This window comes from Mesorhizobium sp. M7D.F.Ca.US.005.01.1.1, from assembly GCF_003952545.1.
Taxonomy (GTDB): domain Bacteria; phylum Pseudomonadota; class Alphaproteobacteria; order Rhizobiales; family Rhizobiaceae; genus Mesorhizobium; species Mesorhizobium loti.
Map to the genome: position 1 here is coordinate 6810882 of NZ_CP034453.1, position 112764 is coordinate 6923645.

114 protein-coding genes, 1 tRNA gene and 7 pseudogenes (1 of these 122 cut by a window edge) are annotated in these 112764 nt (G+C 61.1%); 52 read left to right on the forward strand and 70 right to left on the reverse strand.

Features of this window, described 5'->3' with window-relative positions; translation table 11 throughout:
- From EJ076_RS33065 to EJ076_RS33080, 4 genes are all read left to right on the forward strand, one after another.
- Positions 1–666, forward strand: partial view of a homoserine O-acetyltransferase gene (locus tag EJ076_RS33065; protein WP_126070688.1) — the 3' portion only. It extends 504 nt beyond the left edge of the window; only the last 666 of its 1170 coding nucleotides appear in the window; its start codon lies beyond the left edge, outside the window; it ends in the stop codon at positions 664–666.
- 58 nt (positions 667–724) lie between these two features.
- The gene (gene metW / locus EJ076_RS33070) at positions 725–1339 is read left to right on the forward strand and encodes a methionine biosynthesis protein MetW (protein WP_023757246.1); all 615 of its coding nucleotides are present in this window, start codon (positions 725–727) and stop codon (positions 1337–1339) included.
- Positions 1288–2118, forward strand: a complete 831-nt coding sequence (locus EJ076_RS33075) for a Stf0 family sulfotransferase (RefSeq protein ID WP_126070689.1) — start codon at positions 1288–1290, stop codon at positions 2116–2118. The genes metW and EJ076_RS33075 overlap by 52 nt, the downstream gene beginning before the upstream one ends.
- 159 nt (positions 2119–2277) lie before the next feature.
- On the forward strand, positions 2278–3270 hold the full coding sequence (locus EJ076_RS33080) for a glycosyltransferase (RefSeq protein WP_126070690.1): 993 nt from the start codon (positions 2278–2280) through the stop codon (positions 3268–3270).
- Between the two features lie 21 nt (positions 3271–3291).
- Here EJ076_RS33080 and EJ076_RS33085 read toward each other — a convergent pair whose 3' ends face one another.
- The gene (locus EJ076_RS33085) at positions 3292–3648 is read right to left on the reverse strand and encodes a DUF1330 domain-containing protein (RefSeq protein WP_126070691.1); all 357 of its coding nucleotides are present in this window, start codon (positions 3646–3648) and stop codon (positions 3292–3294) included.
- Positions 3649–4012: 364 nt separating this feature from the next.
- Between EJ076_RS33085 and EJ076_RS33090 the strand changes: the two genes are divergently transcribed.
- Positions 4013–4948, forward strand: coding sequence for a glycosyltransferase family 2 protein (locus tag EJ076_RS33090; RefSeq protein WP_126070692.1), 936 nt, complete (start codon positions 4013–4015; stop codon positions 4946–4948).
- 66 nt (positions 4949–5014) lie between these two features.
- Here the strand turns inward: EJ076_RS33090 and EJ076_RS33095 are convergent, their stop codons facing one another.
- The 3 genes from EJ076_RS33095 to EJ076_RS33105 all read right to left on the reverse strand — a co-directional run bounded on the left by EJ076_RS33095 (position 5015) and on the right by EJ076_RS33105 (position 8652).
- Positions 5015–5812: a DUF1194 domain-containing protein gene (locus EJ076_RS33095; RefSeq protein WP_126070693.1), complete on the reverse strand. Its 798-nt coding sequence runs from the start codon at positions 5810–5812 to the stop codon at positions 5015–5017.
- An 85-nt stretch (positions 5813–5897) separates the two neighbouring features.
- Positions 5898–7724 (reverse strand): ABC transporter ATP-binding protein/permease, encoded by a 1827-nt coding sequence (locus tag EJ076_RS33100; RefSeq protein WP_126070694.1) that lies wholly within the window; start codon positions 7722–7724, stop codon positions 5898–5900.
- A gap of 139 nt (positions 7725–7863) precedes the next feature.
- Positions 7864–8652 (reverse strand): methyltransferase domain-containing protein, encoded by a 789-nt coding sequence (locus tag EJ076_RS33105; RefSeq protein WP_126070695.1) that lies wholly within the window; start codon positions 8650–8652, stop codon positions 7864–7866.
- Positions 8653–8791: 139 nt separating this feature from the next.
- On the opposite strand from EJ076_RS33105, the gene gloB reads away from it, so the two are divergent.
- Together gloB and EJ076_RS33115 are read left to right on the forward strand one after the other, a co-directional pair.
- Positions 8792–9559 carry a hydroxyacylglutathione hydrolase gene (gloB, locus tag EJ076_RS33110; protein WP_126070696.1) on the forward strand — a complete coding sequence of 256 codons (768 nt, stop codon included), beginning with the start codon at positions 8792–8794 and terminating at the stop codon, positions 9557–9559.
- Positions 9560–9569: 10 nt separating this feature from the next.
- Positions 9570–9998, forward strand: coding sequence for a cupin domain-containing protein (locus tag EJ076_RS33115; RefSeq protein ID WP_126070697.1), 429 nt, complete (start codon positions 9570–9572; stop codon positions 9996–9998).
- Position 9999: 1 nt separating this feature from the next.
- Here EJ076_RS33115 and EJ076_RS33120 read toward each other — a convergent pair whose 3' ends face one another.
- Genes EJ076_RS33120 through EJ076_RS33130 form a run of 3 tightly spaced genes read right to left on the reverse strand, consistent with a single transcriptional unit; the run spans position 10000 to position 12434 of the window.
- Positions 10000–10686 (reverse strand): lysoplasmalogenase, encoded by a 687-nt coding sequence (locus tag EJ076_RS33120; protein ID WP_126070698.1) that lies wholly within the window; start codon positions 10684–10686, stop codon positions 10000–10002.
- On the reverse strand, positions 10683–11597 hold the full coding sequence (locus EJ076_RS33125; protein WP_126070699.1) for an EamA family transporter: 915 nt from the start codon (positions 11595–11597) through the stop codon (positions 10683–10685). The genes EJ076_RS33120 and EJ076_RS33125 overlap by 4 nt, the downstream gene beginning before the upstream one ends.
- A gap of 48 nt (positions 11598–11645) precedes the next feature.
- Positions 11646–12434, reverse strand: a complete 789-nt coding sequence (locus tag EJ076_RS33130) for a DUF3108 domain-containing protein (RefSeq protein WP_126070700.1) — start codon at positions 12432–12434, stop codon at positions 11646–11648.
- 258 nt (positions 12435–12692) lie between these two features.
- Between EJ076_RS33130 and rpmB the strand changes: the two genes are divergently transcribed.
- The 3 genes from rpmB (at position 12693) to EJ076_RS33145 (ending at position 14508) form a co-directional block, all read left to right on the forward strand.
- Entirely contained in the window at positions 12693–12989 is a 297-nt protein-coding gene (rpmB, locus tag EJ076_RS33135) for a 50S ribosomal protein L28 (protein ID WP_056583698.1), read from the forward strand.
- A 163-nt stretch (positions 12990–13152) separates the two neighbouring features.
- Positions 13153–13833 (forward strand): queuosine precursor transporter, encoded by a 681-nt coding sequence (locus EJ076_RS33140; RefSeq protein WP_126070701.1) that lies wholly within the window; start codon positions 13153–13155, stop codon positions 13831–13833.
- Positions 13834–13836: 3 nt separating this feature from the next.
- Positions 13837–14508 (forward strand): hypothetical protein, encoded by a 672-nt coding sequence (locus tag EJ076_RS33145; RefSeq protein ID WP_126070702.1) that lies wholly within the window; start codon positions 13837–13839, stop codon positions 14506–14508.
- A 17-nt stretch (positions 14509–14525) separates the two neighbouring features.
- Here the strand turns inward: EJ076_RS33145 and EJ076_RS33150 are convergent, their stop codons facing one another.
- From EJ076_RS33150 to EJ076_RS33165, 4 genes are all read right to left on the reverse strand, one after another.
- The gene (locus EJ076_RS33150; RefSeq protein ID WP_126070703.1) at positions 14526–15554 is read right to left on the reverse strand and encodes an esterase-like activity of phytase family protein; all 1029 of its coding nucleotides are present in this window, start codon (positions 15552–15554) and stop codon (positions 14526–14528) included.
- Positions 15551–17449, reverse strand: coding sequence for a cobaltochelatase subunit CobT (gene cobT / locus EJ076_RS33155; RefSeq protein ID WP_109671661.1), 1899 nt, complete (start codon positions 17447–17449; stop codon positions 15551–15553). The genes EJ076_RS33150 and cobT overlap by 4 nt, the downstream gene beginning before the upstream one ends.
- 11 nt (positions 17450–17460) lie before the next feature.
- Positions 17461–18447, reverse strand: coding sequence for a cobaltochelatase subunit CobS (cobS, locus tag EJ076_RS33160; RefSeq protein ID WP_109671608.1), 987 nt, complete (start codon positions 18445–18447; stop codon positions 17461–17463).
- Between the two features lie 123 nt (positions 18448–18570).
- Complete coding sequence (locus EJ076_RS33165) at positions 18571–19200, reverse strand: J domain-containing protein (RefSeq protein WP_126070704.1); 630 nt, start codon at positions 19198–19200, stop codon at positions 18571–18573.
- A 181-nt stretch (positions 19201–19381) separates the two neighbouring features.
- On the opposite strand from EJ076_RS33165, the gene EJ076_RS33170 reads away from it, so the two are divergent.
- On the forward strand, positions 19382–19684 hold the full coding sequence (locus EJ076_RS33170) for a BolA family transcriptional regulator (RefSeq protein WP_126070705.1): 303 nt from the start codon (positions 19382–19384) through the stop codon (positions 19682–19684).
- Positions 19685–19712: 28 nt separating this feature from the next.
- On the opposite strand, the gene EJ076_RS33175 is transcribed toward EJ076_RS33170, so the two are convergent.
- Together EJ076_RS33175 and EJ076_RS33180 are read right to left on the reverse strand one after the other, a co-directional pair.
- Positions 19713–21266, reverse strand: a complete 1554-nt coding sequence (locus tag EJ076_RS33175; RefSeq protein ID WP_126070706.1) for an acetolactate synthase large subunit — start codon at positions 21264–21266, stop codon at positions 19713–19715.
- Positions 21267–21384: 118 nt separating this feature from the next.
- Positions 21385–22191, reverse strand: coding sequence for an alpha/beta hydrolase (locus EJ076_RS33180; protein WP_126070707.1), 807 nt, complete (start codon positions 22189–22191; stop codon positions 21385–21387).
- A 441-nt stretch (positions 22192–22632) separates the two neighbouring features.
- Here EJ076_RS33180 and EJ076_RS33185 point away from each other — a divergent pair, with 441 nt between their 5' ends.
- Genes EJ076_RS33185 through EJ076_RS33195 form a run of 3 tightly spaced genes read left to right on the forward strand, consistent with a single transcriptional unit; the run spans position 22633 to position 27459 of the window.
- On the forward strand, positions 22633–24582 hold the full coding sequence (locus EJ076_RS33185) for a PrkA family serine protein kinase (protein ID WP_109671603.1): 1950 nt from the start codon (positions 22633–22635) through the stop codon (positions 24580–24582).
- 18 nt (positions 24583–24600) lie between these two features.
- Positions 24601–25908 (forward strand): YeaH/YhbH family protein, encoded by a 1308-nt coding sequence (locus EJ076_RS33190; RefSeq protein ID WP_109671602.1) that lies wholly within the window; start codon positions 24601–24603, stop codon positions 25906–25908.
- Positions 25909–25917: 9 nt separating this feature from the next.
- On the forward strand, positions 25918–27459 hold the full coding sequence (locus EJ076_RS33195; protein WP_109671601.1) for a SpoVR family protein: 1542 nt from the start codon (positions 25918–25920) through the stop codon (positions 27457–27459).
- A 42-nt stretch (positions 27460–27501) separates the two neighbouring features.
- On the opposite strand, the gene EJ076_RS33200 is transcribed toward EJ076_RS33195, so the two are convergent.
- Genes EJ076_RS33200 through EJ076_RS33210 form a run of 3 tightly spaced genes read right to left on the reverse strand, consistent with a single transcriptional unit; the run spans position 27502 to position 30142 of the window.
- Positions 27502–28395 carry an HlyC/CorC family transporter gene (locus tag EJ076_RS33200; RefSeq protein ID WP_126070708.1) on the reverse strand — a complete coding sequence of 298 codons (894 nt, stop codon included), beginning with the start codon at positions 28393–28395 and terminating at the stop codon, positions 27502–27504.
- Positions 28392–29534 carry a 3-dehydroquinate synthase gene (gene aroB / locus EJ076_RS33205; RefSeq protein WP_109671599.1) on the reverse strand — a complete coding sequence of 381 codons (1143 nt, stop codon included), beginning with the start codon at positions 29532–29534 and terminating at the stop codon, positions 28392–28394. Before aroB ends, EJ076_RS33200 begins: the two co-directional genes overlap by 4 nt.
- Positions 29531–30142, reverse strand: coding sequence for a shikimate kinase (locus tag EJ076_RS33210; RefSeq protein ID WP_126070709.1), 612 nt, complete (start codon positions 30140–30142; stop codon positions 29531–29533). Before EJ076_RS33210 ends, aroB begins: the two co-directional genes overlap by 4 nt.
- A 211-nt stretch (positions 30143–30353) precedes the next feature.
- On the opposite strand from EJ076_RS33210, the gene EJ076_RS33215 reads away from it, so the two are divergent.
- From EJ076_RS33215 to EJ076_RS33235, 5 genes are all read left to right on the forward strand, one after another.
- Complete coding sequence (locus tag EJ076_RS33215; protein WP_109671597.1) at positions 30354–30506, forward strand: histidine kinase; 153 nt, start codon at positions 30354–30356, stop codon at positions 30504–30506.
- Positions 30507–30523: 17 nt separating this feature from the next.
- Entirely contained in the window at positions 30524–31459 is a 936-nt protein-coding gene (locus tag EJ076_RS33220) for a site-specific tyrosine recombinase XerD (protein ID WP_126070710.1), read from the forward strand.
- A 99-nt stretch (positions 31460–31558) separates the two neighbouring features.
- Positions 31559–32509: an acetyl-CoA carboxylase carboxyltransferase subunit alpha gene (locus EJ076_RS33225; protein ID WP_109671595.1), complete on the forward strand. Its 951-nt coding sequence runs from the start codon at positions 31559–31561 to the stop codon at positions 32507–32509.
- Between the two features lie 216 nt (positions 32510–32725).
- Positions 32726–34024: a murein L,D-transpeptidase family protein gene (locus EJ076_RS33230; RefSeq protein ID WP_126070711.1), complete on the forward strand. Its 1299-nt coding sequence runs from the start codon at positions 32726–32728 to the stop codon at positions 34022–34024.
- 9 nt (positions 34025–34033) lie between these two features.
- On the forward strand, positions 34034–34270 hold the full coding sequence (locus EJ076_RS33235) for a sulfurtransferase TusA family protein (RefSeq protein ID WP_126070712.1): 237 nt from the start codon (positions 34034–34036) through the stop codon (positions 34268–34270).
- Positions 34271–34279: 9 nt separating this feature from the next.
- Here EJ076_RS33235 and EJ076_RS33240 read toward each other — a convergent pair whose 3' ends face one another.
- Positions 34280–35383 carry a GTP-binding protein gene (locus EJ076_RS33240; RefSeq protein WP_126070713.1) on the reverse strand — a complete coding sequence of 368 codons (1104 nt, stop codon included), beginning with the start codon at positions 35381–35383 and terminating at the stop codon, positions 34280–34282.
- Positions 35384–35451: 68 nt separating this feature from the next.
- Positions 35452–36615: a D-alanyl-D-alanine carboxypeptidase family protein gene (locus EJ076_RS33245; RefSeq protein WP_126070714.1), complete on the reverse strand. Its 1164-nt coding sequence runs from the start codon at positions 36613–36615 to the stop codon at positions 35452–35454.
- A gap of 216 nt (positions 36616–36831) precedes the next feature.
- Here EJ076_RS33245 and EJ076_RS33250 point away from each other — a divergent pair, with 216 nt between their 5' ends.
- The 6 genes from EJ076_RS33250 to EJ076_RS33275 all read left to right on the forward strand — a co-directional run bounded on the left by EJ076_RS33250 (position 36832) and on the right by EJ076_RS33275 (position 42372).
- The gene (locus tag EJ076_RS33250) at positions 36832–37995 is read left to right on the forward strand and encodes a M20 aminoacylase family protein (protein ID WP_109671591.1); all 1164 of its coding nucleotides are present in this window, start codon (positions 36832–36834) and stop codon (positions 37993–37995) included.
- Positions 37996–38080: 85 nt separating this feature from the next.
- Positions 38081–38157, forward strand: a tRNA-Arg gene (locus EJ076_RS33255).
- 181 nt (positions 38158–38338) lie between these two features.
- Positions 38339–38908, forward strand: a complete 570-nt coding sequence (locus EJ076_RS36180) for a hypothetical protein (protein WP_348639807.1) — start codon at positions 38339–38341, stop codon at positions 38906–38908.
- Between the two features lie 555 nt (positions 38909–39463).
- On the forward strand, positions 39464–39667 hold the full coding sequence (locus EJ076_RS33265) for a CsbD family protein (protein WP_091586081.1): 204 nt from the start codon (positions 39464–39466) through the stop codon (positions 39665–39667).
- Positions 39668–39847: 180 nt separating this feature from the next.
- A complete protein-coding gene (locus EJ076_RS33270) occupies positions 39848–41335 on the forward strand; it encodes an ATPase domain-containing protein (protein WP_126070715.1) in 1488 nt (495 codons plus the stop codon).
- Positions 41335–42372, forward strand: coding sequence for a sensor histidine kinase (locus EJ076_RS33275; protein WP_206438840.1), 1038 nt, complete (start codon positions 41335–41337; stop codon positions 42370–42372). Before EJ076_RS33270 ends, EJ076_RS33275 begins: the two co-directional genes overlap by 1 nt.
- Positions 42373–42414: 42 nt before the next feature.
- Here the strand turns inward: EJ076_RS33275 and EJ076_RS33280 are convergent, their stop codons facing one another.
- From EJ076_RS33280 to EJ076_RS33290, 3 genes are read right to left on the reverse strand one after another with little or no spacing between them, the layout of a single operon-like run.
- Positions 42415–43584, reverse strand: a complete 1170-nt coding sequence (locus tag EJ076_RS33280) for a PAS domain-containing sensor histidine kinase (protein ID WP_126071203.1) — start codon at positions 43582–43584, stop codon at positions 42415–42417.
- Complete coding sequence (locus EJ076_RS33285; protein WP_126070716.1) at positions 43550–44344, reverse strand: alpha/beta hydrolase; 795 nt, start codon at positions 44342–44344, stop codon at positions 43550–43552. Before EJ076_RS33285 ends, EJ076_RS33280 begins: the two co-directional genes overlap by 35 nt.
- Positions 44345–44404: 60 nt before the next feature.
- Positions 44405–44845 (reverse strand): VOC family protein, encoded by a 441-nt coding sequence (locus EJ076_RS33290; RefSeq protein ID WP_206438753.1) that lies wholly within the window; start codon positions 44843–44845, stop codon positions 44405–44407.
- Between the two features lie 783 nt (positions 44846–45628).
- Here EJ076_RS33290 and EJ076_RS33295 point away from each other — a divergent pair.
- Positions 45629–45871 (forward strand): hypothetical protein, encoded by a 243-nt coding sequence (locus tag EJ076_RS33295; RefSeq protein ID WP_126070717.1) that lies wholly within the window; start codon positions 45629–45631, stop codon positions 45869–45871.
- On the opposite strand, the gene EJ076_RS33300 is transcribed toward EJ076_RS33295, so the two are convergent.
- The 4 genes and pseudogenes from EJ076_RS33300 to dnaE2 all read right to left on the reverse strand — a co-directional run.
- Positions 45868–46347, reverse strand: a complete 480-nt coding sequence (locus EJ076_RS33300; protein ID WP_348639808.1) for a Crp/Fnr family transcriptional regulator — start codon at positions 46345–46347, stop codon at positions 45868–45870. The genes EJ076_RS33295 and EJ076_RS33300 overlap by 4 nt on opposite strands.
- A 356-nt stretch (positions 46348–46703) precedes the next feature.
- Positions 46704–46955 (reverse strand): hypothetical protein, encoded by a 252-nt coding sequence (locus tag EJ076_RS33305; protein WP_126070718.1) that lies wholly within the window; start codon positions 46953–46955, stop codon positions 46704–46706.
- Positions 46956–47284: 329 nt separating this feature from the next.
- Positions 47285–47767: a response regulator gene (locus EJ076_RS33315; protein ID WP_126070719.1), complete on the reverse strand. Its 483-nt coding sequence runs from the start codon at positions 47765–47767 to the stop codon at positions 47285–47287.
- A gap of 613 nt (positions 47768–48380) precedes the next feature.
- Positions 48381–48902: pseudogene (gene dnaE2 / locus EJ076_RS33320) on the reverse strand (error-prone DNA polymerase); the annotation flags it as partial.
- Between the two features lie 179 nt (positions 48903–49081).
- On the opposite strand from dnaE2, the gene EJ076_RS33325 reads away from it, so the two are divergent.
- The 3 genes from EJ076_RS33325 (at position 49082) to EJ076_RS33340 (ending at position 51322) form a co-directional block, all read left to right on the forward strand.
- The gene (locus EJ076_RS33325) at positions 49082–49591 is read left to right on the forward strand and encodes a pyridoxamine 5'-phosphate oxidase family protein (protein ID WP_126070720.1); all 510 of its coding nucleotides are present in this window, start codon (positions 49082–49084) and stop codon (positions 49589–49591) included.
- A 776-nt stretch (positions 49592–50367) separates the two neighbouring features.
- Positions 50368–50631, forward strand: a complete 264-nt coding sequence (locus tag EJ076_RS33335; protein ID WP_126070721.1) for a YMGG-like glycine zipper-containing protein — start codon at positions 50368–50370, stop codon at positions 50629–50631.
- A gap of 55 nt (positions 50632–50686) precedes the next feature.
- Entirely contained in the window at positions 50687–51322 is a 636-nt protein-coding gene (locus EJ076_RS33340; RefSeq protein ID WP_126070722.1) for an outer membrane lipoprotein carrier protein LolA, read from the forward strand.
- Positions 51323–51681: 359 nt separating this feature from the next.
- On the opposite strand, the gene EJ076_RS35510 is transcribed toward EJ076_RS33340, so the two are convergent.
- From EJ076_RS35510 to EJ076_RS33360, 4 genes are all read right to left on the reverse strand, one after another.
- Positions 51682–52137: a hypothetical protein gene (locus EJ076_RS35510; protein WP_206438754.1), complete on the reverse strand. Its 456-nt coding sequence runs from the start codon at positions 52135–52137 to the stop codon at positions 51682–51684.
- Between the two features lie 222 nt (positions 52138–52359).
- Entirely contained in the window at positions 52360–52536 is a 177-nt protein-coding gene (locus tag EJ076_RS33350) for a hypothetical protein (RefSeq protein ID WP_206438755.1), read from the reverse strand.
- Between the two features lie 214 nt (positions 52537–52750).
- Positions 52751–53044 carry a hypothetical protein gene (locus EJ076_RS33355; RefSeq protein ID WP_126070723.1) on the reverse strand — a complete coding sequence of 98 codons (294 nt, stop codon included), beginning with the start codon at positions 53042–53044 and terminating at the stop codon, positions 52751–52753.
- 36 nt (positions 53045–53080) lie between these two features.
- The gene (locus EJ076_RS33360; protein ID WP_126070724.1) at positions 53081–53284 is read right to left on the reverse strand and encodes a hypothetical protein; all 204 of its coding nucleotides are present in this window, start codon (positions 53282–53284) and stop codon (positions 53081–53083) included.
- Positions 53285–54418: 1134 nt separating this feature from the next.
- Here EJ076_RS33360 and EJ076_RS33370 point away from each other — a divergent pair.
- Positions 54419–54826: a hypothetical protein gene (locus EJ076_RS33370; RefSeq protein ID WP_126070725.1), complete on the forward strand. Its 408-nt coding sequence runs from the start codon at positions 54419–54421 to the stop codon at positions 54824–54826.
- 225 nt (positions 54827–55051) lie between these two features.
- On the opposite strand, the pseudogene EJ076_RS33375 reads toward EJ076_RS33370, so the two are convergent.
- The 12 genes and pseudogenes from EJ076_RS33375 to EJ076_RS33435 form a co-directional block, all read right to left on the reverse strand.
- A pseudogene (locus EJ076_RS33375) lies at positions 55052–55402 on the reverse strand (YciI family protein).
- A gap of 1050 nt (positions 55403–56452) precedes the next feature.
- On the reverse strand, positions 56453–57472 hold the full coding sequence (locus EJ076_RS33380; protein ID WP_126070726.1) for a YihY/virulence factor BrkB family protein: 1020 nt from the start codon (positions 57470–57472) through the stop codon (positions 56453–56455).
- A gap of 219 nt (positions 57473–57691) precedes the next feature.
- Positions 57692–58354, reverse strand: a complete 663-nt coding sequence (locus EJ076_RS33385) for a hypothetical protein (RefSeq protein ID WP_126070727.1) — start codon at positions 58352–58354, stop codon at positions 57692–57694.
- Complete coding sequence (locus EJ076_RS33390; protein WP_126070728.1) at positions 58335–58748, reverse strand: phage holin family protein; 414 nt, start codon at positions 58746–58748, stop codon at positions 58335–58337. Before EJ076_RS33390 ends, EJ076_RS33385 begins: the two co-directional genes overlap by 20 nt.
- 14 nt (positions 58749–58762) lie before the next feature.
- Complete coding sequence (locus EJ076_RS33395) at positions 58763–59281, reverse strand: hypothetical protein (RefSeq protein ID WP_126070729.1); 519 nt, start codon at positions 59279–59281, stop codon at positions 58763–58765.
- Positions 59282–59752: 471 nt separating this feature from the next.
- Complete coding sequence (locus EJ076_RS33405) at positions 59753–60022, reverse strand: hypothetical protein (RefSeq protein ID WP_126070730.1); 270 nt, start codon at positions 60020–60022, stop codon at positions 59753–59755.
- 924 nt (positions 60023–60946) lie between these two features.
- A complete protein-coding gene (locus tag EJ076_RS33410; protein WP_126070731.1) occupies positions 60947–61546 on the reverse strand; it encodes a hypothetical protein in 600 nt (199 codons plus the stop codon).
- A 547-nt stretch (positions 61547–62093) separates the two neighbouring features.
- Positions 62094–62386, reverse strand: a pseudogene (locus EJ076_RS33415) (hypothetical protein).
- A 470-nt stretch (positions 62387–62856) separates the two neighbouring features.
- Positions 62857–63333 carry a ferritin-like domain-containing protein gene (locus EJ076_RS33420; RefSeq protein ID WP_126070732.1) on the reverse strand — a complete coding sequence of 159 codons (477 nt, stop codon included), beginning with the start codon at positions 63331–63333 and terminating at the stop codon, positions 62857–62859.
- A gap of 175 nt (positions 63334–63508) precedes the next feature.
- A complete protein-coding gene (locus EJ076_RS33425; RefSeq protein ID WP_126070733.1) occupies positions 63509–64117 on the reverse strand; it encodes a BA14K family protein in 609 nt (202 codons plus the stop codon).
- Between the two features lie 199 nt (positions 64118–64316).
- Positions 64317–64568 carry a GlsB/YeaQ/YmgE family stress response membrane protein gene (locus tag EJ076_RS33430; protein WP_126070734.1) on the reverse strand — a complete coding sequence of 84 codons (252 nt, stop codon included), beginning with the start codon at positions 64566–64568 and terminating at the stop codon, positions 64317–64319.
- Positions 64569–64844: 276 nt separating this feature from the next.
- Positions 64845–65711: a PRC-barrel domain-containing protein gene (locus EJ076_RS33435; protein WP_126070735.1), complete on the reverse strand. Its 867-nt coding sequence runs from the start codon at positions 65709–65711 to the stop codon at positions 64845–64847.
- 421 nt (positions 65712–66132) lie between these two features.
- On the opposite strand from EJ076_RS33435, the pseudogene EJ076_RS35935 reads away from it, so the two are divergent.
- Positions 66133–66395: pseudogene (locus tag EJ076_RS35935) on the forward strand (YMGG-like glycine zipper-containing protein).
- On the opposite strand, the gene EJ076_RS33445 reads toward EJ076_RS35935, so the two are convergent.
- Together EJ076_RS33445 and EJ076_RS33450 are read right to left on the reverse strand one after the other, a co-directional pair.
- The gene (locus tag EJ076_RS33445; protein WP_126070736.1) at positions 66389–66703 is read right to left on the reverse strand and encodes a hypothetical protein; all 315 of its coding nucleotides are present in this window, start codon (positions 66701–66703) and stop codon (positions 66389–66391) included. The pseudogene EJ076_RS35935 and the gene EJ076_RS33445 overlap by 7 nt on opposite strands.
- A gap of 13 nt (positions 66704–66716) precedes the next feature.
- Entirely contained in the window at positions 66717–68003 is a 1287-nt protein-coding gene (locus EJ076_RS33450) for a divalent metal cation transporter (protein WP_126070737.1), read from the reverse strand.
- 59 nt (positions 68004–68062) lie between these two features.
- Here EJ076_RS33450 and EJ076_RS33455 point away from each other — a divergent pair, with 59 nt between their 5' ends.
- Together EJ076_RS33455 and EJ076_RS33460 are read left to right on the forward strand one after the other, a co-directional pair.
- A complete protein-coding gene (locus EJ076_RS33455; protein ID WP_126070738.1) occupies positions 68063–68419 on the forward strand; it encodes a hypothetical protein in 357 nt (118 codons plus the stop codon).
- Positions 68420–68833: 414 nt separating this feature from the next.
- Entirely contained in the window at positions 68834–70627 is a 1794-nt protein-coding gene (locus EJ076_RS33460; protein ID WP_126070739.1) for a PAS domain S-box protein, read from the forward strand.
- Positions 70628–70652: 25 nt separating this feature from the next.
- On the opposite strand, the gene EJ076_RS33465 is transcribed toward EJ076_RS33460, so the two are convergent.
- Positions 70653–70895: a hypothetical protein gene (locus EJ076_RS33465; protein ID WP_164548513.1), complete on the reverse strand. Its 243-nt coding sequence runs from the start codon at positions 70893–70895 to the stop codon at positions 70653–70655.
- An 823-nt stretch (positions 70896–71718) separates the two neighbouring features.
- Between EJ076_RS33465 and EJ076_RS33470 the strand changes: the two genes are divergently transcribed.
- Positions 71719–72000: a helix-turn-helix transcriptional regulator gene (locus tag EJ076_RS33470; protein WP_126070740.1), complete on the forward strand. Its 282-nt coding sequence runs from the start codon at positions 71719–71721 to the stop codon at positions 71998–72000.
- Between the two features lie 405 nt (positions 72001–72405).
- Here the strand turns inward: EJ076_RS33470 and EJ076_RS33475 are convergent, their stop codons facing one another.
- Positions 72406–72621 carry an AlpA family phage regulatory protein gene (locus EJ076_RS33475; protein WP_126070741.1) on the reverse strand — a complete coding sequence of 72 codons (216 nt, stop codon included), beginning with the start codon at positions 72619–72621 and terminating at the stop codon, positions 72406–72408.
- Between the two features lie 129 nt (positions 72622–72750).
- Entirely contained in the window at positions 72751–75798 is a 3048-nt protein-coding gene (gene traA / locus EJ076_RS33480; RefSeq protein WP_126070742.1) for a Ti-type conjugative transfer relaxase TraA, read from the reverse strand.
- Positions 75799–75970: 172 nt separating this feature from the next.
- Here traA and EJ076_RS33485 point away from each other — a divergent pair, with 172 nt between their 5' ends.
- Both EJ076_RS33485 and EJ076_RS33490 read left to right on the forward strand, forming a co-directional pair.
- Positions 75971–76297 carry a conjugal transfer protein TraD gene (locus EJ076_RS33485; RefSeq protein ID WP_126070743.1) on the forward strand — a complete coding sequence of 109 codons (327 nt, stop codon included), beginning with the start codon at positions 75971–75973 and terminating at the stop codon, positions 76295–76297.
- 1 nt (position 76298) lies between these two features.
- Positions 76299–76547 carry a conjugal transfer protein TraD gene (locus EJ076_RS33490; protein WP_126071205.1) on the forward strand — a complete coding sequence of 83 codons (249 nt, stop codon included), beginning with the start codon at positions 76299–76301 and terminating at the stop codon, positions 76545–76547.
- Positions 76548–76629: 82 nt separating this feature from the next.
- Here the strand turns inward: EJ076_RS33490 and EJ076_RS36185 are convergent.
- From EJ076_RS36185 to EJ076_RS35380, 3 genes and pseudogenes are all read right to left on the reverse strand, one after another.
- Positions 76630–76768: pseudogene (locus EJ076_RS36185) on the reverse strand (DUF932 domain-containing protein); the annotation flags it as partial.
- Between the two features lie 307 nt (positions 76769–77075).
- A pseudogene (locus EJ076_RS33500) lies at positions 77076–77389 on the reverse strand (alcohol dehydrogenase catalytic domain-containing protein); the annotation flags it as partial.
- Positions 77367–77537: a hypothetical protein gene (locus tag EJ076_RS35380; protein ID WP_164548795.1), complete on the reverse strand. Its 171-nt coding sequence runs from the start codon at positions 77535–77537 to the stop codon at positions 77367–77369. The gene EJ076_RS35380 and the pseudogene EJ076_RS33500, both read right to left, overlap by 23 nt.
- A 194-nt stretch (positions 77538–77731) precedes the next feature.
- On the opposite strand from EJ076_RS35380, the gene EJ076_RS33505 reads away from it, so the two are divergent.
- The 5 genes from EJ076_RS33505 to EJ076_RS33520 all read left to right on the forward strand — a co-directional run bounded on the left by EJ076_RS33505 (position 77732) and on the right by EJ076_RS33520 (position 80291).
- On the forward strand, positions 77732–78472 hold the full coding sequence (locus tag EJ076_RS33505) for a DUF4142 domain-containing protein (RefSeq protein WP_126071206.1): 741 nt from the start codon (positions 77732–77734) through the stop codon (positions 78470–78472).
- A gap of 21 nt (positions 78473–78493) precedes the next feature.
- A complete protein-coding gene (locus EJ076_RS33510) occupies positions 78494–79090 on the forward strand; it encodes a general stress protein (RefSeq protein ID WP_126070744.1) in 597 nt (198 codons plus the stop codon).
- A gap of 197 nt (positions 79091–79287) precedes the next feature.
- Positions 79288–79470, forward strand: a complete 183-nt coding sequence (locus EJ076_RS33515) for a hypothetical protein (RefSeq protein WP_126070745.1) — start codon at positions 79288–79290, stop codon at positions 79468–79470.
- Between the two features lie 82 nt (positions 79471–79552).
- A complete protein-coding gene (locus EJ076_RS35385) occupies positions 79553–79711 on the forward strand; it encodes a hypothetical protein (protein ID WP_164548796.1) in 159 nt (52 codons plus the stop codon).
- Between the two features lie 238 nt (positions 79712–79949).
- Entirely contained in the window at positions 79950–80291 is a 342-nt protein-coding gene (locus EJ076_RS33520) for a hypothetical protein (RefSeq protein WP_126070746.1), read from the forward strand.
- Positions 80292–80378: 87 nt separating this feature from the next.
- Here EJ076_RS33520 and EJ076_RS33525 read toward each other — a convergent pair whose 3' ends face one another.
- On the reverse strand, positions 80379–80696 hold the full coding sequence (locus EJ076_RS33525) for a hypothetical protein (RefSeq protein ID WP_245462932.1): 318 nt from the start codon (positions 80694–80696) through the stop codon (positions 80379–80381).
- A gap of 475 nt (positions 80697–81171) precedes the next feature.
- Here EJ076_RS33525 and EJ076_RS33530 point away from each other — a divergent pair, with 475 nt between their 5' ends.
- Positions 81172–81360, forward strand: a complete 189-nt coding sequence (locus tag EJ076_RS33530; protein ID WP_245462933.1) for a hypothetical protein — start codon at positions 81172–81174, stop codon at positions 81358–81360.
- 124 nt (positions 81361–81484) lie between these two features.
- Complete coding sequence (locus EJ076_RS33535) at positions 81485–82153, forward strand: methyltransferase domain-containing protein (RefSeq protein WP_126070747.1); 669 nt, start codon at positions 81485–81487, stop codon at positions 82151–82153.
- A gap of 27 nt (positions 82154–82180) precedes the next feature.
- On the opposite strand, the gene EJ076_RS33540 is transcribed toward EJ076_RS33535, so the two are convergent.
- Positions 82181–83377 carry a glycosyltransferase family 4 protein gene (locus tag EJ076_RS33540; RefSeq protein ID WP_126070748.1) on the reverse strand — a complete coding sequence of 399 codons (1197 nt, stop codon included), beginning with the start codon at positions 83375–83377 and terminating at the stop codon, positions 82181–82183.
- Positions 83377–84201, reverse strand: coding sequence for an amidohydrolase family protein (locus EJ076_RS33545; RefSeq protein WP_126070749.1), 825 nt, complete (start codon positions 84199–84201; stop codon positions 83377–83379). The genes EJ076_RS33540 and EJ076_RS33545 overlap by 1 nt, the downstream gene beginning before the upstream one ends.
- 171 nt (positions 84202–84372) lie before the next feature.
- On the opposite strand from EJ076_RS33545, the gene EJ076_RS33550 reads away from it, so the two are divergent.
- From EJ076_RS33550 to EJ076_RS33560, 3 genes are read left to right on the forward strand one after another with little or no spacing between them, the layout of a single operon-like run.
- On the forward strand, positions 84373–85539 hold the full coding sequence (locus EJ076_RS33550; protein ID WP_126070750.1) for a glycosyltransferase family 1 protein: 1167 nt from the start codon (positions 84373–84375) through the stop codon (positions 85537–85539).
- On the forward strand, positions 85532–86662 hold the full coding sequence (gene glf, locus EJ076_RS33555) for a UDP-galactopyranose mutase (protein WP_126070751.1): 1131 nt from the start codon (positions 85532–85534) through the stop codon (positions 86660–86662). The genes EJ076_RS33550 and glf overlap by 8 nt, the downstream gene beginning before the upstream one ends.
- Positions 86663–86667: 5 nt before the next feature.
- Positions 86668–88305 (forward strand): glycoside hydrolase, encoded by a 1638-nt coding sequence (locus tag EJ076_RS33560; protein WP_126070752.1) that lies wholly within the window; start codon positions 86668–86670, stop codon positions 88303–88305.
- A 91-nt stretch (positions 88306–88396) separates the two neighbouring features.
- Here EJ076_RS33560 and EJ076_RS33565 read toward each other — a convergent pair.
- From EJ076_RS33565 to EJ076_RS33585, 3 genes and pseudogenes are all read right to left on the reverse strand, one after another.
- A pseudogene (locus EJ076_RS33565) lies at positions 88397–88498 on the reverse strand (DUF892 family protein); the annotation flags it as partial.
- 761 nt (positions 88499–89259) lie between these two features.
- Complete coding sequence (locus EJ076_RS33575) at positions 89260–89538, reverse strand: hypothetical protein (RefSeq protein ID WP_126070753.1); 279 nt, start codon at positions 89536–89538, stop codon at positions 89260–89262.
- A gap of 771 nt (positions 89539–90309) precedes the next feature.
- Positions 90310–91626 (reverse strand): integrase arm-type DNA-binding domain-containing protein, encoded by a 1317-nt coding sequence (locus EJ076_RS33585; protein WP_126070755.1) that lies wholly within the window; start codon positions 91624–91626, stop codon positions 90310–90312.
- 324 nt (positions 91627–91950) lie between these two features.
- On the opposite strand from EJ076_RS33585, the gene EJ076_RS33590 reads away from it, so the two are divergent.
- Positions 91951–92511 (forward strand): cytochrome b, encoded by a 561-nt coding sequence (locus tag EJ076_RS33590; protein WP_245462934.1) that lies wholly within the window; start codon positions 91951–91953, stop codon positions 92509–92511.
- Between the two features lie 33 nt (positions 92512–92544).
- On the opposite strand, the gene EJ076_RS33595 is transcribed toward EJ076_RS33590, so the two are convergent.
- From EJ076_RS33595 to EJ076_RS33635, 9 genes are all read right to left on the reverse strand, one after another.
- Complete coding sequence (locus EJ076_RS33595; protein WP_126070756.1) at positions 92545–92979, reverse strand: YqaA family protein; 435 nt, start codon at positions 92977–92979, stop codon at positions 92545–92547.
- Positions 92980–92985: 6 nt separating this feature from the next.
- Positions 92986–94482 (reverse strand): multicopper oxidase family protein, encoded by a 1497-nt coding sequence (locus tag EJ076_RS33600; protein WP_126070757.1) that lies wholly within the window; start codon positions 94480–94482, stop codon positions 92986–92988.
- A gap of 185 nt (positions 94483–94667) precedes the next feature.
- Complete coding sequence (locus tag EJ076_RS33605) at positions 94668–95021, reverse strand: cupin domain-containing protein (protein WP_109671588.1); 354 nt, start codon at positions 95019–95021, stop codon at positions 94668–94670.
- Between the two features lie 127 nt (positions 95022–95148).
- The gene (locus EJ076_RS33610) at positions 95149–96042 is read right to left on the reverse strand and encodes a sugar phosphate isomerase/epimerase (RefSeq protein ID WP_126070758.1); all 894 of its coding nucleotides are present in this window, start codon (positions 96040–96042) and stop codon (positions 95149–95151) included.
- A 97-nt stretch (positions 96043–96139) separates the two neighbouring features.
- Positions 96140–97078, reverse strand: coding sequence for an ABC transporter substrate-binding protein (locus EJ076_RS33615; RefSeq protein WP_126070759.1), 939 nt, complete (start codon positions 97076–97078; stop codon positions 96140–96142).
- A 76-nt stretch (positions 97079–97154) separates the two neighbouring features.
- Positions 97155–98153, reverse strand: a complete 999-nt coding sequence (locus tag EJ076_RS33620) for a ribose ABC transporter permease (protein ID WP_126070760.1) — start codon at positions 98151–98153, stop codon at positions 97155–97157.
- Positions 98150–99694: a sugar ABC transporter ATP-binding protein gene (locus EJ076_RS33625; RefSeq protein WP_126070761.1), complete on the reverse strand. Its 1545-nt coding sequence runs from the start codon at positions 99692–99694 to the stop codon at positions 98150–98152. The genes EJ076_RS33620 and EJ076_RS33625 overlap by 4 nt, the downstream gene beginning before the upstream one ends.
- The gene (locus EJ076_RS33630; RefSeq protein ID WP_126070762.1) at positions 99691–101040 is read right to left on the reverse strand and encodes a carbohydrate kinase; all 1350 of its coding nucleotides are present in this window, start codon (positions 101038–101040) and stop codon (positions 99691–99693) included. Before EJ076_RS33630 ends, EJ076_RS33625 begins: the two co-directional genes overlap by 4 nt.
- A complete protein-coding gene (locus tag EJ076_RS33635; RefSeq protein ID WP_109671657.1) occupies positions 101037–101819 on the reverse strand; it encodes a DeoR/GlpR family DNA-binding transcription regulator in 783 nt (260 codons plus the stop codon). Before EJ076_RS33635 ends, EJ076_RS33630 begins: the two co-directional genes overlap by 4 nt.
- Positions 101820–102011: 192 nt before the next feature.
- Here EJ076_RS33635 and EJ076_RS33640 point away from each other — a divergent pair, with 192 nt between their 5' ends.
- Genes EJ076_RS33640 through EJ076_RS33650 form a run of 3 tightly spaced genes read left to right on the forward strand, consistent with a single transcriptional unit; the run spans position 102012 to position 105192 of the window.
- Positions 102012–103055 carry a class II aldolase/adducin family protein gene (locus EJ076_RS33640; RefSeq protein WP_126070763.1) on the forward strand — a complete coding sequence of 348 codons (1044 nt, stop codon included), beginning with the start codon at positions 102012–102014 and terminating at the stop codon, positions 103053–103055.
- 14 nt (positions 103056–103069) lie between these two features.
- Positions 103070–104344, forward strand: a complete 1275-nt coding sequence (locus EJ076_RS33645) for an FGGY-family carbohydrate kinase (protein WP_126070764.1) — start codon at positions 103070–103072, stop codon at positions 104342–104344.
- Entirely contained in the window at positions 104341–105192 is an 852-nt protein-coding gene (locus tag EJ076_RS33650) for a TIGR01459 family HAD-type hydrolase (protein WP_126070765.1), read from the forward strand. The genes EJ076_RS33645 and EJ076_RS33650 overlap by 4 nt, the downstream gene beginning before the upstream one ends.
- On the opposite strand, the gene EJ076_RS33655 is transcribed toward EJ076_RS33650, so the two are convergent.
- Positions 105179–106195: a sugar-binding transcriptional regulator gene (locus tag EJ076_RS33655; RefSeq protein WP_109671580.1), complete on the reverse strand. Its 1017-nt coding sequence runs from the start codon at positions 106193–106195 to the stop codon at positions 105179–105181. The two genes, EJ076_RS33650 and EJ076_RS33655, sit on opposite strands and share 14 nt — an antisense overlap.
- Before the next feature lie 159 nt (positions 106196–106354).
- Here EJ076_RS33655 and EJ076_RS33660 point away from each other — a divergent pair, with 159 nt between their 5' ends.
- A complete protein-coding gene (locus tag EJ076_RS33660; RefSeq protein WP_126070766.1) occupies positions 106355–107152 on the forward strand; it encodes a hypothetical protein in 798 nt (265 codons plus the stop codon).
- A 23-nt stretch (positions 107153–107175) separates the two neighbouring features.
- Here EJ076_RS33660 and ptsP read toward each other — a convergent pair whose 3' ends face one another.
- The 5 genes from ptsP to EJ076_RS33685 are packed head-to-tail and all read right to left on the reverse strand — an operon-like array spanning position 107176 to position 111906.
- Positions 107176–109161 (reverse strand): phosphoenolpyruvate--protein phosphotransferase, encoded by a 1986-nt coding sequence (ptsP, locus tag EJ076_RS33665; protein ID WP_126070767.1) that lies wholly within the window; start codon positions 109159–109161, stop codon positions 107176–107178.
- A gap of 56 nt (positions 109162–109217) precedes the next feature.
- On the reverse strand, positions 109218–109598 hold the full coding sequence (locus EJ076_RS33670) for a PTS glucitol/sorbitol transporter subunit IIA (protein ID WP_109671577.1): 381 nt from the start codon (positions 109596–109598) through the stop codon (positions 109218–109220).
- 27 nt (positions 109599–109625) lie between these two features.
- Positions 109626–110630 carry a PTS glucitol/sorbitol transporter subunit IIB gene (locus EJ076_RS33675; protein WP_126070768.1) on the reverse strand — a complete coding sequence of 335 codons (1005 nt, stop codon included), beginning with the start codon at positions 110628–110630 and terminating at the stop codon, positions 109626–109628.
- A 16-nt stretch (positions 110631–110646) separates the two neighbouring features.
- The gene (locus EJ076_RS33680; protein ID WP_013529328.1) at positions 110647–111408 is read right to left on the reverse strand and encodes a PTS glucitol/sorbitol transporter subunit IIC; all 762 of its coding nucleotides are present in this window, start codon (positions 111406–111408) and stop codon (positions 110647–110649) included.
- 60 nt (positions 111409–111468) lie between these two features.
- Positions 111469–111906 (reverse strand): transcriptional regulator GutM, encoded by a 438-nt coding sequence (locus EJ076_RS33685; protein WP_023757337.1) that lies wholly within the window; start codon positions 111904–111906, stop codon positions 111469–111471.
- A 195-nt stretch (positions 111907–112101) separates the two neighbouring features.
- On the opposite strand from EJ076_RS33685, the gene EJ076_RS33690 reads away from it, so the two are divergent.
- A complete protein-coding gene (locus tag EJ076_RS33690) occupies positions 112102–112743 on the forward strand; it encodes a hypothetical protein (protein WP_109671575.1) in 642 nt (213 codons plus the stop codon).
- Positions 112744–112764: the final 21 nt, after the last annotated feature.

Below are 112764 nucleotides of genomic sequence, written 5' to 3' on the forward strand. Positions count from 1 at the left end.
GAATGGGCGTCGAGCTATCCGGAGCGCGTCTTCTCGGCGCTGCCGATCGCCACCGGCGCGCGCCATTCCTCACAGAACATCGCCTTCCACGAGGTCGGTAGGCAAGCTGTCATGGCCGATCCGGACTGGCATGGCGGCAAATATTTCGAGCACGGCAAACGCCCGGAAAAGGGCCTGGCGGTAGCGCGCATGGCCGCCCACATCACCTATCTGTCGGAAGCCGCCCTGCACCGGAAGTTCGGCCGCAATCTGCAGGATCGCGAAGCGCTGACCTTCGGCTTCGACGCCGACTTCCAGATCGAAAGCTATCTGCGCCACCAGGGCATGACCTTCGTCGATCGCTTCGACGCCAATTCCTACCTCTACATGACGCGGTCGATGGACTATTTCGACCTCGCCGCCGATCATGGCGGTCGGTTGGCCGATGCCTTCGCCGGCACGAAAACCCGCTTCTGCCTGGTGTCCTTCACCTCGGACTGGCTGTTCCCGACCGAGGAAAGCCGCTCGATCGTGCATGCGCTCAACGCGGCCGGCGCGTCGGTATCCTTCGTCGAGATCGAAACCGACCGCGGCCACGATGCCTTCCTGCTCGACGAGCCGGAACTGTTTGCCGCCATCAACGGCTTCATCGGATCGGCGGCCCGGGCGAGAGGGCTCAGCGCATGACCCCGAAAAATTGCAGACTTTTCGGATCGGGATCATGCGCCAGGCAGGAGGCGAAGCCATGAGTGTCAACCGCGACCAGCGCGTCGACCTCGAGGTCGTCGCCAACCTCATCCCACCGCAGTCGCGCGTGCTCGACGTCGGTTCGGGCGACGGCTCGCTGCTCGAACTGCTGCAGGACACCAAACAGGTCGACGGTCGTGGACTGGAGCTGTCGCAGCGCGGCGTCAACGAATGCGTGGCGCGCGGCCTCTCGGTCATCCAGGGCGATGCCGACAAGGACCTCGAATTCTATCCCGACAAGGGCTTTGACTTCGTCGTCCTGTCGCAGACGCTGCAGGCAACCCGCAATCCGAAGCTGGTGCTCGACGAACTGCTCAGGATTGGCAACCGCGCCATCGTGTCCTTCCCCAATTTCGGCCATTGGCGGGTGCGCCTGTCGCTGTTCATCCAGGGCCGCATGCCGGTGACCAAGGACCTGCCCTATTCCTGGTACGACACGCCCAACATCCACTTCTGCACCATCCGCGATTTCGTCAATCTGTGCGACGAGCTCGGCGCGACCGTGGAGAAGGCGACGGCGCTCGACGCCAATGGCCAGAAGATCGGCCTGTCGATGCCGTGGTGGTTCTGGAATTTCTTCGGCCAGCAGGCAGTGTTCTTGCTGAAACGGTAGCTGTGTTCGCCATGCATCTCTTTCGTAGGCGCCCTTTGCCTGTTGAAGTCCCTTCCGACATCCTGGCTGGGTTAAAAGCCGGGATTCTCATCTGCACCTCACCACGCAGTGGCAGCAACCATCTCGCCGGGTTGATGGCAACCGCCGGGCTTGGCAATCCTCTGGAATGGTTCGGCGGCCGCCGTGTTCTCGAATTGCCGAACTATCCTCGCGATCCCCGTGCTCAGGTTTTGCGTGCATTAAAGGATGGGCGATCTCCCTCCGGAATTTATGCAGTCAAACTCTTTGCAAGCCAGTTTTCCCAGGTGGCCAAGACTGTGGACCTCCCAGCCAGCCTTCCAGGACTGCGCTATGTCCGCTTAACCCGCCGCGATCTCCTTGGTCAGGCAATTTCTTGGGCACGCGCTCGTCAGACCGGTCGATTTCGCTCCACTGAGGCTGCTCAGAACTCACCACGCTATGACGGCGCGGCGATCGCGGAGGCGCTTGAAAAAATCATGCTGGAAAATCTGGCCTGGGACATTTGGCTAGCAAGAAACGGATTGTCTTTCCTGTCATTGACATATGAGGAACTCTTGGCAAACCCACGGGCCAGCCTTGTAAAGGTCGCGCATCTGGTTGACGCTGAAATCACATTTGAATCTACATCAGCCCCCAATTCTGGTCTCGAGATCCAACGGGACACCGTCAATACGGAATGGAGGGAACGCTTCTTGTCGCAGTATTCCGACACCTCAAAGTTCCAGACCAGAAATCACCGCGGGTCCGGCTTTCTTTGAAATCCGAGCTGGCGCTCCGATTTGATCAAAGAGGCAACATGCAAGATTATGTGGGACAATGGAGCGTTTCACGAAAGGCTGTCGCTAGATAGGCAGAGGTTGCTTTACTTTAGGTTGCGGCGGATATAGCCACCTGGACGATGAACGGTCAGTGCAGAGATGGTTGAAGAACGCGCAAGATATTCACTCGTTGTGGAAATGGAAAACGCCAAGTCCATCGACTGGGACGAGATCGGCGTTGGACTGAAGGCCTTGGCGCGGGAAATCGTAGCTGTCACTGATCTCGGCCTGGCGCGACCGAAAGTTGTTATTTCTCATGGTGGGCATGAGTCGGATGCAGACGCGCTGCTTCATAAAATCACGGCTGAAGCACCGCAGCTGGGTCAAGTTTCCGACCTCGTCTTCACAGCGTTCCCTGGGGGCCGATACTACGACCTGAAGAACAATGGCGTACTGGCAACGGACGGAAGCATCGTCATCTTGACCGATTCCGACGTCGTGCCGGAACCAGGCTGGCTGTCAGCTTTGCTGAAGCCATTTGAAGATCCAAAAATCATTTGCGTAAACGGATACACATATCTTTCGCACGATGATTTCTTTTCAAGAACGTTTGCCCTGATCTGGTTTTTCCCGATGGCTCATGGCGATGGGCGATTTGCCTCGAAGCGGGCGATGAACGCCAACAATGTAGGGTTTCGACGCGAATGGATCGTCAGCCATCCTTTCCCGAAACACAATGGCTTCAAGGTTTCCTGCACGTTGCTGATGCGCGAACTGCTGCGCGAAGGCCACAAAATTCATAATGTCAACGCACGCGTCTACCACTACTCACCCCGGGGCTGGCGGTTCTTTTACTGGCGTGCCTTGGTTACCGGCCGCGACGCCGACCGGAAGTTCGTGGCGCTCAATTCGGCTGGCCGTACGCAACGGGTGGCCAAGTCTTTCAGCCGATGGTTCACCATGTCGTGGCGCACGACACGACGGATTGTCGGCCATGCCCGAGAGACAGGGATGCCGCCTTGGCAAATTCCATTTTCCCTGATTGTCGGTCAGGCATTTTATGCCCTGGCGTTTTGGGGCCAGTTCAGTTTCGCCGCCGGCATTGTTCGTGACGAAATCGAGATCGTGCCTGACTATGTCGGGCACAGCTAGGCGCCTTTCCCGATCCCTGAATCACGCTTCTAAGCTCAATTGGTCTGGGACCGTCGACTCTTCCAGAACATCCGTCGCCTTGTGCGGATGTTCGACGCCGTCAGCGAACACCACATCGGACACCGAATTACCCGTGCGCAGCGCCAGTATCGCCTGGTAGGCTGGCGAATTGTACCAGCCATGCACGTGCTGCCGGTCGGGAAATTCGATGATGATCAGGTGGCCCGGCCAGTCGTTCTCGATCACCTCCACATCGCCGCCATGAACCAGAAAACGGCCGCCGAAAGGTTCCAGTGTGGCATCGATCCTGTGCAGATATTCGACGATCTGCGGACCCATTGTGGCCTGGCGCATATGGGCAACGGCGTAGGCGGTCATAACTGTACTCCCTTGTTATCGAAGCCGAGTTGCCGGCCTCGCAAGGGCAATCTGACCAAACGCCGAGCGCAAAGCGATTACGTCTGAGGTAATGGAGTGTATGCTATCCTGTCGCGGCGGGTCGCTTCCATGGTGATTCGCGAGTCTGCGCGGCAGTGCTGTTGCAATTGGAACGCTAGCAACGGGAATTCGTTATCTCGCGCGGGTTGAGTGCTGGCACGGTGGGTGACACAGGAAGCTGTTTTTTGTAGCGTCGCGTCGAAGATGATGACCGGAAAGGAAAAGTCCGATCCATTCGACCGTTCTGAAAATCGAAAAGTCCTGGATAGACGCGCAGTCCTGCGCAGGAAACAGCTGACACGACATGGCCGGGATCATCGAAGACGCACCTCTCATCACGGTCATAACGCCGACCCACAATCGGCGCGAGACGGTGTTGCGCGCCGTGGAAAGCGTGCTATCCCAGGGCATGCCCAGGCTTGAGCACATTGTCGTCGACGATGGCTCGACCGATGGGACCGAGGCGGCGCTGGCGCGCATCCAGGATCCGCGGCTGATCTATGTCGGTGCCAAATGGCGAGGCGCCAACGCCGCCAGGAATGCCGGCATCGAGCGCGCGCGCGCGCCGGTGGTGACCTTCCTCGATTCGGACGACGTCTACCTGCCGCACCGACTTGAAGGGACCCTGGCCTGGTTCGATGACAATCCCGCACTTCAGGTGCTGATCAGCTCTTTTGTCTCCCTGAAGGGCAACCGTGCCACCAACTGCGTCAATCGCGATGCATTCGTGAGCCCGACCATGCTGGAACGCACGCTGGTCGCGCAGACGATCTTCATCGCCGGCTCCGCGATAACCGCCCGCCGCGAAGCCTTGCTGGGCATTGGCGGCTACGATAGCGACATCACCCGGATGCAGGATCGGGAATTGCTGCTGCGGCTTTCCCGTCGCTATGGCGCGCGTTTGTCCGAGGACATCGATTGGACGAAATACAATTCGGAAAACTCGATTTCGGGCCGCCGTGACGGTTATGTCGAAGCCTATGCGAACCTGATGGGCAAACACCCGCACATTGCCCACGCCTACCCGCACATTCCGCCCTACATGATCTCGCGGCAGATCATCGCCGATATCCTCAGAGGCCGGATACCGGAGGCATTCAAGGGCTACATGGCCAATCGCGAGTCGAAAGCGCTCGGCTACTCGCTGCCGGAGCTGATGCACGGCTATGTCCATGGTCGGCGCTGGCGCCGCGATCTCTACAATGAGTTCCGCGACAAATTTGGCGCCCGGCCGGCCTAATTGCATGTCGCCCAAAAGTGTCCAGCGGTTTTGGGACAACGACATGCACCAACAGTCCGGCAAGGCTCACCGGTCGAGTTCGGGAAAATACGGATCGGACAAGAACCGCCTGTCCCGCTCGCCTTGCAGACAATCGATCGGCGCGGCCGCGTCGACGGGGATGATCCTGTCCCGGATGCCGCTCACTTCGAGGATCAACTTGCGCCGGATGGCTGTCGAGAATTCGGCCGCCGCGTAAATCGGCAGCACGAAGGAACCGGGTCCTCCGGTCACGCATTGCGCATAATACTGGTCGAGATGGCTGAAGGTTGGCGACGGGCTGATCAGGATCGGCAGTCCGTTGATGACTATGCCTTTGGCGATTGCCGCATCACGCGTCGCGGTGACCGGCGGCCCGATATTGTTTGGACCATCACCGGAGATATCGATGACGCTGCGTTCGCCCTCGAAAGAGGTGCGATCGAAAAGCTCGGTGCCGAACGCCAATGCACCGGAAATCGATGTGCCGCGGAAGCTCCGGAACGGGCGGGCCGCGACCTTGTCGGCAAAGCTGTTGGCGCTCTCGGCGCTGTCGATGATCTGCCAGCCGATGACCGCGTCATCGCGCACCGTGCCGGCCCATTCGAAATAGGTGAGCGCGATGCGGCCCGTGGCGCCGGCGCGGACGGCCCGGATGAAATCGGGATGCCGCAGCGCCTCGACATAGCCGGCGCGCTGCAGGGCGAACTCCTTCTCGTCCATCGACAGCGAGATGTCGACCGCCAGCACCAGCTCGACGTCCACAGGCAGCGCATCCGTCGGCGAGGCGGCGGGCGCGGCCTGGGCGCAGGCAAGACAGGCAAGCAGGCGCAGAGCATCAAGCATGGCCGTCGCAGGGTTGTTTCTCCCGGAGAGCTTCCCTCGCGATCACGGCAAAATAAAGCTTTGCGCCGGCAATCCGGATATCGGCCTATGTCTTGCGGCGGGCGCCAGCTGGCGGCGGTTCGATAGCACCTGCCCTGATGCGAGCAGGTTTCAGCGCCGGCGCGCCGGAATCCTTGACGATCGTCAACGCGCGCGGAAAGAACTGATTGTTGTGCAGGCCGCGTCCGATGTTGAGGATCGCGGCGCCGGGCAAACGTTTCTCCAGCATCGACAGCACGCGCCGCAGGGAAGGCCCGTCGAACGCATCCATGGCTTCGTCGATGATCACCCATTTCGGCTGCCGCAAGGCGAGCCTGGCGAAGGCCAGCGAGCGCTGTTCGTCATCGCCCAGTTCATGGTCCCAGCGCCCGGCACGGTCGAGCGACGACGACAGCCGTTCCAGACCAACCTCGGCAAGCACCGCCGAAATGTCGGCATCGCTCGCCGGCGCCACCCCGTTCGGGTGATCGAGGACCTCGCGCAACGTACCGGCCGGGAAATACGGGACGCGCGGCACGAATATGAGGGTTTCTCCCGCCGGCAGGCCGATCCGCCCCCTTCCCCATGGCCACAGGCCGGCAATGGCGCGGAAGAACAGCGTCTTACCGGCGCCCCGGTCGCCGGTGATCATGACGCGCTCGCCGGCACGGATTTCGACATGCTGGTCGGCGAGCTTGGTGCAGCCCTCCGGCGAAGCCACTTCGAGCGTCTCGAAAGTCATGCTGCCATTGGCGTTTTCACCGAAGACGATGCGCTTTTCCGTGTCGTGCAGCACATCGGTTTCATCGAGCGCGATGCGGAAGTCGGCGACGCGCATCAGCGTGGCGCGCCAATCGGCAATGCTGCCGATGTTGTTGATGAACCAGCGCAGGGACGAGTGGACCTGGTTGAAGGCACCGACCGCCATCATCAGCCCGCCAAAGCTGATATCCCCTGCGAAATAGACCGGCGAGGCGACCAGGATGGGTGCCACGACGGTGATCCAGCCATAGGTGTCGGTCACCCAGGATAGGTTGATCTGGGCGGTGTAGATACGTCGCATGGCGCCCAGCACCGTGCCGAGGTCGAGTTCAAGCCGTCGCCTGGCGTCGGCCTCGCCATGATACAACGCAATGGCATCGACATTCTCATTGACGCGCACCATCGAGGAGCGCAGCTCGGCTTCGCGTGTATAGCGGTCGCTGTTCAGGCGGATGAGCGGGCGTCCGACCAGCCAGCTCAGCCAGGAAGCGATGCCGGCATAAAGGATGGCGGCCCAGACCATGTAGCCCGGTATGGCGAGCGACGTTCCGCCGATGTGGAACACGAAGCCCGAGGACAGCTCCCACAGCACGCCGACGAAGGACGCGAGCAGGATGCACGACTGCAGCAGGCCGACCCCGAGATCGGTCGACAGGTCGGACAGATGCGCGGCGTCCTGCTGCATGCGCTGGTCGGGATTGACGCCAATGGCGCCGGCATTGGCCAGCCGGAAGGCGCGCGCCGGCCGCATCCACTGGTCGATCAGGTCCAGCGTCAGCGCCTCGCGCAGCTTGAGTCTGATCATCTGGTTGAGCCAGGTCTGGCCGATGTTGAGCACCAGCAGCCCGCCGGCGATCATTGCAAAGACGAGAAGCTGGTGCACAAACGCCGCCATGTCGCGGCGCGCAAGCGCATCGTAGAAAGGCTGATTCCAGCGGTTGAGCAGAACCTGGCCGATCGACGTTGCGATGATGACGGCCATGATACCGACCGATGTCCAGAGCAACCACTTGCGAACCGGCGACCCCGCCAGCGCCCGCCTGATCGTCGCCACCTGATCGCTCAGGCTGCTGGTTTCGACCGCCACGGCAACCGGCTGAGCGGCGGCGGCATTGTCCGGTTGATCAGCCATGGCCGAGGTCCTTGCGTTCAGTGCTGAAACCGGTTGGAGAGACTTGAAGGCATCCGTCGTTCAAATGGGCTGCCAAATGGGCTGTCAGTCCGCTTGCGACAGATAGGCAGGGAAAAGCCACCAGGCACTCTTGCCGTGATCACGAAGCCGTCACCCGCGCAACTGATGGCTTGGTGTCCCCGGCCTCATTGCGACGGCCAAGCCGGGTGGCGCCATGCGGCGACAGCACTGGCACGAAGACACGGCGCGAGGCGCGCTGGGCGACCGGCACGCCTTGATAGAGCCGCTTCTGTGCCTCGACCACGATGACCCCGGAAAAGATCGGCCACAGTCGCCGGCCGGCGCGTTCCAGCACATTGTGGAACCGCATCATGAAACGGCGCCGCGATGGCGGAAAGAACAGCGCATCGGACCAGGCGGCGGGCGTGAAATTCGCCTCACGCAGCAATTCGGTGAGCTGGCCACGCGAGAAAGGCCGGCCATTGCCAAACGGCGTGTGCTCGAAGCGCGCCCAGACACCACGCCGGTTGGGCACGACGATGACCACCCGGCCAGCCGGCGACAGCACGCGCCAAATCTCATTCAGCGTCTCACGCGGGTTCTCGACATGTTCGAGCGAATGGACCAGCAGCATGCGGTCGATGCAAGAATCGACCAGCGGCAGCTCCTCGTCGAAGACCAGTGCCGTGGCGGTCGGCCCTGTCGCCGGCCACACCACGGCGCCTTGCGTTGCCGGCATGAAGGCGAAGACCCGCTCGGCGTCGGTGCCGAACCGCTCCAGCCAGGGCAAAGTGTAACCCAGACCAACCAGCCGCTCGTTGGGAACGGCTGCCCATATCGACGACAACGCCATGGTGATCGAACGCTCGGCGAACCGGCCGAGCGTTGTCGAATAGAAGGAGCGAAGATCGACGATGTCGGAATGCATGGCAGGGATGTAGCCGTGATATCGGCGGGTTTCAACAAAAGGCCTCGATGAGCCCGACATTCCGGGAATGACATTCAACATCCTGGGATGACATCCGCGCGCCAGCACCCTATGTCTGCGGCGACAATGGAGACATGCGATGCCGGTCGAAATCGAACAGTTCATGTGCCGCAGCGACAATTTCGGCGTGCTGGTGCATGATCCCAAAAGCGGCCAGACCGCGATCATCGACGCGCCCGAGGAGGCACCGATCCTGGCCGCGCTCAAGCGCACCGGCTGGACGCCAACGATGATCCTGACCACGCATCATCATGTCGATCACGTCGAGGCCAATCTGGCGCTGAAGGAGCGCTTCAAATTGCGCATCGTCGGCCCGGAAGCGGAGAAGGCCAAGATCCCCGGCATCGACGAACCCGTCGAAGAGGGTTCCGTCGTTCATCTCGGCGATGAGCGGATCGAGGTGATTGCCACGCCCGGCCACACCGCCGGCCATGTCTCCTACTACTTGCCGGCGTCGAGTGTGGCGTTCACCGCCGACACGCTGTTTGCGCTGGGGTGCGGGCGGCTGTTCGAATGCAAGCCGCCGGTGATGTATGATTCGCTGAAGAAGCTGGCTGCACTTCCGGCTGAAACGGTCATTTATTGCGGCCACGAATACACGCTCTCCAACGCCCGCTTCGCGCTGAGCATCGACCCGACCAATTCGGCATTGAAGGAACGCGCCGCCAGGATCGAGGCGCTGCGCACCGCCGACAAGCCGACACTGCCGACGACGATCGGCGAGGAACTGTCGACCAATCCCTTCCTGCGCTGGCACGATCCGGCGATCCGTAAGCATCTCGGGCTGGAGAAAGCCTCGGACGCCGAGGTTTTTGCCGAAATCCGCAAGCGCAAGGACAACTTCTAGAGCATCGACCATGACCAGCTCCGCCGAAATCATCGCGACGCTCGGCCTGAAGCCGCATCCGGAAGGCGGCTGGTACGCCGAGACCTTTCGCGATGGCGCGGGCGGCGCGCGCGGCCATTCGACCGCGATCTACTTCCTGCTGGAACAGCATCAGGTTTCGGCCTGGCACCGGGTCAAGGACGCCGCCGAGGTCTGGCATTTCCACGCCGGCGCCCCGCTGGCGCTGGCGATGTGGGAAGAAGGCAGCGCCGTTGTGGAGCAGGTGCTCGGCATCGATCTCGCAGCCGGCGAGCGGCCGCAAATCGTCGTGCCGGCAGGCTGGTGGCAATCGGCGCGCAGCCTGGGCGAGTGGACGCTGGTCGGCTGCACCGTCGCACCGGGCTTCGAGTTTGCCGCCTTCGAACTGGCAGCACCCGGCTGGCAGCCGAAACAACCCTAACTCAATAAGAAGCCTGATTTAGCAGGAAGCCTAGCGTGATCGCGAGTTGGGCGACGTAGTAGAGCACCCAGACCGCAAAACGCATCCAGGCACGATGCGGCGAGATGGCAGCCACCAGGAATTTCTCCGTGGCGAGCAACCCGTCCGATGCCATGAACAACAGCGCGCCACCGATAATCCAGATGCTGCCTGTCGTCAGCGCCGAAACGCCCATTGCCAGGATCGCAGCGACATAGACGGTGATCGGGATACGCAGGCCGGGACCAACGCGACGCCACAACGCCGCCAGCATGACGATCGCGAACACCGCCATGGCGAGCGCGATCGCTCCGCGCCAGGATTCGGCGCCAAGTAATCTCAACCCGCCGCCGCTGCGCAGGAACAGCGCGACATAGACGATGTGGGCGATGAGAAAACTGGCCAGCCCACCGAGAAAGGCCTTTTCGCCGTCCCGCGACAGGAAGGCGTCGCCAACGGCGCTGAGCGCAAGGGCGGCGACCAGCAGCAGCGGGCCGCCTTGCAGCGCCGCCAGCACGGCAAGCATCGCCACTGCGAGCGTCTTTGCCGCCGAGCGGGCGAGCGTTGGCGGCATGCCAAGTGTGAAGGCGTAGATGACCGCCGCCGCCAGCGAAAAGATCAGTGTCGCATTGGCGTTGGCGTCGATGCCGCCCGCAAACGGCATCGTCATGCCCGGGCTCCGCCTTCGGATGTCCCGGCTCCGCTTTCGGTCGCGACCGGCTTGCGCAGGAACAGCGACTTTGCCGCCAGCGCCGCGCCACCGGTGATGAGCACGCAGGCGGCGAGAATGCGCAGCGACGGCTCGGCGACGCCGGCCGCGATCAGCACCAGCGTCGACAACAGCGGTGCCGCGTAGCTTGCAGCACCCAGCACCTGGATGTTGCCGCGCTTGACGCCGATGTCCCAGGCGTAGAAGGCAGCACCCACCGGCATCAGGCCAAGGCCGAGCACGGCCAGCCACTGGCCGGCGCCGCCAGGCAGCACGGTTTGTTCCAGCGCCAGGTGGCAGGCGAGCGACAGCACCGCGGTTGCCGCGCAGAACCAGGTGACGATGCTGGTCGGCACCGACGGAAAGCGCCGCGACAACAGCGAATAGGACGACCACAGCACGGCGCAAACGGCGGCCATGGTATAGCCGAAGGCGTAGCGGGCGTCGAAGGCGAGGCCACCACCCTTGGTGACGATCAGCACGGTGCCGGCAAGGCCGAGCAGCGCACCGACGACATGGTTCCAGGCCAGGCGCTCGCCCGGCATCAGCGCCGAGCCGAGCACGATCAGCAGCGGCCACAGATAGGCGATCAGGCTCGCCTCCACCGCCGGCGCATTGCGCAGCGCGGTGAAGTAGAAGAAGTGGTAGCCGAACAGCCCGGCAATGCCGATCAGCCAGACCTGCGGCGGTATCTTCTGGCTCTTGTCAGGCGCCGGCATGAACAGTCGCGCGACGAGCCCGACGCCGGTGCCGATCGAGAAGGTGATTGCCGACAGCAGGAACGGCGGCACTTGGCCCGAGGCATCCGTGAGCAGCGCCAGCAGCGCCCACATGGCCACCGCCGAAAAGCCGATCAGTGTTGCGCGCCCCATTCTGTCTCCAGTGGCGCGCCCCACCCTGTCTCCAGTAGCGCGCCTGGCCTATTGTACCGCTTCGAAACGCCCGGCGCTGATGGTCAAGGTGCCGATCTGCGTGCCCACCGTGGCGTGGATCGGCGCATATACGCCGGTTTGGCCGAGCGGTGCAAATGTCACCATCACGCGGCTTTTGTTCTTCAGATAGTTGAGCGCCTTGCGACCCTTGCGATAACCCGCCACCGGCTCGAAACCCATCCGGCAGGTGATGGTGTCGCCCTTGTAGCCCGGCACCGAGATCGTGCCTTTCGAAGCGTAGGTCAGCGCCAGGTTGGCGCGCATCTCGCCGTCATAGAACTTCACCGTGCGGCCGCAGACCTGGTCGAGACTGTCGGCATGGACAACGGTGGCGGCCATCGGATCGAGCACCGATGCCAGGTCGCCGGCACTGACCGGCACCCAGCTCTTTGGATCGCGCTTGCCCGGCGCCGGGATGACCTGCGTCGAGGTGACCGTGCCATTGGCAAAACGGATGTCGACCACGGACGCCTTCTTGCCGGAGGTGTAATCGGCACGGAACGCCTGCGGCACCATCTTCTTGCCCGCAATCGTGCCTTTCGACGAGATCGTGCCACGCGTGTCGTCGAACAGCTTGGCCAGCCCTGCCGCGCTGACGCTGCCTTCGATCGCGTAGGCGCCGTTCTCATAGCGGCTGGAAAACGTTGATTTCGCGATCGAAAGACCAAGGAACGACACCGTGTACTCGCCCTTGAACGACTGCGGCGAGGCAGCAGACGCGGCGGACGGCAAGGCAATGGCAAGCATGGCGACAAGGGCATGTGACGAACGAAGCATGGCGGGATCGGGTCCTTGATTTTCGGCCGGAGGCGGGCAACTCCGGTCTGGCATGTCCCTATCAGACCGCTTATAGGATGAATTCCGGCCTTAATATGAAAATGCCGGGCGCGTCCGTGGGGAAGCCGGAGCTTGACGCCCCGGCGAAATGCAACTATGGAACGCCAACTTTTTCCATAAGGCCGCCTGACCAGAACCGCGCGCCACCCGGCGTGGGCACAAAGGTTTGGCAGACCCCGAGAACTGAAGGTTAGAACAATGTCCCGCACCTGCGAACTCACTGCCAAGGCAGTCATGTCCGGCAACAATGTGAGCCACGCCAACAACAAGACCAAGCGTCGCTTCCTGCCGAATCTCGTCAATGTGACGCTGATTTCGGAAGCGCTGAACCAGAATGTGCGCCTGCGCATCTCGGCCAACGCGCTGCGTTCGGTCGAACATCGCGGCGGCCTCGACGCCTTCCTGGCCAAGGCCGACGTCAAGGAATTGTCGCAGCGCGCGCGTCTGCTGAAGAAGCAGATTGCCAAGAAGATCGCCGAGCAGCCTGCTGCCTGACATCGTTTAAAGGCGGGGGACGACCGCCCTGGCCAACCTCTTGTTGGCCTTTGGCATCGGATCGAATCCGCAAGGTTTCGGCAACCCGATGCTCAAAATACGAAGCGAGCGTGATCCGGTTTCGGCATGACGCTCCGCTGGTTCCATTACCCAGGATAAAAAAATGACTTTCTTCTCGCGATATTTGCCATTCGTGGCCGCCATGGCGCTTGTTGTCGTGGCGTCGAACATTCTCGTGCAGTTCCCGATGCAGGGCCAGATCGGCGGCCTGTCGCTGGCCGACCTTTTGACCTGGGGCGCCTTCACCTACCCCTTCTCCTTTCTGGTCACTGACCTCGCCAACCGCCGCTACGGGCCTACTGTGGCGCGCAGGATCGTCTTTGTCGGCTTCATGACGGCGGTGGTCTGCTCGATCCTTGTCCCGCCCTTCCTGTTCCGCCACGGCCTGATCGAATTCGAGACCGCCGCCGACCGGCTGGTGCGGATCGCGGCGGCCTCCGGCGCGGCATTCCTTTCCGCGCAATTGCTCGATGTGACCGTCTTCAACCGGCTGCGCCGGCAGAGCTGGTGGCGGGCGCCGATCATCGGCACGCTGGTCGGATCGGTGTTCGACACCGCCGTGTTCTTCACCGTCGCTTTCTCGGCCGCCTTTGCCTTCGCTGGTCCGAACGACAGCTTTGCGCTCGAAACCGCACCGTTGATGGGCGTCTTCCATGTCGACGCGATGCGCTGGGTTTCGTGGGCGCTTGGTGATCTCTCGGTGAAACTGATCATCGCCGTCGTCGCACTCATCCCCTACCGGCTGCTCGCCGCCCGCTGGAGCCAGCCGGCAATTGCGGCTTAGAACATGATCCCCTGGGTCCAGCTCGATTCGGCAAGGACCCCGGATGGCGCGCAGGAACTTCGCCTCAAGCGGCGCGGGTCAGAATTCTCGATCATGCTCGGCACCAACGAGCTCATGAACAGCCGCCTCAGCGGCTCCGAGGAAGCGCTGGCAAAACTGTCATGCGGGCGGATTGCCAGTCATCGGCAGCCAAGAATCCTGATCGGTGGGCTTGGCATGGGTTTTACCTTGCGCGCCGCACTCACAGAACTGGGCAATGATGCCGGAATCGTTGTCGCCGAACTGGTGCCTGCCGTTGTCGCCTGGGCACGCGGCCCAATGGCCGAAATCTTTGGCGGCTGTCTCAACGATCCGCGCGTCACCATCCAGGAGGCCGATGTCGGCCAGCTGATACGCTCGCAGCCCGCGGCCTGGGACGCCATCCTGCTCGATGTCGACAACGGTCCCGAAGGCATCGTCCACAAATCCAACGATGCGCTTTACAGCCTGCAGGGCCTTAGCGCCGCACGCGCCGCGCTAAAGCCGGGTGGTGTGCTGGCGGTGTGGTCGCAGGGCCCCGACAGCGGCTTCTCGCGGCGGCTGAAGCAGGCAGACTTCACGGTCGAAGAGGTCAACACGCGTGCCAACGGCAAACGCGGCGCGCGCCATGTCATCTGGATAGCCACCAGGACGTAAGCCGGCAGTGGCGGGGCTCAATCCTGGTGCAGGATGAATTCCAGATAGAGGTTGCGCTGCAGGATCGAATGGTTGTCGTCGGAGATCAGCGACACCATCAGCGCGCCGTCGTCACGGGTCCAGACGTCGAGCCCTTCCATATTGTCGATCTGGTAGCCCATGTCGGCTTCCAGCAGCACAGGCCCATCGGCGACGGCGCCCTTTTCGACACTCTCGCCATAGATGCGCCGCAGCCGCATCTTGACGCCGCGGGCCATCGAGAAGCTGCGCTCCAGAAGCAGCAGGTCGCCATCCGGCAGGAAGGCGCCGTCGGTGATGTCGAAATCGCCATTGCGCTTGACGGTGAAGACGCCCTTGTGCGGCCCTTCGATGATGGCGGCGTAGATGTTGCCGGCCTTGTCGAGGCTCTTCTCGGAGACCACGACCAGCCCACCCTCGTGCTGGCCGTTGGCATTGGCGTGGGTGACGGTCTCGAAGCCGCGATTCTGGCGCAGCTCCCGGGCCGGAACCAGGAAATCAAGCTGCTTGAACGGCGCCTTCATGTCGGCCGGGTCAATCTTGAACTGGGCGACGCGGTGGTTGCGCTCGAAGCCGACGGTGGCAATCCCGTCCTTGACCGCGAGGCCTTCCGCATCGACCTCCCATTTCTTGTCGATCGGCCGGCCGGTCTCGTCGACCATCTGCTGCATGCGGAAATTCTGGATGCCGGACGGCCGCTTGTCGGCGTCGCGGACCACCGTGCCGAAGAACCAGAAGCCGGTATCGGCAACGCCGATGAAATCGCCGCCGGCTTTCAGGAAGCGGAAGGCCGACAGCGCACCGAAATCGCGAATCGGCGAAGTCATCTCCAGCCCGCCGACGAATTCGAGCGGGCCGAACTGCTTGTCGGCATGGCCAATGTGGAATTCGGTGATCGGGCGAGCCGACACCTCGGCCGGTTCGACCAAGCTTGAGCCAGCCGAACTGGCCGCCGCCGAACCCACGCCGGCAAATAGGGCGATGGCGGCGAAAAGCGTCTGCCGAAAACCGCCGCGCGAAGAGATCATCCGGCGCGCCGCATGCCGCCGCGCCGCGTATCCTTCGCGCTTTCCTCGGCAAACAGCGAAGCCAGCTGCTCGGTCATGGCGCCGGCCAGTTCCTCGGCATCGACGATGGTGACGGCACGGCGGTAATAGCGCGTGACGTCATGGCCGATGCCGATGGCCAGCAGTTCCACCGGCGAACGCGTCTCGATCAGCTCGATGACGGCGCGCAGATGGCGTTCGAGATAATTGCCCGGATTGACCGACAGCGTCGAATCGTCAACCGGCGCACCGTCCGAAATCATCATCAGGATCTTGCGCTGCTCCGGCCGGGCAATCAGACGGTTGTGCGCCCACAGCAGCGCCTCGCCGTCGATGTTTTCCTTGAGCAGGCCTTCGCGCATCATCAGGCCGAGATTGCGCCGGGCCCGCCGCCACGGATGGTCGGCCGACTTGTAGATGATGTGGCGCAAATCGTTGAGCCGGCCGGGATTCGGCGGCTTGCCGTCCTTCAGCCACTTCTCGCGCGCCTGCCCGCCCTTCCAGGCCCGCGTGGTGAAGCCGAGGATCTCGACCGAGACACCGCAGCGTTCCAGCGTGCGCGCCAAAATGTCGGCGCAGGTGGCCGCGACCGTGATCGGCCGGCCACGCATCGAGCCGGAATTGTCGAGCACCAGCGTCACCACCGTGTCGCGGAATTTGGTGTCGCGCTCCTGCTTGAACGACAGCGGCTGCATCGGATCGATGACGACGCGTACCAGCCGGGCGGGGTCGAGGTAACCCTCTTCCAGGTCGAAATCCCAGGAACGGTTCTGTTGTGCCATCAGCCGGCGCTGCAGCCGGTTGGCCAGCCGGCCGACGACGCCCGACAGATTGGCAAGCTGCTTGTCGAGGAAGGCGCGCAGCCGGTCGAGCTCTTCTTCTTCGCAAAGCTCCTCGGCCCCTACCGTCTCGTCAAAAGCCGTGGTGAAGACCTTGTAGTCGATTTCCTTCGGCAGATTCGTGAAGGGATTGTCGTTGCGGCGCGCCTCGCCGGGTGTCTCGGCATCGGCGTCGTCATCGTCGGACAGGTCGTCGGCGGTAGCGTCGGAGGCTTCTGTCTCGGCCGACTGCTCGTCATCGGCCGAAGCTTCGGCATCCTCGGACTGCGACTGTTCGGAGCCGGAATCCTCTTCGCCGCCCTCTTCGCTCTGTTCCTCGCCTTGCGGCTGGTTGTCGTCATTGTCCTCGGAGTCTTCCGTCTCCTGGTCGTCGCCGAGCTCCTCGGCCATTTCCATGGAGGCGAGCATCTCGCGCACGACGCGGGCGAAGGCCTGCTGGTCGCCGAGCTTGGCCGAAAGACCATCGAGATCGGCCTTGGCCTTTTCCTCGACCCAGGGGCGCCAGAGTTCGACCAGCCGCTCGCCGCTTTTCGGGACCGGCCGGCCAGTCAGCTTCTCGCGCACCATCAGCGCCAGCGCTTCTTCGATCGGCGCGTCGGCCTTGTCCTTGACGTCGACGAGATTGGCCTTGGCGTATTTGTCCTCCAGCATCGAGCCTATGTTGTCGGCGACGCCCTGCATGGCGCGGCTACCGATCGCCTCGACGCGGGCCTGCTCGACCGCGTCATAGATGGCGCGGGCTGCCTTGCCTTCCGGCGCCAGCTTGGTGTGGATGCGGACATCGTGGCAGGCGCGCTTCAGCGCCATGGAATCGCCGAGCCCGCGGGTGATGGCTATGTCGGTCTTCGACGCCTTCTTCGGCAATTCGGGCAAACGTGCCCGGCTGCCGGCGAGAGCCGGCCTGTCCTTGGCGAAACCGACTTCGAGTTCCTTGTCGCCGGCAATGGCGCGCATGCAGACGGTGACGGCGCGCTTGAAGCTGTCGGCTTCAGACCCCGTCTTCGACTTGTTGCGCGTGTTGTCGCCCGGACCCGCCATCGAGACTCTGCTTAGCCCAGCACCACGTTTGCCGCTGATTCCGGCAGATCCTCGCCAAAGGCGCGCTGGTAGAACTCGGCCACCACCGAGCGTTCCAGCTCGTCGCATTTGTTGAGGAAGGTCAGCCGGAACGCCATGCCGATATTGCCGAAGATCTCGGCATTCTCGGCCCAGGTGATGACGGTGCGCGGGCTCATCACGGTCGACAGATCGCCATTGATGAAGGCCGAGCGCGTCATGTCGGCGACGCGCACCATCTTGTTGACGATCTCCTTGCCCTTGGCGTCGCGATAGTGCTTGGCCTTGGCCAGTACGATGGCGACTTCATTGTCATGCGGCAGGTAATTCAGCGTGGTGACGATCGACCAGCGGTCCATCTGCGCCTGGTTGATCTGCTGCGTGCCGTGATAGAGGCCGGTGGTGTCGCCGAGACCGACCGTGTTGGCGGTCGAAAACAGCCGGAAGGCTGGATGGGGGCGGATGACCCGGCTCTGGTCGAGCAGTGTCAGCCGGCCCGACGATTCCAGCACGCGCTGGATGACGAACATCACGTCCGGGCGGCCGGCATCATACTCGTCGAAGCAGAGTGCGACATTGTGCTGGTAGGCCCAGGGCAGGATGCCGTCGCGGAATTCGGTGATCTGCAAGCCGTCCTTGACCACGATCGCGTCCTTGCCGACGAGATCGATACGGCTGACATGGCTGTCGAGGTTGACGCGCACGCAGGGCCAGTTGAGGCGGGCTGCGACCTGCTCGATATGGGTCGACTTGCCGGTGCCGTGATAGCCCGACACCATGACGCGGCGGTTGTAGGCAAAGCCCGCAAGGATCGCCATCGTCGTGTTCTTGTCGAACAGATAGTCCGGATCGATGTCGGGCACATGCTCTGATGTCACCGAATAAGCCGGCACCACCATCTTGGACTCGAAGCCGAATTTTTCCTTCACCGACACCGTTGTGTCGGGCAGGTTGGCGATGTCACGATCGACCTTGTTCATATCTCTCAACGTCTCCACGGGCGAAAAGCCTGATTTCGCCGGCAATCGAATTTGTCCGGGGGCGGTCTTAGAGCGTTTTCCAACCTTATGAAAGTTGGAAAACGACACGAACCGTATGGTCGCTCAGCACAGGCCCGCCTGTTTGAGCACGCGATAGGCCTGCAGCACATCGCGGAACCGGTCTTCCGAACCTCTGTCGCCACCATTCGCATCCGGATGGTGTAGTTTCACCAGTTCCTTATAGCGCGCCTTGATCTCCTTGCCAGTCGCCTTTGTATCAAGGCCAAGCGTTTCCAGCGCCTTGGCCTCAAGCGGCTTGGCCTTGCGCTCGCGCGCCTCGCGCGGATCCTTCGGCCCCTTGAACAGGTCGAACGGGTCTCGCATGCGGTTGTAGTAGCCGGCGCGGCCGGAACGCAGCTGCGCCATATCCGGAGACGAACGCGTCGAGGCGCCGTTGACGCCCATCTTCCAGGTCGGCCGGTGACCGGTCATCGCTTCCTTCTGGAAGCGCGCGACCTCGGTGTCCGGCACGCCGGAGAAATAGTTGAAGCCCTTGTTGTACTCGCGCACATGGTCGAAGCAGAAGCGGAAATACTCGCCCTCCTTCATGCGCCCGACCGGCGCGCGATGGGTGCCCGCTTCCTTGCAGCCGTCCCACTGGCAAATCGGCGAGTGCGACTTCAGCTCCGCGTCCTTGTCGGGACGGACGCGAATCTTCTCGAAATATTTGGGGTACGGCTTCATCTTACCCATTTATGGGGCGTTCGCAGATGCGAAACAAGAATTGACATTTTCGAGATCATCGCCCTAACCGCTGAATCGCGGCACAAAGCAGGCGAATGGCGGATTTTGTTACGCGGCAGCGGCTTTTGCAAAGACCGATTTTCGGTTTCAAGGCTGACGCGCCAGCCATATGTGGTGAAGGGAGACGGCGATGTCCATACAGACGACCATGGAAGACAAGCTCAACAAGGCATTTTCGCCGGACCGGCTGGTCATTATCAACGAAAGCCATCTCCATGCCGGCCATCACCATCACGGCTCCGACCATCACGGCGCCTATGACGGCACCGGCGAGACACATTTTCGCGTCCGCGTCGTCGCTTCCGCCTTTGCCGGCATGAGCCGCATCGACCGTCACCGCGCCGTCAACGAATTGCTTGCCGACGAATTGAAGGCCGGCGTGCACGCGCTGGCGATCGAACCGGCGGCTCCCGGCGAAAAGACCCGCTGGTAGGCCAGACCCGCCCTCACCTCCGCCGCACTCAGAGCACCGCTTCGATGAGGAACGGCCCGCGCCGCGACAGCGCACTGTCCAGCAGCGCGTCGAACCGCTCGCACGTATCGGCGCGGGCCGCCTCCACGCCCATGCCTTTGGCCAACGAGACCCAGTCCAGCGACGGATGGTCGAGGTCGAGTATGCGCCTGGCGTTCTCGCCGATCGCCTCGACACCGACATTCTTCATCTCGCCATGCAGGATCGCATAGGTTCGGTTGGAAAATACGATCGTCAGCACGTCGAGCTTTTCCCTGGCCTGGGTCCACAGCCCCTGCACCGTGTACATGCCGCTGCCATCGGCCTCGAGATTGATCACCTTGCGGTCGGGACAGGCGATTGCCGCCCCGGTCGCCATCGGAATGCCGCCGCCGATCGATCCGCCTGTGCCCATCATGTAGTCGTGCGGCGCGGCAAAGGCCGACAGTGCGAAGAAACGCCTGGCCGAAGTGATCGCTTCGTCGCAGACGATCGCATCCACGGGAAGCTTGCGCGCCACTGACAATGCGATGGCATCTTCCGTCAGTCTGCCGTTCGGCGTTGCCTCGTCGGGAAAGGCGGTCGCGAACACCTGTTGTTGCGACGGCTTTATGCCGAGTTCGTCGCGAAGCGCTTCCAGCGCCGCATGCAGATCGTCGCCATGGGCTGCCAGCGTCAGCACCTGGCAGCCCTCATGGACAAGCCGTCCCGGTTTTCCCGGATAGGCAAAGAAGGCAACCGGTTCCTTCCCGCCGACCAGGATCAGGACGTCGATATCCCTGAGCACAGCCGTCGCCGCATCGACCGGATAAGGGATGCGAGCCGGCGCCACACGCCCGCGTCCGCGCTGCATTCGCGCGATCAGAACCTCGCTGAACAGGCGGACATCGCTGTCCGTAGAGATCTGCCCGGCGATGGCGAGCGCATCGGCGCGTGCGGCCTTCCCGCGAACGATGATGCCCGCCCGACCCGGAGCGGCACGGATCGCCGCGGCGATCTTTCTTACCGCCTCCATGTCGACGGCGGGCGGCGGCGCCAGCCTCACCTTGCCAACCGAGACCGCCCCGACTTCACCCCAGGCGGCATCCGCCGGCAGGATCAGGGTCGTGACGCCGGGAGGTGCCAGCGATGCGCGCAAGGCCGCCTCGGTCGCCGGCGCGACATCGTCCGGGCCGCCGATGCGGCGCACCCAGTTCGACATCGGTCTCGCAAGGCCCTCGATATCGCTGGTGAGTGGAGCATCGAGCGGCAGATGATAAGAAGCATGATCGCCGGCAATGTTGATCATCGGGCTGAAGGCGCGCCGCGCATTGTGCATGTTGGCGAGACCATTGGCCAGGCCGGGACCGGTGTGCAGCAGCGTCGCGGCCGGCCGATCGGTCATCCGCGCATAGCCATCGGCGGCACCGGTCACCACACCCTCGAACAGGCCAAGCACGCAACGCATCTGCGGTTTGCGGTCAAGTGCTGCAACAAAATGCATTTCTGATGTGCCGGGGTTGGCGAAGCAGACCGTCACATCATTGGCCAGAAGCACGTCACACAGGACATCGGCGCCGTTCATGCAGTTCTCTCCCGATCGAAGAGAGCACTTGCACCTGTCGGCGCCCGCGCGGCAATATCCTGCCGGTGCTTTTGATCTGATCCAGTCGCGCCGCGCCGCTGCCTCGGGAGGCTCGGGATCAGCCGACCGTCGATTTGAGAAATGCCAGCGCGGCGGCGGTCAGCGCGTCGCCGTCCTCACCGAAATCACGATTGATCGACATGTGCGTATAGGCGCTGCCGTCGAACAGCGTAACCATGGTGCCGGTGGCCCGCAGACGCTCGGCAAAGGCCTTCGAGGCCTCGCCACGGCCAGACGCCCGCGAATAGGCAATCAAGGTCGGCGGATGCTTGTGGCCGCCGACATAGCTGGCCGGCGAAAGTGCTGCCCATTGCGAGGGATCGGAGAAGACCCGTGCATAGGCCCGAACCATGCCGCCATTTTTGGCAAGCGCGGCAAGATCGTAGGCCCTTGTATCGTCGAGAATGAACGCCGCGACGCCGGGCAGCCCACCGCGCATGCCGGTCAGTGCAATCAGATGGCAGCCGGCCGAATGGCCCATACCGACGATGCGGTTGGGGTCGCCGCCATGCTGGGCAATGTTGGCCCTGATATAGGCATAGGCTTTTTCGACGTCGTCCGCCTGGGTGGCGACATCGGCCTTAGGCAACATGCGGTAATCGATGGAGACGAAGCAGAAGCCGTTGGCCAGCAGGAAGGCCGGCTTGGCATCAACCTGGCTGCGTTTGCCGAACTGCCAGGTGCCGCCATGGACGAAAAAGACGACCGGCAGGCCGCTTGCTCCATCGGACGCGTAGATGTCGAGCTTGGCCGGCCCGTAGTCGAAGGTTTTTGGCGCGGATTGGCGCGGGCGCCGCGCCGCCGATGCTCCCAATGGCAGCATCGCCGCCATGGAGGCCAGAATGAGGCTTCGTCGATCGATCATCATGGTTCTCCCGACCGTGTGGGTGCCGACAGTGCCCGCAGGCGCCACGAGCGTCCCGTTAAGGTCTGGTTCGGCGATCGATCATCGATCCGACCCGCGAATGACACTCGAGCTTTTGGGGGCTCATCCGCGGCAGAGGAGGCCGGTTCAAACCGGGCTTCGTCGAACTCGCATCGGGTCGCAACTCTCGGAGCATCAGGCTGCATCAAATGCACTGTCCTTGCAGTTCAGTTCACGAAATCAATATCTACCCCTTGACGGTCTCATCTGGCCATCACCACCTAAGTATTTGGGCAAGCATTCCAGCCACATGGGTAGTGTCCCGGGTTTCAATGCCAGATGCACGCGCTCTCCTTCATGTGAAGGGAACCACAATGCTTTCCAGCAGTTGAATCTGTGATGAGCCGTCTGGCACCCAGAACGGCTCCGAGGGCCAGAATCATGCGAGAGAACCAGTCTGACGTCTTCGATCTGTTTTCGGAAATTTATACGAGCGTGGCGCAGGAGGAGATCAGCCTCCAGCAATATCTCCTTGCCTGCCGGGAAGACAAATCGATGTATGCCTCGGCGCCTGAACGGATGGTCGAGGCGATCGGCGAGCCGAACCTGGTCGACACCAGCAAGGATGAGCGGCTCGGCCGCATTTTCTCCAACCGGACCGTGAAGGTGTACCCCTCCTTTGCAGATTTCTATGGCATGGAGGACACGATCGAGCGCATCGCCGGCTATTTTCGCTATGCCTCCCAAGGGCTCGAGGAGCGCAAGCAGATCCTCTATCTCCTAGGCCCGGTCGGTGGCGGCAAATCCTCGCTTGCCGAACGGCTGAAGAAATTGATGGAGCAGCGCCCAATCTACACGCTGAAGGTCGGTAACCAGATCAGCCCGGTTTTCGAATCGCCACTTGGCCTTTTCCATCCCGATCGCATGGGCGACTTGCTGGAGGACAAATACGGCATAGCCCGACGCCGACTGAACGGGCTCATCTCGCCATGGGCGGCCAAGCGCCTCGACGAACTGGCCGGCGACATTTCCAAATTCAGCGTGGTCAAGTTGATGCCTTCGCGGCTACGCCAGATCGGCATTGCCAAGACAGAGCCTGGCGATGAGAACAATCAGGATGTCTCGGCCCTGGTTGGCAAAGTCGACATCCGGCAATTGGAAAATTTCAGCCAGTCCGATCCGGATGCTTATTCCTACAGCGGCGGACTGAACCGGACCACACAGGGCCTGCTCGAATTCGTCGAGATGTTCAAGGCGCCTATCAAGGTTCTGCATCCGTTGCTGACGGCGACCCAGGAAGGCAGCTACAACGGTACCGAGAATTTCGGCGCCTTTCCCTATCAGGGGATCATCGTGGCCCATTCCAACGAATCGGAATGGCAACAGTTCAAGAACAACAAGAACAACGAGGCCTTTCTCGACCGCATCCTCGTGGTCAAGGTGCCGTATTGCCTGCGGACCACCGAAGAAAGGCAGATTTACGAAAAGCTGCTGCGGGAGAGCGAATTGGCCGCCAGCCCCTGCGCCCCCGAGGTGCTGGATCTTCTCAGCCGGTTCACCGTCTCGACCCGCCTTGCCGAGCATGACAATTCGCCGCTCTACACCAAGATGCGCGCCTATGACGGCGAGAACCAGAAGGACGTCGACCCCAAGGCGAAGTCGGTCCAGGAATATCGCGACGCCGCCGGCGTCGCCGAAGGCATGACTGGCGTCAGCACACGCTTCGCCTTCAAGATCCTGTCGCAGACATTCAACTACGACACGAAGGAGGTGGCTGCCGATCCCGTGCATCTGATGTACATCCTGGAAGAGGCGATCAAGCGCGAGCAGTTTCCAAAGGAGATGGAAGCTGCCTATCTCGAGTTCATCAAGTCGGAATTGGCAACGCGCTATGCCGAGTTCATCGGCCACGAAATCCAGAAGGCCTATCTGGAATCGTACAGCGAGTATGGCCAGAACCTCTTTGACCGTTACATTGCCTATGCCGATGCCTGGATCGAGGATCAGGACTACAAGGATCCAGATACCGGCCAGGTGCTCAATCGCGAGGTATTGGAAAAGGAATTGTCCCAGGTTGAAAAGCCGGCCGGCATCGCCAATCCCAAGGACTTCCGCAATGAGGTTGTGAAGTTCACGCTGCGCGCTCGCGCAAGGAACGACGGCCGCAACCCGTCATGGACGAGTTATGAAAAGCTGCGCGAAGTGATCGAGAAGCGGATGTTCGGACAGGTCGAAGATCTCTTACCCGTGATCAGCTTCGGTTCCAAGCAGGACAGCGTCACGGAAAAACGCCACAATGAATTCGTGCAGCGGATGGTTGAGCGCGGCTACACCCAGCGGCAGGTGCGTCGCCTTGTGGATTGGTATATGCGAGTGAACAAGGCGGGTTGAGAGAGCCCGGATGGGTCCATGCCGATCTTCATCGACCGTCGCCTGAATCCAAAGGACAAGAGCCTCGGCAATCGCCAGCGCTTTCTCAAGCGTGCGCGCGAGGAACTGAAGCGGAGCATACGCGATCAGATCCGCACCGGCAGGATCGCCGACGTGGATGCCGAGCACGCCGTACCCATGCCTGAAACAGGCACGGCCGAGCCGAGCTTCAACAACGCCTGGAACAGCGGCAGGCGCCAGCACATCCTGCCGGGCAACAGGCATTTCTCCCCTGGAGACCTGATCCCCAAGCCCGGCGGAGGCGCGGGAGCGTCGTCCCCGGGGAACACGGCGTCTGAAGACGACTTTCGTTTCGTGCTGTCACGCGAGGAGGTGCTCGATCTTTTTTTCGAGGATCTCGAACTCCCAGATATGGTCAAGCTCAACCTCAAGGAGATCCTTGCCTACAAGCCGCGCCGGGCTGGCTTCGCCGCCACCGGTTCACCGACCAACATCAATGTTGGGCGCACGATGCGTAACAGCCATGGCCGCCGCATTGCGTTGAGGCGTCCTAAGCAGGAGGAGTTGGACGCGATCCTCCGGGAAATCGCCACGTTTGAGGAGGTGCCATCCAGTGCAGCGGCGCATCAGCGCGTTGCGGCGTTGCGCGAAGAGCTTGACCGGCTGGAGCGGCGGCGCAGGCGAATTGCCTATGTCGATCCGGTCGACATCCGGTTCAACCGCTTCGATCCCCGACCCGTGCCGAACGCCAATGCCGTCATGTTCTGTCTGATGGATGTGTCTGGCTCGATGGGCGAGCGCGAAAAGGACTTGGCCAAGCGCTTCTTCGTACTGCTGCACCTGTTCTTGAAACGGCGGTACGACCGCATCGAAATCGTCTTCATCCGCCACACGCATCTGGCCCAGGAGGTCGACGAGGAAACATTCTTCTACAACACGCAAAGCGGCGGCACTGTCGTTTCCACCGCGCTGGAGGAAATGCACCGCATTATTGACGAACGTTACCCCGTCCACGAATGGAACATCTACGCCGCCCAGGCCTCGGACGGCGACAATTTCGCCGGCGATTCCGAGCGATGCATAGCATTGCTCAACGGCAAGCTCATGCGGTTGTGCCAGTATTTTGCCTATGTCGAGATCATCGACGAGCGTGAAGCCCATATCTTCGGCGCGACTGAAAACGGGACATCGCTGTGGCGTGCCTATAGCGAAGTCGACCAGAGATGGCCGAACTTCCAGATGAGCCGCATCGCCACGCCCGCCGATATCTATCCGGTCTTCCGCCAGCTCTTCGGCAGACAGCCGGCTCCCCTTAAGAGAGCGTGAAGGTGTCCGATGGCCCGACAAGCCAGTAAATCCAGCCTGCTTTTTTCGGGGTCCGACTGGGATTTCAAGACATTGTCGCGGGCCTATGATGCGATCGAGGCAATCGCCGTCGAAGAGCTTCATCTCGATACCTATCCCGTGCAGATGGAGATCATCTCCTCCCAGCAGATGCTCGACGCCTATTCGTCGGTCGGCATGCCGCTGATGTACCGTCACTGGTCTTTCGGCAAACATTTCCTCTACCAGGACCTGCTCTATCGCAAAGGTGGGCGAGGGCTTGCCTATGAACTGGTCATCAATTCCAATCCTTGCATCGTCTATCTGATGGAGGAAAACACCATGGCCTTGCAGGCCTTGGTGACGGCCCATGCTGCGCTCGGGCACAACCATTTCTTCAAGAACAATCAGTTGTTCAAGCAGTGGACGGACGCTGGGGCGATCCTTAGCTACCTCGATTTCGCCAAGGGCTACATTGTCCGTTGCGAGGAGCGGCACGGCCTCGCCGCCGTCGAGGCTGTTCTCGATTCCGCCCACGCGCTGATGGCGCAGGGCGTGTTCCGTTATCACCGGCCGCCGAAGCTGTCGTCGGAGCGGCAGCGCGAAGGGCTTCGCGAGCGCCTCGAATACGAAGAGCAGTCCTACAATGATTTGTGGCGCACGCTGCCGCCGTCGCAGCGAAAGGCCAACGACAAGGGACAAGACCCGGAGCGGAAGAAATCGCTCAACCTGCCCGAAGAAAACCTGCTTTATTTCCTGGAAAAGAACAGCTTGGTCCTGGAGCCTTGGCAGCGTGAGATCATCAGGATCGTTCGCGTCATAGCACAATATTTTTATCCGCAACGGCAGACACAGGTGATGAACGAGGGCTGCGCAACTTTCGTCCACTATACGCTGATGAACATGCTGTTCGATCGCGGCCAGATTAGCGAAGGCGCCATGCTCGAAATCCTGCGCAATCATTCCAACGTGGTCTTCCAGCCGGCGTTCGACGATCCGCGCTTTTCCGGCATCAACCCCTACGCTCTCGGCCTCGATATGATGCAGGACATTCAGCGCATCTCGACCAAGCCGACGGCCGAGGATCGGGACTGGTTTCCCGATATCGCCGGCCACGGCAACTGGCGCGAGGTCCTACTTGGCGCCTGGGCGGATCACCGCGACGAGTCCTTTATCCGCCAGTATCTCAGTCCTGCCTTGATCCGGAAATGGCGGTTCTTTGTGGTCGGCGACGCTGCCGACCAACCGCACTGCCAAGTCGCTTCGATCCACAACGAACGCGGCTATGACGAGATACGCGCCGCGCTCGCTCACAGCTACGAGGTCGGCGCGAACCAACCGGACATCCAGGTGGTGGATGTCGATCTGCTCGGCGACCGACATTTGCGACTGCAGCACAAGGTCAACAACGGCATCCTTCTCGATGATGCCAGCCGCGACGCTACGCTTCGTCACATCCGCAGGCTTTGGGGTTATGAGGTCAGCTTGGCGGCTGTCGACGCTGAGACGGGTGTGGCGATCCACGAACGCTCGACGAGCCAGATCGCGGAATGAGGCTCCGTAGCTGCGCTGGTCCTCGCAGCTCCTCAACGCGCTTCAGGCGTCGCCGGCTGGCCTGATCCTCAGCCTGGCGATCCGGTTCTTGTCGCGTTTCATGACGATGAAGCGCTTGCCGTGGAAGGTGAAGGCCTGTTTCTCCTCGGGGATCGACTGCGTCTCGTGGATGACGAGGCCGGCAATGGTGGTTGCTTCCTCGTCCGGCAGGTTCCAGTCGAGCGCCCGGTTGAGGTCGCGGATCGGCACCGTGCCGTCGACGACGACGGAGCCGTCGGCCTCCTGCTTGACGCCTTGGATGTCGACATCGTGCTCGTCAGCGATCTCGCCGACGATCTCCTCGATAATGTCCTCTAGCGTCACCAGCCCTTCGACCTCGCCATATTCGTCGACGACGATAGCGAAATGCGCCTTGCGGCGCAGGAAGGCGTTGAGCTGTTCCTGCAAAGTCGTCGTGTCGGGCACGAACCAGGGTTTCGACGCGATCTTCATCACGTCGATCCTGGAGAAATCGTTGCCGACTTCGTTGAGCGCGCGCAGTAGGTCTTTGGCGTGCAGCACACCGACGATGTTGTCGAGTGAGCCCTTCCACAGCGGCATGCGGGTGTGCGGGCTCTGCAGGATCTCGCGCACAACCGCTTCAGGTGCATTGTCGGCATTGACCGAGCGCATGTTGGTGCGGTGGACCATGATATCGGAGACTTCGAGCTCGGCGAGATCGAACAGGCCGCCGACACGGTCGCGATCCTCGCGCACCACCTGGCCGTCGCGGCGGAAATCGTCGACCGCGCCGCGCAACTCGTCCTGGGTCGAACGCTGCGGCTCGATGCGAGACAGCTCGTAGCCGAAAGCGGCAAGCAGGCGCGTGCGCAAGGCAACGGCCAGCAGGACGAGGGCGGCGAGGACAGCGACGACGATCCAGCCGGTCTCGTTCATCTCCGATCGCTTTCCTTCGGGCCTGGGTGGTTCTCCCTGAGGAACGACAGCACTTCCGAAGCCGGCACATCCTTGGCGATGAAGGCCTGGCCGATGCCGCGCGTCAGGATGAAGGTCAGCGCGCCGCGCGAGACCTTCTTGTCCTGGGTGATGAAGGCCAGCAGCGCCTCGGCGTCGGGCAAATCACCCGGAATGTCGACTATCCGCCAAGGCAGGCCGACGGCGCGCAGATGCGCCTCGACGCGCGCGGCATCGTCGGGGCTGGCCAGGTTGAGCCGCGACGAGAACCGGTACGCCAGCGCCATGCCGATAGCGACCCCCTCGCCATGGACGAGGCGGGTTCCGTCATACTGGGTGGCGGCTTCCAGCGCGTGGCCGAACGTGTGGCCGAGATTGAGCAATGCGCGGTCGCCAGTCTCGAACTCGTCGCGCGCAACGACGTCGGCCTTGGCGCGGCAGGCTTCGGCAATCGCCTGCGCTCTCTCCGGCCCGCCGGCAAAAACCTTTGCCCAGTTCTCTTCCAGCCAGGCGAAAAACTCCGGCCGGTCGATCAACCCGTATTTGGCAAGCTCAGCGTAACCGGCACGGAATTCGCGGATCGGCAGCGTGTCGAGCACTCCGGTGTCGGCCAACACCAGTTTCGGCTGATGGAAGACGCCGACAAGGTTCTTGCCGCGCGCACTGTTGATGCCGGTCTTGCCGCCAACCGAGGAATCGACCTGCGCCAGCAGCGAGGTCGGGATCTGCACGAAATTCATGCCGCGGCGCACGATGCCGGCGGCAAAGCCGGCGAGGTCGCCGATGACGCCGCCGCCGAAGGCGATGACGATGTCGCCGCGCTCCAGCCTGGCGGCCAGCACACCGTCGACCACCTCTTCGAGATGGGCAAAGCTCTTGGTCTTCTCGCCGGGCGGCAGCGTGATGACGGCGGGTTGAATGCCGACCGTTTCGAGGCCGACTTTCAGCGCATCGAGATGCACTGCCGCGACGTTGGCGTCGGTGACGACAGCGGCGCGTGTGCCCGGCAGGCGGCGCGAAATCTCCGCACCGGCCCGCGACAGCAGGCCGGAGCCGATCAGAATGTCGTAGGTCCGATCGCCAAGGCCGACTTCGACAACAACGGGTGCATCGACGCTCACGATTCCACCTCGCCTGTCGCGGCAGTCTCATCGATGCCGAAATGCCGGCACAGCGCGTCGACCACCTCGGCGGCGATGACCTCCTTACGGTCGTCGCGGGTCGGCACGGTGACATCGGATGTCGCGTAGACTGGATAGCGCTCCCCCATCAGCCGCTCCAGCACGGCGCGCGGGTCAGCGCTTTTCAGGAGCGGCCGGTTCTGTTTCTTGGAGACGCGCTCCATCAACAGGCCGAGCTCGGCCTTCAGCCACACCGACACGCCGTGCGCTGCGATCGCCTCGCGCGTCTGCGCGTTCATGAAGGCGCCGCCGCCCGTCGACAGCACTTGTGGGCCGTTTTCCAGCACGCGCAGGATGACGCGCTGCTCCAGCGCCCTGAACTCCGTCTCGCCGTAGCGCTCGAACAACTCCGGAACGGTCATGCGCGAGACGCTTTCGATCTCCTGGTCGCTGTCGATGAAGGGCAGCGCCAGTATCGTTGCCACCTTGCGACCGATCGCCGTCTTGCCGGCGCCCATCAGCCCGACAAAGACGACGGAACGGCTGCCCAGCCGGCCAAGCAGCGCGGCGTGGGTCTCGTCTGGAGGATTTGCTGGCAGCGCGTTCATCGGATGTTTCTAGGACCCTCTTTGCCGGCGTATCGACATGAAAAGCCCGTTTGCGTCAAGCGTAGCGAGCACTTCAAGCCCGATATGGGCTGGCTGACCTCTGCATCAGAAGTTGCTAACAGGCCTCAGCTTCTTCCTTGAATTGGCCGGATTGGCGTCCCATAAGGGGACAGGGTTTGGAAACGCAGAACAAGAAGACGGGCGAAAATTGATGCCGACACTGTTTCGCTTTGTCGTTACGCTCGCGATTCTGGCTGGCATTGCCTATGGTACGATGTTCGCACTGGTGATGTTCGTCGAGCCCAAGAAGGGGGAAATGACCGTGCGCATCCCTCCGGAAAAGCTCAATCCCAAGAAAAGTTGAATGACAAGGCAAGCTGAATGAACAGCGCCGCCCGCATCGAAGCCTTCCTGGAAATGATGAGCGCCGAGCGGGGTGCGGCCGAAAACACGCTTTCCTCCTACCGCCGCGACCTCGAAGACGCCTCAAGCGAGATCGATGGCGGGCTCGCCGGCGCGGCCGCCGCCGATATCCGCGCCTATCTCGACGACATCGCCGCTCGCGGCTTTGCCGCCACATCGCAGGCGCGCAAACTGTCGGCGATCCGCCAGTTCTTCAAATTCCTCTACGCCGAGGGCCTGCGCAGCGATGACCCGACCGGCACGCTGGACAGCCCAAAAAAGGGCCGCCCGCTGCCCAAGACGATGAGCGAGGCCGATACTGGCCGGCTGATCGACCGCGCAGCGCTTGAGGCCGACGATCCCAGGCTCGGCAAAGATGCCGCGCTTGGCAACAGTGAGTGGCTTGCGGCACTGCGCCTGCATGCGCTGGTCGAGGTGCTTTACGCCACCGGCCTGCGCGTTTCCGAGCTGGTCGGCCTGCCGGTGACGGTGGCGCAGCGCGACGACCGTTTCTTCATGGTGCGCGGCAAGGGCGACAAGGAGCGCATGGTGCCGCTCTCGGCCAAGGCGCGCACGGCGATGAAGACCTGGCTTGCCGCCCGCGCCAAGGTGCCTGCCTTCGCCGACAGTCCATTCCTGTTTCCGGCCGCCTCCGACAGCGGCTATCTCTCGCGCCAGGTCTTTGCCCGTGACCTGAAAGGGCTGGCGGCAAGGGCGGGCATCGCCTCGGCGAAGATCTCGCCGCATGTGCTGCGCCACGCTTTCGCCAGCCATCTCCTGCAGAACGGCGCCGATCTCAGGGCGGTGCAGCAGTTGCTCGGTCATGCCGACATATCGACGACACAGATTTACACCCATGTGCTGGAAGAGCGACTGGTGCGGTTGGTCAACGATCATCATCCGCTTGCCGACTAGGCCTCATATCGCTATGTGAGGACGACATTCCACCGCCCGGAGCCTTGTATTCAAGGGTTCCGTCAGCCATTGCCTTCCGACGTATCGGTCCGCTCACGCATGTACAATTACCTCGATTTCGAAAAGCCGGTGCAGGACCTCGAGGGCAAGATCCTCGAGCTAAAGAAGCTTGCCGAGAACGGCGAGGCGGTCGATGTCGGCGACGAGATCAGCCGTCTCGAGAAGCGCTCCCGCGACGCGCTGCGCGACGCCTACAAGGCGCTGACGCCGTGGCAGAAGGTGCAGGTGGCGCGCCATCCCGACAGGCCGCATTGCGTCGACTACATCAAGGGCCTGTTCAATGATTTCACGCCACTGGCGGGCGACCGCAATTACGGCGAGGACCAGGCGATCGTCGGCGGCTTCGCCCGTTTTCGCGGCGAGCCTGTCGCCATCATCGGCCAGGAAAAGGGTTCCGATACGACCAGCCGGCTGAAGCACAATTTCGGCTCGGTGCGGCCGGAAGGCTACCGCAAGGCGGTGCGGCTGATGGAACTCGCCGACCGCTTCAAGATCCCGCTGCTGACGCTGGTCGACACCGCCGGCGCCTATCCTGGCGTCGGCGCCGAGGAGCGAGGCCAGGCGGAAGCCATTGCGCGCTCGACTTCGGCCTGCCTTGGCCTGAAAGTGCCGTCGATCTCGGTGGTCATCGGTGAAGGCGGCTCGGGCGGCGCCATCGCCATCGCCACCGCCAACCGCGTCTACATGCTTGAACACGCCATCTATTCGGTGATTTCGCCGGAGGGTGCCGCCTCGATCCTGTGGCGCGACACGACGCGATCGAAGGACGCGGCGACCAACATGAAGATCACCGCGCAGGATCTTCTGGAGCTGAAGATCATCGACGCCATTATTCCCGAGCCGCTCGGCGGCGCGCATCGTGGCGCCGAAACCGTGATTGCCGCGACCGGCGACCTCATCGCCAGGACGATGAAGGAGTTCGCCGGCGCCAACACCGATTTCCGCGAGCAGCGCCGTGAGAAATACCTGGCAATGGGCCGCAGCCTCTGACCGCAGGCAGCCTTGCCCGCCACAATGTGGCGGCGCGGAGCATTTTTGCCACAAAAATGCCGCTGCATTCGGCTCAATGGGATTGCCGTCAGGGGACGCGTCGACACTTGCGGTAAGGAATTTTCAAGGTTAACGGGCTTAGGGTCCGTCGATGCGCAGTGCAGTAGCCGGGGCAAAGAAACGTCCGGCGCCAGAGAAAAGACGATATCCGCAGCCATGTTTGTCAAGCTTGCCCGCACCGGAATCCTGATCGCTGCCCTCGGCGTTGCCGGGTGTAACAATTCGTCGATGAAGGATTTTGCCCCGGAGGCCAACAAGCCGCTGCCCGACAAGATCCTCGCCGACATGAGAGCCAAGGGCATGGTCCGCACCTCGTCGGTGATGGCCCGCATCTTCAAGGAAGAGGGCAAGCTCGAGATCTGGAAGGCCAAGACCAACGGCCGCTACGACATGGTGGCGAGCTACGACATCTGCAAATGGTCGGGCAAGCTCGGGCCGAAATACACCGAGGGCGACCGCCAGGCGCCGGAAGGCTTCTACACGGTGCGGCCGTCGCAGATGAATCCGCGCTCGAACTACCATCTGTCCTTCAACATCGGCTTTCCCAATGCCTATGACCGCGCCAATGGCCGCACCGGTCAGAACCTGATGGTGCACGGCGCTTGCTCGTCGTCGGGCTGCTATTCGATGACCGATGCGCAGATCGAGCAGATCTATGCCTTTGGCCGCGACGCCTTTCAGGGCGGGCAGACCGAGTTCCAGGTCGAGGCCTTTCCATTCCGCATGACCGCCGCCAACATGGCGCGCTATCGCAATGACCCGAATTACGAGTTCTGGAAGATGCTGAAGGTCGGCTACGACAATTTCGAGATCACCAAGGTGCCGCCGAAAGTCGATGTCTGCGAAAAGCGCTATGTCTTCAACCAGGTCGCCGCCGACGGTGAGACATTCAACCCGACCGGCGCCTGCCCGGCGTCGACGCAGCCTGATTCGCTGAAAAGTGCCTACAATTCCTACATGAGCACCTATGACGCGGCGTTCAACGGCGCGGTCAAGGCCAGCGTGCCCCCACCCAAGCCGACCATCGCCGGCATCAAGGAAGCCAGCATCGTCTCCGACTGGTCCAAGCGCCGGGCGCGCGGCGAGCGCGTGCCGATCGATCCGCCGTCGCTCAACAACGATGGCTCGGTGACCGAGACGGCGCGCATGGGCCGCATCGATTCGCCTGCCGGCCGCAAGATGGCCGCCCTCGACGCCGAAAAGGCCGCCAAGCAAAAGGCCGAGGAGCAGAGGCTGGCTGCCATAGAGGCGGCCAAGCAAGCCAAGGAAGCCGCCAAGGCCCAGGCTCTGGCTGAAAAGGAGGCCGCGAAGGCCGCCAAGGAAGCCCCTGTCGCCACCGCGACCATCGCGGCCCCTTCCGAAGCCGCGCCAGTGGCCGAAACGCAAGCGGCAAGTGCCGACGAGAGCAGGGTGACGAAGCTGAAGAACAAGCTGCTCGGCATGTTCGGCGGTTGATTTTCACTCGTGGCTGACCGCGCCGCTGTCTATGACCTCAAGGGACTGAACTGTCCCTTGCCCGTGCTCAAGGCCAAGAAGCGCCTGGCCGGGATGCAGCCAGGCAACCGGCTGTGGTTAGAGACCACCGACCCGCTCGCCGTCATCGATATTCCGGCCTTCTGCTCCGACAGCGGCCACCAGTTGATTGAAACGGCGGCGGTCTCGGGCGGCCACCGCTTCCTGGTCGAGCGCGGCGTGTCGTAATCGTAGAGTTCAACGTCCGGCGATTGCCAGCGGATTATTTTCCAGCGCCTCGCGATCGGGCGTGTCGATCGACGGCCGGTTGGTGAAGGCGGCAAACAGCCGGCGGATATAATCTTCCGGCATGTCGAGCGTGATCAGCACCAGCCGCGTGCCGCGCTGGCTGTCGGGCCAGGACGACAATTGCACCGGCGGATGCAGGATTTTCTGCACGCCATGGATCACCAGCGGCCGCGACGGGTCTTCCCTGAGTTCGATGACGCCCTTCATCCGCAGCAGATGCTCGCCATGTGTCGAACGCAGCAGGTCGAGGAACATCTCGATGGCCGAAAATGGCACCGGGCCGTCATGGACCAGCGAATATGAGCGGACACGCGAATCGTGGCGATGACCGTGGACATGTTCGTGATCATGGTCATGACGATGGTGGTCGTGATCGTGCTCTGCTTCCTCGCCAAGCCAGCGCCGCACATCGGCGGATTTCGTCGCCGGGTTGTAGAGGCCGCGATCAAACAATGCCGCCACGCCTGTCCCCATGTCGGCGACATCGAGCAGTTCGGCGCCCGGATTGATCTGCCGCAGGCGTGCCCCCAGCGTCTCCAGATCGCCGGGGTCGGTGACCAGATCGGCTTTGCTGAGCACGATCCGGTCGGCGACGGCGACCTGCTTGACCGCCTCGACATGGGCGTCGAGCGTGGCGTTGCCGTTGACCGCATCGACCAGCGTGATGACGCCGTCGAGCCGGAAGGCCTGGACAAGTGCGGGATGCGCCATGATCGACTGCAGCACCGGCGCCGGATCGGCCAGCCCCGTGGTTTCGACGACGACACGGGCAAGACGGGCGATGCGGCCGGTCTGCAGCCGATCGACCAGGTCGGCCAGCGTGTCGACCAGCTCGCCGCGCACCGTGCAGCACAGGCAGCCGTCGGAAAGCTGGATGATGCCGTCGGAAGACTGCTCGACCAGCAGATGGTCGATCGCCACCTCGCCGAACTCGTTGATGATCACCGCCGTGTCGGCCAGCGCCGGATCCTTGAGCAGCCGGTTGAGCAGCGTCGTCTTGCCGGCGCCGAGGAAACCGGTCAGCACCGAGACGGGGATCGGAAAGCTGCTCATCGAGCTCTATCTGTCTGTTTGAGCATGATTTTTTCCGAAAACCGGTATCCGCACTTCAGGATCATGCTCTAGTTCGCAACCTTGGCCGGCTGGTCGCCTTGCGCGGCGGAGCCGGCAATCTTCGGGCCGGTGCCTGCCGGCGCCGGTCTGTCGGGCCGCCAGCTCGGGATCGGCACGTCGGCATATTCCTGCGCACCCTGGTCGAGCATGGCCTTCGGCGCCGGACCTGTGGCGCCGCCGAGGCCGACGGCAACCAGCGTCGGCACATGGTCGAGCTTTTCCTGATAGGGCGATTTCGGCACGTCCTTGGCAACGACCGGTGGTGCCTCGGACTGCTCCTGCGGCGTCTTCTTCTTGCAGACCTCGTCATGCATGTCGTTTGGCGAGACCAGATCGCCGTAGGGCGCCAGCGTGGTGACGGTGGCCGAGCCGGCGGCAGGCGTGTCAAAACCCTGGTCGAGCAGTTTTGCGGCGGTCTCAGCGCGGGTGACCGCCGATTTCTCGCCAAGCACGACCGCGACCAGCGTGCGCCCGTTGCGGGTCGCCGAGCCGATCATGTTGAAGCCGGAGGGGCAGACAAAGCCAGTCTTCATGCCATCGGCGCCGGGATAACGGCCAATCAAGAGATTGTAGTTGGGAATCGCCTTCTTGCCGACGGCAAGGCCTTCAATCGAGAACCACGGCACATATTGCGGAAATTCGCGGCGGATCGCCATCACCAGCACGGCGAGGTCGCGCGCCGTCGTGTACTGGTCCGGCGAATAGAGCCCGTTCGGATTGACGAAATGCGTGCCATTCATGCCGAGCCGGGTCGCCTCGGCATTCATCCGCTCGGCAAAGGCTGCCTGCGAACCACCGACATTTTCGCCGACGGCCATGGCGATGTCGTTGGCCGATTTGACCAGCATCATCTTCAGCGCATTGTCGAGCCGCATCACCGAACCCGGCTTGAAACCCATCTTGCTTGGCGGCTCGGCGGCGGAGTGTTTGGTCACCTTGATCGGCGAATCAAGCTGCACCTCGCCGGCCGCAAGCGCCCGAAAGGTCACATAAGCGGTCATCAGCTTGCTCAGCGACGCCGGATACCAGCGCTTGAACGCATCCTGATGCTGCAGGATCTTGCCGCTGCTGAGGTCGAACACAACCACCGGATTCGCCAGCGCCGGCCCGGCCACGACCGACAGCGCGATTGTGCCAGCCGAGAATAGTTTGAGGAAATGCCTGTGCCGCATGATCAAATCCGAAATCGCCTCTTGCCGTAGTCGCCCCTGGCTCCGTAAGATTTCGTTACGCGATCGCCAGCATGATAGGTCCGACCCTCAAAAACCGGACCGTATTGTTGCGGTGCTATTTACTCTATGTGACGCCAACATGGCAAAGTGCCTGGCGATCACAATTGCAAGGCAGCGGACAACACCCGCCTGTCCCAACAGCGAGATGGAACCATCATGCCAATCCTGAACCGTGCCGCCGAAATGCAGGACGAAGTTGCCGGCTGGCGCCAGCATCTGCACCAGACGCCAGAACTGAACTTCGATGTCTTCAAGACCGCTGCGTTCGTTACCGAGAAGCTGAAAGCCTTCGGCTGCGACGACGTGGTCACCGGCCTCGGCAAGACCGGCGTGGTTGGCATCATCCGCGGCCGCCAGGGCGAAGGCCCGACCATCGGCCTGCGCGCCGACATGGACGCGCTGCCGCTCAACGAGATATCAGGCAAGTCCTACGCCTCGACCATCCCCGGCAAGATGCATGCCTGCGGCCATGACGGCCACACGGCGATGCTGCTTGGTGCCGCGAAATATCTCGCCGAGACACGCAACTTCACCGGCTCGGTGGCGGTGATCTTCCAGCCGGCGGAGGAAGGCGGCGGCGGCGGCAACGAGATGGTCAAGGACGGCATGATGGAGCGTTTCGACATTTCCAAAGTGTTCGGCATGCACAACATGCCGGGCCTGCCTGTCGGACAGTTCGCCATCCGCCCGGGCCCGATCATGGCGGCGACGGCCGAGTTCACCATCACCGTGCGCGGCAAGGGCGGCCATGCGGCGATGCCGCACGGCACGATCGACCCGATCGTCATCACCAGCCAGCTTGTCGGCGCCTTGCAGACGATCGCCTCGCGCAGCACCGACCCGGTCGAGGCCGTGGTGGTGTCGGTGACCAAGTTCCACGCCGGCGATGCCTACAACATCATCCCGGAAACCGCTGAAATCGCCGGCACCGTGCGCACCTTGCGCAAGGAAATCGCCAAGAGGTCGGAAGAGCGCATCCGCACCATCTGCGACGGGCTGGCGACCGCGTTCGGCGCCAAGATCGAGGTCGACTACCAGGCGAACTACCCCGTGACCTTCAACCACGCGGAAGAAACGGTTTTCGCCAGCGATGTCGCGGCCGGCGTCGCCGGCGATGCCCATGTCCACCGCGGCATCCAGCCGGTGATGGGCGGCGAGGATTTCTCCTATATGCTGGAAGCCCGCCCCGGCGCCTTCATCTTCATCGGCAATGGCGACACCGCCGGCCTCCACCATCCCGCCTACGACTTCAACGACGAGGTCATCCCGCACGGCATGAGCTACTGGGTGAAACTGGCGGAAACCGCGCTGGCGGCCTGATAGCATCAGCACAAAGGGCTGGCCGAATTGCCTTCGGCCAGCCTCTTGGCGAAACGATCCGAAGCGGCTATGTGTCGGGCCGCGTGGTCCCGTAGCTCAGTAGGATAGAGCGGCAGATTCCTAATCTGTAGGTCACAGGTTCGATTCCTGTCGGGATCACCATGCATTTCAAAGGCTTAGCGAAATGCTTCCGTACTTTTTTGCCAATTAGTACGGAAATTAGTACGGCGTTTTTGATGGTCAGTTAGCGGGGCCAGGACATCTATTTGCGTGATTTCGCGTTGCCTGCCTGCGGGAACACCCACCACCGATCCCAACTGTCGTGCATAAGTCGGATTTGGGAATGCCGCCCTCCTTCGCCGGAGAACAGGTGAACATGGTGGGCCCGGAGGGCGTATTAAAATCGTTGATTTTATTGATTTTTTCGTGGGCCAAAATCAGGAATCTTCCCGTATCGTTCTGCATGGTTCCGGTCTTCAACCTCGCGCCCAAGGCTGAAGCGCCGCTCAAAACGCGCCAAGAAGCCTGGCGCTCCCTGACAGATCGGCCCCTTGCGCGGCGACCGACAAAGATGAGCTGGGAATTGATTTCCTCTGCGTCAAGAGGGATCGCTAAGACGCTTCGCGACAGTCTTCAAATGCCTGGTGGCAAGCGCTGCATCGAATGCCCATCTGCTTCGGTGGAATTTCGAAAGGAGGAAAGGATGACCATGACACCCCAAGACGTTGTTTCGGTTCTCGGACGCGTAGACGACGTGACGATTGCGGAGATCATCGCGTCCGGTGCCTCTGTCGAGAAGTTAAGAGAGGCATGGGCCTGGGCCTTTGGTGATGAGGGCGTTGATGAGCCAGGTACGACCGCTGCCGGGAACACGAGTCGCAGCGCTAATCGACCTGATCGAGCCCAAGGATGAAGGCGACCTGGCAGATCCGGCCCAAGGGAACCCGGGCGTAGCGTGATGATGCCGCCGGCGGCTTGCCTAGCTTTCCGGTCCTTGCCCCGGTGACGCACCGCTTTGATGCTGCGGCGGTAGACTACCGCCGCAGTGATTCTAGCCCTCTGCCACCGGACCGGTGGGTCTTACCATCGACTTCACTGACTAGACGCGTCAGTCCTAGACCGTCCTTGGGCTTCCTGTTGCCGGCCGCGTCCCGGGAGAAGTCATCTGAGGGATCGGAACCGGTCTTCGTCGGATATTTCGTTGCTCCGGTTTCGCGATGGTTTTCCTTTACAAACATGTTTCATCCTCCTGTTGTTCATCGACAACCCACCCGACTTACCGAGTTCCGTTCACCTGAAACATTTCTCAGGTCCGCTCGTTGCTAGCACAGGTCTTACGAACGAAACAGCTTGCTGGCAGGACGCTTTCGACGCCCGCATTGAGGCGGGTGCAGTTAGTGAAATTCGTTGGGAACTCCGGTCGGATGACGGCGTTCTCACGCTATCTGAAACGGAGGATAGATTTGCCATGGACTGGAACCGTGTCGAAGGAAACTGGAAGCAGGTAAAGGGCAAGGTCAAGGAACAGTGGGGCAAACTCACCGATGATGATCTCGACCGCATTGCCGGCAAGCGCGATCAGCTGGAAGGGAAGATTCAGGAGCGCTACGGCATTGAGAAGGATCGCGCTCGGCGCGACATCGACGACTGGTACGGCCGGCAGGGGTGGTAGGCTTCGGATCCCATGAACTGACCTTAAAAAGGGCGCTGCGGGTACAGCGCCCTTTTTTGGCTTCTCATTTACCAGTGGCCCTTTCGTAAAGCGTCAAGGCTTGGCCGCAACCGACGGATCTGGAACCACCAAAGGCGGCTGCCGTTATCTCCTTCTCGAAATTGGCCATTGGGGAATCAAGTGGACAGAGACGATGCGTCATCGATTGCTTCTGGAGTCAGCGGTCTCGATTACATCCTTCGTGGCGGCTATGCCAAAAACCGGTCCCATCTCATCGAGGGCAAACCAGGTTCTGGGAAAACGACCCTTGGCCTCCAGTTCCTAATCGAGGGCGCCAAGAACGGCGAGACATCCCTTTACATCACTCTGTCAGAAAGCAAGCGCGAACTGCTCTCGGTTGCCGGCCGTCACGGCTGGGATCTGAAGGGCGTGCAAATTCTTGAACTTGTGCCTCCGGAGCTTAGTCTCGACCCAGCTCAGCTCCAGACATTGGTCCATTCCTCCGAACTGGAACTCGGGGAAACCGTGCAGTCTGCCCTGGCCGAGATCGGACGCATCAAACCTGATCGCGTGGTGTTCGATTCGCTCTCCGAAATCCGGCTTTTGTCGCAGGGGTCGCTGCGCTACCGGCGTCAAGTATTGGCACTGAAGAGCTTTTTCATGCTCAACAATGTGACGGTGCTTATGCTCGATGACCTGACGGCCGAGCAGGACGACCTCAATTTGCATTCGATCAGCCACGGCGTCATTCGGATGGAGCAGCTGTCGCCCATCTATGGTGGAGAGCGTCGGCGGCTGCGGGTGATCAAGATGCGCGGCGTGCAGATCCGGGGCGGCTTTCACGATTTCGTCATTCGCCCAGGCGGGGTTACCGCCTTTCCGCGGTTGGTTTCAGCCGAGCATGAGATGGCCGAGCACAGTTCCCCGGCCATAAGCAACAACCAGATCGATATTCTGCTTGGCGGCGGCTTGGAACGTGGGACCAGCACGTTGCTGATGGGGCCGTCCGGCGTTGGCAAGTCCACCATTGCTTGCACCTACTGCCATGCCGCACTCACGCGTGGCGAGCATGTACTGGTGCTATTGTTTGACGAGACGAAGCGCATTTTCCTGGCGCGCGCCGCAGGGCTCGGTATGGATCTGGAGCCCTTTGCGAGTGAGGGCATGCTGATGCTGGAGCCGGTCAATCCGGCTGAGCTTTCGCCAGGCGAATTGTCTTCTCGCATCCAAGCGGCTGTGGAAGGGTCCAACGCCCGGATCGTCGTGATCGACAGCCTTACCGGCTACCTTAATGCCATGTCGGAAGAACAGCATTTGGTGCTGCAGATGCACGAGATCCTCACCTATCTGAACCAGAAGGCTGTCGTGACCATTCTGCTTCTGGCCAATCACGGCCTGTATGGTCAAATGGCCGCGCCGGTCGATATGACCTATCTGTGTGATTCCATCATGCTGTTGCGTTTCTTCGAAAACGCCGGCCGGCTGAGACGCGCCATTTCAGTTGTCAAGAAACGCGTCGGCCCGCACGAAGGGACAATTCGCGAGTTTAAGATCGGCGCTACCGGAGTGGCGGTTGGTGAGCCATTGGAACAGTTCCGTGGCATTCTGATGGGATCTCCAGAATTTGAGGGCAAACAGGGCGATCTTCTGAGAGACAAGGCATGGTGATGTCGTCGAGCCCCGCAGTGCTCGTGCTGGCGCCACTCGGCCGCGATGCGAAGATCGCGGCCTCCATCCTGGCGACGAACCAAATTGCCTCGCATATCTGCGACAGCCTGGAGGAAACCGTGTCTCTTTTGGATGAGGCACAGTGTCTTGTCGTGGCAGAGGAAGCCCTGATCAGTTCCGATCGAACCCGGTTCGCAGCCTGGCTTGAAAACCAGCCGGCATGGTCGGATTTTCCAATTGTGCTTCTGACCATGCGGGGCGCCGAAGTTGATACGCGGCTGGCATTTCTGGACCGCTATCTGATCGTGCTTGAACGGCCATTCCTGGCCTCGAGCCTTGCCAACTCAGTGCGCTCCGCCCTGCGCGCCCGCGCCCGCCAGCGGGAGGTCCAATCCTACATCGAACAGAAGCAGGAAGTCGCCGACCGGCAGAAATTGCTCATCCGCGAGCTTCATCACCGCGTCAAAAACACCCTGGCCAACGTGCGCGCCATGATGGGCGCTACGGTCAGGTCGAGCGGCAACGTCCAAGATTTCGTGCGTGATTTTTCAGCCAGGCTCGTTTCGCTGGCCGACACCCATTCGATGCTCACCGACGATTATTGGCAGACTGCATCCCTGCATAGACTGCTAGAAAGCGAACTTGGCCACTACGAGACGCACGACAGGCCGCGTATCGTTCTGGAAGGACCGAACGTCGCGCTTGTCGCTGACATCGCAATCCCCGTTGGGATGGCGTTCCATGAATTGGCCTCTAATTCGTCGAAGTTCGGCGCGTTGTCGCGGCCTAAAGGCCGCCTGGATGTCCGCTGGTCAGTCGGAACGTCCGGCGACACGCAGGTCGTCAATCTTGCCTGGCGGGAACGGGATGGGCCCGAGGTCGAGCAACCCAAGCGTCGCGGCTTTGGCACTACACTGCTGGAAAGGGTTGTTGCCGTGCAGTGTGACGCCAAGGTCGAATTGAACTACCATCGCGACGGCTTGCAGTTCACCATGGCCCTCCCGCTGCGCAACACGCGCCTTGTGCCGACGTATTGATCGCAGCTCGAAAAGCCTGATCTTCTCGGAATAGAAGAGTTGTCAGACGTCTATCGGCATAACGAAGGTGAAGCGGGTTTCCCCTACGTCAGAGATGACGTCAATACGCCCGCCATGGGCCTTGGCGATCTCGCTGGCGATATAAAGTCCAAGGCCCAAACCTTGTTTGCTGGCTTTCCCTTCGCCCCGATAAAACGGCTGGAACAAAGTGTCCATTGCCGCAGGAGAGATGGGAGGGCCGCTGTTGGCGACACTGACCGTCAGTTGGCCAGCCCGTGTCGTTACGTCGATGCGGACAGGTTCAACCGGGTTGCCATGGATTATGGCATTGCCGAGAAGGTTGGAGAACATCTGCGCGATGCGCGCGTGGTCGACAGCGACTGGAACATCGATGTCCAGGTGCATCTCCAGCAATCGCTCCGGCACGACGGCGCGAATTTCGTCAATCGCTTGCCGAAGTGTGGGCTCAAGCGGCTTGCTGGCGTCAAGGTTGACAGCCATCCCCCCACCCAACCGGCCGCGCGCGAAATCCAGCAGGTTGTTGATCAAACCGCTCATCCGCAACGTACTGCCTTGGATGAGACGCGCCACCGTGGCGATGCGTTCGCCGGGCTGCTCCCGCAACACCAGCCTGACGCCTGCGTCGATCGCGGCCAGCGGATTGCGCAGATCGTGGCCGAGTACGGCAATGAACTGCTCGCGCAATTCTCCCTGTTCGCGCTCAGCGACCCATCTTTCAGTCAGGTCGCGATTCCTGGCGTCTGCGGCCGCTCGCGCGTCAGCCAGTTCCCTCTCATAGCGCCGACGCTCGGCCGCGGGGAATATCGTTACCCTCGTGAAAAGAAGATCGCCGTTCGGCGCTCTTCTTTCGCTGGCATTAGCTAGAACCGGCAGCTTTTCGCCGGCCGCGGTCATGACATCCAAGGCCACTTCGTTGAAAAAACCTTGCATGCGCAGAAGCGGTGCGAAATGGGTCTCGTAGAATATGCGTCCTCCGACGGTGAGAAGGTCGCGGAGCCGTCGCCCGACGAGCTGATCCTTGGAAAATCCGGTCCACCGGCAAAACGTCTGATTGACCTTGACGATCAGGCCTTCCGACGAAAGCGAAAAATATCCACACGGCGCGTTTTCGTAAAGGTCCTCGAGATCCTCTGCCGACGCATTGGGTTCGCCAGCATCAGACAAAGGAACGGATGGCCCTGACGACTTCATCTGGCGCGCTGAGGTTTGGGCAATGTCCACTTGCTATCAAATAAACGATCCGGCTGCCGGAGATGTGCTCGTGCACATACTCGCCGACCCGCTCCGAGGCAATTATGTCGTCGGCGCATTGCAGTATGAGCGTATCCGCGACAACCTTCGGCAAATCAGCGCGGTTGTCTGACATGAATGTAGCGCGGGCGAACTGGCGGGCAATCTCCGGGTCTGTGCGGCAGAACGAATTGGTCAACTCGGCGCCCAGCTCAGGCCGGTCCGGATTGCCCATGATCGCCGGCGCCATGGCCGCCGACCAACCCATATGATTATCCGCCAACCCTTCCAGAAGCTCCTCGATCTGTTGCGACGTGAACCCGCCGAAATAGCCTTCGTCGTCGATGTATCGAGGCGATGGACCAACAAGCACCAGTTTGCTGAACAGTCCAGGCGCTCTTTGCGACGCCAGAACACCGATCATCGCGCTGACCGAGTGGCCGACAAAAATGGCATCTCTCCAGCCGAGTTCGCGGCCCATATCGACCACGTCGTCGGCGTAACCATCGAGCGATGCATACTTTGCGGAATCATAAGCCGAAAGATCTGAACCGCCTGCGCCCACATGATCGAAAAGGATAGTTTTGAAGTCCTTCTCGAAGGCAGGGGCAACGAAGCGCCACATGTTCTGATCGCAGCCGAAGCCGTGCGAAAAGACGATCGAAGTCGTCCCGCTGCCGGCTTGGCGTACATTGTTTTTCTTCAAGCTGGATGCAGGCATGGTCTCTGCTCGTTGAATGGCTTCGGAAGAGGCCGCGTTATCGGATGAGGCCAGCACAGTCTATATCAAATGATATCTGTTTTTGCCGAGCCAAGAAGGCACCAGGCAGGCCTCGACCGCATCCGGATGATCAGAAAGGTCCAGCGCCCCGTTCGTTTGCAGCGAGGGCACGTGCGCATCGCCGAGGCGCCTCGCGACGGCCGAGAGGTCTTCCTGGGCAGGAAGCACGATGGTAAAATGCTCCAGACCTGCCGCGCCAAGTGGTGGCTCCTTCAGTCCGTCGCGAGCCCAGATGTTGAATGCCACCATGTGTGGTCGTTCCTTGCCGCCGCAGTCGAACAGGCCAAACGTTCCAGACTGGATATGTGGCTTGAAGCCAAGCACGCCGAGGTAGAACGCCATCAACGTTTCGGGCGACCGCGCACGCATATGAATGTGACCGATGAAGCTGTCCGCCGCCAGCGGAACCTTGACACGGTCCGTGCCAAGCTCCTGCAGCAATCGATCGACATTCCAGAGCGGGTCGATTGGCAGTCTGACCTTTAGGCGCTCCTTCCGCGATCACGCCATAATCGCGCCGGTGAAAATCTGCCATTCGTTAGGTGCAGCGGACCTGATTGTCCGCTTGGCCGGCGCCGCACAGCCCAACAGCTCCCACCCTGGCGCCGGCCATTTCACCAGCCCGGAACTTCCCGACCAAGCGCTCCGGCCTCCACCAAAGGGGCAAGAGATGACCGGCACGGCTGTCGCCTGAGAAGGGGACACCGTTCGCTGTGCCGGCCACTACGGCTCCTTGAGAGGTTGCCGCGTGCCGGAGCTAGAGCGTGCCAAAAGGCTGACAACCGCGCTCACGCCTTTGGTTAAAACGTACAATCGAATCCGGTTGAACCGGTGAACGAACGGAATACGCTTTGTTATCGTCACCGAGTGCTGTTGTGGCAACGGTGATTTAGAGTTCGTTTGCTCCCACTCTTCCATTGAATGAAAGCAACTTTCCTTTCCGGTGACTTTCCGCGCGGCGTTCAACAGCTTGCGTGATCTGATATCATAAGGCTGCTTGGGGCGCGGGCTACAGCCCGATCTGCCTTGATCTAATTAAGCGCTATATGATGAGAAGTCTTTCCTTCAAGCCATCAAACACCATGAAATGACGAGGTCAGCCTCGACGAGGTCGAGCGGACTTTGATGTAGCACAGCTCCAAAAGGCATTTGGCGTGCTTGCGGACATGGTTGCGCGGCCTAGATGCTCATTGGCGGAGATCGCACTGCCGCCGGAGACATGGTTTGCCTAGCTTTTTTCTGCACCTCGTGCTTGCCGGGCACCGTCACCCTGACCCGGAAGGGAGCGAATTCCCGGACCATGACAGCGCCGTTCGCGAAGCGATCGCCGCAGCAAAGGACATGATGGCGGAAGGGTTGCGCGGTGGGAAGCCGCTAATACGCGACGCGTCGTTTGAAATCGTAGTCGACGACGGCGCCGTCGTCGCTACCGTAACCTTCGCCGAGGCAGCCGATCACGGGAGCTAAGCGATTGTACCGAGGAGCCGCTCATACTCCTGTTCCGGCTCACTGTAGGTGCCGTCGGCGATCTGGAACAAACCATAACGATTCCGGATCACGATCTCGCCACGTCTGGCCTTGATCAGCCCCATCCCCTCAAGCTCCTGGATAGCGACGGTTACACCCGGCCGCCGCACGCCGAGCATAACGGCGATGAACTCGTGGGTGATGGAAAATCGGTCGTCGCGTACCCGGTCCTGACACATCAGGAGCCAGCGCGCCAACCGTTCCTCCAATTTGGATCGGGCATTCACCAAAGCAGTATAGCTGGCCTGGATGAAGAGGGTCTGGACATAGAGCAGCAGCAGCGCCTTCAGCGTATTGCTTTCGGACAAAGCCATCGACAGCGCCCCGGCGGGCATCCGGATTCCGCTGCCTCCCACCTGCATATATGTGTCATGGGCGGCGCGGTCACCACCGAGCACAACGAGGGCGCCGGTCATGCCTTCCATCCCAATCAGGCCGACCTCGGTATCGCGGCCCTTCGGTATTTTGGCGACGACAGACGCGATGCCCGTTTCGATAAATACACATATTCGATAACGGATTTTGACGTCTCTAGTGAGGTCCGCAGCGGCAGATCCACGGGCTCCAGATGAGGCGCCAGTAGCGCCAGGTCCAGGGGAGAAAGTCGCTGCAGCAAGGCGTTTCGATAGGTTGTTTTAGGCTGGTTATCCATAACTCGGCCCTCTGTAGGGCAAGAGCTTCGTGATCTCCCAGCCGTTCGCGCCCGTGAAAACGTGCGAACGATAGCTGAGATATGGTGTCTCACAGCCGCAACGGCCAATCACTTTAAGCATTAAGGTTGCGCGCCGGGCTGTTCGGCCGCTTCCGAAAAGGGAAACCGCAGCATCAAAACCTGATTTTCATCACAGATTTCAAAGGCCACGCCTGATCGGACCGGTTTTCCACCGAACAGTCCTTCTGCCAGTATCTCATTGGCGGAGGCCATTGCGTTTTCCTCGACTTCCGACAAATCCGCAAACTCCTGACCCTCGGGGTCTTCCGAAAGATGCCCGTCCTCGTTTCGGATATGGAAGAAATATCTCATGCTCGCTCCGTCTACTCGAATATCTAAAGGCATGTCAGCTCGTGCATAGCGTCGGAAACGTACCAACCGGGGATATCTGAACACCGGCCTCTCGACGCTTGCGCAGAGCCTCCCTTCAGCCGATTTACGGGAGCGGGTTTTCCTTGCCCTTCAACCTGTCGAACCGGACGCCAAGGCCATGGGCGACTGCGCAGGTAGCAATCACGTCACAAGGGCTCTTCCGGAGACCGGACAGTTCGGCAGGGCCGCGCAGATCGCGTCCCCGGCCGTCGATGTCGAAACGACGTCGTGGTGTTTTTTCCGCGTCTCACGTACTGTTCAACCAATCTTCAATCGTCTTGCTGGGATATCGTCTGCAACCATTTGTTTGCTCCTGCCGCTGTCCTGCCAGGGTTGTGTCCACCTGCTCGACGCTTACGTGGCTGGCGCGCTTTCAAAGCGTTGCGGCTAGCCAACAATGCTTTAACGGCCTTGGTCAGGTCTTCCGGCGCGCTAGGTTTGGTGATCCACTCCCCCTTGAGGAAAATCGAAGAATGACCGTCGGCGCCAGGGAACATACCGGAGTGGACCACGAACGGAACTTTGCGCTCATTGAGCGCCTTGGCGACCTCTTCGCAGTCACCATCGCGCAGTTGGATGTCCAGGATTGCTAGATCTGGCGTGTGGACCGATAGCCATTCGAGCGCAGCGGCACATGTAGAGAAGGTTTCGGCAATCGCGAACCCAGCATTCTGAAGCTGGTCTGCGATGTCGAGCGCGATCAGCGCCTCATCTTCCAAAAGGACAATCGATGCGGTTGCCCGTCCGTCCATGGGCTCATCCTCCCCTGCAGAAGGAACAATCGAGGGAGTGTATTCCGCTTTGGTTCTGAGCGGTTGATTGGTACGAAATTTACGTCGTCCACGCCCCAGCGTACCTTTTCTTTCAGCGTCCAGTTGCCGGCTGCACCCTTCCGGAAAGCATTTGTGGGGGACTAAGAGGTGACGGTGCCGTACTGGGCGGCAGACTTGCGGTAGAACAGGATGCGCCCGCCAAGCGGTTCCTCTCGGCATCCAGCAATTCTTCCTCGCGCGTCAAGCCATTCATCAACAACTTAAGCAGGTGCGCAGCCGTGCGCTCAGCCTCGGTGGATTGAAGCGATAAGCCTCGTTCCTTGCACACCGTTCGACACACGCGGGCGAGCGCTTCAATCTCGCTCGGGCCTAAGCTCTGACCGGGATACAACATAGCCTTTCCTCCTCGAAAGCTATGAAGTCCCTATAATGCCAGCGCGCCTGGACGCCGCCAATAAATTTTGATGTACGGAGGGCTGTGCCGGCTGCCCAGCCATCGTCTTTAGCGGCAGGTAGCGAGGCGCCGTGAGCGGCAAATCACCTCGCAAGCGGACCTTGACATTCGGGGCGGGCGAGAACGTCGAAACCTCAGTCGCCGCAGATCGGCGCGCAGGAAGGAGACGGGATGGTCGCGCAGGGTCAGACCGACATGCCCGTAGTCTTCAACAACCTCGCCGCCGGCCGTCATGGGACGCAGCGCGACAACGGGCTCCTGGATCTCTGGCACCGTCTGTTGCTCGCGAGCCGACGCCGCCCCGAACAAAGGCAGCGGCTCGTCGCGCAGCGCCTTGATCGTCCACAGCGCCTCTCGCCTCGCCAGCGACAATGAGGGTTGAAAGGCGTCGGCCTGGGCGAGTTCGACCAGAGATGCCGCGGGAACACCAGCGCGATGCCAGAGGTCATCTAACGACGCAAAGGGCTGGTCGGCACGTGCCGTGACGATGGTCGCAGCATCGGCATTGGCAAGGCCACGCACCATGCGCAGCCCAAGACGCACGGCGAACCGGACCTCGTTCTCGGTGGGCTCGAGCGTGCAGTCCCAGCGCGACGCATTCACACATACCGCCCGCACCTCGACGCCATGGTCGCGGGCATCGCGAACGATCTGCGCCGGTCGTAGAAGCCCGTGAGAGTTCTCCTGCTGGGCAACAAAAGTCGCTCACGGCCCTCGGCGGGGCGAAGGCCCAGGCTCCACCCAAATCAAATGCAAGGCAGCGTGATGAAGCCGTTCCCACCGGAACGGGACAGCCACATGCGAGTTGTACGAGCACATCTACCGGCGGAGTATACATTATGGCCAAGCATCGAGAGCAAGAGACAGACCTCACACTCGCCGAGGCAACAGACCGCATCTGGGAACTCGCCAAGGAAATCGACGTCTGCATGTTCGTGACATGGGACGGCGAATACAATCGCGCCAGGCCGCTCTCTGCGCGCGTCTTCCGTGAGGAAAACGCCATCTACTTTCTCGTCAATGACCACAGCGCGAAGAACAAGCAGCTCTCGACCTATCCGAAGGTGACGTTGGCCTGGGTTGACAGCAGCCATTACAAATATGTCACGATCTCCGGCCGGGCCTCGGCGACAAATGACAGGGAGAAGATCACCCAGCTCTGGGAAAAGACTGACGCGGCTTGGTGGGACAACGCTGACGATCCCGAAATTCGGCTGATAACGGTGAAGCCGGACGAAGGTGAATTGTGGGACAGCCCGGGACTGGTCGTCGCTACAGCGAAAATGGTGTTCGCGGCTATGAGCGGCACCAAGCCGAACGTGGGCGATAATGCTAAGGTCGATCTCTGAGAGCCCCAGGCGAGAGCCATGCCCCCTGCATCACTGCCGGGGAAGCACTTCGCCGGTCGCGCCGGCAGGTAGAAGTTGCGCCGCTTTTCGTCCTGCTTGCACATCCAGCAAAACCACGGACACTGATGGGTTCGGAGCCAATAGCGGCACAGGTGTCGTCTAAAACCACGTTGCTGCTAAGCCTAGCGCGTAGCGACGTCGACATCATATTGCCTGGCCATCAGCATGTTCATCGCACCGATTCGAGCGCCCGGCGTTATCTTATCGACGGCTATGCGGCAATGCTCATTCAGGCGGGAACGGCGGTGTCATCGCGACTTCGGCAGGCCGCAAATTCGTTCAACATTATTTGCATCAATCGTCCGGAAATATCCGTGGAATGTCGAGGCTGGCGGTCTCCGCAGGGCGACAGTGCCCCTTACCTGAATTCACGTCGCCGTTCAGCCAGAACGCCGGCCCCTGGGAAGGCTAGCAAGCGGCATTCGGCCGCTTCCTTGCCGGCACGACGACGGTGCGCAGATCGCTCGGGAGCATTCGGACCTCCTGCGACTGACCACCTATCCGGGGCCTTCGCCAGTTCCAGAAGATTTGGTTTGCGGTCCCGACACTCCACCTGTTTTTAATGCTCTCCTTCTCCCCTTTCCCTGGAAAGCAGCACAGAACGAGCGCAGCGCCAAACGGGTGCAAAGTGTGAGGGTTCTTAGCCTGGGTCGATGGATCGAAAACCTCTGTGGCGCATTTAAGGTTCGGCTAATAATGGCCCCAGGAGAGATCCAATGAAGAAGACACTGCTTATGTTAAGTCTACTCATTCCGCTCGCGGCGTGCTCCCGCACAGAACAAGGCGCTGCCGTCGGTGGCTTGGGTGGCGCAGCTGTAGGCGCGGCAGTGGCGGGCGACCCGGTGCAGGGGGCGGTCGTTGGCGGCGCGGTCGGAGCAGTAGCCGGGGCGGTCATCGGGCACGCCAGCGAAGCCGGCCAGTGCAGATATCGCGATCGGCATGGCCGAGTTTACGTTGCACAGTGCCCGGACGGATACTGATCTTAAGGCGCGTGGTCTCATCAGATCACGCGCCTTCTCGGGGTAGGACAAGTGAATGGCACATAAGATCAAGACACTACTGGGTATCTGGCTTGCCGTTGTCAGCGCCGCCGCGATAAACGTCGAACTTACGACTGCGGTCTCAGCCGCGCCTATAGAAGCAAAGGCGATTGCCGATCACTTCTCATCGGTAAAGTCCATGTCCGGGGACTTCGTCCAGTCGGGCCCAAGAGCGGAAAGGACCAGCGGTAGATTTTTTCTGCAGCGGCCGGGCAGGATCAGGTTCAACTATGCTGGCCAATCAGGGGTCAGCGTGATCGCAGATGGAAAATCCTTGGTCGTCTATAACAAGAAACTCAAGACTTCGCGGCTCTATGCCCCCTCGAAGACGCCGCTTAAGCTTCTGCTCGACAACCAGGTCGATTTCTCTGGCAATCGCCTCAAAAGCATCAAAGAAGACGGTGCTCAGGTTGTCGTTAAGCTGGCTGACAAGTCGGCCTTCGGCAATTCGAACATCACCATGGTGTTTGACAGGAAGTCGCTCGATCTGCGCAGATGGAGCCTTACCGACGAAAAGGGCCTCACCACCACGGTCACTATAACCAACGTGAAGCAGGGCGTTCCCGCTCCTGCGAACACCTTCACGATCGACTATGCAGCAAACCGTGAATTCAACACAACAACGAAATAGTCAGCAGCGCGACGAACTGGCCGTGGAAGCAGGCCGAGGCGTTGAAATGATTAGGAATGCCTTCTCGACGAACGAGGGAAACGCCAGCGCTTTCCAGGGACGAGCGCGAAGAACCTCGGACATTTCACTGACTGACAGCCTTGCTCGTGCTCATCGCTTCCTAGTCTCCGCGGGAGGGCCTCCGGCGCGCGTGTACTCGGCGACCAAGGCCTCCACGCTGCTGCTTCACGAGTCACCCGGCTTCTTCTGCCGCGGTCGCAGACCGAGAGCCAGTCGAGCACCCAGCCAAACGCAGTATGGCTTCAAGCGGAATCGAGATCGCGTACCAGGCCGGGCCGACTTTTTCGCCGCCGATCATGTTATAGGCAATAACCCCGGCCATGCCTGCGAGGAAGCCAATCCCTGTCAGTATACACGCATGGCGCATCGGCCGGTCGGGCGCCAATCGAGCAGTCGTATAGCCGCCGGCGACGGTGAAGACCGCCCGATAAGGCCAAGGCGAACAGCGGAGCGGCGATGAGCTGGGGCGCGCTCGGAAATATGCCGACGGCTTGCATCACCGCGTCCATCGCAGCGTCGAGCTTGCGCAGCTGGCTTTCGTGGCCAGCGCGGGCCCGTTCGTTCCAGATGTCATCGTGCATGGCATCGAAGTAAATAGTGGCCTTCACGCCATCGGCCGTGGAGCGCAGATCAACGACCGTGGCCACTTCATATGGTGTTACGTCAGGCACAAAATCGGTCAACGTTTTGTAGGCCAACCCACCGGTCGGCGAGACTTCCGTGTAGGTGACCCGGCACTCCGTGGTGACAGCCATCCCGGCTTGCTTCATAAAGGCTATCTGTTGCGCCCCAGTGGCGGTCATCAGATAGACCAGCTCGCCGCCGGGCCTTAGGTCGATCGAGCTGACGGTGACGTCGAACCCTTCTGCCCCACCAAGATTCGATACCCTCTTTTGTGGTCCATAGCGCCCAGGCTTCCTCTAATGAGGCGGTATGGGCGCGCTCGATCGAGAATTGAGCTCGTGCCTGTGTCGTGGTCATTGCGAATTCTCCAGAGGGACTGGATCAATTGCGGTCCGTCGCTTCTCGAGTGCGACGCCGAACCGGTCGGGCCGCGCCTCCCAGTGGCTGCGATACCCCGCCACCCAGGCCTCAAGCTGGTCGAACGCTTCCTTACGCAGTGAGTAGAGCCGCTTCTGCCCATCCGGACGCATGCGCACGATCCCTGCCCGCCAAAAGGGCGAACCAGCAGACGATTTGGGCCGCCGGGGCGACCGCGAACGCCCTTCAATTCCCTCGGCGTTGACAAAATAAGAATTGGTGGGAGGACATGCGCTTGAGCGCGTAACAACTCCTAACGAGAAAGCCCGCTACGTTTCGGCAGCGGGCCATGCGTCGCGCTCCATTCATCAGACAGCGTGGCTGCAGCTAGTTTGCGCCGCCGAGCTGCTTCATCTTTGCGCAGAAGTTGTCATGCGACTTGGCGATAACGGTGTCGCCGCAGTCCTTGGTGTTCGATGCGCGATCGTCATCGGTCAAGGCGAGCGAGGCCTTCTTGAATGCGTCATCCGACTGGATCGTCTTCATGCCGGAATCTGTGTAGAAGGGCTGCATCTTCGCCGGATCATCAAGCGCTGACGTTCCGGTTGCCGCGCCGGCCAAAGCCGAGCCAGTCATTGTTGCAAGGGCCATCGCGCCCATGGTGAGCATCTTGAAGTTCACGGAAAATTCCTCCGGTGGAGGGAGCGCCGGGAGGTCCTATTCGGCAGAGCCATTGTCGGTGAAAGGCGATGCGCTTGGTACGCACTGCACGGACCAACCGGCCGGTGTCGGTTGCTTCTGATATTCGGTGATGGCGGCGGTGCATTGCTCCCGCTTGTCGAAGGTGCTGGGCAGCACGACCATCCCACCTTGTGGGCCAGAGATCACCAGATACCAGATCAACACTGCGGTAGAAGCCATAGGGAATTCCTTGCGGCGTTCGAGGCCTGCAATAGTGCAGGCGAAGTTGATAAACGTTTTGCGGGTGGCCAAAGAAAGGCCAGGACGCACAAATGGAAGACAAAGCGAACAGCGCCATCCCAGCCGATTTCCGGCGACGCAATTTGAAATCCCGCGCCTTCACCTCGATCTGGTCGATGCGCAGATGTTCCGCGGAGTCTTGGCCTCTACGCCATTCCGCGGTGCCGTGATGGAATTCGTCGGCAGGGGGAAGGCTGCATCGCCGCCGCCAACGCTGGCCAACCCAGCTGAGAGATCACTCACCGTTTGGATGCGGCGCTGGTGCCTCTCGCACACCTCCCGGTGGCGGATCAGTATGTCGGGTCTGTTGCGGTGCGGGTGTTTCGCGTCATGGACAGGCGTATTCTTCGGGTCTCGCTTCGGCAGCGCTTCTCTGACTTTTATCATGTCTACTTCCTCCGATGCCTGAAACTGGACCGCCACGCCATGGCTACTCCCACAGGAAACAGAGTCCTCCCTTCGGCGTTGACCCTGTCCAACATGGGAGCGTCCTATGGACCCGGCAACTGCTGCAGTGATGATTCTGCTTTCGACAACACGATCGAGCCTTTTGTCTGCAAACCAATTGATACGCCGCGGGCAGTATACTCATCGCTTGAAATAATTTGCCGTTGCCGCCGCATCGACGCGACGGTGACTGGCTCTCTGCCAACCGGTTACTCAAAAGTTGTTGTCACCCGAGGCATTGGAATCAACGGTGTTAGCAGTGGTTACATTGTGCCGCACAAAGATTAGAATGCCAGCCACCGTGGGCAGCGGTCCAAGCTTCCCCACGTCGGGGAACACGGATGCGTGCCAGCGACCTCCTCGCGAAGCCAGCGTTGACAGAATCTAACTCGCTCCCGTCATGTCCTTCCCTCATCACTGCCCTCGATAGCCCTTACCTGGTGAAGAAATCGCAGAAAACCGCCGCCCGATTCCCGGCAGGAGCGGGTCTATCTAGCTCTTGAGCGGGTCTGCGGCAGGCGAAGCGAGGGGAAGCGCGCGTGCCAACTGCCGACGCTGCCCTTGGCAAAAGGGGTGGATTGAGATCAAGATGGGCGGTTGCAATCGGCATTTTGGGGAGGAATTGTCATGCCTAAGGTTTCGGAACTTTTTTTTAAGACAGCTATTGTGTGGCTCATTTTGGGGATCGGGGCCGGCCTCCAAATGGCGATCTCAGGCGACCACGGCGCGTTTCCGGCACATGCCCACATCAATCTTCTCGGATGGGTAACAAGCGCAATCTTCGGCGGTTACTACGCCCTTAACCCGGCAAAGGCAGCCCGCAAAATCGCGATGATCCACTACGGCCTCTATAATGTCGGATTGGTTGTGATGTTGCCGGCACTTTATCTGATGCTGCAAGGCAACACCGCCCTTGAGCCGATCGCCGCTATCGGTTCGCTAATCGTGGCTGCAGCCGTGTTGATATTTGCGTCCGTCGTTTTCTCAAGCGCAAGCGCGCGTTTGGCATCTGAATTATCGTCTGCCACTCGCTGAATGGACGGAAGTCGTCCAAGGAAAGAAGCCCGCCAGCGTGAAGCTGGCCGGCTTTAAAGCGCGGAATTATTCCATCATTGAGCAGTTGGGCTGTATTTTGAGCCAGCGCGGCGCGATCGGCAATTCAGGTGTCGCCGAAGTCCGACTTTGACGCATTTCCGGCCGATCTTCATGCGGTACGGTTCCGACGGGCGTGTGCAGCCATCTCGCAGAGGGCAGGCGTCCTCATCGGAAGTCAGTTAACTCTTGTAGTGGTCGGATTCCGTTCTCGCTCGGCCCCGGCATGGGGCCGGAACATCCCTTTCACCCAGACGACCGCCTCGTTCATGTCCTTAACTTCCCAAAGCCAGAAACCGGCAACCAGCTCACGAGGCTCAGCGAATGGGCCGACGATGACCTTGCGGCGGGAGCCGTCGAACGCAACGCGCTTGGCTTGGGAAGAGGGTTTAAGGCTATCCGCGGCTCCCAAAATGCCGGCATCACAGGTCATTGTATTGGCCCACGCGTCAAACGCTTCCGCGGTGTGAAGAATGCTTCGCTGTCTTCGGTCTCCTTAACGAGCACCATGAAATGCACAGTCTGCCCTCCTTGAAGCCACAAGCTAAGTGGCCCAGGAACATTTAGGGGCGCCACGATCTTAGTCAGTTAGTCAGTGGCGCGCGCCATCGTGAACCCGACTAGCCTTCAGCCAAAGTCCCCGCTTCGGTCTCAAGCCGAAGGGGCGGGTTCCGTAGCTATTTTGAGGAGGGTCGCTGCCCGCGGGCTCCACCCCTGCGCTACCGAGCTGGTGACCAGCACCGCGAAAGCGGGGTGCCAAGGCGACTTCACAAGTGACCTCCGATCCGGATTTACCCTCAACATGGTGGTTCGACGGTTAGGGACAACACAGCAATAAACCGACGGATGAAAGGTTCCAAGATGCCCGACTGGCCGTCGGTTGGTCCTATCGCCACGCCCCTCTATCGGCTATCTTCTGAGGCCAAAAAAGCTCAAGACCGCAAGGACGACAACGACGAGTCCGACGATGTAGATAATGCTGTTGATGGGTCCATCTCCTCAGAATTTTCGGTCCAAGCACATTGCTGCTTTCGAGGATTTGGCGCCGGAGCATTTCGGGTAACCCTCGCGCTATAATGAACACTTAGAACTTCCTAATGTTCCATCGGGATGATTGGTAGGATACAGCGATCGCGCGTGAGGCGACTCCAGACATTCAAGCCTCGTCATTATCGCGGTAGCTCGCCATCGATGAGATGATGGCTTTCACCAAGGCTCTTGCCCTCTTCAGCGCGGTTCAATTGGTACGAATAGTCGCGACTTGTGAAGTCGAGGCTAGCACGCGCGGAGCAAGAGCCAGGTGCCCGATATGAGGCGTGCTGACCTACATCGGATCGTGATTGCCTTCAATCTGCGTCTTGACCCGCCGGTGCGCACGGCAAGGCTAAAGCGGCGCTCTGGCGAGGTCTTCTTGCCCCTCCAGCCCATCGCAACTCGACGACGCCAAAAGCTTCCTCGCCCGCGTCGGGTGGGATAGCGGTTCGTCGTAAGCTGGACGCGGTTGGCAAGACGGTCGACGCTGTCCATCAACGCCAGCGCCAGGCGCCAGTCATCCCAGACCAGTAGACGTCAGCTATCCCCGTCGACTTGGAGACGCCGAAGACCGAGCACAAGAGCGGTCACCGTTGCGCTCACGCACGCCACCGCCAACAGCGTGATCACGCCCGCGGAGGGGGAAGTTTGCTGTGATCGAATGGGGAGATTTCCTGATGGCAAAGGACTGTCAGCCAATGCTTCCAGATCCGACCTGCTGCCGTGTCGAATGGAATAGGCGCGGGTGAACTCAGCGCCGAGGAGAAAAATTTCCGATGAGTAGTAAACCCATAGGAGGATGACGAGCAGTCCACCGGCGGCCCCATATGAAGACGCGATCGCGCTGGTGCCGATATACCAGCCAATAAGCGACTTCCCGAGGGTAAACAAGGCGGCGGTCATAACAGCACCGATCCCGACGTCACGCCATTCGAGTGTTCGATCCGGTAAGACTTTGTAGATTGCAGCGAACATCACCGAGATCAGGACAAAGGAAACGAGGGCGTTGATCACGCCGAGGACGATTGTTCCAAACGGCAGTTGAGCGTTGATGATGTTTCCCAGAGCCGAGACCGCTGCGCTGGCAACCAGAGACACGAGCAACAGGAAACCGAGCGCGGCGACCAAACCCAGACTTGCGGCACGCGCCCGCACCAGACGGGACAACGAACTTCCCTGAGGTTCAACCTTCCATATCGTGTTCAGCGATTGCTGCATTTCACCAAAAACGCCTGATGCGGCCACCAATAAAGTGATTACTCCGATCGCCGCGGCCCACGTTCCGGATAATTTACTTGAGGCACTCTGCAGGGCGATCTGGAGGAGATCCGCACTTTCTGGCCCCATCAGTCCGGAGATCTGAGCAGACAACGCCAATTGTGCAGCATCCCGACCGAAAACGAGGCCTGCAATAGCGACCACGATCAGCAGGATTGGAGCCAGGGAGGTGGTGGCGTAAAAAGCCATAGCCGCGCCATGGCTCAGAGCATTGTCGTTGACGAATGCGACTGTGCTCTCCTTGACCAAGTCCCATATATTTGTGATCGACGCTCGCATTGTGAGTCCGTAGGCATGTAACGGCGTCCATGAGCAATGCGCCAGAACTTCCGATGTTCCGACCGGGTGCGCCCTGCTGATTTGTGAACTGGGTCGGAGCTCTTCAGTGCAAACGCTTAGCCTTTTCAGGCGAGAGGCACGAGCGCTCTCGATTTGAAGACTAGACTGCTTAACCTGGAGGAATCGGCGCACGGCTTTTTCCACGCACCGCCTACTCGCTCAGTGCTGGTCGCCGCCGTCCTTTGCGCTTTCGAAATAATCGCCGACCGCAGCCATAAGGACCAACAAGCCGGCGGAGTATCTGGCGAAGCCGAACGCCTGCGCCGCTGCCAGTTTCGCACCGCGCGAATGCTGGGTCATAAATTCGGCAGCGGCATTCTGGACTTCTTCCCCCACTTTCCCGAACAGCTCACGCTCCTTGCAGGTCGGCTCGAACGAACGGCCAATAACGTGGCCGATGAACAGCCCTCCTGCGGATCCGGCAAGCACCTTTGCTCGGGCCAGATTTGTGATGGCCTTTCGCGGGGTCTCCACGTCAGGAATGGACACGCGACCCAAATGAGCGCCTGTGTCGAGTGTTTCGAAGTCCAGCGCAGTAGGGTTTGCGAGATCCTTGCCGCCTTCGGCACTTTTTCTGCCTGCTTCAAAAATCGCCACGGCGCCCAAGGCGACCGCTGCCGCCGTGCCCCCGTTTTCCTTTATGGCGTTTGACACACCACCAAAGACCCCGGAGACCTTGTTCTTTGCGTACCGTGTGGTCACGTCGACCAAATGGCCGGGTTGGAGGCGACGGCTTATTTCGGCGACAGGCCCAAAAAGGGCCTGCCGTTCGGCCCGGCTTCTCGCCATGATCTCGCTGAGCTCATCGTTGCGCAGTGCCATAGCGTATCCCCTGCTTCAATGCGGCCAGATCGCTTCGGACCTGGCTTACAGTCTCGATGGGTGTGATAGTCCATCCAATGAGTGCTCGTTTGGCCAAGTAGAGCGAAAGCAAACCTCCGCCTATCAAGATCACGCCGACTGTGAAACAGGCAAACATAGCGCCGATACCGAAAGAGATCATCGCGAGGATCAGAAACTGGACCAGGGCGAAAGCACCCAGGACGAAGAGGATGGCCGCTGCCACCCCGCATGCACCCGACGACACGATGGTCGACATTTTGCTCCGCATTTCCGCCTCAAGCAGACGCAAATCCAGACGCATCAACGATGCGAATTTCGCGATCGCTTCGTCAACGATGCTGCCGAAGGGTCGGCGATCGATACCGTCATCCATCTGGCCAGCCTCTCTCAGGACCGATCCGAACTGCGCATGATGCGGGTCAGCATCACTCCGGCGAGAATCCCGACTCCAAAGAACGCGGCCGGCTGGCGCTGCGCGAATTTCGTAACGGAGTCGAATAGCTCACCGACGTTGCGATCTCTGATGTCGGTCGAAATCCGTTCCACACCTTCGGCCGCGCTGCGCACCATGCCGGCAACTTGGGGCGATTGCTTTTCAATGTTGTCAGCCGCTTCCTTGACGGAGTGCGCGACGTTGGCAATCGCATCGGCGCCGGCGGTCTTATTCGTTTCGACAGCCTCCTTGAACGCACCGGCGGCGTCGGAAGCGACAGTGCCGGCATACTCCTTGGCATCGGTCGATACAGAGGCAGCAGCAGTTTTCAGGTGTTTCGCGGTCTCGGAAGCGCTCGTCTTCAATTTGCTGAGAGCTTCCTTGCTTTTTCCGGCAGCTTTGTCGTCCGCCTGCCATCCGTTCTCGTTAGATAAGCCGGTCCCGGGGAAGTCGTTTGTGTCTGGCGTGTTCACGATGTTTCACTCCTGTTGATTGGAAATGAACTTCGCCACTGACCGGCGGTTCCGGCCTTTGCAGAATATTCCCGTTTGTTCCCCCTGCGGGGCCTCTCACCGGCGTCGACGTCGCCCGGCTGGTCGCACGAAGATCATTGGGGAATCCCATGCAGCCTCCCACTTGGAGCTGCTGAAAGCAGCGCGCGTATGCCATTTGGCAGGGGTAAGGTTGCCCCGGATTGCGACCACGAACGGCATTGGCATACCGCCAGGACGAGATTGATCGCGAGGCCGCCCTTCCAGGCACAGCAGATGGCGCATTCTCGGGAACGCGCGAGGTTGCGAGTTCCGGCGTCCTGACCGTGGAAGCACTCGCGATGCCTACAGACATAGCCGAGGAGAAGGCTCAGCATCTGATTGATCGACTTGGCGATGACCGCGCAGCGATCGAGGTAGCAGCGCGGAGCTTGGCAGTCGGAAACTTGAATTTCAGCAAGTAAGAAATCCGCGCCGCTCGCTGCCAACCGGCACCCCTATCCGCCAGCCTGTCTTGATCTTTTGCGGCTCTGCATTGGCAACAGCGAGGAAAATGCTGTCGAGCAGATCCTTGTCGCGAAACGGCTTGGCGAGCAGCGGCACATCCGTTGGCCGATCGGCGATCTCTTCCGCGTCGGCATAGCCCGTGATGATAACCGCAGGCCAATCGGAACGCAGCGTGCGTGCGAAACGGATGACGTCCACTCCGGATACAAGTGGCATGGCAAAGTCGGTAACGATGACGTCGAAATCGTCGGGAGCGCGTTCGAACGTGACTTCCTTGCGGTCGCCGGGTTAATGGCTTGCCATGGAAGGATGGCCCGGTGCATCCCTCCATTCAAGCGTGATGGTGAGGTGCAGATGGTGTCGGCCTGCTTCATCACACGGCAGCGGCGGGCCGTCCGTCCCTAGGGATTAACTAGACTTGCTGGGGTGTTGGTTTGCCCCTGCTGGGCACGGCAACACAAACGCGATGCCAGGAAAGCTGTACCAGAACAGCAAGCTTCACCGGGCGGTAATGTACCACACGGAAAGTGAAAAAACTTGCCAGCCATGAGGCCAGCGGGCAGTTTACGGTATCGACCCATCCCGATCAAATTAGAGGCAGTTTCACAAAACGCAAATGTTAGGTATCACTAATATAAAGACGATTCGCGGTGGTGGTCCGCCATGCCATATCAAATCAGAGAATATCTCGCGGGGCGGATGATCGCCGAATACCGCGCTGAGGCACCGACATCCTACCGCACTGCCGAGCAGGCAACGAAACGCCCGGTGACGCTCCACCGGACGGGAAACTACTTCCTTGAAGTGACCGACGAGACCAGCGGGCGAGTGTTCGCCTTTCCAATACGCAGACTTGCCCTACTGAGGTCGTGGCGAAGCGCTCCGCGGTCCTTTAAACCCGCCACCTTGTTGTAGGCGGCTGCTTCATTTGCGGTGTCAAAGGGCATTGCAGTAGTCGTCGCATTTACCGCAAACGGCCAGGAACGGAAGGCCGGCCAGAGGTGGTAACAGACAACGTATACCGGGCGGGCATCTCCAGCGCTCATGTCGCATCACTAGTCTAGCCGGTTATTCCTAGTCCGCGCCCTGACGACGAAAACTGCCCGCCACCTTTCGGCGGCGGGCTTGCGCTCAGTCGCCTTAACGCCGAGCTATAAGCAGACAAAGCTGGCGCAGGTCACGGTCGTAGGTGCCCGAACTTGCGAGCACATCGGCGCAGCGCTTCTTCATCCGCGCAACTTGACTTTCAGACATCTGGGCGACGACGCCTGGCAAGCGCGACTTGCTTGAACTCACCGCAGATGAGGGATTGGAGGGATCAACGGAATTGACGGCCTCGACTCCAACTCCAACGCCCAAACCGACGCCACTCGCTCCGCCAACCGTCGCGCCTAGTCCAGCATTCACGCCGTTGGTGCCACCTATGCTGGCTCCGGCGCCGGCGTTGGCTCCGTTGGCCCCGCCGACAGAAGCGCCTAATCCTGCATTGACGCCATTCGAGCCACCGACGCTTGCCCCGGCCCCGGCGTTCACGCCTCCGCCGCCGCCGATAGAAGCGCCGGCACCAGCATTAACGCCGCCGCCGCCACCTATCGAGGCACCTGCACCGGTGTTGATGCCGCCCCCACCCCCGACCGACGCGCCGGCCCCGACGCCTGCGGAGTAAGCAGGGAAGCACAATGCTATCATCAAAACGCTGCCGGCCAAAGTCTTAGCCAGGCTCTTATTGAGGGAATACATGCGATTCTCCTTCGTTGCCTACCAGTCGACAATGACTGTACAAAGGCAACTTGTGAGCAGCATTTTAGACCCACCTTATAAAAGCATTCTCGTGAAGATGGCTTGCAAGCTCTCACCTAAGCGGAGTCAATTTTAGCCAATCATCAACCAAATGGCCGCGACCTTCGGCAGGTACGGTTGGGGTTGGAACACGCGCTGAATGGCGCAGCGCGGTCCCGTTAGCCCGCTAGACAACTGTTTGACAATAGCGGCGCCGGCGGACGGGGCGTCATGGCTTCTTCGTCATCCGGCGTAACGGTTCCCCAGCCGATCGCAGCGAGCAGCCTCCTGGCAGCATGTCAACGGCAGGTCCCTACTCTGATTTTAGTCATGTCCCTCACCATCAGGGGGTGGCGCGGTAAATCTGGGGGACGTGCGGGCCTGCCAACATCCGCATGGGAGGAGCGAATGGAAGCCACCGTTGCGGCTTGAGGCACAGTCCCGGCTGAACAAAAAGGCCCGCTGGCTCGAGGCAGCGGGCCTTGTTTACGACTGACGCAGCGAATTATTAGTTTGCGCCGCCGAGCTGCTTGGTCATCTTGCAGAAATTGTCGTGCGCCTTCGCAATAGCCTCGTCGCCGCATTCCTTCATCATGCTGCACGGTCCTCTTCCTTCATGGTCATCCAGGCAGCCTTGAATTCCGCCTCGGACTTCATGGTCTTCATGCCGGCATCGGTGAAGAATGGCGACATTTTCGCCGGATCATCGAGCGCGGACGTCCCGGTGCTGCCGCCTGCGAGCGCCGAACCAGTGATCATTGCGAGCGAAATCGCACCCGTAGTGAGCATCTTTAAATTCATGGAAAATTCCTCCTGCTAAAGGCTGTTCAAATATCAGGTTGTTCCATCAACTTCGTTCGTCGGAAAAGTTTCCCCGAGCGATCGCACTTTAACGGGCTCTGTGTGGGTCCGCGTTCCAACCGGTCGGCCCGCGTCAGGGCGATAAGCGGGCCGGCCGGAGCATTGCGGTCCTCGGCCGGCAGGGGGACGCTGCCGGCGATGAGAATAGTCCGTTAGTATGAGGTCCATATGGCAAAAAGCCCGCCACTCTGAGGGGAGAGCAGCGGGCCAAGGTCTGGAGTGGTGCTGGGATCAACCAGCGTAGGTCAACTTGCGGCAGCGAGGTTGGTTGCCACCCATGTGCATATTTACATTCGCCTTCGCGCTTGCCAGAAGAGCGCGGCGGAGAACAAACCAGGACGAGGCGCTGGCGGGCGGTCACGGAGCCCCGTTTAGCCAGAAATCGGTGCTAGCAGCGGGAAATGCCGGGATCAATTTGTCCTGTTGATGGACGTAACCGCAAGGTTCGTTAGCTTGTTGTTGGTGGCTTTTTCCTGGTCGAGGATCTCGCTCAGCAACTTATGAGCCTGATCATGCCCGAGGTCCTTTGCCCATTCCCGCAGCGAGCCGTATCGGGATATCTCATAGTGCTCGACTGCTTGACAGGCTGCCAGCAGACCGCAGTCGAGGGCCGTCCCTGACGCTTCCTCCATCAATCCGTCGGCTTCCTTGATGAGCCCCTCTATCGCGTCGCACTTCTCGCCAGACGCCTTCTTGCCTATCGACTTGAACACCTGCTCGAGCTTCTTGATCTGTCCCTTCGTTTCCTCGAGATGGTCCTCGGCCGCCTTCTTCAGCTTGGCGTCCTTCACGGCTGCAGCTACCTTAGGCAAGGCCTTGGTAATCGCGTTCTCCGCGTAATACATGTCTTGGAGGGTGTGCTCAAAAATATCGGCCAGAGTTTTCATTACAGGCTCCTTGCTCCTATTGGCTTCTGGTGAAAGAGCGGGCGAGGCGAAAGGTTCCGTGCCTTCACATGGGCGGGGTAGATCCTGTCCGGGTGTCCCCACGGCGGCCCCACCGGCAATTGGTATCTACGGCAGGCGGCGCCATCTCCTTGTGTCGCACTGTCGCTATTCACGCCTATTCGCACTGGCGCCTCGGCCCACCGGAATATGGCTGGTAGCTGTTGTCTTCGGGACGGTAGGAGCGGTAGCGGCTGAAGCAGGATTGGACGTGGTCGTCCGAAAGGTCCGTTGCTGCAACCAAAGGGCTGGCGCCGCCTTCGACATAGGTGACTTCGGCGGGCTGCTGCGCGCCCTGGTCGGCGGCGGTGTCGAGATAGGGCGACACGCAGGCCCGCTGCTGTCCGCTATAGGACCTGTAGCTGTTGTCGTCGGGATTGTAGGAGCGGTAGCGGTCGGCGCACCAGCTGACATGGGCAGGTGGCAGCCGCCCGGCTCGCTGCTCGCCGGCGTCCGGCGCCACCGCGCCCATATTGGTCGAGTCGGGCGCCGGCACCCTGGCAGCGGCATCGGGCGCCGCGGGCTGCGCGGCGGCCACGCGCTCCAGGCCCTGCGCGGCCTTGTCGACAGGCTGTGCGTCCTTGGTCCAAAGCTGTGAGACACTATCGGCGGGTTTCGCCTGATGCACGGGCTTGGCGACAATCAGCCAGGCAGCGAAAGCCAGCCCGCTGGCGAAGACCGCAAGGGTCAGCACGAAGCCGCCGACCAGTGCCAAAACCGCTTTCATCGCCTACTCCTTGAGCCCCAGCTAATAGAATGCGGAGCATCAAGACTAGTTCCAGCAAGCGAGCATATGGCAGGAGTCCCCTATGGCCGAGTGAGCGACCTGATCGCCAATGTTTAGCTTCGCAAGAAGCAAAGGCGCGTAATCCCGGGGATCACGCGCCTCAATCTGAGCAACAATTTGCACAAAGTCGATTGTTGGTTCAGCGCCTAATCATTCGCGCGACTGCAATCAAAATACAGGCACCGATGAAGCCTGCGACTAGATACCCAAGCCAGCCGGCCATCGATACGCCTAACAGCCCGAGGAGGAAGTTGGCGACGATGGCGCCCACGATCCCCAGAATGATGTTCATGAGCAAGCCCATATTGCTTTTCATGAACATCTCGGCGAGCCAACCGGCAATGCCGCCGATCACGATAGCAGCTATCCAACCGACACTTGGATTTTCCATATTTTCCCCTTTCCTTTAATCGAAATTGGTTCGGCGGGAAAACGTGCGATAAACCCATAAAGTTCCTCGGGTGAATAGTGAACTGCAATCAGACGCGCCGCGTCGACGGGCCGCTGCCAACCTGCCCTTCCCGACAAGGTCCCTCAACGTGCTACATTATTCAGGCGATCGGAAGATCGTCTCATCTTGTGCACATCTACCCTGATGGGGAGATCCCGCGCACAGACGATCGAAAAGACGTGGCCCGCGCCTAAGCAGCGCGGGCCACGTTGGGTTCTACTGGCCAACAATGATCCGCTGCTTGTCGCGATTCTGCGCGTAGGTGGCCTTGTCATAGGCGGTCTGCGCCTCAAGCTGAGCCTTGGTGAAGTTGGTGTAGAGATACCGGTTGCCGTCCTTGTCCGACATGAACTTCAGTTTCTCCAGGCCAATGGCCACCTGTTTTTCACCCATGCCAAGGAAACCGCCCACGTCGACGATGACGGCATCGACTTTCTTGTCGCCGGTCATCACCACGTCGCCGATCTCACCGACTTTTGCATCATCGGCGCCATAGACGTTGGTGCCGATGAAGTCCTTGGTGCTGATCTTGTCCATCGGCATTTCGGTCAGCGAAGACTTGTCGATTGCCGCTGTGGCGGTCTTGTCCGTCGCTGGAGCCGCTTCATTATTGGTCGTCGTAGCTGCGACATCATTGGTGTTCGGGGCCGCTGCAGTGTCGTAGACCTTCAGGTCAAAATCCTGTTGCGCTTGCAGGTCTTCCTTGGTCGTCTTGGCGACCAGCCAGCGCTCACCCTTCTTCTCGACCCACTCGGCCTTGCTGAAATCGTAGGCGACGTTCTTTTCTCCCAGGCCCAAGAATCCGCCTACGCCGATGATAATGTACTTGGCTTTGCCGTCCTTGGAGAGGACGATGTCTTTGACATCGCCGATCTTCTCGGCATTGTCGGCGGCGCTATCGTAGACGTCGGCGCCTATGATCTTGGTGACGAGGCTGCCGTCTGCAACAGCCGCTGGCGCCGTCGCCGCTGTGGTCGTAGCGGTGGCAGGTTTGGTGGCATCTTCAGCGGCGGCCCCTGATACCCACAGGCCAGACGACAGCAGGGTTGCTATTGCGGTGGTAGCCAAAAGTTTGCCGATCATGGTACGTTTCCTTGTGCGTTAGTGTTGATGCACGCCGCGTTCGGCCGAACCGTTGCAGGGAGGCTGAGCGCGGCACAGTTTGCGACGTCACAACGGGCCGCACGATGCGAAGTTCCGTTTCGAATTCGCAAGTCGCCTGAGATGGCTGCGGGGCTCGCGTTAACCACAGCGGAGTTGTCGGCATCCGAAACGCCACGTAAGATTCCCTGCCGCGACTCGCATTTTTCTGGGCGTATACGGCACCTGAATCGCGGGAAATTTGTTGGCCCTGAACGTTCGCCTGCCGAACAGTTTGCGCAGGGGAAAACAATGGAGAGCCCGGCCTTGGAGCGGAGACGTTCCACGTTGGCGACAAGGCCATGGATCGAAAGATCCCTTGGCGCATTTTTTCTCCGGCCGATTAAGGCTTGAGATGAGGACCATGAAAAAGGCACTGCTCATTTTGAGCCTGCTAATTCCGCTCGTAGCGTGCTCCCGTACCGAACAAGGCGCTGCCGTCGGTGGCTTGGGAGGTGCCGCGATCGGTGCCGCGGCGGCCGGCGATCCGGTACAAGGTGCTGCGTTGGTGGCGCAGTCGGCGCGATCGCCGGTGCGGTGATCGGACACGCCAATGGGGTCGGCCAATGCCGATATCGCGATGGTCATGGCCAGGTTTACATTGCCCGGTGCCAGGAAGGTTACTGATCCCAAGGCGCATGTTCTGTTGCGATCACAAAGGCAAGAGCAATTGGATCGATCAACGTCGAACTTATGTGCGCACTTTCGGCCGCACCAATCCCAGCGCAGACGATCACCGATTCATGAGCGCTCGATTTCAACCTGACTTCGACATACTGCTCGACGAGCATGTTCAGCTGGCGATTGGTTTGATTATGCGCGTCATGTGTTCCTCCATTCCGGTCGAGGCCCAGCCTGCTGAACGGCGAGTTGCTGGCCGAGGCTCGGTGGCGGATTAATCTGCGGCCGACCGCCAGGGTTCCCGTCCACCACAAATGCTTTCGCCTCCTATTCCCAGAAGAACTGGGCGATCATCACAAGGGCTGCGACCGCCATGACGGCCGTCGCAGCCCAGCCGACGGTCCTCATCACCAGGGGAACAGTTGCCTTGCCCATGATGTCCCTTCGCGCCGTCATCATCATCATCACTGCCATGACCGGGACGGCGACCACGCCGTTGACCACCGCGCTCCAGTAGAGTGCCTTGATCGGATTGACGGGGGTGAAGTTCAGACAGGCGCCCAACAGCGTTGCAACCGCGATGGTCACATAAAACGCTTTAGCCTCCAGCGGCTTGCGATCGAGGCCGGTTGGCCATTTGCGGGCTTCGCCCAAGGCATACCCCGCAGACCCTGCCAGAACCGGGATCGCGAGCAGGCCGGTGCCGATCACGCCCAAGGCAAAGATTGCAAACGCAAACGCCCCTGCCACGGGCTTCAGCGCTGCGGCGGCCTGGCTGGTCGACTCGATGTCGGTGATGCCACTGGCATGCAGCGTTGCCCCAGCCGTAATCATGATGGCCAAGGCTACGAGATTGGAGAACGCCATCCCGACATATGTGTCGAGCCGGATGCGTTCGATCGCATTCTCGGCCTGCTCCGGCGCCTCCTTGAGGGGCTTGCGCTCCGGCTTGGCCTTCTGGTCTTCCACTTCCTGCGAGGCCTGCCAAAAGAACAGATATGGGCTGATGGTGGTCCCGAGGATCGCCACCACCGATGTCCAGAAGCCGGCGTTCGCAGTCAATTTCGGGATGAAGAGACCGCGAGCGACGTCACCCCATGGGACATGCACGACCAACACAGTGCCAAAATAAGCGAAAAGGGACAGGGTCAACCATTTCAACACCGAGACGTAGCGGCTGTATTCGAGCAAGACCTGCAGGACGACGGACACCACCCCGAACAGGATTACATACGCGAGATGCGGACCGCCGATAATCAGTTTCAGGGCGTCGCCCATGGCACCGAGGTCGGCTCCGATGTTGATGGTGTTGGCGATGAGGAGCAACACGACAACCGACTGAAGTAGCCAGTTCGGATAATAACGGCGCATGTTCCCGGCAATCCCTTGGCCGGTGGTGCGCCCGATCCGGGCGCTGATCTCCTGCACTACTGACATTAGCGGATAGCTGAACAGCAACGTCCATGTAAGGCCGAAGCCGAACTGCGCACCTGCCTGGGAATAGGTGGCAATGCCGCTGGGATCGTCGTCGGACGCTCCCGTGATCAGGCCAGGTCCCAGGATGCCGAAAAGCCGGGGCTTCGACGGGCCAACACCCGGATCGTTCTTTTGCATTCTCACAGCCTCCCGCCGCTCCGAGCGAGGTAACTTGCCGCCTTGGCAAAAGCTCCGTCATGAAGAAAATTATTCTACGTTTGCCAGCAAGCGGATGCAGGCTGCGCCTTTCCGTCGTTTCGCCGGTGGAATGTCCGGTTCGCACATATCCCCGGCCTGACGCCGTCGTCATGGATATCGAACTGGTGGCCGGGGACTGCGTAAAAGTGACCGCGATGCTTGATGTTCGCAAGATCCCATTTGTAGTCCATTCCGTAAGTTTTGCCAGCTCGGGCTTCCACGACCCGTTTTTCCTTCAGAGTGTATGGATCACAACACCCGCCTCGCCTTTCGAACTGCGCAATGCTGTCCAGACAGCTTTGGCGATGGCGAACGATGATGACGTTTCGCGCCTGACGCATGCCTGTCGTTACTAGGCGAGGCTGGCCTCCCGCCTGGTCGTTGACATTGGCTGCCGTCGACTGACGCTTTTGCCGCGCGGCCGAGGAGCAACTCCCGCACTCGAAGGTTCCTTGCCTGTGTGGGAGGAATCATCGCCGTGCCCAACGAATGAAGACAACGCTCGCCCGGACGCGCACGACGCACTGGCGCAATCGGTTGTAAAGGAGACCGCGATCTCGGAAGAGCAGGCCCGAGCGTAAATCGGCTGATCGGAACGGATCGCAATTCGCTGCCAAGAGAGGCGCGGCAGCTTCTCCGTCCGCGCTAGGAACGACGGGTCCCCTGATCTCCACATCGAGTTTGTTCCCGTTCGATCTGAAGGCGGCAGTCTTGGAACGAACGGCCAGGTGCTGCGTTGCTGTGTGTTTTACTATATCAGGAATGCCGGAATGAATGAACCGCCGCAGGCGAACGTTGTCGCCCTCAACAACCCCGGAGTGTCCTTAGAGGATAGCCTCGATTTCGATTATCGGGATTTTTTCGAGAACGGTGCCGTTGCCCTCCATCTCATAAGCGCGGAGGGCTTTATCCTGCACGCCAACAAGGCCGAGCTTAACCTGCTTGGCTATCCTGCGGAGGATTATGTCGGTCGCCATATCGCCGACTTCTACCCGGACCGGGACATGATCGACAACATTTTAAGCCGGCTCACCCGAGGCGAGAACATCGCCCGACATCCGGCGCGGTTGCGGGCCTGCGATGGGTCGATCAAGCATGTCGAAATCACCTCGAGCGGCCATTTCCGCGACGGCAAGCTGGTCAACACCAGATGCTTCACAGTCGACGTGACTGATCTGGAACGGACCCGTACGGAACTCAGGCAGCAGGACAACACCTATCACCAGATTCTCGACGGCCTTCCGGTCGCCATCTACACGACTGATCAGCAGGGCACCATTACCTATTACAATCGCGCTGCTGCCGATATGGCAGGACGGGAGCCTGCCATCGGCAAGGACAAATGGTGCGTGACGTTCAAGCTGTTCACGGCCGACGGCAAGGAACTGCCGCATGACGAGTGCCCCATGGCCATTGCGCTCAAGGAAAACCGGCCGGTCCGCAACCAGCAGGCCGTTGCGCAGCGTCCCGACGGATCCTTTTTTCCGTTCCTGCCCCACCCCACCCCGCTACGGGATGAGCACGGCAATCTGATCGGTGCCGTGAATATGCTGCTTGACCTGACCGACCGCCAGCGTGCCGAGGAGGCTAGGCAGCATCTGTCAGCGATTGTTGAATCCTCGTTCGATGCAATCGTTAGCAAGGATCTTAACACCATCATCAAGAGCTGGAATCAGGGTGCCGAACGCCTGTTCGGCTATACCGCCGACGAAGCAATCGGCCAGTCGGTGACGATGCTGATCCCGCATAATCATCAGGACGAGGAGCCGCGCATCCTCGAGCGCATCCGACGTGGCGAGCGCGTCGACACCTACGAAACGATCCGGCAACGCAAGGACGGAAGCCTAATGCCGGTCTCGCTGACGATATCGCCGGTGCGTAATGCAACTGGCCAGATCGTTGGAGCATCGAAGATTGCCCGGGACATTACGTCGGCGAGGGAAAGCGCGCAACGCATCCGCATGCTGATGCGCGAGGTCAACCACCGGGTGAAAAACCAGTATTCGGTCATCCTGTCGATGATCCGCGAGACCAACAAGCGATCGGAGACGCCGAAGGAGTTTGAATCGCAGGTACGGGAGCGCATCATGGCGCTATCGCGATCCCACGACCTGCTTGTATCCGCCGATTGGAAGGGCGCCAGTATCAATGAACTCTTGGCAGCCCAGGCCCAGCCATTCCCGAGGGGTGAAGTGATCGAAATGTCGGGCCCATCGTTGGTACTCGGGCCCAATGCGGTCCAGTATCTTGGGATTGCCTTCCACGAACTCGCGACCAACTCGGCGAAATATGGCGTGCTTTCAGGGGATGACGGCCAGATTTCAGTCACATGGACCATCACCGGTTCCGGAGCATCGCGGCGCTTTCATCTCACCTGGGCTGAAACAGATGGGCCGCACGTCCAGACCATCGGACAGGGCGGCTTTGGAACCGTGGTCTTGAAGCGGGTTGCACCCGCAGCGGTGGGTGGGCAGGGCAACCTTGAATACGGTCCCCATGGGATCACTTGGAGCTTGGAAGCGCCGTTGGCAGGCGTGGATGGGTCTGTTCCAAACCAGCACTAGAAGCACAATTTGCCGACAGTATTCGTCACTCGATTCGCTTGATGCGACCCTTGTCCAGCCGGAAAACCCCCGTGTTCCCGCCCTGCTTTTCAAAGTCGGTCTGCAGGTCGTCCCACGTCCCCAGGAATTCGCCGCAATCACTGCAGGCGATCCTGGTATCGGGCTGGGCATCAGCCGGTATTCTCAGCCGGATGGTCAGGCAGTGCGGACATTCAAGGTTGTGGTTGAGGTATGAGGTGGTCATGGCAGAGGGCAATTTACGCAGCAATGGGCCGTTTGCAAGACCGCGATCAGCGGTCCGCTATGGACCCGCCCGGCGACTTGGCGCACAGTTTCGCGCTCGGCGACCGGGAGTGTCATTATGCTCAGCGGCGTTCGCTGCCCGACAAACTGCTGATGGCGTCGTGGCTGTGGAAGTGCGCAATCACAATGTCACGGTTGTCTTTAGCCAAGCTGGCGTCAGCGGTGGTGTCGACAGCGGCGGCTCAAATGTGCCGCCACTGGTGCGAGGACCGCTGGCGGCGTTAGCGCCTTTTCGGCTTCGGCGCAGTTCCTTTATTCTCGGGTCAGTCTGGTAAGTTCGAAAGCCCGCGCCCCTCTGGCGGAGAAGAGCGCGGGCCGATCGGAGGCCCGATCTTCAGCAGGCGATGGAGGGCACCAACCTGCCGCGCGCAATAACCTTTAGAGGTGGCTAATGTTCCATCAAGCCAGATGCAGGCATGCTACGGTCCTGACCAGCGCGAAGTTTCGACAGCCATCTAGCCACATAGGCCACATTGCCTACAGCCCGGGGTCGCGTATCAGAGGCTCATGAAGAAGTGCCCAACATACGTTGTGTATCGACCGCCGATGTTGGGTTTGCCTTTCTTAGCTGTCATTCTGGCGGTAGACGGCACCGCCACAGCAAGACCATTCGACACGGTATGGGATGTCGCCGCGTTTAACCGGCTGATGGATGGGATTCAGCACCCCCGCAACGCTGGGAATTGACTCGCTGACCGACTGTCCGAAGCGGACATTTCTTGAAGTCGCCCGGCTCGAACGCATTTGAAGAGTCCATCACGCTTTCGCCCTGTGGGGGAATATGCGAGATGACCATTCGTGCAACGACGGACGAAATACAGTTGGCAAAGGTAAGTGCGGCCCAAGTTCGCGCGGCCCGTGGGCTTCTCGACATTTCTCAACAGGAATTGGCGGATTTATCCAAGGTAAGTTTGAGGACGATCGTGCAGTTCGAACGTGGTTCGAAACCAGCATCTGAATCGATCCTGCAAGTGCTGAAGCTATCGCTCGAAGCAGCCGGAATAGAATTCATTCCAGAGAATGGCGGTGGCCCTGGTGTGCGCTTGTCACGCGGTACCGCAAACACTTAGCCGAAGGCGGCACTTGCGGACGGCATTACGGATAAGCTGTTTCCCAATCAATGTTTATAGCGATCCCCTGACAACAGCGATATTGGTCAGATACCGGAGTGGCGTCGGTATGATTGATTTGTGATATTGCGAGAGTGGCGATGTCCAAGACAAGAAACAATCATTACGTCCCGCAATGGTACCAGGAGAGGTTCTTTGAACCAGGACGTTCTTCACTCATTCTGAAGGCCATTACTAGAGGCCGCGGTGCGCGATTCCCAGACCTTTATTCGATCCGGCTAGAACGTCAGCTATCGACGTTCTGAGTGTAAAAGCAGGCAGTCTGTTATCGGCCCATTCCCAGTCGTTGAACTTACCTCAGAGAGGAGTGTTCAACGTTGACAGCAACGTGCGACTCCACCGCCACTAGTCAATGTTTTTTCGTGATGCGCTGGAGTGCCATGAGACAGGATCAGCTACCCATCGATTGACATCGGATTCCCGCCAGCCCGCCCCGTTTACGCTGATCTTGATCTGGGCCGGGAACGTGCCTTCGGCGATCTTGCGATAGATGGTTGAACGGGACAGGCCGCTCCGGGCAAGGACGGTTTTGAGGCGTACAATACGATCCGACTCGGGCATAGCTTGCCAGCTTCTCAGTGGTTGTTGCTGGTATCTACTGGGACAGACAGGACGGACCGAATGCCGGACGCAAGTAGGTTTGTCGCTTCAGCCGGCTGCGGCGTGAAAACGGCGGTAGATCGGAGGGTATCAGAGCCCAATGCCCCGCCCCTTACCGATGCCATGGCTGAACGCCAGTTCCGCACCCAAGCGACGACCCGAATCCACGTTGATGCCAAGCTCGCGTTTGCGGGTTGCCAGTAGGGATTCAAGTTGAGGATCGCGTTCAAGGCTCTTGGCCATCTCGGACATGGCCAAGCGCGCTGACTTGTAGCCGGACATGTCGCCGGCCTGATATTGCTCCCGTCCCGTCCGGTCGAGCTTTTGCCAACGTTCCACGAACCGTTCGGCGCGGCCGCCGGGATCGAGGTCCATCCCGGTGCGAATTTCCGTTTCCAGTTGAAGAGCAAAGACGATGCGATTGACGGCGCCGGCCCCTGCCTCACGGACAAGCTCGGGACTCTTCGCGTAAGCCGCTTCGGCGTCGCGCCAGCCATGCGGCCGAACCTTCTCGAAAGCGCTACGGGCATCCCTCAACTCGCGCATCTGCTCGGGACTGCCCTGCCCGTCCGCATTTCCGCTGCGGAGGATCGCGTCGATCGCGCGCGCGTGACGAACAAGCGCGTTGGTCCGATCCCTGCGCAACGCCGCTTCCGCGTCCACGGGCACATTCGAGTCGCGCGACACTCCCGTGGCGGGCGTTCTCCTTTCGGGCGTGGAGCCAGCATCTCCGATTTGCACCCTAACGTCTTCCCTTTTCGGTCTTCGCCCACCTTCCTGCATGGGTTCGCCGTCTTCGGGCGAACGCAGTCCGTCCAGCAGCTCGCCGATCCTGTCGCGCAGCTTCTCCGGAACGATCCGGCGCACAATCTCGACCACACGCTGTCGGAAGGTGATGCCGCGCCGCTCGGCATAGTGTTGCGCCGGGTCGATCTGCTCGTAATCCGACGCCATGTCCTTGGCGCGGTCCCGTGACAGGGAGCGTACCAGCCGGTCCCGTGTGGCAAAGTCATCGCTGCCGTAGTGCAGATTCGTGCCATCGCGATGCCGGGACAGCGCAACGTAGCTCCCATGCGCGTCCATGCCCGGCGTCGCCAGGACATGGGTCCGGTCGACGGTCATGCCCTGCGCCTTGTGGATGGTCGCAGCATAGCCGTGATCGATGTGGGCGTAGTCCTTCAAGTCGAACCGCACCGCTCTGCCGTTGTCCGTGCGCACACTCATGCTTTGCTCGCTGACCGCTTCGATCACACCGAGCGTTCCGTTCTTGACGCCAAGGCCACGTTCGTTGCGCAGGAACATGATGCGATCGCCGCTGGCGAAGTTTCTCGGGCCGCGTTCGACAGTCACTTGCACATCGCCGCCGAGATCGCCGGCAGCGCGCAACCGCTCGCGCGCTGCCTGGTTCAGGGCGCGCACCTCGTCGTTTGTGTGGATGAGAATGATCCGGCTTGCCTCTGGATGCGCCTGCCTGTCGCGATCCCAGCGCTCGACGAGTTCAGCTCGCGCTTCGTCGCGCGTTGCAGCCTGATGCACCATGCCTTGCGCGTCGTAGGCGCCGATCGCGGCACCGATCCTGCCGGTTGCAAGATCGCGCGTGGCGTCGCGCTGCCAGTCCTGGCGCTGCCGACGCACCTCGCCGATTTCGACGCCGCCGTGTCGCTCGTGAAGTGAGCGGAATGCAGCGCCGGCTTCGATCGCCTGCAACTGCTGCGGATCGCCGACGAGGACGACTTTTGCGCCAACGTCCGCCGCATGGGAGAACACGCGCTCCAACTGGCGCGTGCCGACCATGCCGGCCTCATCGATGACCAGGACATCGCGCGTGGTGAGCAGATCCCTGCCCCGTCCCCAGCTGTGCTCCATACTGGCGATGGTGCGTGACGGGATGCCTGAACCGCTTTCGAGATTCTCAGCGGCAATGCCTGACAGTGCGGCGCCTTGAACCTCGTAGCCCGCCGCTGCCCATGCCTGGCGCGCAACGCCCAGCATGGCGCTCTTGCCGGTTCCGGCAAAGCCGACAACGACACCAAGACCGCGGCTATTCGTGATGTGATCCAGTGCATCACTTTGCTCGCCTGACAGGACAAGCCCGCGTTGCGCAGCCCGCGCCAGCGCTGCCTCGCGATGTACGTTACTCACCGAATGATGCTCCTCCCCGGCCATGTGTTCCGCAGCGCGATGCAGGCGCTGTTCGGTGTCGATCATCTGCAGGGTGGTGAAACGGTCTTCGCCGCGTCCGTCCTTGCCCAGTTCGACCAGATCGGGTGCGTTGCTGATGGCTGCCATGACCGCATTGAACTGCTCCATTCCGTCGCTGTGGCGATGCGAGAACTTCGCAATGTCTTTTCGGGTGAAGGTCGATTGCTGATGCATGATTGCCACCAGCGCCACGGATGGATCGGCAATGATGCGCGCACCATTGTTGCGCGCGATCTCGCGGTGCAGCTCGGCGCGATCTGCGTCAATGTCGCCAGCAGCGGGGCAACTGCCCTCGATGCGTTGAGCCGGTGCGCCAATCTGGGTCTGCGGCTCCAGGGCGATGCCCTGGGCTTCCAGACTGCGATGATCTATGCGCGCGTCGATGTCGAGTTCGGCCAGGCGTTCATTGGCCAGCTCCGCCCATCGCTCGCGCCAGCGCTCGACCAGCTGGGTAGCATTCCAGTCTCGGACCTTCGCCCCGAACCCGTTCTCGTCCACGGACCGCATGGTCAGCATCACATGCGCATGCGGCTTGGGGCTGCCATCCTCCGCCCTGTCCCAATGCACATTGAGATCGGCGACCATGCCCTTACTGACAAATTCGACTTGTACAAAGTCGCGCGCCAGTTCGATGCCTTGCGCCTGGCTGAGTTCGCGCGGCAGAGCGAATTCGACCTCGCGGGCAAGCTGCGCATCCTTGCGCACCTCGAACGCCTCGACATCGTTCCACAGCCGTTCGCGGTCGCGCCAGGCCTCCGGTGCATCCTCCGGCAACATCACCTCGGAATGGACGACACCGCGCTTGGCCGAGAAGTCATGCGTCCGTTCGATCCGCTCATCGCGCAGCCGCGAGGCCGAACGATAGGCGGCCGACGCGACAGCGCTTGAGCCTGCCTTGCGGCCAATGACCTTGACGTGAAGATGATAGATCGCCATCGCACCCAGATCATTTGCATGGCAAACCGCACGTCGGCACGACGTATAAGCGCGCCCTCCCTCGAAAAATTCTCGGGATGGACCAGCCCGTCCCGGGCTGTCTCGGCAACCCTGAAGCCTTCCGGCAGGTGCTCCCCTATCATCCTCCGATCGACAATCAATGGAGACAACCATGCGCAAACCACGAGACTTCGACACAGAACTGAAGGCGCTGGAAGACAAAGCGCGAGAACTCAAAACGCGAAAGGTGCAGCAACTTGGCGAGCTGGTGATCGCCACCGGCGCCGATCAACTGGGCACCGACGAACTGGCTGGTGCACTGGTCGCAATCGCCGAGACGAAGGACACCTCAAAGCGCGAGGCTTGGGCCAAGCGTGGGGTGACGTTTTTCGAAAGCAGGTCCCGGCGAACTGCTTCGGCATCTCAGCGCAACCCACGCGGCGCTTCGGCGCAACCGGGCGGCCCACAATCGCCGGCAAGCGGCAATGGCTCGCAATGACATGAGGACCTGGCAGGTCGAGCGTCGCAAGCGCACACGGCAGCTCATCGAACTCGGCGGGCTCGTCGCCAAGGCAGGGATTGTTGATCTAACAGCCGATGATCGCGCCGTCATATACGGCGCGCTGCTTTCGATCGCCTCCAAGCTGCAAAGCCATGAAGGCGAGCACGCGCGAAACCTATGGACTGCGAAGGGTAGGCAGGCGTTCGATGCTGAACGGCGTGAAGAGCAGATGGGACGGCGAACTTAGCCACAGTTGGCGCGAGCAGCGGACGGCACGAAGCCTGAACAGCAGACTTCCGCCGGTGCGCCAGCGCCGACGCCGCATTCAAGCGCTTGCGCAGGAAGCTTTCGCGATCTTCGTCGCTACCGGCGACAATCTCATCGCGCGAGGCGTTTGATCCTGATGATGAAGGGCGCAAGGCTTGAGGTGGCGAAGCTCGTCAAAGCAGGCGCTGCCCTATGAGCAAACTTCAAACGCCAGATCGTGTTCCCTCGAAACCTCCCACGCCCCACAGATGCGATCATGCACACTGCGCGTTGATACAAACTCTATAGCCAGGGTGCGAGCCAGGGCATTGCTCTGCGCAGCTGGAACCGGCAGAAAAGAGAGGGAAGCTCCTCGCTTTAGATGAGATAGGCAGAAGCATCCCAGCCGATGGGACGAGAGAAGCGAAACTTACTCTTGTCATGTTGCGCAAGAGAGGTGGATTTTACGGAGAAACGTACTATTTGCCTTGTTGGCGGGACGTCCAAATCAAACTTCGCTCAGCTGCCACTTGCACATCCGGCACTCGCCGCAGGCGATCGTGAACGGCACCACGACGCGCTCGCCGATCTTGAATTGGAGTGACCCGTCCTGACTTCAACGACCTCGCCCATGGTCTCGTGCCCAAGCACGTCATGGGCGTGCATTTCTGGGACAAATCCTCCCATCAGATGAAGGTCTGACCCGCAGATCGCACAAGCCGTAACCTTGATGATGATATCGCGGTCGTCCTCAATGATCGGGTCATCCACCTGCTCGCAGCGGATGTCACTTTTGCCGTGCCAGGTGAGCGCCTCATCGTCATTCTCCGTTGGTTTTGCCATCGCTAACCTGCCGCTCGACAAAATGTTCCTGATCCAGCGCGATCCTTTGCTCGGTTTGGATATCCACACCGCAATGAACCTGTGACAGCGCCCCGTTATGGATTTGACCGGGCACCACGTCACCCAGTGAGAGAACTGATTTCAGCACTGAAAAGTCCCGCTCATTCGCTGCATGGCGACTATCGGGCTCATGCGCGCGAGTTCGCGCGGCCCAAAACTGTGTCGCAGGCTCCAATGCGTGTGAACGCTTCAGGACTCAATTTGGCAGCGCGTTCGTCTCGCTTGGAACAAACTCGTCGCGAGCAGGTTTGGAATCGTCAATTTCAACTGAGGAATATCATCATGAGAAACAGTCTTCGTCTGGCGTCGCTATCGTTAGCAGCGTCGATGGTATTTGCCTGGCCAGCGCTCGCTGCCGAAACCGCCCAGGAATTCGTGACCAAGGCCGCGATCGGCGGAATGTTCGAAGTCCAGTCGAGCAAAGTCGCCCAAGACAAGCTGCAGGACCAAGGGCTCAAGGACTTCGCCCAAAAGATGATCTCCGATCATGGCGCCGCCAATGCGAAGCTTGAGAGCATCGCCGGCGAACAGAAGTTGAAGGTGCCTGCCGACCTCGATGCTGCACACAAGAGCGATGTCGACAAGCTGCAGTCGGGTACGGCGCCAGTAGATGCAACTTATGCACACATGCAGAAGGCGGCGCACACCGATGCGGTCAGCCTGTTCGAGGCTTATGCCAAGGACGGCGACAACGCCGCCCTGAAATCCTTTGCCGCCGAGACGTTGCCGACACTCAAGATGCATCAGGAGATGATTCAAAAAGTCGCAACGACGGCGCCAGCTTCTGACGCCACCACACCGGCGGTGACCAACGGCGCGACCAATCCGGCCGCTCCTGTTCCCGGCGCCAACAGCTTTACCGAAGCCCAGGCCAAGAGCGCGATCGAAAAGGCGGGTTATGCCGACGTCTCTGGTCTGACGAAGGACGACCAAGGCATCTGGCGCGGAACGGCGAGCAAGGATGGCAAGTCGACGCCGATCGCGCTCGACTACCAAGGCAACGTTGTTGCCGGCACCAAGTGATCAGAAAGCGAGGAAAACCCGATGAAAACCGTAACAGGACTGTTCGACAATTATGACGATGCCAATGATGCCGTAGGCGAACTCGTGGCCACCGGCGTCCCGCGCGACGACATCAGCATTGTGGCCAACAACGCGACCGGCTGGCACAAGGACGAGGAGACCGAAGCCGGCGAGGACGCGGCCACGGGAGCTGGCGTCGGCGCCGTCATTGGCGGCGCCGGCGGCCTGGCAACAGGCCTCGGCCTGATGGCCATTCCCGGGGTCGGACCTGTCGTCGCAGCTGGGTGGCTGGCTGCCACTGCCGTCGGCGCGGTCGGCGGGGCCGTGGTCGGTGGTGCTGCTGGGGGCATCATCGGTGCCATGACAAACGCCGGCATTCCTGAAAATGACGCCCATGTCTATGCCGAAGGCGTTCGTCGCGGCGGGACTATGGTCACCGCCAAGGTCGAGGACAATCTTGCGCCGAATGCCGAACAGATCCTCAAGCAATATAATTCGGTCGACGTCGCTGGCAGACGCAATGAATACGAGGCTGGCGGCTGGACCGGTTTCGACCCGAACGCCGACGTCTATAGCGGAGAAGACCTACAGCGATATAGACGTGGACCCGATCTTTGATGCGACACTCGCAAGGCGGCCAAGGCCGCCTTGCTCCCTTCAGATCCGCTCATCGCCGCGTCCTAGCCAACGCAATGGCTAAGAGCATTTTCCGAAGCCAGAGGCGACTTGGGTACGACTCCGTACCAACATTTCTTAATGCAGCCCAGACCCACGAAGTTAGGATTCCATTGTCATCTAGAAGTGAGGACAAGGCAGTGGAAAAATCCAAAACGAACGTTCGCTGCGTTGAATTCGTCGAAGGTTACGGCGAATGGCACGTCCGTGTCGTCGAGGAAGACAACGAGTACACCCGTTCTTTCGAGATCGAATCGTTTGCCTTGGCCTACGCGGAGGGCCAACGGCGGCGGTTAGCACTCGCAGATTTTACGCGGATATAGGCTCAATGAGCCGATGGGAAAAAGGTCCCGCATTGATCTAGACGACGAAGTTTCCAACAAGCCGGCAAAACAGGAGGCTGCCTTGGCAAAACGTCGAATCGACAAGGAAAAATTTGAACGAGCCGATCGCGAGGCGCGCAAGCTGATCGACGCCGAACGCCAGGCCAGAGATGCCAAGACCGCCCGGCTGAGAGAGTTGAGGCTCAGCGCAGGCCAAGACTTGGCTCTTTCCAAAGTGTAGGCATAATTTGCTCGTTTATGAGCGCTTCATCCTCCACTGCTCCAAGCGACTGCGGCAACGCAGAAATCAATGCTTCATTGCTCGTTTGAGATCTACCCTCTCGACGGCCGGAAACTTTGGGACCGTTCAAGATTAAGCAGAGGCAGCACGTTCTAAACGGTCCGCTGACCAAGATGTCCCCCGTCTTTGTCCGCGTTTGAGGCCAGGCGCGGGCCGGCCCTCTTTCCCAAGGTGTCTTATGAGGAACAACGTTCCCGAAAATCAAGCTCGACAAGGCCCTCTTGGCAGGCCGGTCCTTGTTGTGCTCATAGCCGCGCTGCTACTGGCCATTGCCGCCTGGGGTGTCGCCGAAATCTATGGCGTAGTCATCAAAGGACCGTCGACAGACCAGCAAGACAGCCAGGCGCCTGCGGGCACCAACCCAAACCCGGCCTCGACTGATCCCGTTCAAACTCAGTCTGACAGTGTTAACAGCCAGCCGATCGATCAAAATCCCAAGGTGGACAAGAATCCAACGCCGCAGTCCAGCACAGGCGGTGACCAGCAAGGGGTGCAGCCGTCACAACCCACTGCACATTGAGGCTTAAGTCGGGCCACCGACCCCGCATATCGTCGTCACGTTCTCGTCCGCACATCGAGGCATATGATCCGCAGGGATCCGCGCGCCCTAGTCGATGTTGAGGAGGTTTATCAACCGGCCGGCTTGCCGCTGTGCGACCGCCTCTTTGAAAGCCACCGCAGCGGCATCGCATGCCGGCCTGGATGGTCCATAAAGATTGAGGATGATCGTCGCCGACTTCTCGGACAAGCCGTGCTTCGATGCGAATTCATCTGCGCCGTATTGCCCCGTCCGCTCGTGTGACCTTCGGCCCTGCATTGCCCGTTCCTCGATCGCCAAGGTGGATCGACGATCACAAAATTCGCGCGCATTGCGGCAAACGTCAAGACTTAAGCCGGCCGGCTTTATGCAACGGTTGTTGACCAATGACAGTCGATCGCCATCTATTGAACCGCAGATACCGGTTTGCCCAGGCAATTCGCTTTATTGGACATCGGGCCTACCCATGCGGTGAACTTTCCGCAGCGCATCTAAGACAACAAGCTGCCACCAAGGCGCGTTGTTACAGACCGACCTTGACGCGTCGAGACGAGTGTCCAATTCGCACAACTGCACGGTCTTTTCTTCAGTCGAAAGCAATACGTCTTCAGCTATCTGTTGAGCCTTGGTCTCGGCGAACATCACCATACCGAAGTGTCCTCAAGTGGAGATCATCGGCAACGTCGATCGGCTACGGACGTTCCACAGCCTCGGTCGCAAATCGAAGTCCACCATAAAGCGACGCATCGCGCGACCCTGCTGGATTTGAACGACATCAAGCCTCGAAGTGCTCCCGGAGGGAACAAATCATCTCCCGGAAAATTCCTTCTAGGCATATCTGAAATGCTTAAACGAGGAGGAAATGATGGGGTTTTTCGGCAAGTATTTTTCAGGCCTCTTGGGCAAAAAAGAACAGCCAGAAAAGCGCAGTGGCGACATGCGTAAGGCGACCGGCGCTGGTCCCGCTTTGGCAGCTCACTCAAAGGACGCAAAGACTACATCTCCCAGCGGTCAAAACGCGACGGCAGCGAGGAAGAAAGCTGATGGCTGATCCAGAAGGAATCCGAGGAAATGCCTCACCGCTTTGCCAGCGATCTGCCTCCAGGTCGGGTGGGCCACTCCGGCGTGACCCGGTAAGATCCTTGCTGCGCTACGCCCCGACGGTTTGATCACACATGCGAGATATCCCGGCGCCCGGTACGGTGGTCTTTGGAGACCTTGGCGATGTCGAGCCTCTAAGCCGTAAATTTGGCGGCGATCGCGGCACGCCACTAGACCGTTACTACATCGAGAGTTTCCTACAGCGCCATGCGGGGGACATTCGAGGACGCGTCGCGGAGATCGGCGACAATGTCTACACGCTCCGTTTTGGTTTGGCACGAGTTGTGACTTCCGACATTATCGACTCACCAGAAAGTGCCAATCCTCGGGCCACGATACGCATCGATCTCCAGAACGAGAATGCCGTGGAGGGCGGGCGCCTTGACTGCATCATTGTGACCCAGACGCTGCACATGATCTACGACGTGCGGGGTGCACTTGGTACGATCCATCGCGCCCTGGCACCAGGAGGCGTTGTGCTGGCGACGGTTCCAGGCATCACTTCCATCGACGCGCGTGACGGGCCAGAAAAGTGGTTCTGGGCCATGACCCAGAGTGCTGCACGACGCCTGTTCGAAGAAAGATTTGGCTCAGCCGGTGTGGAGGTACAGCAATTCGGCAATGTTCTGGCCGCCACAGCCTTTCTGCAGGGTCTCGCTTTCGAGGAGATTGACCGCGCAAGCCTCGACGTTGTTGATCCCCTTTACCCTGTCATTACCGGGGTCAGGGCCACTAAATCCTGATCCTGCTGTGCTCGTGTTACCTTGAATTCAGGGAACGGAGTGGAGGCGGGCCTTGTCGGGACGAGATCCTAGCAACTGCCGGAAAATATGACTCGTCAGGGTCGCCGACTGGCGGATATCGAAGCTGGCCTGCGCCCGCCTCACGCTCGCGCCAGCCATCGATTTTAGCCTAGCGGGATTGGATAACAGCGAGATTGCCGCCAGGGCCACGCCCTCCCAGTCGCCGGGATATTCCGACACGATGCCGGGCCATTCCGTGGTTCCTATAAGAATTCCGGTTTCGCCGGTCGCGACGATTTCCGGTACGCCACCGACGCCTATCGCCACGACCGGCACGCCAGATGCCATGGCCTCCAGAATGGTAAGCGGCATCGCGTCAGCGCGCGACGTATGCAACAGCAAATCCAGCGCCGGATAAATCCGATGTGGTTCGCGCGCAAGCCCAACCATATGGATGCGCGACTCCAGTCCCGCGCACCGAACGGTGGCGGTGAGATCCTTTTCCATTGATCCGGTGCCAACCATTGCGAAATGTACCTCGGGGCGCCTTTGCAGTATGAATTCGGCTGCTTTGAGGAATTTGTCGGGGCCTTTTTCCCAGGCCAGCCTGCCAACGAACCCAACCAACATATCGGCAGGGCCGACGTTGATCGTTTGACGGAATTCCGAACTCTCAGCCGACTCGGGATGATACACTGCGAGATCAACCCCATTGGGAACGAGGCTTACAAGCTCAGGCGCCAACCCTACCGCAAGTGCCTGGGACCAGGCTTCGCGGCACACCACTATGGTGTGGCTCCCGGTTGTGCGCGCCACACTGATTTCCTGCGGATGCAAGCTCATGCCATGCAACGTGGCAACGGTCGGCGTCCCGCTCAATCGGCCGGCCATTGCCGCCGCGGTATGCGCGTTCATCAGGTGAGCGTGGAGCAGATCGACACCGGTTTCACGCACGAGCGTGCAGATTAGTTCGATTGTCTTCCAAGGTGGATCGTCACGCAGCGGCGCAATATAGACGTCTCTGCCTTCGGCCCGCAGCAATGCGGTATAAGGGCTTTCATAGGGGCACAGGAGCGAAACCCTGAACTCGTTCGATGGCAGGTTCGCGGCCAGATTGCGCACGTAATTTTCCATGCCGCCGACAATGGCGTTGCCCAAGACCTCAAGGACATGCGTGCGCTCATCAGTCTGGCCTCCTGGCAGCACACGCGGGGTCCGGGCCATCACTTTCCTCCTTGCGGCCGGCGTAGCCTGAGCCAATCCATTGCAGTCCCCGACATAATCGCATTTCGGTCATCGCCTTCGACGTCGAGCTGATCGAGAATTGCCCCGACCTCGTCTAACGCAGCGCGAATATGAGCCCCGCTGCACGGCAAGAAGCGGTCGCTGCCGAATTGCAGCGAGCGTGGGCCGATCACGTCGATTGCCTTGCGAAAAACCTCGTCGCGGTAGATGGGAGGTGGCCCGAACGACAGGTCGAAGCGAAACTGGCTTTCGGCTGGGTCGACACCATTGATCCGATCGATGACACCAACCGCGTTGGCTTCGTCACACCATGGCCACCCAAGGTGAGCCAAGGTGACGCGCAGGCCGGGATGATCGCGAACAGCCTCGTAGAAGGACGGCCGGCAGAACCGCCCAGACCGGCCGTCAATAAAAATTCCACTGTGAAACAAGATAGGGAGGTCGAGCCTTGCGGCGACCGCGTACACGCGATGAGCGCAATCATCATATGGATACCATCCGGTCGGCACCATCTTCAGAGCGCGAATACCGGGAAGCCCGGCTGCCTCCTCAAGATCGTCGGCTGATTGCGGATGGAGCGGATTGACAACCGCGAACCCGACGAGCCGATCCGAGTGGCCTTTGACCAGGTGGGAAAGGTAGCGGTTGCCAGCGCGTAACGACTCTCGGTCAACAAGCGAATAGGGCGGTGTCAGGAACGGCGCGAGCAGGAACGCGATATCCACGCCCGCATCGTCAAGTGACTGCAGCACATCCGCCGTTGTCTCGCGGCCCGACGTATGAAGGTGTGCATCGACAATCATTGGCGCCTCCCCGCCGACAACTTACGGAGGCGATGCCCGTTCCAGCCATAACGAGAAATCGTGGCGCCTTTGATGTCCGGCTAAGAAAGACAAAATTCCGCGCTGCCGTGGAACCCGATCTGCAAACGGAGCTTGATCCACCATAAGCAAACCCTAATGCGGATTGTTGCAATGGATCAGACTGTATCCAACCCCTTGCTCGTGCCTTTTGATAACCCACTCCTGATATGTTTTTCCCACCTGCGGTGGGACTTTGTTTTTCAACGCCCGCAGCATTTGATGACGCGCGCCGCGGCCGATTACGCCGTTGTGTTCTTCGAGGAACCGGTGTTTGAGACCGGCTCCATCCCCGTCCTGCGCCGCAAGACGGTTGCCCCAGGCCTGGAAATTGTGACGCCGGTACTCCCGCACTGTCCGTCCGGAAGTGAAGTCGACAGAGCCATCGCCATTCTGCTTGAAGATCTGGTCGCGGGAATCGAGCACGACCAGTTGGTGACCTGGTACTACACACCCATGGCCCTGAAGTTCACGAAAGCGCTGCAGGAGGATGTCTGCGTCTATGACTGCATGGACGAACTTTCTGCCTTCAAAAACGCGCCTCCCGAACTCGAGCGACTGGAAGAGCAGCTCTTTGGCAAGGCCGACGTCGTGTTCACGGGGGGAATGAGCCTTTATGAGTCCAAGCGCAGCCGCCATTCCTCCGTCCATGCGTTTCCAAGCAGCATCGACACGGCACACTTCCATCAGGCGCGCCGGCCTCAGGCAGACCCCGCAGACCAGCAGAGCATAGCGCATCCCCGCGTAGGCTTCTTCGGAGTCATCGACGAGCGGTTCGATATCGACCTGATGGCTCGAACCGCTGCAGCGATGCCCACGGTCCAGTTCGTCACGATCGGCCCAGTGGTCAAGATCGACCCGGCCACCCTGCCCACCGGCCGAAACATTCATTGGTTGGGCGCCAAGCGGTATGCCGAATTGCCCGGATACATGGCCGGTTGGGACGTAGGGTGGATGCCTTTCGCCTTGAATGATGCAACCCGGTATATCAGCCCGACGAAGACGCCTGAGTTCTTAGCTGGCGGATTGCCCGTGGTATCGACTGCAATCGTCGATGTGGTGCAGACGTACGGCCGTCGCGGATTGGTCGACATTGCTGACGCAGGCTCGATGCCAGCCGCCCTCGATGCCGCTCTGCGCAGGGGCTGTGAAATGGCCAGGGTCGACGCCTTCCTCTCAGGAATGTCTTGGGACACGACCTGGAGCGCAATGCACGATTTGCTCAAGCCCGCGAAGGTTTTGCGTCATCAGGGATTCAGGAGCTTGGTCGACCATGTTTGATTGGCTTGTCGTCGGCGCAGGCTTTGCCGGAAGCGTTTTGGCAGAGCGCCTAGCCAGTCAGCGCGGAGAGACAGTGCTGGTCGTGGACCGTCGCAGTCACATCGGCGGCAACGCTTTCGATTGGTACGATGAAGCCGGTATTCTTGTGCATCGGTATGGGCCGCACATTTTCCACACCAATGCTGGAGCCATTGTCGCCTACCTGTCCCAGTTCACGGCGTGGCGTCCCTATGAGCACCGTGTGCTGGCCAAGGTAGATGGTCAGCTTTTGCCAATCCCGATCAACCTGGACACGATCAATCGCCTCTATGGCCTCGACCTGACCTCCGACCAGATGGAGCGGTTTCTGGCCGAACGCAGAGAGAGCGTGGAAGAGATCCGCACCGCCGAGGACGTGGTCGTGGGCACGGTGGGGCGGGAGCTCTACGAGAAGTTCTTCCAAGGCTACACGCGTAAACAGTGGGGGGTCGACCCCTCGCAGCTGAGCAAGTCAGTGACGGCGCGCGTGCCGACACGAACCAATCGCGACGACAGGTATTTCGCCGACACGTTCCAGAGCATGCCGGCGGGCGGCTACACACGCATGTTTCAACGGATGCTGGCCCATCCCAATATCAAGGTGATGCTGCAAACGGACTATCGCGAGGTTCGAGAGGTCATCCCCTATCGCCGCCTCATCTATACCGGTCCAATCGATGAATTTTTCGACTTCAGACTGGGGAAATTGCCGTACCGATCGTTGCGTTTTGAGCACATCACACTCGACACGCCACGGTTCCAGCCGGTCGCCGTCGTCAACTACCCGCAGACCGAGGCCTTCACCAGGATCACGGAATACAAGCATATGACGGGACAGCAGCATCCTCAAACCAGCCTGACCTACGAATATCCGACGGATGACGGTGATCCTTACTATCCGGTGCCCCGGGCGGAGAACGAAGTGCTTTACAAGCGGTATGAGGCGCTCGCTGCCCAGCAAACCGATGCGATTTTCGTCGGTCGGCTGGCAACCTACCGGTACTACAACATGGACCAGGTGATCGGTCAGGCGCTGGCCGCGTTCAATCGCATTCAGAAGACGGGCGCGCGGGAACTATCCCTTGCCAAGGGCGCGGCGGGGTAGTCATTGTGGAAATTTGGGGCGGTATTGAATGCAGTGTGGTTCGTGTCGGTGACGTAATCCGCGATCAGCTCGCCGAAACCGGTCATTCAAAACGGATCGAGGATTTAGACCTCGTCGCTTCCCTTGGCATCAAAACGCTTCGATATCCTGCGTTGTGGGAACACGTCGAGGTAGTGGAGGGGCGGGATGACTGGAGCTGGCACGACGAGCGATTTCAAAGGATGCGCCGTCTCGGCATCAGTCCAATCGCAGCCCTTGTCCACCACGGGAGCGGGCCATCCTGGACGTCCATTCTCGCGCCAGATTTTGCGAAACGCCTCGCGGCGTTTGGCGGGCGGCTTGCTCTTCGGTATCCTTGGGTAAAGACTTTCACGCCGATCAACGAACCGATGGCAACCGCCCGTCTGAGCGGCCTTTATGGGTTTTGGCATCCGCACCGCGCGGACGAACCAAGTTGCCTGCGGCTTCTTGTTGCCCAGTGCCGTGCGATAACCATGACAATGCTGGCTATTCGAAAGGTCATCCCCGATGCTCGCCTTCTGCAGACCGAAGATTTCGGAAAGATTTTTGCGACGCCAAAGCTGGCATACCAGGCTGAGTACGAAAATGGCCGGCGATGGTTATCGCTGGATTTGCTTTGCGGACATGTCGGTCCGCGCCATCCGTTCCATGAGCGCCTCCTCGACGCTGGTGTCGATCCCAACCATCTGGCCGAGTTGGCGGCCGCGCCCTGCCCTCCGGACCTAATCGGCGTTGATTATTACCTCACCAGCGACAGGTTCCTCGATCATCGCGTCGAACGGCACCCTCGAGAACCTATCGGTGGCAACGGCATCGAGCCGTATGTCGACATTGCGGCTATCCGCACCGGCGTGCCAGAGTGCGAACTCGGATTTGCCTCACGCCTGCGCGAGGTGTGGGGCCGCTACGCCCTGCCGGTGGCGATCGGAGAAGTGCACAACGCCTGCACCCGTGAGGAACAGCTGCGCTGGTTCATGGAGGGATGGGAAGCTGCAGTCGAATGCGCGGCTGAGGGCATTGACGTACGGGCCGTCACTGCTTGGTCGCTGTTCGGCGCCGTGGATTGGAATTCCATGATGATGCGCGAGGATGGGTACTACGAATGCGGGGTGTTCGATGTGAGGGGAGACCCTCCGCGCAGAACTATTATGGCTGATGCCATTTCGGCCTTGGTGAATAAGCAATCGTTCGGCCATCCCGTACTTCCCCAGACGGGCTGGTGGCGTGCGCCGCGAAAGAGGTTGGGCAAATCGCCCACGATCCGGCTCCGAGGATTCGAGCGGCGGCTATCGATCCTGGGAGGATGTTGCAGCCGCCGGCGACTTCCAGCCAGGGCTGCACCCCAGCAGCCAGGATCGCCGAATGCATGGGTTGAGCTGAGCGTAGCTGACACCGGAGGCGGCTCCCCAGTTGTCTTGTTTGCCAGCTATTGCGCGGGCAAGACTTTCTCGCTCGCGGTGCGTGATGGTTTGGACTGGGTTGCCGCCTGCAACGCATTCCTCGACCTTGTGATCGACGGACTTACCGGGACCTACGAGTTGGTTGCAGCACATCGCGACAACCAGTACCGGGTCGCCGAACGCCCGGCACCACATACATCCGCCACGGCACATCACCGCTGATCCATCCTGGTAATCTTGCCGGCCGGAGCTATTGACCTGCCTAGAAAAAAGCGCGGCGCCAGGGAACGGCGATCCGCCGCCGCGCCTGGATTCATGCTGCTTGGCGGTTGACACCGCTTTCGGCCATTTCGGTCAGTTTCTGGTCCGTCGCCCGCTCTTCCTCAAGCGTCTCCGCCAATATGCTGGCTGTCTCAGGTGGGGACGGTCTGTAGCTGGACGATGAGCCAGACTAAGACCCAAAACAGCAGCGATAGCCACGAAAATGGCAACCACGATAGCCGTGTTCATTCCCTCTGAGACCATAGTTCATTCCAGAGTGGAACGGTCGCCAAGTGAATGCTAATTTGGTGCTGCCTAGAACAGGTTGGCGACCTTCCCGCTCCATGTCCTAGACGCCGCGACAGCGATTGAACTCGCCTTCCTTAGCGGTATCGTCCCGAACGGCTTTCAACAGCACCTCGTGCAACAAACGCGTCTGTGGTAGTGCTCGCAATGTGGCGATATGAAAGGCTTCACAATGCTCTTGTGCAGTGTCCCGCTGTCTAAAGAAAGCGCTCGATTTTGGCTTGAGATAACTGTTTCTGGATCGAAAATGTCCTCGATAACCTGATTGCAAAATGCGCCGTCCGCCACGGGCTCGCTGTTCGTTTTGAGCAGAAGGACAACGACCGAGAGGCGCCCGCCACCAGCTAAGCCGCTTTGGATTGTACGTTTTTAACTCGACTTCTGGTCTCGTTGACCCGGATCGCCAGCGGGAGTTGATTCAACGTCTCAGCAAAAAGTATGGACTGACGGCCAAAGGTGCCAGCGTCATCCTCGCCAGCAACGGACCATCTAGACGGGCTTGGGATGCAGCAGCTAAGTCTTTTGTCGCGGCCGTCGCTACCAGGATGAAGCAGTGGTAACGCGACAATTAGGTTACAGCTGTGGTCAGACCTACGAAGGAATCGGCGCCTAAACGTGGCGGTCCGGGGTTGAAGTTGACCCGCCCGACGGGTGACGCTCTTTGACCACGTCAAAATTCAGAGCGACGTGCAAAACTACCTCGCCACCCTCGCTGCGAACCTTAACCGATATCTTGTGATGGTCACCATCGGGCAGAGTTTCCCTCACCATATCGACTAACGCCGAAATCGCTTCGTTTTTCACAAAGTCGAAATCGGGGCAGTCCGTCCCTTGATCGTCGTAAAAGACCGACCCGTTGTCGTCAACGTCAAAATAGTGGATGGCCATCCTTCGCACTCCCTGCTCAGTTCTTAAGTGCAGCACCCCGCGAAAATTTCCACCCTGCTGCTGCTAAAGCCTCCTGTTGAGTGACGCGCCTCTCGCAAGAGCGATGACCAGTTGGGACCACGAAAGCTGATAAGTTCGCGCGCTTGCGCTTCGGTGATGCCGGCTTCTCTGACCAAACGGCTGACAAGGCCGCCCGTCGCGTCCGGGCGGCCTACGGGCTCGTCAGCCATTTGGCAAAAGTTCCTTCGCTGCCCCAACTCCGAGCCACCGGCGCCTGTTCCATGTCGGAAGCGTACGAACGCGGTGCAGGTCCGATTTTGTTAAAGCGTTCCACGCTGGGAGGGACACAAGCTTTCATCGGTTATGCGTTAGCCCCGGTCTCCGCTTGAGACGTCGAGATCTGCTTTGCCGACAGCGTCGGCACCCGCGGCAGTGGATCACCTTTGCCAATATTGAGGGCAGGCTGCCCCGGCCCGGGTCGTTGACGAACTCGGACCGTCTGCATTGTGTCCACTGGAGTTAAGCGACGGACAGACAAGCCCGTCTCGACCCTAACTCGCTGTCGAGCGTGTGCTTTACGAAGCGGAATTCACCGCGAACTCCCCCATGTGGACCTCGGTGACAGCGACTTTGTGCGCCGGTTGCGGTTCCAGCCTCTTCAGCAGATGCGGCCTTCGATGCAGGACAAGATCATTTCAACGAATAGGATCAGCGGCAGAGCAGCGATGGCCTCGGGTCGTGTCGGGTGATAGCGGAAATGTCTTGGAGATATTAAGCCTTGTCACTCATCAGCTCATCAAGGATGCGCCCACTTGGAAGCAAGGGCCAACCAGCAATGCGACGCTCGAAGTCGCTCGGGCACGACCGACCGGCCTCCAACATCCGTCGTGAGATTGCTTCCTGTTGCTGGCGCAAGTGGTCGCTCAACAGTTTGTTGCGTGTGATGTAGCCGGCATTCACACCGGGGATCGAGTGGTTCATCAAAAGGTGCACATCAAGTTCCGCAACGCCCGCAGCCTGAGCAATTGTACGGAAAGTCTGACGCAGGTCATTGCCCCATTTCGACAGGACGTCGCGATTCTCTTTGTGTTCGACCATGTGACCGCTCTCGCTGTCGGCCGGAAAGAGCCAGTCACGCGATTGCTTTTCGTAGAGCACCCGACCGATGCGCATTACGCGCACCAGACAGCGGATCATGCCGTGCGAAAGCGGTATGTCAAAAGCCTTCATCTCACCGCCCTTCGGCCTGGGTATGTGCAGGACACGCGCGCGAAAATCGACATGCTCTACCCGCGCCTTCCTGATCGCTTCTGGGCGGTGGCCTGAGAGCAGCATGAACAGATGAAACTCCCGCCGGACAGGGTTCTTCAAAGCCTTTAGCTGGGTGAACCAACCTTCCAAATCCGACAGCCCAAGCGCGGTGTTGCGCCGGTGTTCGGCATTCCAGTCTATGGCTAGGACCGGATTGTCCGCCGGCAACGAGCGGGCGGCCTTGCGGGCATGATTGTAGACGGCGCGCAGCGTTCGCATGCAACCATTGGCGATGTAGGCACCGTTACTCTCGGTCAGCTTTTCATGTCGTGCCGTTACCAGGGCAGGATCATCGCCGAATTTGGAAAGAGGTTCATCAAGCCAGTCAGCCAGTAGCCGCTCGACATGATCACGGTAGTTGTTGATTGTCCCGTCGCTCCTGCCTTTCTTCTTCATGTGCCCGTCGCGATAGCGTTCCCAAGCAATGCGCAACGTTGGGTTCCCGATCGACGGCAGATCATCCACGGCGGTATCTGCGTCAAGCTTTTGCCTCGACGCTCGGGGATCGACGCCGCTGGCAATCTTCCCGAGAATGTCCTTGGCCTTTGCCCGCGCCGCTCGCGTCGCGAGTTCTCCGACTTCGGCAACCTTCATTCGGACGGACAGCCGCTGTCCCGCCTTTTTCCGCTCACCCTGGACAACGAATGTCTTTCTCCGTTTTCCGACGAGCACCATGAAGCCTGGCAGATCGGTGTCTCGGACAAAATACTGGCCCGAAGATGCCGGCTGAAGGCTCGCGATGGCGCGGTCGGTGAGGGCAAGTCGTAGGTCTGTCATGAAATTAGTACGGCATTAGTACGGCAATTGCGTCATGTTCGATCTGTTGGTATATCTACGCTATGATAGTTGCAAAACGCGAAAACAGCAAGCTCTTTAATGAGTTACAAGAACGTCGATCGTACAGCGGCGCACCCTCGGAACCCACAGGATACACCGTCTGACAAATTCCTAATCTGTAGGTCACAGGTTCGATTCCTGTCGGGATCACCATGCATTTCAAAGGCTTAGCGAGCCGCCATACTTTTTGCGAAATTGGGCCCGTTGGAGTGGATGAACCATCACGCCCTCGTTCGCGCATTTGACAACAGCCGGGCCTCGGATGTGAAAGAGAATCCTCGCCTGCGCTGGCATTTCGGCATTCGTCTGCTGCATTGGCTGACCGTGGTCGCGCTCGCTGCGCAAATCGCCATTGCCTTCGGACCGATGGACAGGCCGGGCATGGCGACGATGAACTGGCTTCCGTTTCACATGTCGGTCGGCGTGACGATCCTTGCTGTCATCGTCCTCAGGCTTTGCTGGCGCATCTTCACCCGGGCCCCTGTCAGGCAAACCTCACGGTTCATGCTGTTTGCGACGGCTTTCTTCCACATGTTTCTCTACGTTGCGATCCTCGCCGTCCTGATAACGGGATGGCTGGGCTACCGGCCAATGCCTTTCATGCCTCCCGCACGGCTTTTCGGAAACTTGCCTGTGCCGTTGGCGCCATCCGTTGGCGCGCTGTCGGCAAGGGGGTTCGCGCTCATCCATGCAAAGCTGGTCTGGGTATTGCTTGGACTTACCGCTGTTCACATCCTGGCTGCCCTGGTGCATTTCGTGCTGTTGCGCGATGGTGTCATGCGAAGCATGTTCTTCAGCCGGTCGAACACCGCCTCGCGGGAATAGAAAATGCCGCTTACGGTCGACGATGACGGCTGCTCACGCCATCGCCCACAATCCGCCCGCGACGATCACCGCATAGCGCGCGGCCTTGCCTATTGCGACAAGAACAACGAATACGCCAAGGTTCACACGTGCCGCGCCGGCCGCAATGGTGAAAGCATCTCCGACAACCGGCAGCCAGGCAAACAACAGCGTCCATTCGCCAAAGCGTCGGAACGTCCGGCTTGCCTGCTCATAGCGCTCAGGACTTACAGGAAACCAGCGTCTGGTCCGCAGCGTGTCAATGCCACGCCCCAGAATCCAGTTCACCACGGAGCCGAGCGTGTTGCCGATCGTGGCGACCGCAAGGAGCAGCCAAGGATCACCGCGGCCCGAGACGATCAGGCCAGCGAGCACCGCCTCCGACGAGACCGGCAGCACGGTTGCGGCGAAGAACGCGCTGATGAACAGCGCGCCATAGAGTGCCGTCACGCCGGACTAGGCCTGCACGTCGACAATGCCCATCATACCGAGCTGCTCGTGCTCGAGGATGTGGCAGTGATACATCCTCGGCCCCGGCCGGTCCTGCCGCAACAGCAGCCGCACCGTCTCTCCGCGCGCGACATTGACGGTATCTTTCCAGGCGCGATAGGCCGGCTTTGATATCTTGCCGCCGCGTTCGTGCTCGACCACCTGGAACTGCGTTCCATGCACATGGAATGGATGATCCATGTCCGCCTTGTTGACGATCTCCCAGAGTTCGACCTGTCCAGCCTTGGCGACGACGTCGGTGCGCTTCATGTCGAAAGCAGCGCCGTTGATCAGGAACCCCATCTCCATGCCGCTGGCGTTCATGGTCATGGTTTCGGTAAAGACGAAGCGGCGGCTGACGGCAGGAGCGCCGAGCTGCACGATCGGCCGCAGCCGGTCGGGCAATGGCGGGATCGGCTCGGCCGGCGTCTCCGAAACATTGACCGTGAAGAGTGTCAGCCCGGCATCGGCAGGACGTCCAGGGCCCATCCAACCCCGATCGTAGTCGAGTGTGGTAAGTGTGGCCGCGCCGGGCTTCTCGAAGGAGACAATCAGTTCAAGCCGTTCCGCCGGGCTGAGCAGGATGTCGTCGACCGCGACTGGCGTCTCCAGCAGACCGCCATCCGTTCCGATGATCGTCATCGGCGCGCCATCGAAGGAGAGCCGCAAAAAACGTGCGTTGGTCGCATTGTAGAACCGGAAACGCCGCTTCGTGCCAAAGGGGACCGTCAGCGTGGGATTCTTCTGTCCGTTGACCAGCACGTGGTCGCCGACGCGCCCGTTCATCAGGTCCGTCATCGTGTTGTCGGGCAAGGTGCCATCGGCCGCGAGGCGTAGGTCGGTGAACATCAGCACGGTGTCGCCATAGGCGGCCGGGATCGGATCGGCCTTCGGCTTGACCACGAACGCGCCGGCAAGGCCGCGATAGACCTGCTCGGCCGTCTTGCCGTGCGGATGCGGGTGATACCAGTAGGAACCGGCGCTGCCTTCCGGCAGGTCGAAGCTGTAGGTGCGATCGGTGCCTGCCGCGACCGGATCCATCGGATTGCCGTCCTGGTCGGCCGGCACCGGCATGCCGTGCCAATGGATGGTGCTTGCCTCGCCCGCAATCCGGTTGGCGAAGGTGATCTCGATGCGGTCGCCTTCGACCGCCTCGATCAGCGGCCCGGGGCTGGTGCCGTTGTAGCCGAGGATCGGCGTGTCCAGCCCTTCCGCAAAACGCACCGTGGCGGACTGGGCCGTGAGCTTAGCCTTGAACAGCCCGGCAGTGCCGGTTTCACTGGCCAGCAGCGGCAACTCGCGCAATGCCTCGCCCTCAGGCAGCATGGCTGCGCTTTTTGGCGCCGCCCCCATGTCGTGGCCCATATCCATGCCGGGCATGTCGTCCATCTTCATCTGGGCGATGGCGCGGGGGCTCACGAGAACCGTGGCAAGACCTGCCGCCAGAAAACCACGTCGATGCATCTGTCGTCTCCTCGATCAGCCATGAACGCCAGGGGCGATCCTAAGAAGACTGCCGAAGCCCAACCAGGTCAATGCGGCGTTTAGGCCGCCTGATCGGCCTTGCATCATGGCCGCTGGAAAGGCAACCATCGCGCCAAAGACCCGCCATGGGCGCCGACCGACAGCGGCCCACGCGATCAGCCCGTTCAGCCAACCCTGACGACAAAATGCTTCGTCACCGGCTCGATGATCTTCCAGGTTCCCTTGAAATCGGCTTCCACCACGAAGGCGTCGCCGGGGCCGACTTCGACCGGGGCGCCGCCGTCCGGCGTGATGATGATGCGGCCGGCGATCATGTGCACGAACTCATAGTCGGTGTAGGTCGCGTGATACGTGCCGGGCGTCGCCTGCCAGGTGCCCGACAGCACCTTGCCGTCCTCGGTCGTGTGCTGGACGGCGGTTTTCATGGTCGGCTTGCCCTCGACCACGACCCAGCCGGCCAGATCGCCGGCTTCCGCGTTTTCGACGGCGCCGAATTTGAGGATCGTGTTGCGTGTCATGTCCTGGGCTCCGTCTGGTCGTCGTGCCGGCGTTATGTGCCTGGACGGTCAGATAGCCGATGCCCCTGCCGTGGGCAATGCCGACGCCGTGCGACCATCGCTTGCGTCTCCAGTTCGACGGGCGGGTTCAGGGTTTGTGTTGTGCCGAAACAAGCTCGGCCTTGCGCAGCGCCGTCTCCAGCCCGAGCCCGATGAAGGCGCGCGCGTGTTTGGCGAGCGCCACATTGTCTGTCCATAGATTGCGCCAGATGGCGGTTTTCTTAGACAGGTTCTCATCGACAATCTCCGACGAGAAGGATTCGAAGCTGAGGTCGTCGCTGTAGCCGATTGCCGTCAGCGCATCGAAGATCGCGGCGAAGTCGATATTGCCGGTGCCGAGGAAACCGCGATGGCTCTCGCCGATATGGACATAGCCGATCTTGTTTGCGGCATGGCGGATGGCCAGCCCGACCTCGGCCTCCTCGATATTCATGTGGAAGGTGTCGAGATGCAGGAAGATGTTGTCCGAGCCGGTATCTTCGATGAAGGCCAGCCCTTGCGCGGCGGTGTTGAGCAGGTTGCTTTCGAAGCGGTTGACGATCTCGAGGTTAAGCGTGACGCCGGCCGCCTTGGCCGTCTCGGCGACCTTGGCCAGCGTGCCGGCGCTGCGCTGCCATTGATCGCGCGTCGGCGCCAGCGTCTGCAGTCCGTGGCTGGTCGAGAGAATGCCGCCAATCTTCTGGCCGCCCAGGTCGCGCGTCAGCGCGATGGTGTCGTTGAGTATCTCGACGCCGCGCGCGGCAATCGCTTTGTCGGCGCTCGAAATGTCGCCATCACCAGGCAATCCGATGCTGATCGCGACGCCGAGGCCGAGATCGGCGATGCGCCTGGCGAGCCCACTGATGTCGACATCGGCCGGGTCGAGATAAGAGAATTCGATGAGGTCGAAGCCGGCCTCTTTGGTGTTGGCCAACGTCCGCTCGAGATCGGCCTGCGCCGAGCTCGCCGACCAGACGAAAGAATGGATTCCAATGCGCGACATCATCGTCTCCGGCTTCTGCGCATCGGACCCATAAGCGAGCCGATGCTTGGACAAGACGTGCGGCCGGTGATCCCGGCCGCACGCTGCTGAGGGACGTTTAGCGGGCCGCGGTCCAGCCCTTGTAGTCCTTCAGGTTCTCGGCCGTGATCAGCTTCGGGTCGAGCAGCACGGTCGGCTCCGCCGGCTTCTTGCCAGCCAGCAATTCAGCCGCCATCGTCAGCGATTGGCCGGCCATCACATAAGGATCCTGCGACGCCGAAGCCTTGATCATCGAGGTGCCGGAGGAGAGTTCCTTCTCGATATCCGGCGCGCCGTCGACAGCGGTGAAGATGAACTCCGCGCGGTTGAGCTGCTTGGCGGCGAGCTGGGCGCCGATCGCCGTCGGATCATTGATGGCGAACACCGCGTCGATCTTGTCGAAGCGGGTGAGCAGCGACTGGAACACCTTCAGGCCGCCGTCGCGCGAACCTTCGGCATTCTGGTCGTCGGAGAGGATCTTGATGTCCGGATGCTGTGCCAGCACGTTCTTGCAGCCCTTCACCCGCTCCAGGATCGACGACGATGCCGGGCCGTTGAGGATGACGTAGTCACCCTTGCCGCCGGTGTGGTCGACCAGATACTGGCAGGCCTCTTCGCCTGCCTTGACGTTGTTGGTCATCACCGTGACGTCGGCGCCCGGCGCCGAAACGTCGAAGGCGGCAACGACGATGCCCGCCGCCTGCGCCTTCTTCACCGCCGGTGCGATCGCCTTGGCGTCGACGGCATTGAGCATGATCACGTCGACGCCGGCGGCGATGAACGAATCAACCTGCGAGACCTGCTTGTTGAGGTCATAGTCGGCCGACACTGACGTCACCTCGACCTTCGGGTTGATCTTCTTGGCCGCGTCCTCGATGCCCTTGATGGTGGCGACAAAGAAGGGGTTGCCGAGCAGGCCGACCGAGATGCCGACCTTGTTGAGGTCCTTGGCTGAAGCAGGCGCGATGGCGAGCGACGCGAGTGCGGCGCCGCAGAGCAGTTTGGCGATAGTCTTCATTGCTTTCCTCCGATTGCCCCGCGCCTCTCACGGTGCGTTACACAAACCGGTCGTTTACGCCGGCGACTAAGGTCAATCACGTTCTTGCTCCTGCCTGGAGCCTGTAGCGGTCGAGGGCGACCGCCACGATGATGACCAATCCCTTGATGATGTACTGCCAGATGTCCGAGACACCGGCCAAGATGAGCCCGTTGGAGAGCACCGCGATGATCAGGCCGCCGATCAGCGTGCCCCAGATCGAGCCGACGCCGCCGACGAAGCTGGTGCCGCCGAGAATGACCGCGGCAATGGCGTCGAGCTCGTAGGACTGCCCCAGCTGCAGGCCGTTGGCGGCGTAGAGCCGGGCCGCCGACATGGCACCACCAAGGCCGGCCAGCATGCCGGAAACGCCATAGACGAAGAGCAGCACCAGCGGCACCTTGATGCCGGTCAGTCGGGCGGCCTCGGCATTGCCGCCGACAGCATAGATCCAGGTGCCGAGCACGGTGCGCTTGAGCACCAGCCAGGACAGCACGACGACCGACAGCGCGATGATCACCAGCCAGGGGATGCCAAACAGCGAACCGTTGCCGATGAAGTCGAACGGCAGGTCCGAATTGAACACCGTCGTGTCCTGGCCGAGCAGCCGGGCGACGCCGCGCACCGCGGTCAGCGAACCCAGCGTGACGATGAAGGGCGGGAGCTTGATGTAGGCGATGAGCAGCCCGTTGATGAGGCCGAAGCCTAGCCCGACCAGAATGGCCGCCGGCACGCCGAGCAGGCCCCAGTCCGGCACCAGCGACACCATCACCGCCACCATAGCCGATGCGGCAAGGATGGCGCCGACCGACAGGTCGATGCCGCCGGTCAGGATGACGAAGGTCATGCCCGCCGCCAGCACGATGTTGATCGACGACTGCTGGGTGACGATCAGCAAGTTGGTCTCGGTCAGGAAGCGCGGGTTCAGGAACTGGAAGCCGGCCGCCAGCAGGATCAGGACCGGCAGCATGCCAAGGGCAGCGATTGCGGTGCGCAACCGCCGGCTCGTGCCGGTGGCCGGGCCGCCAGCGCTGATCTCGGTCGCCTTGTCGGTCATTGCTGAGCCGCTCCCGTTGCAAGTTCCATGATTTTCTCCTGGCTGAGCGGCTCGCCTTCGGATGCCGTCACCTCGCCCGAGATGGTGCCGTCGCGCATCACCAGCACGCGATCGGCGACGCCGATCACCTCCGGCAGTTCGCTGGAGATCATCAGGATGGCGATGCCCTGCTTGGCGAGATTGTCGATCAGCCGGTAGATTTCCGACTTCGCCCCGACATCGACGCCGCGGGTCGGCTCGTCGAGGATGACGACCTTCGGCTCGGTTTCGAGCAAGCGGGCGAGCAGCACCTTCTGCTGGTTGCCGCCCGACAGCGAACCGGCATTGGCCTGCACCGAACTGGTGCGGATGGAGAGATCGGAAACAGCCTTGGAAGCGCGCCGTTCGGCGGCCGCAAAGTCGCGCAAGCCGCCGCCGTGCGCATCCCTTGCCAGCACACCCATGCTGATGTTGTCGGAAATCGACATGTCGAGGAACAGGCCGAGTTCCTTGCGGTCCTCGGTCAGGTAGGCGATGCCGGCATCCAGCGCCTCGCGCGGTGAGCCGATGATTACAGGCTTGCCGTAGAGTTCCAGCATGCCTGATGTGCGCCTGTCGGCGCCGAAGATCAGCCGCGCAAGCTCGGTGCGGCCGGAGCCGACCAGGCCCGCCAGCGCCAGCACCTCGCCCTTGTGCAGGTCGAACGAGCAGTTTTTCAACAGACGGCCGTCGGACATGCCGCGCACCGAGAGCGCCACCGGGCGCTTTGCGTCCGGCGGCCGATGGTCCTTTTTGTAGAAGGCGGACAAATCGCGGCCGACCATCATCGAGACGAGGCGCGAGGCGCTGAGCTCGGCGCGCTCGAGCGTACCGACATAACCGCTGTCGCGCAGCACGCTGACGCGGTCGGCAAGCTGGTAGACCTCTTCCATGCGATGGCTGATGTAGATGATGGCGATGCCTTGCGATTTCAGCGTCGCAATGACCTCGAACAGCCGGTCGGTTTCGCGCGAGGTCAGCGACGTCGTTGGCTCGTCCATGACGATGATGCGCGCATTGGTCGACAGCGCGCGGGCGATCTCGACCAGCTGGCGCTCGCCGAGCGACAAGCCGGAGACCATGTCGCGGGCCGAGAAGGAGACGCCCAGACGCGCGATGATCTCCCTGGCGCGCCGGGTGCACTGGTCGCGGTCGACGATGCCGAAGCGCCGCGGCTCGTTGCCGAGGAAAATGTTCTGCGCCACCGTCAGATTGGGCGCCAGCGACAGCTCCTGATAGATCACCGCGACGCCGCTGGCGCGCGCCTTGATCGGATCGCCGGTCGCGGCGGGCATGCCGTCGATCAGGATCTCGCCGCCGGGATCGGGCCGATAGGCGCCTGAAAGCACCTTCATCAATGTCGACTTGCCGGCGCCGTTTTCGCCCATCAAGGCGTGCAGCTCGCCGGCATGGACGCTGAGCGAGACATCCTGCAAGGCGCGGATAGCGCCGAACGTCTTGGAGATGTGCCGCATCTCCAGCACCGGCTGGCGCGTCGTCTCGACCTTGGCGGCCGCACTCATCGCGCGCCTCCTACTGCCGCACGCCAATCACTGCGATAGAAGGCTAATCCGGTGAAACGCGACGCGCGCACCGGCTCCGGAACCTCGGCGGCAAATTCGCGCCCGACGCTCTCGAAGGCGAGCGCCGCGGCACCCGTGGCGCTGCCCTCCAGCGTGGCACCCTGCAGAAAAGCCTGGCCGGGACGCAGCTCAGCCAACAGCCCGGCGAGCAGGCCGCCCGTGTTCAGCCCGCCATCGACGATCACGGTGTTGTTCGAATGGATGAGGTCGAGCGACAGATCGACCATCAGCGCGACATAGAGCAGCGCCACGGCCGCGCGTTCCTCGGCATTGGGCGTGCGCCCGACCAGCCGGCCGGACTGGCCGAACATCGGCCCGCCCGGCGCGAAACTCGGCAGCGCCATGATGCCGGCGTCGATCACCCGCTGGATCGAGGATGGGGCGATCACGCCTTGCCAGCCGTCGCTGATGACAGCGAATTCGCGTCCCCCCATGAAGCGGATGGTCGGCACCGGGCCGCCATCGACATCGACATTGACCAGCATGTCGCGGCCCTGGTCGAGCGCGTCGAGCGGGCAGTCCGGATTGAGCACGATGACCCAGGTGCCGGTCGAAACGACGGTGACTGGGCCGAGTTCCTGCCGGCGATAGGCATGCAGCGCCGCATTCGAGTCATGGACGCCGTTGTGGATGGCGATCGGCCGTGCCGAACCGCCAAGCCGCCGTTCGCCGGTCACGGCGCCGGCGCGCTCGAAGGAAGGCATCCGGTCCCGCCAGCCCTGCGCGTCGACCAGCGAGGAAAAGTCTTGGCTGCGCGGCGCCCACAGATGCGAGTGGCAGCCAAGATAGGACACCTCCGAAACCGCCCGCCCGCCAAGGCGCCAGCTCCAGTATTGCGGATAGCCGAGGATCGATCTCGACGCCGCGAATGCGTCGGGATCGACCTCCTGCAGCCACAGCATGTGGCGACCGTAGTTGAAGCCGAGCGGCAGTCGCGGCGAGAACGTCTCGGCAAAATCCGGAATGCGGCGATCGATCCGCGCGGCAATCTCGGCCGGCGGCTCTTGCTCGTAGTCGAGGATCGGATGCGTCAGCGCCGCCTCGTCGATCAAGGCGAAAGTGCAGCCATGGCCCGACACCATCAGCCCCTCAACGCTGTGGCTGTCGACCGCAGCGTTTACAGCACCGAGTGCCCAATCGTGGAGCGATGCCTCGTCGAGCACGCTGAAGCCGCCCTGGCGCACCCATTTCGGCTGCGTGCGACGCTCGTCGAGAATGCGCCCGTCCTGACCGAAGACGAACAGCTTCGAATTGGTCTTGCCGAAATCGAGGACTGCCACCTTCACTGGATGGCTCCCGAGGATGAGGCTATCCGCACCATGACGCCGGCATCTTCGAGCATGCGCGCATCGGTGTCGGAGAGGCCGTCATCGGTGACCAGCGTCCCGATGCGGGAAAGCGGCAGCGCGACGTTGCGTGCATGGATCGACAGTTTGCGGCTGTCGGCCAGCACCACGATCTGGTCGGCGCAAAGGCTGAGGTCGACGATCGAGCGCACCAGCAGCGGATGCGATTCCAGCACACCTTCCTGGCCAAGGCCTTGCGCGCCGAGAAAGAATTTCGAGGCGTAGAAGGGCACGGCTTGGCTGAGCGAATGGATGATGCCAGGTTCGCGATGCAGGTCGCCGCCGGCAACCGTCAGGCTGCAATGGCCGTGGTCGCTGAGATAGGCCGCCAGCGGCATCGAGTTGGTGTAGAGCCGGATGTTGCGCTCGGCGAGCTTGACCCCGAGATGGAAGCAGGTCGAACCGCCATGCACGATGACCGCATCGCCGTCGCGCACCATGGTCGCCGCGAGAGAGGCGATCTGCCGCTTGGCCTCGACCGCAAGGTCGCGGTTCTCGTCATAGGGCCTGGCATAGGCGACACCGGCCTGGGAAGCGCCGTCGAGCGCCGAGATGCCGCCATAGACCTTCCGTGCTTCGCCGGCTTCGTCGATCCTGTCGATATCGCGCCTGACCGTGGCGGCTGAAACGCCCAGCCGCTCCTGCAGCTCGCGCACCGAGGCGAACGGGCGATCCCGCAGCAATTCGACGATCTGACGCTGACGGCCGGAGTCGCTCAACTCTTCCTCCCGGATGCCCTTTTCCATGGCAATTGGCGCAACTTACTCAACATTAGGCGGATTGCAAGCGTGTTTTGATGATAGTAGATCACTGTTGACGTAGATCACTCGTATCTGCGATATCAGCGCCAATTCGATCCCTGCAACGGGATTTCGCGCAGGACACGGCCGAGCCGTTGGAGGAAAAGCGCCATGGCGACCCAAGCTGACGCGCAGGAACTGGCGGCCTTGCGGGCGCTTTCGGCCAGCATCGGGCAGAGTCCGCATCTGACCCAGGCGGCAGGCGGCAACACCTCGCTGAAGGCCGGCGACACGTTGTGGATCAAGGCTTCCGGCACCTGGCTGAAGGACGCGCTCACCGACGACATCATGGTGCCGGTGGCGATGGCGCCGCTGCTTCGGGCTGTCGAACGGCGCGATCGCGCCGCCGACCAGCCGCAGGGTTTCACCATTGCAACGCTCAACCCGCGCGGCTTACGTCCGTCGATCGAGACCACAGTGCACGCCTTGATGCCGCAGCGCGTCGTTCTGCACGTCCATTGCGTCGACACCATCTCGCTTGCTGTGCAGGCCGATGGCGAGGCCGAGGTCGCCAGGCGGCTCGATGGCATCGAATGGGCCTATGTGCCCTATTTCCGGCCAGGCCTGCCGCTTGCCCGCGGCATTGCCGAAAAACTGCGGCCTGATGTCGACGTTCTCATCCTTGGCAATCACGGGCTGGTCGTCGCCGCCGAAACCGTCGCCGGAGCGGAGCTTCTGCTGCGCCGCGTCCGGTCGCTGCTGGCCCGGCCGGCGCGCGCGACCGCCGCGCCCGACCTTACCGCCTTGACCGCGCTTGCCGGCGATAGCGGTTACAGATTTCCGGCCGATGTCGAAGCGCATGCGGTTGCGCTTGACCCGGAGAGCCGCCGCATGGCGCAGGTCGGCAGCCTCTATCCGGACCACGTCATCTTCCTCGGCCAGGGCTCGGTCGCGGCGAGGCCTGGCGAGACCGTGGCCAATGTCATCGCACGTCTGGGCACGCCGCCGGCTGCGATCCTGTTTCCCGGCGCAGGCGTGCTGATGCGCGGCGACGCCAGTGCCGGCGCCGACGCCATGCAACGCTGCCTTGCCGACGTGACGGCGCGCATCGACATCGCGGCGCGGCTGAACTATCTCACCGCCGCCGAAAATGACGAGCTGGTCAACTGGGACGCCGAGCAGTATCGCCAGAAGCTCAACGCGGCCGGCAGCTAGCAAGGACAGACGACATGATGCCACTTGTCATCGGCATCGACATCGGAACCTCAGGTGCGCGCGCCGTCGCCATGCGCCCGGATTTCTCCCTGGCCGGGCATTCGGCCGTTCCGCTCGACAGGTTCGGCCGGAACCCGCGCGATCCCGCTGTGTGGTGGTCAGCGGTTGGCGCAGCGCTGACGGAACTGCTTTCCGGCATTGACCGCGCAGCGGTCCGCGCCATCGCCATCGATGGCACATCGGGCACACTGCTGCCGGTCGATAAAGCCGGGCGGCCGCTGGCCGAGCCGCTGATGTACAACGACAAGGTCGCCGACGGCGACATCCTGGCTGCGATCGCCCGCGAGGCACCGGCTGCAAGTGCCGCGCACGGACCGACATCCGGCCTCGCCAAGGCCATGCGCTTCCAGAGCCTGCCCGGCATTGCAATGGTGCTGCACCAGGCCGACTGGATCGCTGGAAACTTCTCCGGCCACTTCGATGTCAGCGACGAGAACAATGCCCTGAAGACAGGCTATGACGTCGAGGCCCGCCGCTGGCCGGACTGGATCGCGGCGGCCGGAATGCGCATGGAACTGCTGCCGCGCGTCGTCGAACCGGGCGATGTCACCGGCGCTCTCACCGCTGCCGCCGCGGAGCTGTTCGGCTTGCCGCGCGATGTGGCCGTTGTCGCTGGCACGACGGACGGCTGCGCCTCGTTCCTGGCGACCGGCGCGGCGGCCATCGGCGACGGCGTCACCGCGCTGGGGTCGTCGCTGACCATCAAGATCCTCTCCAACCGGCCGATCTCCGCGCCGCGCTTCGGCATCTACAGCCATCGACTCGGCAACGCCTGGCTGGCGGGCGGCGCTTCGAATTCCGGCGGCAAGGTGCTGGCCCAGCATTTTCCGCTCGCGCGCATCATCGAACTCAGCGCGGTCATCGACCCCACGACCACGACCGGCCTCGACTACTATCCGCTTCCCGCGATCGGCGAACGTTTCCCGATCGCCGATCCGGCTCTGCCGCCACGCCTTGCGCCACGGCCAGTGGCTGACGCGGACTATCTGAAAGCGATGTTCGAGGGCGTCGCCGCGATCGAAGCGCTTGGCTATGACAGGCTTGCGGAGCTTGGCGCGCCTGCGCTGACATCGGTCAGGAGCGTCGGTGGCGGCGCCGCAAACCCGACCTGGACGGCAATCCGGCAGCGCAAGCTCGGCGTCGATTTCCTACCCGCGCTTTCCGACGAGGCTGCCGCCGGCACGGCGCGGCTGGCGCTGATGGGCGCGAGCAAGGCGGGGCTCCTATGAGCGCGAAACGGGTCGAACGTCTCGACGGCATCGGGCCGCTGGCGGAGCGCTATGCGGTGTTCCTGCTTGACCAGTTCGGCGTTCTGCATGACGGCACGCGACCCTATCCGGGCGCGGTGGCGGCCCTGTCCGCACTGAAACGCGCCGGCAAGACCGTCGTGCTGATCTCGAATTCCGGCAAGCGGGCACAACCCAATGAAAGCCGGCTTATGAAACTCGGCTTCGAACCGGGGAGCTGGGACCATTTCGTCTCCTCCGGCGAGGTGGCGTGGCGATCCTTTAATGACATGGCAGCATCGGGACAACTGCGCCCGGGGACGGAATGCCTGCTGATCAGCCGCGACAACGACCGCACCGCGATCGAAGGCCTGCCCTTCGTGCTGACCGAGGCCGGTGAAGACGCCGAACTGGTGCTGATCTCGGCCAGCGAGGGCGATCGCTACGACCTCGACCATTACATCAGGCTGCTTGCCCCGGCAGCGGCGCGACAGGTGCCGTGCTTCTGCACCAATCCCGACAGGATCATGCTGACGGCTGTCGGCCCCCGCTTCGGCGCCGGCGAGATCGCCGATCTCTACGAAAGCCTTGGCGGCAGCGTCACTCGCATCGGCAAGCCCTACAAGGCGATTTTCGACGCGGCACTGGAGATGGCGGGCAAGCCAGACCGTAGTCTCGTGGTCTGCGTCGGCGACAGTGTCGAGCATGACATTGCCGGTGGTAATGGCGCCGGCATCGCCACGGCGCTGGTTCTGAGCGGAATTTTGGCGGACACATCAGATCTCGCCGCTGTTTTCAACGAACAGCAGGCATGGCCGGACTACATCACGGACAGCTTCAGCTTCCGCTGACCGCTTCCAGCATGCGCCTTGCACTTTCCTCATCGGTGATCAGGATGGTCGGGGCGATGAGGTTCATGGCGCCGAGCAGCGCCTCGGTCTTCTCCGCACCGCCGGAGGTGAGGATGCGGATCGGCGCCGCGCGCAAACGGTCGACATCCACCGACATCACGTGGCTGTTGACGGGATGGTCGACCAGATCGCCATTGCGGTCGAAGAAATGGAACAGAAGGTCGCCAACCGCGCCACGCGCAAGCAGGGCCTCCCGATCTGCTTCCTTGAGAAAGCCGCCGCGAGAGAAGGTGGTGGCCGAGGCGATGCCGCCGACGCTCAGCAAAACGGCATCGAGCACGTTGGCCATTTCAAAAACCTCCTGCAGGCCGCAGCGCTCGACCAGCGCGATCTTGGTCTCGACGCTGTCGACGACGGCCGGCGTCGGGATCAGATAGCCGTCGCCCTGGAAGATTTGGGCGAAGCGCCAGGCGAACTCGGCCGGGTTGTATCGGCGCACGACGCCGACACCGCCAAGCAGCGAAATGACCTTGAAGTCGGTGAGCGACTTGGCGCTGATGAAGGGCAGGCTCGAGAACAGCGTCTGACCCCAGCCGACGCCGACCCGCATGCCGGACTTCATCGTGTCCGACAGGAAACTGCCGGTCTTGGCGCTGATTGCCGGTATCGGATCGGCGTCGGGCGTGGAAAGCGGCGCCACCAGCGCCTGCTGCAGCCCGAACGTCTTTTCCAGCGCGCGCTCCAACCGCACGATCTCCGACAATTCGCTCTCGATGCTGATCTTCACCTCGTTGCGCGCGCGGGCGTCCGCCAGCATGCGCACGATGGTGACGCGGCCGACGCCGAGCACATCGGCGATCTCGTTCTGTGTCATCTGCTCGACGAAATACATCCAGGCGGCGCGAATCCTAAGGCGATCCGTCCGGCTTTCGCTGGCGACCTGCTCGGTTGCCGCACTTCCGCCTCGCCCGTCTTCGCTTTCGCCCTGTCGTCGCCTGCCCACGCCTGTCTCTCCCCCTGCGGCGACGGACGAGCGCGCCATCGCCGATTCTGCATGCTGGTCTAGTATCGCCTATTGATCTACCAATCGATAGGAACAATGTAGAGGTGGCGGCCACCCCCTGTTGGCGGCCATCCGCAGCAAATTTCGAGGCGATCCGCGATGCTCCGACAAATCTCCGAAGATGTCCGCGTCAATCTGAAGGACCGGTTGCGGGAAGTCCGCGAAATCATCCGTCAGAGCCGCCACGACGGCAGCGGCGACGCCAGTGTCCTGCGCGAAGCAACCAGCCATCTGCCGCCGTTTCCGGGCAAGGGCATCGAAGGCCTGCTCAGCCATGCCGCGAGTGCCGTCGACGAAGCGCTGTCGATCGCCGAATCCTTTGTCCCGCATGAGCGCCCGATAAAGGTGGACGGCACGACGGTAAAGGGCCTCGGCACCTATTTTCCGGTCGGCAGCGAGGATCGCCAGCTGAGCGCTGAGCGCCTGTTCCGGCGCGATATGTATTATCTGACCAAGGCGGTGCTTGCCGGCCTGAACATCGACAATGCCCGCATCCACGAAGCCGATTTCGCGGCCGTCCATGCCACGATGCACAAGCGGCATGGCGATCTCCTGGCCGCACTGGCCGCGCCGGGTGCTGGACTGCAGGCAATCGCGGCCACCTGCTCGGCGCTGCTGGTCGAGTGCCTCAATCAGCGTCCCGTTCGCTTTGCCGAGGCCGCGCCGGAAACGCCAGTGGGCGGCCGGGCGCTCGACATAAGCTGCCTGGCGCCGCTCGCTCTGGCCTGCGGCCTGGCAACCACCGGCAGGGACGGCGCGCCGGAGCCGGACATGCTGGAGATCGCTATCCTGGCCACCGACATCCGTCATGACCGCATCGTTCAGGCCTGCGCCAAGGCGAGCCCGATCGCTGAGTTGACACCCGTTTTCGCCACTTTGCTTGCCCATCTGCCGTAACTGACGGTAGCGGTCACTCAGATTTAGTCTCCAGAAGCCATCGCCATGATTGTCTTCTTGGCGCGCTGGATCGAGGCCGGGCTCATCGAGAGCTCGGTCAGCCCCATCTTCACGAAGGTCGCAATAAGGTCGGGGCGGCCGGCCGCCTCACCACACATGCCGACCATGATGCCGGCGGCGACCCCGGCTTTTGCCGTCATTTCGATCGCCGACATGACGGCTGGATTGGTGACATCGTTGAGCTTGGCCACCGTCGGGTTCAGCCGGTCGGCGGCCATGATGTACTGGGTGAGATCATTGGTGCCGATCGAGAAAAAAGCCACCTCCTTGGCCAGTGCCGGCGCGATCAGCACGGCGGCCGGGGTCTCGATCATCACGCCGAGATCGAACGTTGCGTGCGGCACGCCTTCGGCTTTCAGTTCGGCGGCACATTCCTCGACCAGTGCGCGGGTGCGCGTGACTTCGGAAATATCCGACACCATCGGCAGCATCACCTTGATGTTGCCGTGCACGGCGGCTCGCAGCAGCGCCCTGAGCTGGCGCTTGAAGATGTCGGGCCGGTCGAGGCACATGCGGATGCCGCGCCAGCCGAGGAAGGGGTTTTCCTCATCGGGAAATTCGATGCCGGCAATCGGCTTGTCGCCGCCGATGTCGAGCGTACGCACGATGACCGGGTAGGGCGCAAAGGCCTTGGCCAGCGCCGCATAGGTCTCGGCCTGCATGTCTTCCGAAGGCAGGTGCATATGGCGCATGAACAGAAGCTCGGTGCGAAACAGGCCGACGCCCATGGCGCCGGCCTCTAGCGCTGCCTCGATCTCCTCCAGCGAGCCGATATTAGCCGCGACCTCGATGATCCTGCCGTCGGCGAGCTTCGGCGTCACCGTCTTGAAGACGGTCAAGCCGGCGCGCTCCTTTGCCGCCGCTTCGACGCGGCCGGCGAAATCGGCGCGGGTCGCCGCGTCGGGGTCGATGATCACATGGCCGCCATTGCCGTCGAGTGCCACCTCGCGAGCGGTGCGCAAGGCATTGACCTGGGCGCCGAGGCCGAGCACCGCCGGAATGCCGTGCGAGCGGGCAATGATGGCGATGTGCGAGGTGGCGCCGCCATGACCGCACACCACGCCGCCGATCCGCTTCAGCGGCGCGCGCGCCAGATCCCAAGCGCCGATATCGTCGGCGATCAGAATGGCGCCTTCGGGGATGTTTTCGAGGCTGACATCGTCTTGGCCCAGCAACACCAGGCAAATCTGCCGCCCAACGGCGTGAACATCGTCCGCCCGTGCATTGAGATAGTGGTCATCGACAGCGCTGAAATCGGCAGCGATGGTGGAGGCTGCGGTGATGACGGCAGAAATCGCATCGTTGCCGCCCCTGATCAGGCCTTCGGCCTCACTGGTCAGACTGTCGTCGGCGGCAATGTCACGGAGTGCGGCGACGATGCCGCGGTCTCCAGCCGACAGGCTGTCCTGCGCCAACGCATCGTCCATGCGGGCCTGGACCGCGCGGACCGCAGTGCGGAACCTGTCGATCTCGCCGCCGATCTCCTCGGCCTGCAACATGCGGCCTCGTCCGGCAATATCGGGCGGGAAATGCGCAAAGGCCGGGCCGACGGCAAAACCCTCGCTTGCCGCCACGCCGCGCAAGCCGTTTGCTCGGCCAAGTGCCGCCGGCGCGGATTCGGGCGCTGGCGCGGGTACCACTTCCTGCCCGGCATCATTCGCCGGGCTCTGAGTGTCAGCTTCATCATCCAGGCCCGCTCTCGGATTCTCGAGATAGCCGATCAGCGCCTCGATCGCCTCGATGGCATCGGCGCCATTCGCCCGCACCGTGACTTCCTGGTTCTCCTTGACCGCCAGCAGCATCAGCTTGACCGAGCTCTTGGCACTGACCGCCTTGCCGTCCTTGACCAGCTCGACATCGGATTCGAAACCCTTGGCGAGCTTGACGAACCGTGTCGCGGGACGGGCGTGCAAACCTTCATGCACTCTGACGATGGTCGAGCGTTCCATGGCAAATACTCTGGTTCTGGGCGCCGCCCCCAACATAGATCGCGGCGCGAATGCTGTCAGGCGGCGATGGTGATGATCGCGCCGGTCTTCAGGGCGGCCACGAGCGCTTGCGGATCGACTTGCGATGCACAGATTTCGCCCGGTCTCTCGGCCTCGGTGGCGCCGTTGAACGAGATGACGACATGGCCCATTTCGAGCACCTTGCTCCAGGCGCTGGAACCGACCGCCGTTATAACTGCGGCAACCGGGCCGAGGGTGATCGAAGCGCCCTTGGCGGGCGCTCCGTCACTTGGTCCCTGCTCCGTCTTGTGGAGCACCGAAACTTCGGCAAGCTCCGGTGGCGAGCCATCCGCAAACAGGATGACCACGCCCCCTTCGGCAAGGTCCGCCACTTCGGGTCCGATGGCAGTGACCCGTGTTCTCAGCAGAACCGTCATATGGCGAACCTCATTTTTGTATCTGTCTTAGAACACGATCAGGCTGACGACCCAGGCGATCAGCACCGAGACCGGGCCCATGATCTGGCGGCTGATAAGCACCGCCGGAACACCGATTTCGATCGTCTTAGGTTTGGCCTCACCGAGCGCCAGGCCAACGGGGACGAAGTCGCAGCCCACCTGGGTATTGTAGGCAAACAGCGCCGGCAGTGCCATCGCCGGCGAAATCGTGCCGTTGGCGATCTGCGGGCCGATGATGGCGACGCCGATAACCTGCGCGATGACAGCGCCTGGCCCGAGGATGGGCGACAGGAACGGCAGACCGCAGATCGCCGAGATGATCAGCAGGCCGACAATGTTGTTGGCCAGCGGACCCATCGGCTGCGCCAGCACATCGCCGATGCCGGTGTACAGGATCAGACCGATGAGCATGGTCACGAAGGCCATGAACGGCAGCACGTTGCGGATGACCTGATCGATGGTGCGGCGGCCGGCATTGAAGAAAATGCCGACGATCCGTCCCATGACGCGGCCGATCGTGCTGATGAGGCCGATCAGCCCACCTTCGCTCGGCAGCGGCTGTGGTGCCGCGGCCGCATTGTTGTTGCTCGAACTCATCGCTGCTGCTCCCCCTGCAGTCGTGACCGTTTCGGATCCGTCCGCCATTGTGATGTTGGCCGGCTTCACGCCCGAAACGTAGATGTCCTCGGTGATGAACTGGGCCAGCGGCCCGGATTGACCGACCGGCGTCAGATTGACGGTCGGGATGCGCTTGCGCGGATAGACGCCGCATCGTGCGGTGCCGCCGCAATCGACGACGACCACCGCCATCTCGCTTTCGATCGGCGGCGCCCTGAAGCCGTCGACGGCTTCGGCGCCGGTCATATCGGCGATGAGCTGCGCCACCGGGTGAATGCCACCACCGGTGACGGAAACAACCTTGCTGCGCTGTTCGGTCGGCTCGATGACGAGCGGGCCACCCCAGCCGGTTTTGCCCTGGGAGATCCTTACGGCTTTGTATGTCTTGGCCATGATGTCCTCCCCGCCCTTACAGCTCGACGCCCTGGCGGCGTGCCATGATGGCGGTGATGCGTTCGGTCAGCATGCCCTTGAGCAGGATGACGACGAGACCGACGATGGCGTACCAGATCGCCACCTTGACGTGGTAACCGGCGACGACGACGCCCTTCTTCTCCAGCTCCAGCAGCGCGACGAGGATGCCGCCCCAGACGAAATACTCGCCGGGATTGATGTGCGGGAACAGGCCGAGCGGCGGGTGCACATAGGACACGGCCGCGTCATAGAAGGCCGGCTTATGCTTTTCTTCCAGGAACGATCCGAACGTATAGGCCATCGGATTGGTGAGGAAGAACACCGCCAGCAGCGGCAAAAGCGTATAGCGCGTCAGTGCGATCCGGCCGGCGCCGCGCGCCAGGCCATGCACGCGCTCTTCACCGACCAGTTCGGTGACGGCGTAGAAGGCCGTCATCAGCACCACCAGCGTCGGAATGATGCCAGTGACGAAGCCGGCGAAGACCTCGCCACCCTTCTGGAAGATGCCGATGAAGTACTTGCCGATGGCGGTCAGCCAGCCGAGCTGCTCTTCCTGCTGGACGTCCTTCAGCTTTTCCTTGAACTGATCGACGGTGATCGGTCCGCTGTCCGCTTGCGCCAGGACAACGAGATGGTCAGAGGCATGCTCGACGGCGAGCTTGCCATGCAATGCAGCATCCGAGACCATGGCACCTGCGACATGCAGATTGTGCACGGCCATGTCGGCATGCTGCGCCAACAACGAAAATACAGACATTTCTCCTCCTTATGCCGCCCGCCGGTTGATCCCAGTCGGTGCGCGGCGTCCTCTCGTCCTCTAGGCCCTTGCTATGTTCAAGCCGGACAGACCCGGCTTCTTCCCCGGCTCCGACCGTGTTTTGTCGATCTGTTCGATCGCCCGCTTCACGGCCTCGGCCACACCGGATTCCCCCTCCCCCATGATTGCAGGGTTGGACCGGAGTCGATCGAGGGGAACGCCCTCGAACTCTTCATGTCTTTTGAATTTGGTGAAGACGGAACGGCCGCTCATCACCATCAGGCGGCGCACGACCAGATCGGGTGTCACCACGACGAGCGCGATGGTGCCCTTGGCCAATCGACCGCGAAAATTGCCGGCTCCGACAAAGCCATCCTTGTACTGGTCGGTGACGCCTCTGAAGACATCCGAATAGTGCCGCATCTGCAGCCAGACGCCGAGCGACTGCAACGCCCACACGATAACCAGCAGAAGCAGTCCCCACTGCCAAATCGCCATTCGGTTCTCCTCCCGAAGCCTCAGTTGAACCGCACCTTGGACCGGCGCGTGACAACAGCAAAGTGAGAACATTTGTTTCCGAGAATGTCAATATGTATGATATTGGCCTTAGCTGTCGTCATCCACAGGGACGCTGACAGATTTCGGCGACGGCGCCGTTGTGCTAGCCTGACCGGGAAACAGGATACGAGGAATATGGATCTGCCCTTCAGGGACGAACTGGCCTTGATGCCCGACCTTCGCCATCGATTGCGGCAGTTGCGCTGGTTCCGCGCCACCTTTCGCGGCAGCGCTAAGGTGGTCTCGGACACATTCGGCGTGCGCTTCGAGATCGATGAGGCCAAGCTCACCAGGGCCTTTCTCGACTGGGTCGAGATCATGGAGGCGCAGAAGCGCTTCGCCGCGATCGATCGCGCCGACTTCATCGTCTTTGCCGCCGGCCTCGTGCTGCGCGAATTGATAAAACAGGCGCCGGCCAGGGAAGTCTCCGGCCTCACTCAGTTGATCGAGACGGAAACAAACGCCGGCACGCTGGAAATCGTCCGCTTCTGGCCGGAAGGGTTCCTCTACACCAACTACTGCGTCTCGGTAATTTCGGCGATCCACGAGCAGGAATTCGGCAGCGCACCGAGCATCGACAAATGCGCCGACGACCTGCGCACATGGTGGTCCTATCGCGAGAACGTGACCGAGATGCCAGCCTATGCGGTGGCCTTCCTCGACCGCTTCCTCGGCGCCGAACCGAACTGGATCACGCCGGATCGCGCACAGTCCCGGCAAGCCATGCAGCGGGCGCTCGGGTCTTCCCGTGCGAGCGATGCGCTGCGCCAGCTTTGACCGCGCGCCGGCTTTGCGCTC

Bases quoted from the DNA above. Each gene is read 5' to 3' on its own strand.
- glf (WP_126070751.1), top strand. From the start codon at position 85,532: ATGTTTGATTGGCTTGTCGTCGGCGCAGGCTTTGCCGGAAGCGTTTTG.
- EJ076_RS33195 (WP_109671601.1), top strand. From the start codon at position 25,918: ATGGCCCGACAAGCCAGTAAATCCAGCCTGCTTTTTTCGGGGTCCGAC.
- EJ076_RS33520 (WP_126070746.1), top strand. From the start codon at position 79,950: ATGAGGAACAACGTTCCCGAAAATCAAGCTCGACAAGGCCCTCTTGGC.
- EJ076_RS33660 (WP_126070766.1), top strand. From the start codon at position 106,355: ATGCTCCGACAAATCTCCGAAGATGTCCGCGTCAATCTGAAGGACCGG.
- EJ076_RS33670 (WP_109671577.1), bottom strand. From the start codon at position 109,598: ATGACGGTTCTGCTGAGAACACGGGTCACTGCCATCGGACCCGAAGTG.
- EJ076_RS33420 (WP_126070732.1), bottom strand. From the start codon at position 63,333: ATGAAAACTCTGGCCGATATTTTTGAGCACACCCTCCAAGACATGTAT.
- EJ076_RS33120 (WP_126070698.1), bottom strand. From the start codon at position 10,686: ATGACGATGCCGTTTGCGGGCGGCATCGACGCCAACGCCAATGCGACA.
- EJ076_RS33095 (WP_126070693.1), bottom strand. From the start codon at position 5,812: ATGCTTGATGCTCTGCGCCTGCTTGCCTGTCTTGCCTGCGCCCAGGCC.
- cobS (WP_109671608.1), bottom strand. From the start codon at position 18,447: ATGAACAAGGTCGATCGTGACATCGCCAACCTGCCCGACACAACGGTG.
- EJ076_RS33315 (WP_126070719.1), bottom strand. From the start codon at position 47,767: ATGGACGGACGGGCAACCGCATCGATTGTCCTTTTGGAAGATGAGGCG.
- EJ076_RS33350 (WP_206438755.1), bottom strand. From the start codon at position 52,536: ATGCGTCCGGATGGGCAGAAGCGGCTCTACTCACTGCGTAAGGAAGCG.
- EJ076_RS33605 (WP_109671588.1), bottom strand. From the start codon at position 95,021: ATGACACGCAACACGATCCTCAAATTCGGCGCCGTCGAAAACGCGGAA.
- EJ076_RS33620 (WP_126070760.1), bottom strand. From the start codon at position 98,153: ATGACCGACAAGGCGACCGAGATCAGCGCTGGCGGCCCGGCCACCGGC.
- ptsP (WP_126070767.1), bottom strand. From the start codon at position 109,161: ATGGAACGCTCGACCATCGTCAGAGTGCATGAAGGTTTGCACGCCCGT.
- EJ076_RS33200 (WP_126070708.1), bottom strand. From the start codon at position 28,395: ATGAACGAGACCGGCTGGATCGTCGTCGCTGTCCTCGCCGCCCTCGTC.
- EJ076_RS33435 (WP_126070735.1), bottom strand. From the start codon at position 65,711: ATGATCGGCAAACTTTTGGCTACCACCGCAATAGCAACCCTGCTGTCG.
- EJ076_RS33100 (WP_126070694.1), bottom strand. From the start codon at position 7,724: ATGGCTGATCAACCGGACAATGCCGCCGCCGCTCAGCCGGTTGCCGTG.
- EJ076_RS33090 (WP_126070692.1), top strand. From the start codon at position 4,013: ATGGCCGGGATCATCGAAGACGCACCTCTCATCACGGTCATAACGCCG.
- EJ076_RS33615 (WP_126070759.1), bottom strand. From the start codon at position 97,078: ATGAAGACTATCGCCAAACTGCTCTGCGGCGCCGCACTCGCGTCGCTC.
- EJ076_RS33460 (WP_126070739.1), top strand. From the start codon at position 68,834: ATGAATGAACCGCCGCAGGCGAACGTTGTCGCCCTCAACAACCCCGGA.
- EJ076_RS33225 (WP_109671595.1), top strand. From the start codon at position 31,559: ATGTACAATTACCTCGATTTCGAAAAGCCGGTGCAGGACCTCGAGGGC.
- EJ076_RS33280 (WP_126071203.1), bottom strand. From the start codon at position 43,584: ATGAAGTCGTCAGGGCCATCCGTTCCTTTGTCTGATGCTGGCGAACCC.
- EJ076_RS33470 (WP_126070740.1), top strand. From the start codon at position 71,719: ATGACCATTCGTGCAACGACGGACGAAATACAGTTGGCAAAGGTAAGT.
- EJ076_RS33685 (WP_023757337.1), bottom strand. From the start codon at position 111,906: ATGGCGATTTGGCAGTGGGGACTGCTTCTGCTGGTTATCGTGTGGGCG.
- EJ076_RS33285 (WP_126070716.1), bottom strand. From the start codon at position 44,344: ATGCCTGCATCCAGCTTGAAGAAAAACAATGTACGCCAAGCCGGCAGC.
- EJ076_RS33125 (WP_126070699.1), bottom strand. From the start codon at position 11,597: ATGGGGCGCGCAACACTGATCGGCTTTTCGGCGGTGGCCATGTGGGCG.
- EJ076_RS33210 (WP_126070709.1), bottom strand. From the start codon at position 30,142: ATGAACGCGCTGCCAGCAAATCCTCCAGACGAGACCCACGCCGCGCTG.
- EJ076_RS33175 (WP_126070706.1), bottom strand. From the start codon at position 21,266: ATGAACGGCGCCGATGTCCTGTGTGACGTGCTTCTGGCCAATGATGTG.
- EJ076_RS33105 (WP_126070695.1), bottom strand. From the start codon at position 8,652: ATGCATTCCGACATCGTCGATCTTCGCTCCTTCTATTCGACAACGCTC.
- rpmB (WP_056583698.1), top strand. From the start codon at position 12,693: ATGTCCCGCACCTGCGAACTCACTGCCAAGGCAGTCATGTCCGGCAAC.
- EJ076_RS33625 (WP_126070761.1), bottom strand. From the start codon at position 99,694: ATGAGTGCGGCCGCCAAGGTCGAGACGACGCGCCAGCCGGTGCTGGAG.
- cobT (WP_109671661.1), bottom strand. From the start codon at position 17,449: ATGGCGGGTCCGGGCGACAACACGCGCAACAAGTCGAAGACGGGGTCT.
- EJ076_RS33245 (WP_126070714.1), bottom strand. From the start codon at position 36,615: ATGCGGCACAGGCATTTCCTCAAACTATTCTCGGCTGGCACAATCGCG.
- EJ076_RS33485 (WP_126070743.1), top strand. From the start codon at position 75,971: ATGCGCAAACCACGAGACTTCGACACAGAACTGAAGGCGCTGGAAGAC.
- traA (WP_126070742.1), bottom strand. From the start codon at position 75,798: ATGGCGATCTATCATCTTCACGTCAAGGTCATTGGCCGCAAGGCAGGC.
- EJ076_RS33085 (WP_126070691.1), bottom strand. From the start codon at position 3,648: ATGACCGCCTACGCCGTTGCCCATATGCGCCAGGCCACAATGGGTCCG.
- EJ076_RS33600 (WP_126070757.1), bottom strand. From the start codon at position 94,482: ATGCATCGACGTGGTTTTCTGGCGGCAGGTCTTGCCACGGTTCTCGTG.
- EJ076_RS33360 (WP_126070724.1), bottom strand. From the start codon at position 53,284: ATGGCTTCTACCGCAGTGTTGATCTGGTATCTGGTGATCTCTGGCCCA.
- EJ076_RS33335 (WP_126070721.1), top strand. From the start codon at position 50,368: ATGAAGAAGACACTGCTTATGTTAAGTCTACTCATTCCGCTCGCGGCG.
- EJ076_RS33220 (WP_126070710.1), top strand. From the start codon at position 30,524: ATGAACAGCGCCGCCCGCATCGAAGCCTTCCTGGAAATGATGAGCGCC.
- EJ076_RS33690 (WP_109671575.1), top strand. From the start codon at position 112,102: ATGGATCTGCCCTTCAGGGACGAACTGGCCTTGATGCCCGACCTTCGC.
- EJ076_RS33115 (WP_126070697.1), top strand. From the start codon at position 9,570: ATGACCAGCTCCGCCGAAATCATCGCGACGCTCGGCCTGAAGCCGCAT.
- EJ076_RS33275 (WP_206438840.1), top strand. From the start codon at position 41,335: ATGTCGTCGAGCCCCGCAGTGCTCGTGCTGGCGCCACTCGGCCGCGAT.
- EJ076_RS33405 (WP_126070730.1), bottom strand. From the start codon at position 60,022: ATGCCACTTGTATCCGGAGTGGACGTCATCCGTTTCGCACGCACGCTG.
- EJ076_RS33170 (WP_126070705.1), top strand. From the start codon at position 19,382: ATGTCCATACAGACGACCATGGAAGACAAGCTCAACAAGGCATTTTCG.
- EJ076_RS33340 (WP_126070722.1), top strand. From the start codon at position 50,687: ATGGCACATAAGATCAAGACACTACTGGGTATCTGGCTTGCCGTTGTC.
- metW (WP_023757246.1), top strand. From the start codon at position 725: ATGAGTGTCAACCGCGACCAGCGCGTCGACCTCGAGGTCGTCGCCAAC.
- EJ076_RS36180 (WP_348639807.1), top strand. From the start codon at position 38,339: ATGCCGCCCTCCTTCGCCGGAGAACAGGTGAACATGGTGGGCCCGGAG.
- EJ076_RS33550 (WP_126070750.1), top strand. From the start codon at position 84,373: ATGGATCAGACTGTATCCAACCCCTTGCTCGTGCCTTTTGATAACCCA.
- EJ076_RS33140 (WP_126070701.1), top strand. From the start codon at position 13,153: ATGACTTTCTTCTCGCGATATTTGCCATTCGTGGCCGCCATGGCGCTT.
- EJ076_RS33585 (WP_126070755.1), bottom strand. From the start codon at position 91,626: ATGACAGACCTACGACTTGCCCTCACCGACCGCGCCATCGCGAGCCTT.
- EJ076_RS33640 (WP_126070763.1), top strand. From the start codon at position 102,012: ATGGCGACCCAAGCTGACGCGCAGGAACTGGCGGCCTTGCGGGCGCTT.
- EJ076_RS33545 (WP_126070749.1), bottom strand. From the start codon at position 84,201: ATGATTGTCGATGCACACCTTCATACGTCGGGCCGCGAGACAACGGCG.
- EJ076_RS33165 (WP_126070704.1), bottom strand. From the start codon at position 19,200: ATGGGTAAGATGAAGCCGTACCCCAAATATTTCGAGAAGATTCGCGTC.
- EJ076_RS33535 (WP_126070747.1), top strand. From the start codon at position 81,485: ATGCGAGATATCCCGGCGCCCGGTACGGTGGTCTTTGGAGACCTTGGC.
- EJ076_RS33150 (WP_126070703.1), bottom strand. From the start codon at position 15,554: ATGATCTCTTCGCGCGGCGGTTTTCGGCAGACGCTTTTCGCCGCCATC.
- EJ076_RS33430 (WP_126070734.1), bottom strand. From the start codon at position 64,568: ATGGAAAATCCAAGTGTCGGTTGGATAGCTGCTATCGTGATCGGCGGC.
- EJ076_RS33680 (WP_013529328.1), bottom strand. From the start codon at position 111,408: ATGTCTGTATTTTCGTTGTTGGCGCAGCATGCCGACATGGCCGTGCAC.
- EJ076_RS33540 (WP_126070748.1), bottom strand. From the start codon at position 83,377: ATGGCCCGGACCCCGCGTGTGCTGCCAGGAGGCCAGACTGATGAGCGC.
- EJ076_RS35510 (WP_206438754.1), bottom strand. From the start codon at position 52,137: ATGGCTGTCACCACGGAGTGCCGGGTCACCTACACGGAAGTCTCGCCG.
- EJ076_RS33380 (WP_126070726.1), bottom strand. From the start codon at position 57,472: ATGCGAGCGTCGATCACAAATATATGGGACTTGGTCAAGGAGAGCACA.
- EJ076_RS33250 (WP_109671591.1), top strand. From the start codon at position 36,832: ATGCCAATCCTGAACCGTGCCGCCGAAATGCAGGACGAAGTTGCCGGC.
- EJ076_RS33215 (WP_109671597.1), top strand. From the start codon at position 30,354: ATGCCGACACTGTTTCGCTTTGTCGTTACGCTCGCGATTCTGGCTGGC.
- EJ076_RS33305 (WP_126070718.1), bottom strand. From the start codon at position 46,955: ATGAGATATTTCTTCCATATCCGAAACGAGGACGGGCATCTTTCGGAA.
- EJ076_RS33450 (WP_126070737.1), bottom strand. From the start codon at position 68,003: ATGCAAAAGAACGATCCGGGTGTTGGCCCGTCGAAGCCCCGGCTTTTC.
- EJ076_RS33130 (WP_126070700.1), bottom strand. From the start codon at position 12,434: ATGCTTCGTTCGTCACATGCCCTTGTCGCCATGCTTGCCATTGCCTTG.
- EJ076_RS33180 (WP_126070707.1), bottom strand. From the start codon at position 22,191: ATGATCGATCGACGAAGCCTCATTCTGGCCTCCATGGCGGCGATGCTG.
- EJ076_RS33410 (WP_126070731.1), bottom strand. From the start codon at position 61,546: ATGTATTCCCTCAATAAGAGCCTGGCTAAGACTTTGGCCGGCAGCGTT.
- EJ076_RS33505 (WP_126071206.1), top strand. From the start codon at position 77,732: ATGAGAAACAGTCTTCGTCTGGCGTCGCTATCGTTAGCAGCGTCGATG.
- EJ076_RS33645 (WP_126070764.1), top strand. From the start codon at position 103,070: ATGATGCCACTTGTCATCGGCATCGACATCGGAACCTCAGGTGCGCGC.
- EJ076_RS33575 (WP_126070753.1), bottom strand. From the start codon at position 89,538: ATGGCCATCCACTATTTTGACGTTGACGACAACGGGTCGGTCTTTTAC.
- EJ076_RS33240 (WP_126070713.1), bottom strand. From the start codon at position 35,383: ATGAGCAGCTTTCCGATCCCCGTCTCGGTGCTGACCGGTTTCCTCGGC.
- EJ076_RS33425 (WP_126070733.1), bottom strand. From the start codon at position 64,117: ATGAAAGCGGTTTTGGCACTGGTCGGCGGCTTCGTGCTGACCCTTGCG.
- gloB (WP_126070696.1), top strand. From the start codon at position 8,792: ATGCCGGTCGAAATCGAACAGTTCATGTGCCGCAGCGACAATTTCGGC.
- EJ076_RS33510 (WP_126070744.1), top strand. From the start codon at position 78,494: ATGAAAACCGTAACAGGACTGTTCGACAATTATGACGATGCCAATGAT.
- EJ076_RS33650 (WP_126070765.1), top strand. From the start codon at position 104,341: ATGAGCGCGAAACGGGTCGAACGTCTCGACGGCATCGGGCCGCTGGCG.
- EJ076_RS33385 (WP_126070727.1), bottom strand. From the start codon at position 58,354: ATGGCACTGCGCAACGATGAGCTCAGCGAGATCATGGCGAGAAGCCGG.
- EJ076_RS33390 (WP_126070728.1), bottom strand. From the start codon at position 58,748: ATGGATGACGGTATCGATCGCCGACCCTTCGGCAGCATCGTTGACGAA.
- EJ076_RS33610 (WP_126070758.1), bottom strand. From the start codon at position 96,042: ATGTCGCGCATTGGAATCCATTCTTTCGTCTGGTCGGCGAGCTCGGCG.
- EJ076_RS33145 (WP_126070702.1), top strand. From the start codon at position 13,837: ATGATCCCCTGGGTCCAGCTCGATTCGGCAAGGACCCCGGATGGCGCG.
- EJ076_RS33490 (WP_126071205.1), top strand. From the start codon at position 76,299: ATGAGGACCTGGCAGGTCGAGCGTCGCAAGCGCACACGGCAGCTCATC.
- EJ076_RS33230 (WP_126070711.1), top strand. From the start codon at position 32,726: ATGTTTGTCAAGCTTGCCCGCACCGGAATCCTGATCGCTGCCCTCGGC.
- EJ076_RS33080 (WP_126070690.1), top strand. From the start codon at position 2,278: ATGGTTGAAGAACGCGCAAGATATTCACTCGTTGTGGAAATGGAAAAC.
- EJ076_RS33530 (WP_245462933.1), top strand. From the start codon at position 81,172: ATGATGGGGTTTTTCGGCAAGTATTTTTCAGGCCTCTTGGGCAAAAAA.
- EJ076_RS33370 (WP_126070725.1), top strand. From the start codon at position 54,419: ATGCCTAAGGTTTCGGAACTTTTTTTTAAGACAGCTATTGTGTGGCTC.
- EJ076_RS33325 (WP_126070720.1), top strand. From the start codon at position 49,082: ATGGCCAAGCATCGAGAGCAAGAGACAGACCTCACACTCGCCGAGGCA.
- EJ076_RS33475 (WP_126070741.1), bottom strand. From the start codon at position 72,621: ATGCCCGAGTCGGATCGTATTGTACGCCTCAAAACCGTCCTTGCCCGG.
- EJ076_RS33300 (WP_348639808.1), bottom strand. From the start codon at position 46,347: ATGACCGGCGCCCTCGTTGTGCTCGGTGGTGACCGCGCCGCCCATGAC.
- EJ076_RS33455 (WP_126070738.1), top strand. From the start codon at position 68,063: ATGAAGAAAATTATTCTACGTTTGCCAGCAAGCGGATGCAGGCTGCGC.
- EJ076_RS33190 (WP_109671602.1), top strand. From the start codon at position 24,601: ATGCCGATCTTCATCGACCGTCGCCTGAATCCAAAGGACAAGAGCCTC.
- EJ076_RS33185 (WP_109671603.1), top strand. From the start codon at position 22,633: ATGCGAGAGAACCAGTCTGACGTCTTCGATCTGTTTTCGGAAATTTAT.
- EJ076_RS33675 (WP_126070768.1), bottom strand. From the start codon at position 110,630: ATGGCCAAGACATACAAAGCCGTAAGGATCTCCCAGGGCAAAACCGGC.
- EJ076_RS33265 (WP_091586081.1), top strand. From the start codon at position 39,464: ATGGACTGGAACCGTGTCGAAGGAAACTGGAAGCAGGTAAAGGGCAAG.